This is a genomic window from Flavobacterium adhaerens, from assembly GCF_040045115.1.
Lineage (GTDB): Bacteria > Bacteroidota > Bacteroidia > Flavobacteriales > Flavobacteriaceae > Flavobacterium > Flavobacterium adhaerens.
Window position 1 is genome coordinate 89,848 of the sequence record NZ_JBDLZX010000002.1, and the last position, 115,343, is coordinate 205,190.

Here is a 115,343-nt window from a genome sequence, read left to right on the forward strand (position 1 = left end):
AAAAGCATAAATCCTTCTTTAGAAAATTTAGAGAAAGTTTTACAGAAAAAGGAGTATTATATTCGTTTGAAGTATTCTAAGATAAAAGTTCTTAAGACTAGCGTTCATAAGTTTGTTATTAATAAGGAAGATAAAAAACTGTATGGAGCTTATATGCAGTTGTTTGAAGAGTATAAATCCTTTAAGTATGATTCGGCTTATTATTATTTGGAAGAAGCAAAATTAAAAGCGGCTGATCTGAAAGATCCTGTATTGATGGCTAAAACCAAAATTAAGGAAGGTTTTATTTTGCTTTCGTCTGGTCTTTTTAAAGAAGCTATTGATACTTTGAATACGGTCAAACCTGATGCGTTAGATATTGGGGCTCAGTACGAATATTACACCATAAAGGCTAGAGTGTATTATGATTTAGTCGATTATAATAAAGATATGAGATATAGTGTTCAATATGTGCAGATGGGTAATCAATATCTTAAGAAAGCGTTGGCTGTGGCACAACCTAATTCAAATGATTACTGGGCGGCCGAAAGTTTAGAGCGCATGAAACAGCAAGATTGGGTTGGTGCTGAAAAAGCATTCAATTATTGGATTAATAATTTCGAATTGCCTCCAAAATACTATGGGATCGCTACGTCTAGTCTTGGTTATATTTATTCTGAAGGAGGAGACAAAGAGAAGGCTATAGAATATTTGGCTTTGGCTGCAATTGCTGATGTAGAAAACGCAACCAAAGAGACTGTGGCATTGCGTAATCTTGCTAATGAGCTTTTTAAATTAGGAGATATAGAAACGGCTAATAGGTATGTGAATTTGGCTATGGATGATGCTACTTTTTATGATGCAAGACATAGAAAAATTGAGATATCATCCATTTTACCAATCATAGAAAAGGCTCAGTTTAGTAAGGTGAAAAGTAAAAATGACTTATTGGAAAAGATTATAATCTTGTTGACTGTTTTTGCGTTGATTATCGTTGTTTTTTTGATTATCATTTTCAAACAGCTTAAAGAGAAAAATGCATCCAAAAAGGTAATGGCAGAAGCGCTTAGTCAGTTGCAAGAAATGAATGTAAGATTGAGTGAAACCAATACGATTAAGGAAGAGTATATTGCGTATTTTATAAAAGCTTCTTCGGATCTGATTAGTAAGATAGATCACATTCAAAAGAGTACTATTCAAAAAATTATATCAAAGAAAACCGATGAGGTGATTTCGAGTTTGAAGCGGTATAGTGTAAAGGAAGAAAGAGAGCATTTGTTTCATCAATTTGATGAGATTTTCTTGAAACTGTTTCCAACTTTTGTAATTGAATTTAATGATTTATTTACAGATGATCATAAGTCGATTATCAAAAAAGGGGAGTTGCTTAACACAGAACTTCGCATTTTTGCTTTGTATAGATTGGGAATTCAAGATGCAAATCAAATGGCTGATTTTTTGGAGTTGTCAGTAGCAACTATTTATACTTACAAAACTAGAATAAAGAGTAAATCTAAAATGAAAGATACTTTTGAACAGCAAATTATGGCTATAAGGGCAATTTAGTTTTTTTGGTTGTCTGCATTGGGAATTCTTTTTTGAAAAAGTGCAAAGAAATAAAAAACCCGTCTCAATTGTAATGAGACGGGTTTTGTGATTATGATAATTTTTTTAGATTATGCTTCAAATGGAACTATAGAAACATAAGATTTATTATCTTTTTTCTTTTGGAATAAAACAACTCCATCAACTTTTGCATGTAAAGTGTGATCTTTACTGATGTAAACGTTTTCACCAGGATTGTGTTTTGAACCTCTTTGTCTTACGATGATGTTTCCAGCAATAGCAGCTTGACCACCAAAAATCTTAACGCCTAAACGTTTTGATTCTGATTCTCTACCATTCTTCGAACTACCGACACCTTTCTTGTGAGCCATGACGTATTAGTTTATTTTGTTATTATTCTTGTGTATCTTCTTTTTTAGCTTTTGGAGCTTTTTTTACTTTAGGAGCTGGTGCTTCTTCTGTAGTTGCTTCAACTGTTGCTTTTTTTGGAGCTGCTGCTTTTTTAGTGCTTCCTCCTGTAGTAATTCCTTCAATTACAATTTGAGTAAGATATTGTCTGTGACCGTTTCTTTTTTTGTATCCTTTTCTTCTTTTCTTTTTGAAAACGATAACTTTGTCACCTTTTAAGTGTTGTAACACTTTGGCTTCTACTGAAGCACCTTCTATAGCTGGGGCGCCTATTGTGATTGATCCGTTGTCATCTACCAAATAAACTTTATCAAAAGATACTTTTGATCCTTCTTCATTTGCTAAACGGTGAACGTAAACCTTTAGGTCTTTGCTTACTTTAAACTGTTGCCCTGCTATCTCTACGATTGCGTACATACTGAATGTTTTTAATAATTTTTAAGGTTGCAAATATACAATTAAATATTTAGTCTGCAATTCTTTATTTAAAAAATATTTTTATCTTTTAAAAGAATGGATTTGGGCTTGTATTTGAAATAGTTACAGTTGTATTATCTGATATGGTTAATATATTGTTAAGGCTAAATTTACTAACCTACTGCAGAATAAAAAAAGTATTTTTGTTGCGATAAAACCCCAAAGATTGGCAATAGAAAATTATTAATTAATAATCTTTATCTAAAAAGTATGAATAATGTCGAATAATACATTAATGTTAGGAGGAGTAGCTTCTACCCCAAAAGTAGATTTTGAAGAATATGACTTAGATAACGGACTACATGTAATTTTACATCATGATGATTCAGCTCCTGTTGTAATCACCTCAGTTATGTATCATGTTGGAGCCAAAGATGAGTCTCCAGAACGTACTGGTTTTGCACATTTTTTTGAGCATTTATTATTTGAAGGAACTCAAAATATAAAAAGAGGGGAGTGGTTTAAGATTGTTACCTCAAATGGAGGAACTAATAACGCCAATACTACTGACGATAGAACTTATTACTACGAAATATTTCCGTCTAATAATTTAGAATTGGGACTTTGGATGGAGTCCGAACGATTAAAACATCCTATAATCAACCAAATTGGAGTTGATACTCAAAACGAAGTTGTAAAAGAGGAAAAAAGAACCAATTATGATAACAGACCTTATGGGAATATTTTGGGAGCGGTAAAAAAACATATGTTTCAAAAACACCCCTATCGTTGGACTACAATTGGTTCTATGGAGCATATAGATGCTGCAACCTTAGAAGAATTTCAAGATTTTAATAAAAAATTTTACATTCCTAATAATGCCGTACTTGTGGTTGCTGGAGATTTCGAAGTAAAGCAAGCCAAAGAATGGATTCAGAAATATTTTGGTGATATTCCGAAAGGGATAGTAACACCAAAAAAAGAATATATCGAAGAGCCGATTACACAAACGATCAAAGCGACTTATGAAGATCCTAATATTCATATTCCGATGTTGGTGGCCAGTTATCGAACACCTTCAATGAAAAGTAGAGATGCACGAGTTTTAGATCTGATCTCGTCTTATTTGAGTGATGGTAAAAGTTCTAAATTGTATAAAAAAATGGTTGATGAGAAAAAGTTAGCTTTGCAAATTGGAGCTTTCAGTTTCAGCCAAGAAGATTATGGTATGTATATTTTATACGGATTGCCAATGGATGGATTCTCGATTGCTGATTTGCGTAAAGAAATTGACGAAGAGGTTGTGAAAATTCAAACCGATTTAATTTCTGAAAAGGATTATCAGAAATTGCAAAATAAGTTTGATAACACTTTTGTAAATGCAAAATCGACTATAGAAGGAATCGCTAACAATCTGGCAACTTATTATTTGTTGTATAAAGATGTAAATTTAATCAATACCGAAATTGAATTGTATCATTCTATAACTCGAGAAGAAATCAGAACAGTTGCCCAGAAATACTTGAACCCAAATCAACGTTTGCTTTTGGATTATATACCTACAAAGGTTCATAATTAAGAAAATTAAAATCTTAGGAAAGATTAGTATTCATTTGTTATTATTATAATTAAATATGTCTACGCAATATAACATACAACCCGTATCAGGAAAATCACCTGTAATCAATATAAAAAAACCTCAAACCATTGTTTTGGATAATGGTATGAAGGTGTTAATTGTTGAAAATCACAAACTCCCTCGAGTTACTTTTAATTTAACCTTAGATAATGCTCTTTTTACAGAAGGAAACATAAAAGGGGTCGATGAATTGACTAGTAATTTAATTGGGAATGGAAGTAAATCAATTTCAAAAGCAGCTTTTAATGAAGAGATAGATTTTTATGGAGCCGATATTAATTTTAGTTCACACGGAGCCACTGCCAATTCACTTTCTAAATACAGTGGCAGGGTATTAGAACTATTGGCTGAAGGAGCGCTGAATCCTAATTTTACTCAGGAAGAATTCGATAAAGAGAAGGCTAAACTAATTGAAGGTTTAAAGGCAGAGAAAAAAAGTGTACCTGCAATTGCTAATCGAGTAGTAGATGTGTTGGCTTTTGGGAAAAAACATCCGTCTGGAGAGTTTATGACCGAAAAGACATTGAATAATATTACTCTTTCGGATGTAGAAACGAATTATCATAATTATTTTGTTCCCGAAAATGCTTATTTGGTCATTGTAGGTGATGTGAAATTCAGTAATGTAAAAGCTGCAGTTGAGAAATTATTTGGGTCTTGGGAAAAAAGAAGTATTCCAAAAACTTCTTATGAGACTCCTATGAATGTTTCCAATTTGCAAATCAATTTAGTTGATGTTCCAAACGCAGTTCAATCCGAAATCACTTTGGTGAATACGGTGAATTTAAAAATGAGTGATCCTGATTTTTTTCCTGCTGTAATTGCTAACCAAATTTTGGGTGGTGATTTTAATAGTTATTTAAATATGAATTTGCGAGAAAAAAACGGATGGACATATGGTGCTCGTTCGAGCATTGGTGCAGGAAAGTTTTGTACTAAGTTTTATGCCAAATCTGCTGTTAGAAATGCGGTTACTCATAGTGCAGTTGTAGAATTTATCAAAGAAATAAAAAGAATTAGAACCGAAAAAGTAACTGAAGATGTGCTTAAAACAGTCAAAGCTGGTTATATCGGAAGGTTTGTAATGCAAGTAGAGAAACCTCAAGCTGTTGCTCGTTATGCTTTGAATACCGAAACTGAAAAACTACCAACTGATTTTTATGAAAAATACATTCAAACTATTAATGCAGTAACGACTGATGATATATTGAGAGTAGCAAATAGCTATTTTTTGATAGATAATATCCGAATTGTTATTGTAGGTAAAGGTTCTGAAATTGCACCAAATTTAGAAAAATTAGAAATTCCAATGTTTTATTTTGATAAATACGGAACACTTATTGATAAATAAAATGAAAGGCTGTTCAATTGAACAGCCTTTTTTGTGTTTATAAGAGAGACTATTTTTTTGCAGATAAATAAACTCCAACCAAAATTATAAAGGCACCTATACCTTGAACAAAAGTAATGGTTTCGTTGTCAAGTAATCCCCAAAACAAAGCGACTATTGGGATGATATATGTTACCGATGTGGCAAAAACAGGAGATGAAATATGAATTAACTTGAAGAAAATTACATTTGCAATCCCAGTGCCAACTACCCCTAAAATGAGAATGTACCATAACGAATGTTGGGCTTTTTCTACCTGAACAACTTCGAGAAAATCTGTAGAAAATAATATTGCCAAAGTTGGGAAGAGTAGAATTAAGAAATTTCCAGTTGTGATACTCAAGGAAGTCAAATCGGATAAATATCTTTTGATTAAATTGACATTTAAAGCGTAGCAAATCGATGCTATTAAAACCAATATAGCGTAATAATAATTTTGTTCTGGATGGTTAATGGCGCCATTAACAACCAAAAGTAAGCATCCAAAAAGACCAATAATTACTCCCCAAACCTGATTTTTATGAAATGTAATCCCAAAAAAAGAAGCTCCAATTAGTAAAGCATTCAATGGAGTCAAGGAATTTAATATTGCCGTTATCGAACTGTCAATTTCGGTTTCGGCAATTGCAAAAAGATAAGCAGGAATGAAAGTTCCAAATAATGATGTTAGCGCGATAAATTTCCATTGGTGTTTTTGGATTTTGGATAAACTTTTAAAACCGATAATTATTAGAAAAAGTGCTGCAAAAATAATTCGTAAAGAGCCTAATTGTAAAGCGCTCAAACCGATTAGTCCCTTTTTAATTAATATAAAGGAACTTCCCCAAATCAAAGAAAGGATCAGTAAAAATAACCATTTGAGTTGTTGTGTCATTTTGAGTAAATTTTAATGCAAATTTGTAATAAATTTGGCTTTTAAGGCTTTAATTTTGTTTATTTTTGTTTTAAATTTAAAAAGAATTAAATTAATCTAAAATTTCTATATATGAACTTTATAAAATCATTCGCAATTTTAGCATTTACTGGTTTGGTATTGATAAGTTGTAAAGACAATAAGGCTGAGGGAGATAAGCCAACTGCAGAGGTAGAAACTCCAAAAGTAAAAAAGCAAATAGCTGCTGAAAATTTACAAACGGCAAGTTTTACCATCGAAGGAATGACTTGCGCTGTAGGATGTGCTAAAACGATTCAAGAAGAATTAACAGAATTAGACGGAGTGCAAACTGCTAAAGTGGATTTTGACAAAAAAATAGCTACGGTTACTTTTGACAAAACGGTTCAAACTCCAGAAAGTTTAACTAAAATTGTTGAGGAAACTGGAGACGGACAAACCTATAAAGTATCTAACATGAAGTCGTAAAAGGCTTATTGGTCTTAGCAATTATATTATAAAATTTTATAAATGAAAAGCATTCGTTTTTGGCGAATGCTTTTTAATTTTCTATTAGACTCTATTGATTTTTGTTACTCAGATATAGGCTGAGTTTTATGTTTTTATAGAGGCACTATCCGCTTAGGAATATAGACTACGGGCTGTTTGCTAATTACTAAAGCCTACTTCCACTTCATAGTTTCCATTAAACGTTGCATGTCGTTCTTTAAATAACTTGCTGCTGGCATTATCGAATCGTAATTTGGTTTTGTGTAAAAATAAACAGATCCGGTTACAAAATGTTTAATGCTATCGGTGAGATAAAATTGGGAATTTGTGGCTGCATTTCCATCTACTTGATAAAACATACCATATACTTTTTTATCAGGATTTACAAATGGTTGTTCAAGTATATCGTCTGCTTTTATGACATGTTCATAGGTTAATTTTTGTGCATCTCTTAGTAGTTTTTTTATATCCCCATTTACAGGTTTGTAGGTTAAGTAAATGGTGGCTTTCATTTTTGGATAGGTAATAGAGTAACCACATTCCTTATCCTCTTTTAAAATTGCTTTTGAGTTCAGATCAAACTCATACGGACAATTTCCTTTAAATCCAACATACTCTGCTTCGGGGTAATCTAGACGTAAAAAACTAGATGGTTTTGGCAAAACATCGTCTTTACATCCTATTATAGTTAGGCAGCTTGTAAAAAAAACAACTGCAATTGCGACTTTTTTAAGCATTTTGTGTTTTATTCTATCGTTACTTTAATTTGTTTAATGCGTTTTTGATCTACAGATTCAATGGCAAACGTACAGTTTTCAAAGATTATTTTTTGTCCTTTTTTGGGAAAATTACCAAGTAATTCCAAAATAAATCCCGCGAGGGTTTCTGCTTCTCCTTTTTGTTCTTCAAATAAATCTTCATCGACATTAATTATTCGGTAAAAATCTTTTAGATTTATTTTGCCTTCAAAGACATAGTTTTTATCGTCAATTTTTGAGAAATTTACAGGAGCATCATCAAATTCATCGCTTATATCCCCAACGATTTCTTCGATAACATCTTCCAAAGTAACCAATCCCGAAGTGCCTCCATACTCATCAACCACAATAGCAAGATGATTTTTCATGTTTTGAAAGACTTTTAATAAATCATCTAATTTTTTATTTTCTGGCACAAAAAAGGGTTTTCGTAAAAGTGTTGTCCAGTCAAATTCTATGTTATTTATGTAGGGAAGTAAATCTTTTACAAACAAAACACCTTCTATTTGATCAATATTGTCCTTGTAAACGGGAATTCTAGAGAAACCTTTTTCTATAATTTTAGGGTAAATAGAAGTAAAAGATTCTGTGATTTCCAAAGCAAAAACATCAATCCTAGGACTCATGACTTGCTTGGTATCGGTATTTCCAAAAGAAACTATTCCTTCTAGAATTTTTTGTTCTTCGGTCGAGGTGTCATCGGTTGTGGTTAACTCTAAAGCTTGTGACAATTGATCGATAGAAAAATTAGATTTTTGTTTTCCGCCTAATTTAGTTTGCAAAAATAATGTCACCTCTCGCATAGGGATACTTATGGGGGAGAGTAATTTGTCTAATCCAGAAATAGGATAAGCCACGAGTTGAGCAAATTTGATATTGTTTCTGCTGGCATATACTTTGGGTAAAACTTCGCCAAAAAGAAGTAGTAAAAAAGTAACTAAGACAATTTCGATTGTGAATTTTAACACAGGTGATTCTATTGCCGAAAAAACATCTTTGCCTACAAATGAAAATAAAATGACAACACCAATGTTGATGAAGTTGTTGGCGACAAGTAATGTTGCTAAGAGTTTTTTGGGTTTTTCTAAAAGTTGAGAAATGATTTTTCCTTTAGAATTATCCTCCTGAAGGCTGACTTCTAGATCCTTTTGGGATAAAGAGAAAAAAGCTATTTCTGCACCAGATACAATTGCGGAACAAAATAACAAAATAAAAATTCCGATACAACCGAAAAGTAAAGTAAAGTCAACTTGAGAAGCTATCTCAAAACAGGGCTCTGGGTCCAAATTCTTATAAATTAGTTAAACAATTAAAACGGCAAGTCGTTGATTGGTAAGCCGTTGTTTTGAGGGTCAAAGTTAGTGTTTTTTGATGATTCAGACGAATTCATGGTTTTATTAGCATCGGGATCTTTTTTGGTATTCAAAAAAGTAAACTCAGTGACCTGAATTTCCATAGTAGATTTAATCGTGCCATCTTCTGCTTGCCATTGTCTCGATTTTATACGGCCCTCCACATAAATTTTGTCTCCTTTCGATAGATATTTTTCGCAAATTTCGGCAGCTTTGTTGCGTACTACCAAGTTGTGCCACTCTGTTGAAGTTATCTTCTCGTTGGTTGTTTTGTTTACATAAACTTCATTGGTTGCCAATTGAAATCTTCCAATACAATTTCCTCCTTCAAAATAATGCATTTTGATATCATCGCCTAAGTGGCCTATTAGCATAACTTTATTTAATGTCCCATTCATGATAGTGTGGTATTTCTATCAAAGGTACATTATTTTTTTGAAAATAATTTTGGATAACCCTAAGTCTGTAATCAAAAGGTTTTAATTGTAAACTCGAATGACATCTCCAGTAACTTGTACTTTATATTGTTTCATAGTATAAGGAAAATCACCACTAATAGCTTGTCCGGTAAAAAGGAGATATTCTTCGCTATCACAAGCACAAACCGCATTAATTCCTTTGATGGTCATGGTAGAACAACTACTCAGTTCTTGATTAGGACAAGCGGCATCAAATGCGTTGTAGTTACCGTTGCCGATATTAAAAATGATTATACCTCTAGCGCCAGCATCTGCATAATAAACAGCATTACTTTCGTATTTTAAATTAGAATAAAGAGGTAAATTGGTATTGATATCTACCGAAAAATTATAATTTGGGATGTAAGGGTTTTTATTAGAGTTTTCGTTGTCACTACACCCAAATATAAAAGGAACTGTTATCAGTAGTAAAATGTATTTTTTCATTGTTTAAAATTAAATGTAAAGTATTGGTAAAACAAATTTAAATTATTTAACTTTGAATTTGTTATCATTAACATATAAATAATATTCTAAATAAAAATATACTATCTTTGCAAAAAGAAATCCCGTCCCGATGGGATTTTTTCTATTTTAATAAATGATGAAATTATGAGCGCAATATCGTATTACACAGCTGAAGGATTAAAAAAATTAAGAGAAGAGTTAGACCAATTAAAAAATATTGAAAGACCAAAAGCCTCGCAAGCCATTGCCGAAGCAAGAGATAAAGGGGATTTATCAGAAAATGCAGAATATGATGCTGCCAAAGAGGCGCAAGGTATGCTTGAGATGAGAATCGCTAAACTAGAGGAAATTCACGCCAATGCAAGATTGATAGATGAATCTAGTTTGGATTTATCTAAAGTTTTGGTATTATCTAACGTGAAAATCAAAAATCAAACCAATGGTATGGAAATGAAATATACCTTGGTAGCTGAGAGCGAAGCCGATTTAAAAACAGGTAAGTTATCTGTTACATCACCTATTGGTAGAGGTTTGCTAGGAAAAAGAGTGGGTGAGATTGCCGAAATTACGGTACCAAATGGTATTTTAAAATTTGAAATTTTAGAAATTACTAGAGAATAATAAACTGATGCTTGTGACCAAGCAAACGGATTGATGTGTTATCCAAAAGGCTAAAGTAAAATGAGTAGTATATTCACCAAAATCATAAAAGGAGAAATCCCATGTTATAAAGTAGCTGAAGATGAAAACTTTTTGGCTTTTTTAGATATTAACCCTAACTCTAAAGGACATACATTATGTATTCCAAAAATTGAGGTGGATAAGATTTTTGATTTAGATCAGGATACGTATCTTGGATTAATGCAATTTTCGAGAAAAGTAGCAATCGCTTTAGAGAAAACTGTTCCTTGTGAAAGAATTGCAATCTCCGTTATTGGTATCGAAGTGCCTCATGCGCACGTGCACTTAATACCCTTAAAAACGATGGAGGATATTCGTTTTCAGAAAAAAGTAACTTTGAGTAAAGACGAGTTTGTAGAATTGGCCCAAAAAATCAATTCGAACTTATAAAACACAATAAAATTTTCTAAAGACACAAATCTTTTAAATTCTAAAAAAGAGATTTGTGTTTTTTTATGGCTAAAATGAATATAGAATGAAAAAGATTTTTTTGTTTTTAATGTTGACAACTTTGACTTTTGGTCAAACCCAAAACCCCTATGAGTTGATTGATGCTAAAATGGATAAAATCCCTATTGATTTAAGTACATCAACAGATAAGATTGCACAATATATCAAAAACAATTTTAAATCGGAGAATGATCAAATTCGTGCTGCTTTTTATTGGACAGCTTCTAATATAAGCTACGATATCGAAAATATGACTTCGATAGATAATACCGAAACTTCGATTGAGAAGATTGAAAATACCATTTCGACCAAGAAAGGAGTTTGCATAGATTATTCGGAAGTTTTTAAAGACATAGTAACCAAAGTTGGAATCCAATCACGTATCATTGGCGGTTATACCAGACAAAACGGAAAAGTAGATGTGCTTTCTCATGCTTGGTGTGCTGCAAAAATCGATAATGTTTGGTGGTTGTTTGATCCAACTTGGGGTGCTGGTTATGTGCAAAATAAAAAGTTCTTTAAAAAGCTAAACAATAACAATTATAAAGTTGCTCCTAGTAAATTTATCGCATCCCATATTCCTTTTGATTATTTGTGGCAGTTTTTGAACTACCCAGTTACCAATCAAGAATTTATTGACGGAAAAACACAATTAGATAAGACCAAACCTAATTTTGATTTTTCAAAAGAATTAGATGAATACGAAAGATTGTCTGAATTAGAACAAGCTAGAACCACTTTAATCCGAATTCAAAAGAATGGAATTCAAAACAATTTGATTCAAGAAATGGTTGTTTTCAAAAAAAAGGAAATAGCCAATTTACAGAATAATGCTGCAATGACAATGATGAATGCTATAGGTGAAGACTACAACCAAGCTGTATCATTATTTAATGATTTTATTTATTATAGAAACAACAGATTTAAACCAACTTTACCCGATGAAGCTATCAAAGAAATGATAGAAACTCCAAAGAATAAAATTTTAGATTGTCAAAACCGAATTTATAAAATTGGGAGTTATAATGACAATAATACCGAAAATGTAAAGGCTTTAAAGAAATCTTTAATTGAAATTTTAAAACAAATAGAAGAGCAAGAAAAATTTGTCAATGAATATTTGTCTAAAAGTAAATCTGGTCGAAAAGGAATGTTTACCAAAATAACTTGGATGGGAATTCCGGTAAATTAAAAATGCAATAAAAATGGAGTTCAATTTTTGAGCTCCATTTTTTTGCTTTTCTGTTCGAAGGATTTATTTTTTTATTAAACTTATTATATAAAGTAAAATCCACGCTCCTCCAGCAGCAACAATAATTTGCCAGAGCAAGCTACCGCCACCGATTCCTAGGAGAGCAGCTAACCAACCTCCAAAAAACCCACCCAAAATACCTACAATAATATTACCCAGTAAACCAAATCCAGCGCCTTTCCAAAGTTGTCCCGCCAACCAACCCGATACAGCACCAATCAAAAGAAAATACAAAAAGTCCATAATAATCGTTTTTTAAGGTTAATTAATATAATAAAAATAAACAAAATAACTTCTTAAGTTGTAATAAATCAGCTTTTTACAAATACGATTTGCATGGTGGTTCCTTTTCCTATTTCAGACTGAAGCACTTTTACCGAGCCTTTGTGGTATTCCTCAACAATTCTTCGTGTAAGAGAGAGTCCTAAACCCCAACCTCTTTTTTTGGTAGTATAACCCGTCTCAAAAATGCGTTGAAAATCTTTTTTAGGAATACCACTGCCAGTATCGGTTACATTTATTTTTAGATGTTTATGGTCTTCATTAATTTCTAATGCTAGCTTGCCTCTTCCCTTCATGGCATCTATAGCATTTTTTACCAGATTTTCAATTGTCCAACTATGCAATGTTGGGTTCATAAGGATTAGAATAGAATGTTCTGGAGCACTAAAAGAAAAATCAATTTGATTAGAGAAACGAGAGACTAAATAATCATACGATTTTTTGGTCTCTTCAATGGCATCTTTGAGCTCTAATTTGGGTACAGAACCAATTTTCGAAAATCTATCAGTAATGGTTTGTAGGCGTTCAATATCTTTTTCAATTTCCGAAGTGACCGATTCGTCTATGTTGTCTAGTTTCAGGATTTCTAACCAACCAATTAAGGATGACAAGGGTGTTCCTATTTGGTGAGCCGTTTCTTTGGCCATTCCAGCCCATAACTTATTTTGAGTTGCAATTTTATGATTCAAATAAAAATTATAGATCAAAATACCACAAAGCACAATGATAAAGGACAATGCAACTGGGTAGTATTTGAGTTTATGAATCAACGAAGAATTCCCGTAGTACAGTTTTTGAAATTTTCCTGGAGCATAAATTATGGTAATGGGTTCGTTCTCATTCTTCAAATCGTTCAAAAATTCTTTGGCTCGAACATCATCCTTAATGATTTCATCATCAATATTGACCGAATTGATAATCACATCATTTTCGGTAAGAATCAGCGGTATAGTGGTATTATTATTAAAAATCTGCAAAGGCAAATCGACTTCGGTATTTTCTTTGGCATTAATCAATGTTTTCTGTGCAGTAGCCCAAAGATTCATTTTAATCCGTTCCTCATTCTTAAAAATTTGAAAAAAGGTATAAGTGTTCCAAAGGATAATTGTAATTATCATAAATGAAACAATAATTATAATCCAGCGAATAGGATTACTGTTCTCAGAAAAATTCATATCGATAAGTTTGTGCCATAAATATAACGAAATAATGTGTTTAGGATTGTACAGATGGCAAAAACGTTCTAAGGAGCTCGTTCCTGCTGTACGTTGCAAGCTTTTTCATAAAAAATGGTTTTTCTAAGGACAAAAAGGAGCTTCCGTTGGTCGCTCTTTTTCTCCAAGAAAAACTTTTTTTTATTTCAAAAGGCTTTTCACTTCCATCAGGGCTATGCATCAGTTTTAATACTCATTTTAGAAAATTAAATTTACTATTTTTGTTTAAAAAAAGATGATAAGCATAAATCCCAAAAGTATTGAAATCGCAAAACTACAAGGTTATTTGCAGAGTTCCGTTGGGCCAAGACCAATAGCTTTTGCCAGTACAATAGGTGTAAACGGAATTCCAAATCTATCACCTTTTAGTTTTTTTAACGTGTTTAGCGCCAATCCTCCAATCCTAGTGTTTTCACCCGCAAGACGAATTAGGGACAATACAGTAAAACATACCTTAACAAATGCCGAAGCAACAGGCGAAGTTGTAATCAATGTTGTAAACTATGATATGGTACAGCAAACCTCTTTGGCGAGTACCGAATACAGCGAAGGGGTCAACGAATTTGTAAAAGCGGGTCTAACTCCCGTACCTTCGGTAATCGTAAAACCATTTAGAGTAAAAGAATCCCCCGTTCAGTTTGAGTGCAAAGTAACTCAAATTATACCATTAGGTATCGAAGGGGGAGCAGGAAATTTAATTCTCTGCGAAGTAGTTCAAATTCATATTGCTGAAACGGTTTTAAACGAAGACGGAACAATAGATCAGCACAAAATCGATCTGGTTTCTCGATTAGGTGCCAATTGGTATTCCCGTTCTAATCAGAGCTTATTCGAAGTGCCAAAACCACTCACAACCTTAGGAATTGGTGTAGATGCAATTCCGGATTTTATCAAAAATAGTGCTGTTTTTGATGGAAACGATTTAGGAATGTTAGGTAATATTGAAGCCTTGCCTACAACTGAAGAAGTTAGTATATTTGTAAATCAAAATTTTGCAATAAAGGCAGTTTTAAGCTCCGATGATCTTGAAAAACAGCACTTAGAAGCTAAAAAATATCTTTTAGAGAATGATGTACTTTCGGCGTGGAAAGTACTTTTAGCCAAAAAATAAAATCATAGTAACTATAATAAAACAAAAAGAAGATGGAAGTATTAGGGAAAATTAGAGTTGTTAATCCAGAACAACAAGTAAGTGCGTCATTCAAAAAGAGAGAATTGGTTGTTACTACTGATGAACAATATCCACAACATATTTTAATTGAGTTTACTCAAGACAAATGTGATTTGTTAAGTAATTATAATATTGGCGAAGCAGTAAAAGTTTCTATAAATTTAAGAGGTAGAGAATGGGTTAATCCACAAGGGGAAACAAGATTTTTTAACAGTATTCAAGGTTGGAGAATCGAAAGATTAGCATCAGAAGCACCTGCTCAACAAGCACCGCCAATGCCAGCAGCAGCAACTTTTGCACCAGCTACCAATCTTAATGAAGAAGAAGCAGACGATTTACCATTCTAAGAGATAAATTTTCATCCCGATAGCCATTGGGATTAAATTCCAAATTCCAATTAAAATACAATTGAAATTTGGAATTTTTTATTTATTAGAATTTGATTTTGCTTTCGATTTTTGCTTTTGAAAATGTATTACCTAACTCAAGAATTATTTTTTCCTCCAGTCTCACATGCAAACGATGATGGGGTTTTGGCCATTGGTGGCGACTTGTCTCCGGCGCGATTGCAACTCGCTTACAAAAGTGGGATTTTTCCTTGGTTCAATGAGGGCGAACCCATTATTTGGTGGTCACCCAATCCTAGAATGGTGTTGTTTTTAGACGAGCTGATTATTTCTAAAAGTATGCGGAATATTTTGAACCGTAATATTTTTACCGTGACTTTCAATCAAAATTTCAGAGAGGTTATTTCCAATTGCTGTCAGATAAAGCGTCAAGGCCAGGAGGGAACTTGGATAACTAATGAAATGATTGAAGCCTATTGTAAACTAAATGAATTAGGTTTGGCAAAATCAATCGAAGTTTGGCAAAATGATGAACTGGTTGGTGGATTGTACGGCATAGATTTAGGCCATATTTTTTGTGGTGAGAGTATGTTTTCCAAAGTTTCCAACGCTTCTAAAGTAGCTTTTATCGCCTTGGTAAACCAATTAAAACAGAATAACTACAAACTTTTGGATTGCCAAGTTTATAATGAACATCTTGAAAGTTTGGGTTGTCGGGAGATTGATAGAACTGATTTTATGGCAATTTTGAAAAAAGAATAAATATAAACATAAACATAAACATAAACATATAAGTCATATAAGGACATATAAGTCTTGGTTTTTTTTTATTCAGATTTAAATGAACTTATATGACTTATATGGTTAAATATAGTGTTGCTTGAGTAACTCTTAAAAGGTTAACTTTGTAAAACTCCAATCCAATGTTTTAAATAAAACCAACTCGTTTCTCAAACTTGGTAAACCAATGATGAGTTTCAGAGTTTCATGCGCCATCATGGTTCCAATCATTCCAGGCAAAGTTCCCAATACACCATTCAGACTACAACTCGGAACATCTTTAGGATTGGGTGGTTCGGGAAATAAATCCCTCAAATTTTTACTTCCGTTATGATTAAAAACAGCCAATTGTCCTTCAAATCCTAAAATACTGCCGTAAACCAAGGGTTTTCCTAATGACACACAAGTATCATTGACCAAATAACGAGTCGTAAAATTATCGCAGCCGTCAACAATGATATCAAAATCCTGAATGATTTTGCCAGCATTTTCGATAGTTAGTTTTTCTTCAAATGCCAGAACTTGAATCAATGGATTTAGTTTTTCAAGAGTTGCTTTTGCCGTAATAGCTTTGGATAATCCAATCTGATCTTCAGTGTATAATATTTGACGGTGTAAATTGTGAATTTCTATTTTGTCAAAATCTACAATTCCGATAGAGCCCACTCCAGCCGTTGCAATATATTGTAAAATCGGGCAACCCAAACCACCCGCACCAATAACGAGAACTTTGTTTTTTTTTAGTTTTTCTTGACCTTCGTCACCAATTTCAGGTAAAATAGTTTGGCGGTTGTAACGTAAATATTCTTGGATTACTGACATTTTTTAAGTGGTAAGGATTAAGTGGTAAGGATTAAGTGTAAGTAGTTTCTCTAAAAGTCTATATTTTGATATTCAAAACTTCATACTTACACCTTATTACTTCATAATTAAAAAACTCTTGTCCCAATCTTTCCAAACAGGTTCGTAGCCTTTGTTTTTGATGATTTGGGCGATTTCGGCAACGGAACGTTCATCGCTAATTTCAAATTGTTCCAATGATTGTGGATCGACCACATAGCCACCCGGATTGGTTTTAGAACCTGCACTCATGCTGGTTGTCCCAATTGGGATGATATTGTTGCGGAATTTTTCATTTTCTCTAGTCGAAATCGAAATTTCCAAATCTTCATTCCATAATCGATAAGCGCAAATGAGTTGTGTTAAATCTTTATCATCCATAATAAAATTCGGTTCGATAATACCTTCGGCTGGGCGTAATCTCGGAAATGAAACCGAATACTTGGTTTGCCAGTAAGCCTTTTGCAGATAATCTAAATGGAGGGCATTGAAAAAACTATCGGTACGCCAATCTTCTAAACCTAATAAAACACCTAAACCGATTTTGTGAATTCCTGCTTTACCGATTCGGTCAGGGGTATCTAAACGAAAATCAAAATTGGATTTTTTTCCTTTGGTATGATACTTTTTATACACCTCCTGATGATAGGTTTCTTGGTACACTAAAACCGAATAAATGCCGGTTTCGTGTAAACGTTCGTATTCTTCTTGTGACAAAGGTTGTACTTCTACAGAAATATTCGAAAAATTATTTTTGATTAATTCAATAGCATTCAAAAAGTAATTAATATTTACGGTGTAATTTGCTTCTCCAGTAACCAATAAAACATGGTCAAAACCAAGATTTTTTAAAGCTTCAACTTCTTGTTTTATCTCCCAATCCAATAAGGTTTTTCGCTTGATTTTGTTGTCTAAACTAAAACCACAATAAGTACAAATGTTTTGGCATTCATTGCTTAAATACAAAGGAGCATACATTTGAATGGTTTTTCCAAAGCGTTTTTTAGTGAGTTCGTGACAATTTTGAGCCATTTGCTCTAAATAAGGTTGAGCAGCTGGCGAAATCAAAGCCAAAAAATCATATAGATTGCGTTTGCTTTTAGCCAAGGCCTGTTCGACTTCTCGTCGAGTAGTTTGGTATATTTTCGTTTGGATAGTGTCCCAATTGTATAGCTCAAATGTGTTTTTAAAAGTATTCATTGTGTTTTTCTCTCGCAGATTTCGCTGATCGTGCAGATTAAATTTTATTAACTACTCGGTGAATGTTGTCTAGAATATTTAGACAATTAAAGTTGACTAATAGACCAAGTTTATTATTGGTTAATTTTAAATAGGTATTCAATTGTTTGAAATGAATTGATTTTAATTCTTCCACAGATTTTAGCTCAACTATGACTTTGTTTTCTACATGTAAGTCTAATCGAAAAGAAATATCTAATAAAATATCATCGTATTTCACAGGAATTTCAATTTGTTTGGTAACATATAGCCCATCTTTTTTTAATTGATAATAGAGAGCACTTTCGTAAACGGATTCTAATAAACCTGGTCCTAAAGAATTATATACTTTAAAAATGGCTCCTCTAATTTTGTATGATATTTCGTTTTCAGACATTATTGATATTTTTTTCAGTTAGTTATTAAAACTAATGAATTTTCTTATGTGTAATAAAAAGTAAATAATTTAAAAATCTGCTTAATCTCCAAAATTTGCGAGCCAAAAACTATTCATACAAAAATGCCGTCAACGGACTTGAAGCGACTGCTTGCTGAAATTGCTGTCCCAATTTGGCTTCGTATGCTTTTCGACCTGCAATTACGGCCTCTTTAAACGCTTCGGCCATCAGTTTTGGATTTCCAGCAACGGCGATAGCCGTGTTAACTAAAACTGCATCGGCTCCCATTTCCATTGCTTTGGCTGCATCGGATGGAGCACCAATTCCGGCATCAATGATAACTGGAACTTTGCTTTGCTCGATAATAATTTCTAAAAAATCGATGGTTTTTAGACCTTTATTACTTCCAATAGGTGAACCCAAAGGCATTACTGCCGAAGTTCCAACATCTTCCAAGCGTTTGCATATAACCGGATCGGCATGGATGTAGGGTAGAACGATAAAACCCAATTTGGACAGTTCCTCAGTAGCTTTTAAGGTTTCAATCGGATCCGGCATCAAATATTTTGGATCGGGATGAATTTCTAGTTTCAACCAATTTGTTTCTAAAGCTTCTCTAGCTAATTGTGCAGCAAAAATAGCTTCTTTAGCGTTTCTAGCACCAGAAGTATTGGGCAATAAATTGATTTTTGGATGTTGTAAATGTGCTAAAATCGCATCGGTTTCGGTTTCTAAATCGATGCGTTTAAGTGCCACGGTAACCAATTCACTTTCAGAAGCCAAAATTGCTTCTTCCATTTGCTGGTTGGAACCAAATTTTCCTGTTCCCAAAAACAAACGTGAAGTGAGTGTTTTATCTCCTATGTTAAACAATGATGTTGTCATATAATTTTTCGTTTAGTTCGGTTATAAGATCATGTTTGTTATTGCTTTTGGTTATTATCCCCGAAACAGCTATTCCGTGAATACCTGTTTCCATCAACAGCGGAACATCTTTAGGAATAATTCCGCCAATGGCATAAACCGGAATATTGATTTGTGCCTTTTTTAATTGTGACATTATGAATCGATAGCCTTCAATGCCTAAGATTGGACTTAAATTGCTTTTGGTTTTGGTGAACTGATAAGGGCCTAAACCAATATAATCACAACCGTTTTTTACTTGGGCAACTATATCTTCCAGCGTATTTGCAGTTGCCCCAATGATTTTGGTTTTGCCTAAAATAGCTCTGGCTTCGGCAATATTTGTGTCTGTAAGTCCCAGATGAACTCCATCGGCATTGATATGTTCGGCCAAATGAACGTCGTCATTAACGATGAAATTGGCTAGGTATTCTTCGCATAAAAATTTTACAGCTTCAGCCAAAGCCATTGCTTTTTTGGGTTTTGGGTGTTTGAATCGCATTTGAATCCAATCGCAGCCATTGTCCAAAGCCTGATGAATATTGTACAATTGTTCTTCGACACTTTCTCCCTGAGAGATGTATTGTAATTTGTTATACATAATGATATCCGAGTTTGGTTGAGTTAGATAATAAATAGTTTTCTATATAGTTTTTTGCTTTTTCACAAGCTGATTTTAAGTCGTGTCCTAAAGCAATATTTGCTGTAATGGCAGAGGAAAGAACACAACCTGAACCGTGTTTTTCCTGACAGTCATTTGTTGTTGGTAATAGTTTCTGGAGATTATTTTTAATAAAGAGATAATCAACTCCAATTTCTTGTGTATTATGTCCGCCTTTTAAGTAAACATTACAATGTTCTGAAAGCTGACTTGATGTAGTACCAACATCAAACCCTTTTGATAATTGCAAAATCTCATTGAAATTAGGAGTGATTAAATCTATTTTTTTTAAAATCAGAATTAAATTTTCTTGGTTTTGAATGTTTAAAAAATCAAAATCTGTACTCGATTTTAAAACCGTATCCCAAACAATTTTAGTACTTGGCGATAACTTTTTGATAGTGAAAACAATTTCTTTCAAATATTCTAATGAAGGAACAATTCCAATTTTAACAGCTTTAATTTCATACGCTCTAAAAAATATTCTTATCGATTTTAAAACAAAGTCCAAACTTGTCCATTGCATTTCAAAAAAATCATTTTCAGTTTGAATGGAATTTCCAGTATTAATGGCAAAACCATATACTTTATGTTGCTCAAATGTTTTTACATCAGCCAAAACTCCAGCGCCGCCAGAAGGATCAAAACCCGCAATTGTTAATACGAAAGGACGATTTCTTGACATTTTTTAAAATTTTCTATTGGATGTTTACTATTCCAAATAGTTCCCAAAAGAGCGACATCGTCAAAGCCTGAATTGAGAACTTGAGTGATATTTCCTGATTCTATTCCGCTTAAGGCAAAGAGTTTGGAGTCGAAATTGGTTCTGTTTTTTATTGTTTCAAGCAAATTGGTTTCTGATTGATAATTTTCTTTTGAAATACTTGGAAAAACGGGACTTAGAAAAGCATAATCAAAAACATTTGACAAGGAATTAAATTCTTCAATCGAGTGTGTTGAGGTCGATAGAAACATAATAGTTTTTAATAAACTGTCAGGTTTGGTTTCTTTTCTTTTGGTTTCAGAAAAATGAATATGAGTAATACCAAATACAGCTGCTAAGTGATGATGATCATGTAAAACCAATTTTTGCCAATACTCTTTTTTTATTTGATGAATAAATAAAGCTGTTTTAACTTCGGATAATTCTGGTTTTCTAATGTGCAACAACTCCAATCCGTTTTTGAACAGAATATTGATGATGTTTATTTCATTTGCTATCGCGGTTGGATTGGTGATTACGATCATTTTTTTTAGTATTAAGATTTTAGAATTAAGTATTAAGAAAAGTAGAAATCTGATTTTTACGGCTTAATACTTAATACTTTCATCTTGATTCTCTTTATACATAAATCTCTTTCCCTTGTTCTATAAACTCTTCTGATTTCTCCTGCATTCCTTTTTTAGCTTCTTCCACATCACGGATTTCCTGAGATATTTTCATTGAGCAGAATTTAGGGCCACACATCGAGCAGAAATGTGCTACTTTGGCACCATCGGCAGGAAGTGTTTCATCGTGGAATTCTCTCGCTGTATCTGGATCAAGTGCCAAATTGAATTGATCTTCCCAACGGAATTCAAAACGGGCTTTACTCAAAGCATTGTCACGGTATTGTGCACCTGGATGCCCTTTGGCTAAGTCGGCGGCGTGTGCTGATATTTTATAGGTGATAACCCCGTCTTTTACATCTTTTTTGTTGGGTAAACCAAGGTGTTCTTTTGGGGTTACATAACACAACATCGCACAACCGTACCAGCCAATCATGGCTGCACCAATGGCTGAAGTAATATGGTCGTAACCTGGTGCGATATCAGTCGTTAATGGACCAAGAGTATAAAAAGGCGCTTCAGAACAATGTTCCAATTGTTTGTCCATATTTTCTTTAATCATGTGCATTGGCACGTGACCAGGGCCTTCGATGAATACTTGTACGTCATGTTTCCAAGCGATTTTAGTTAATTCGCCCAAAGTTTCCAATTCGGCGAATTGAGCAGCATCATTAGCATCGGCAATAGAACCCGGACGTAAACCATCTCCCAATGAGAAAGCTACATCGTACTGTTTCATGATTTCGCAGATCTCTTCGAAATGGGTGTAAAGGAAGTTTTCTTTGTGGTGAAACAAACACCATTTCGCCATAATCGAACCGCCTCGGGAAACTATTCCAGTGACACGGTTGGCAGTCAAATGAATGTAACGCAATAATACTCCAGCGTGAATGGTAAAATACGAAACGCCTTGTTCTGCCTGTTCGATTAAAGTATCTCGGAAGATTTCCCAAGTTAGGTTTTCGGCAATTCCGCCTACTTTTTCCAAAGCTTGATAAATGGGTACGGTTCCGATTGGCACAGGTGAATTACGGATAATCCATTCTCTAGTTTCGTGGATGTTTTTACCTGTTGACAGATCCATAATCGTGTCAGCACCCCAACGACAAGCCCAAACGGCTTTTTCTACTTCTTCTTCGATAGAGGATGTTACGGCACTGTTTCCAATATTGGCATTAATTTTCACCAAGAAATTACGTCCTACAATCATCGGTTCGCTTTCTGGATGGTTGATGTTATTTGGAATAATGGCACGGCCTGCAGCTACTTCGGAACGAACAAATTCTGGAGTAATTTTTGATTTTGGAGTATTGGCTCCAAAGCTATGTCCGGCGTGTTGGCATTGCATCGCTTTTTGAGCTGTTTCCAGTTGTTCGATACGCTGGTTTTCACGAATGGCGATGTATTCCATTTCCGGAGTGATAATCCCTTTTTTGGCATAATGTAATTGGGAAACATTTGCGCCTTTTTTGGCACGCATCGGTTTGTGTAAATATTCAAATCGAAGATGATTTAATTTTTCATCGGCTAAGCGTTCTTTACCATAATCCGAAGTGATTTCGGTTAATTCTTCTACATCGTTTCGGTCTAAAATCCATTGTTCACGAAGTCGTGGCAATCCTTTGCGGACATCAATTTCGATATTTGGATCGGTGTAAGGTCCGGAAGTATCGTAAACAGTTACGGGTGGATTTTTTTCGACACCGCCTTTGGCTAGTTTAGTGTCGGATAATTGAATTTCGCGCATGGCGACTTTTATCGGGTGGATTTTCCCATCGATATATACCTTTGTTGAATTTGGGAAAGGTTGTCTGGATATTTTTTCTTCGGTTTTCATGTTTTTTTAAATTGATAGATTTAAGAATTTAAAAATTGAAAGATTGAAGAGATGATAACTGATAATATTTTAATCATTAAATCTTTTCAATCTTTAAATTAAAATGTTATCCGCCTTGCGTGGCAGAAATGATTAAAATGTCATCAGTTTCGAGTAGGAGATGGCTGTTCCAATTAGATTTTGGAATAACAGTATTGTTAATGGCTAAGGCTATTCCGTTTTGTTTTTCGGGGATTTCCAAATCCAAAAGTGCTTGGACAGTTAGACTGTCAGCATCGAATTGTTTTGTTTGATTGTTGATTTTTAGCTCCATTCCTTATTGGGTTTAGTATATAATTATACTTTAGGAATGGCTACAAGTGTACGCAACGGTACATGGAAGTCATCTTACTTTTTCCTACGCTAGTATGAACTAGATCAGGTTCGAGGGTAAAATCTCAGCCTGCGATTGCAGACACCCCTAAAGTGTGAAGCAAATGTAGGGAAAAAGTTGGAAGTTAGATATTGGCGGTAGAAGTTTAACAAAATTAGCACTGAATACTAAGTTTCTGAACACTATAAACTATTTGCGAGTCCAGCAATCTTCTACATGATCGTTGATCATTCCAGTGGCTTGCATGTGGGCATAAACTACTGTAGATCCGACGAATTTGAAACCGCGTTTTTTTAAATCTTTACTGATGGCATCCGAGAGCGGAGTGGTGGCAGGAACGTCTTTTAGAGTTTTTGGGTTGTTGTCAATTGGTTTTCCATCGATGAATTTCCAAATGTAGTTTGAAAAGCTGCCGAACTCTTCTTGTATTTTTATAAAGGCTTGTGCATTGGTAATGGCCGAATTGACTTTGAGTTTGTTGCGGATGATACCTGGGTTTTGCAGAAGCTTTTCGATTTTACTTTCAGGATAATAAGCTATTTTTTTATAGTCGAAATTATCAAAAGCAGCTCTGAAGTTTTCCCTTTTATTGAGTATGGTTATCCAACTTAAACCGGCTTGAAAGGTTTCTAGAATTAGGAACTCGAACAAAGTTGCGTCGTCGTAAATAGGTTTTCCCCATTCTTCGTCGTGGTATTTTTTGTATAAGTCACTGGATAAACACCAGTCGCATCTTTTAATTTCCATAGTTTTTTTGTTTTAAAGATGTAAAACGACCTCAAAATTGAATGTTTTAGGGTTCTGTTTTAATGGTCTTTTCCTATTTGCCAATGATACCCTTTTACAGTAGGAATATAAGCCGACCTTCCAATTAGGATTAAATCGGTGTACATTTTGTTTTCATATTTGATGCCTATTGCACCGCCACTCATGTACATTTTGTTGTTGTCAAAACGCATTTTTATTTTACCATCATTAAATTTTGCGTCTGAAACTTTCTCGACCAGCCAAGTAGATTTCCATTTTACATCAAGCTCGTTTTCGGCAGTTTTGGTGACACTTTTTACAAGTTTCATGGCTTCTTTTGGAATTTTGAATTTTGTTTCCAAATCTTCCTGTGTCATGGGTTCTCCAATTTTACAGTTTTCCAATATTTTTTTGAGATACACAAATGATGAAGCCGTAATTTTTTTAGCTTTAGTTTTAGTAGTTAGAGTTTTGTCAGCTGTTTTGAGAGTTGTAGGTTGTTGTTCTGGAGCTACTCCTTGTTTTTTCTTGATTTTTTGTTTTGTCAGGACAGATTCTTTAACTGATTTTATACTGTCTGTGTGGGTTTGAAAAGAAGAATTGTCTTGTAGCTGCGTACCATTTTTTGTAATAACTTTTTTTCTAGGAACTTCTTTTTTTTGAGAATCACGAATGGTTTTCTCATCTTCATTTTTGCCACAACTAACTAGGGTTGTTATGACTAGAGAAGTGAATATCAATTTAATAGTATTCATGTTTTTTGTGAAGTATTAGAATTGGTATTCAAAAATAAACTTTTTTTTGAATTTAATATTAATTGCTATTTCTTTTGTTTGTGTTTACAAAAAAAAGGGACTATCTCGAAAAAAAGATAGTCCCTTTTAGGTTTTGGTTAGTTATTTTTTTTGGTTTGTTATATTCGATAAAAACTAAATATGTTTAATCTAGAATTCGAATTAATAAATTTGTTTAACACCTCTTGCGCTATCAAATACATAGCTCACTAGCCAAGCGATTTGACCTTGTTTTGCAAAATATATTTTTTTGCTTTGAACGTTTGGCAATACTTCTAATGAAGTTTCCAAAAGGTTAAATGCAGCGATTAAGTATTTTTGTTGGTACGTTTTTAATACTTTTTGCATCTCTACATTTGATTCAGCATTAGTCACAAATCTTTGAAAGTTGTTTTCAGCAATTGTTCTAATAGCTAAAATGTCGTCATATTTTACTTGAGTAAAATTTTCTTCTGCTCTAACACCAGTTAACAATGTGTAAAATGCCCAGGCAGCTCCACCAGAAATATACACATTTGTTTTGTCTTGAGATTCAGATCTACTAGTGTACATTTTTTTGAAACTTTCTCTTATTGTAGGTAAATAATCGAATAAGTTTTCGTTGAATTCAAAAACTGTTTTTTGCTTACACTTTTTGTTGATGATTTCTGTCAAAGTTACTGTTCCTAAATCACAAGAAATAGGGAAGAAAACAGATGCGTCGTTAATATCTTTTGCATATCCTCCTTTTGTGTTACCTCCACCTATATCAATAATTACAGAGTTTAAGTAGTTTTTAGGAGGGATACATCCTCTTAATAATAATTTTGCTTCTAATGAAGAAGAAATGATTTCGATTTTTTTGTTGGTTAATTCTTTAATTTTTGCAACTAATTCAGCAGTATTGTTTGCAAGACCAACCCCTGATGAAGCAACAATAAAAATGTTTTTATCTTCAATTTTGTAATCGGTAAGCATTTTTTTGTAATTGCTATAAACAACAGCACCTGCTTTTTCGATGTCTTCTTGTAATAACAAGCCTTCCATTCCAATTCCAGTAGCAATACCAACGTTTTCAGTCCAAAATTCTTTTACATCGTAAGTGTTTCTTCGTAGGTTTTCTACATCAAGTACAGTCATTTTGATACCTTTACTTCCAATTTCTATTCCTCCATAAAGTTGTGCATGGGAAGAAAAGGAAAGAATAAGGCAAACTATTAAATAGTAAATTTTCTCTTTCATATTTTAAAATTTTGGGGTTTCTAAGAATTGCAAATCTATATTAAAAATTGAATAATTCCCTCATTTTGAATTTTTTTTTAAAAAATTTTTTTTTGAGAAATATTTCTAAATGTTTAGAAATTGTTTATGATTTTAACTGTTTACTTGTTGGTTGATTCAAAAAAAAAATTATTTTTGCCTGTACGAATAATTTTTTTGCCCCAAAAACAATTGATTATGATAAAAAAATACTTAAGTAATTTTAAAGATTTTCCGAAAGAGATTTGGATTCTGACTTTAATAACATTTATCAATAGAGCTGGAACCATGGTGATTCCTTTTCTATCAAAATATATGAAAGAAGATCTAATGTTTACCTACAGCCAAATTGGTTGGGTAATGGTTTTCTTTGGAGTTGGTTCTATTATTGGAACTTGGTTGAGTGGTAAGCTCTCGGATATGATTGGCTTTTATAAGGTGATGGTATTTAGTTTGTTTGCTAGTGGGATAGTGTTTATTTTGTTACAATATGCTACAACCTTTGAGCAATTATGTGTAGGGATACTTGTTTTGACGAGTATAGCTGATATGTTCAGGCCTGCAATGCTAGTGTGTTTGAAAACTTTTACTAAAAAAGAAGACAGAGCACGTGCTTATTCTTTAACTCGAGCAGCTATTAATTTAGGGTTTCTTTTTGGTCCTGTTCTGGGAGGTCTGATCATTATGCAAATGGGATACGAGTATATCTTTTATATCGATGGTGCGACTTGTATTCTGTCTATAATTGTTTTTATGTTCTTTGTAAAAGAGATAAAAGTACCTAAAAAAGAAGGCAATGTAGTAAAATCAGCTCAAAAAGTATCTGTAATAAAAGACAGGCCATTTATGCTTCATTTAGTTATCTGTTTGATTACAGGTATTCTTTTCTTCCAAATTTTCACAACTTTACCTTTGTATCATAAAGAGCGATTCAATATGACAGAGTTTGATAGTGGTTTGCTTTTGAGCTTGAATGGTTTGTTGATTTTGCTTTTTGAGTTGCCAATTGTGAATTATGTGAGCAGGAATAAGATTAATAATCATAAAGTTATTTCTTTTGGATTGTTGCTTATGGCGACAAGTTTCTTATTGTTGCTGCTTCCTTTTGAAGCTGTTTTAGTGCCAATGATGTTTGTTATGACTTGTGGGGTTATGTTGACTTTCCCATTCGCAAATTCGTTTGCAATGGATAGGTCACATATGCAAGAAGGAAAATATATGGCGGCTTTTACAATGAGTTATAGTTTTGCACATATCTTAAGTGCTAAGACAGGTATGGAAATCATTCACTATTCAAATTATGAGACCAACTGGTTATTTATGATGAGTCTTGGGGTGGTAGGAACATTGTTGGTTTTTAGACTGTATAAAATGGTAGAAAAAGAAGGGGTTAAAAATGCTGCAATGGCAACGGTTGAAGTAAAAGAAGGGAAGTAAATCTTTAGTATAATTAAAATAAAAGCAGTGCTAAACATGTGTTTAGTGCTGTTTTTTTTTTATGATCTAATTTTGTTTTTGAAAGTGTGTTTCAGGATTTTTTTAGGTCTCTTATGTTTAAAATCAATGCATAAAAAAAACCCATTTCTATAGGAAATGGGTTTTGTGATTATTAAAGATTCTAAATGAACTTTTAATTTGTGTTATCCTAAAGAAACTCTTTTGAAAGCTGTGATTTCAACATTGAATCCTTTAATGTAATCACCAACTTTTTTACTGTCATCTTTGATGAAGTTTTGGTCTAATAAAGCTTTCTCTTGGTCTAAAGTTGTGTTGTCAGAGATAAAACGTTGAATTTTTCCTGGGATAATTTTGTCCCAAATTTGTTCTGGTTTACCTTCGGCTTTTAATTCAGCTTTAGCATCTTCTTCAGCTTGTTTTAAAACTTCTTCCGTTAATTGAGCGTAAGAAATATATTTAGGAACATTTTTTAAAGTTTTTCCTAAACGTTTTGCTTCTTCGTTTTCTTTTTCAATGATTGCAATACGAGCATCAAGTTCTGAGGCAATGAAAGCAGGATCAAAATCTTTGTAAGACAATGTATCAGCACCCATTGAAGCAACTTGCATAGAGATGTCTTTAGTTAAAACGTCAGCGTTAGGTATAGAGGCAGAAATTGCAGTCAAAGCAGCAATTTTGTTAACGTGAACATATGATCCAACATAAGCACCTTCGATGATTTCAAAACCGCCAATTTCGATTTTTTCACCGATTACACCAGTTTGTTCAATTAGTTTCTCAGCAACAGTGATTCCGTTGAAATCTGAAGCTAAAAATTCCTCTTTAGAAGAGAAGTTGATTGCTCTTTCAACTAAATCTTTAGCTAAAGTTACGAAAGCTTCATTTTTACCTACGAAATCTGTTTCGCAGTTTAAAGTGATGATGGCTCCTTTAGTTTTGTCGGCATTAATAAATGAAACAGCAGCTCCTTCACTAGACTCACGGTCAGAACGGTTAGCAGCTACTTTCTGTCCTTTTTTTCTAAGGTTTTCGATAGCTTTGTCGAAATCTCCTTCAGCTTCAACTAAAGCTTTTTTACAGTCCATCATTCCGGCACCTGTAGATTGTCTTAATTTATTTACGTCTGCAGCAGTAATTGTTGCCATAATATTTTTATTTTAAAGATTGAAAATTCTTTTAAAAGAAATTACGAACTACAAATTACGAATTACGTAAAACTCACATAATTCTAAATTCATAATTCGTAATTGTTTTGATTTATTCTTCTGTTGTTTCAGTTGCTTCAACAGCTGGAGCTTCAGCTTCGGCAACAACTTCAGCATCAGCTTCTTTATCAGAAGTCCTATTAGCTAGACCATCAATAATTGAAGTAGTTACTAAAGATAAAATTTTATCAATTGATTTAGAAGCATCATCATTTGCTGGGATAACATAATCTACTTCACGTGGATCAGAGTTTGTATCAACCATTGCAAAAACTGGAATGTTTAATTTTTGAGCTTCTTTTATTGCGATGTGTTCAGCTTTGATATCTACTACGAACAATGCAGCAGGTAGTCTAGACATATCTGCGATTGATCCTAAGTTTTTCTCTAATTTTGCACGAAGACGATCAACTTGCAAACGCTCTTTTTTAGATAAAGTGTTGAACGTACCATCTTTCTTCATTTTATCAATAGAAGACATTTTTTTAACAGCCTTTCTGATAGTTACGAAGTTAGTTAGCATTCCACCTGGCCATCTTTCAGTGATGTATGGCATGTTTGCAGCTTTTGCTTTTTCGGCAACGATGTCTTTTGCTTGTTTTTTGGTAGCAACAAATAATATTTTTCTACCTGATGCAGCGATTTTTTTCAAAGCTTCGTTAGCTTCTTCTATTTTTGCTGCAGTTTTATATAGATTGATAATGTGAATACCATTACGCTCCATATAAATGTAAGGAGCCATGTTTGGATCCCATTTTCTAGTCATGTGTCCGAAATGAACACCTGCTTCTAGTAATTCTTTTACTTCTATTTTGTTTGACATTTTTGTACTAGTTTACGTTCTGTTGAGTAAGCAATGTCCCGTTCTGGATTTAATGATTTAAAAATTCAAAGATTTAAAAATTTCAGTGTAATCTTTTAAATTATTCAATCTTTTAATCTTTCAATCCCGGTTTCATTTAGATGCTAAACTAATTTCCTACCTCGATAGGACAACAATAACATGGTTTTAATTTTTTTAATACATTGTAGAATGTCTTGCTCTATCTGAACAAGACAGGTAATATTAACGTTTAGAGAATTGGAATCTCTTACGAGCTTTCTTCTGACCGAATTTCTTACGTTCAACCATTCTTGGGTCTCTTGTTAATAAACCTTCTGGTTTCAAAATTCCTCTGTTTTCAGCATTTACTTCGCACATTACACGAGCTAATGCCATTCTTACAGCTTCTGCTTGACCATTAGAACCACCTCCGTAAACGTTTACTTTTACGTCAAAGTTGCTTACGTTTTCTGTCATAGACATTGGTTGTAAAACTTTGTACTGTAAAGTTGCAGTTGGAAAGTAAGTTGTAAATTCTTTTTTGTTTACAGTGATTACTCCTGTTCCTTCAGAAACATAAACACGTGCAACAGCGGTTTTTCTTCTACCGATTTTGTGAATAACTCCCATTACTTAAGATCGTTTAGGTTAACAGTTCTAGGTTTTTGAGCTCCTTGTTTGTGCTCAGATCCTACAACAACATTTAAATTTCTGAAAAGTTCTGCTCCTAATTTGTTTTTAGGTAACATACCTTTTACTGCTTTCTCTACCAATAATGCAGGGTTTTTTGCTTGCAATACTTTGGCAGATAAACTTCTTTGTCCTCCAGGGTAACCTGTGTGACGGATGTATGTTTTTTCATCCAATTTGTTACCAGTAAGGTTAATTTTTTCTGAGTTGATAACAATTACGTTATCTCCACAGTCCACGTGTGGGGTGTAACTTGGCTTGTACTTACCTCTTAAAATCATAGCGACTTTTGAAGCAAGACGTCCTAAGTTATGACCCTCAGCATCAACAACAATCCATTCTTTTTTAGAATTGGCTTTAGTTGTTGAAATTGTCTTGTAGCTTAATGCGTTCACAATAATATATTTTAATTAAACATTCCATTCCCAATAAAGGGAGTGCAAAAGTACAATTAATTATTTTAAAACCAAATAGCTTAATTGATTATTTTTTTTGAGAGTTGGTGCTGATTATCAAATATATATTTATTGATCGGTAATTTTGAATTGGATTCCTACTTGAATCATGGTGTAATAATTTCGAATATTTTTTTTTGATGTTGCAATTTTTTTGTACTTTTCCGTTTTATGTGGTTAAATATCCACTTTTTCCTATATTCTTTGCAGGAACGATTAGTGTTATTATTTAATTCTTAAAAATTAGGCTATTAATAAGTATAGTTCAAATATCACTCTCCAATGAAAGCAAAAGCAACATTAAAACAAATTGCAAAAGAACTTAATGTATCAGTGTCAACTGTTTCTAAGGCACTCAATGATAGTCCAGAAATTAGTGAACAGACGAAAGTCAGAATTAAAGAATATGCCAAATTAAAAAATTACAAACCCAATGTTATTGGTTTAAACCTTAAAAACCGAAAAACGAAGACAATCGGAGTTATTATTCCTAATATATTAAACTCTTTTTTTGCAAAAGTATTTAGTGGTATAGAGAAAGTGGCTGATGAGAGAGGATATAATGTAATTATGTGTATCTCTAATGAATCTATGGAAAAAGAAGCTCATACTATGGAGATTTTGAGTAACGGTACTATTGATGGTTTTGTGTTGTCTATTTCTGAAGAGGCACAAAAATTAGGTGAATACAGCCATTTCAATTCGATTATAAATGATGGTACTCCAATTGTGATGTTTGATAGAACTACAGATCAAGTAGAATGTGATAAAGTTATTGTAGATGATTTTGATTCTGGACAAAATGCAACACAACATTTAATTAATCTTGGATGCAAGAATATTGCACTTATTTCGTCTGTTGATAATTTAAGTGTCGGGAAGTTAAGAGCCGAAGGATATTTACAAGCCTTACGATTGAATAATATGGAGATTAATGACAATATAATTATTCGAACTGAATCTGAACATGATTTGGCTGATAAGATAAATGCATTGTATTCAAATAATTTAGTTGATGGTGTTTTTGCTTTAGACGAGAATGATTCTGTTGCAGCTTTAAAAGTTGGAGTTAAGAAAGGATATAAAATACCAAAAGATTTAAAAATTATTGGTTTTGCTGATGGTATTTTGGCTTCAAGAAGATTGTCGCCAAGTATGACAACTGTTAGTCAACACGGAATAGATATTGGTGAAGTGGCTGTAAAGTTATTAATTGACCGATTAGAATCAGATGAAGAACACAAACCTTATGAGACAGTGGTAATTAAAACTCAGTTGAAAGAGCGTGAATCTACTAAGTAAAAAAGTGTTATGAATAAAAAATGGCAATTGATTTTTTCGATTGCCATTTTTATTTGGTAAAAAATGAGTTGCTTTATTTTTTTACAAATGATTGTAAACAATTTAATGTCGATGCGCTGTATAGTCTTCCAATAGGTAAAACTTTATTTCTAATAGTTACTGAACGGCTGTTGAATTGGATAACTTTTTTTAGCGCAATCAAAAAGGAACGATGGACTCTGTAAAACAATCCTTCAGGTAACTTTTCCATCATTTCCGTAATAGATTGATAGGTTTTAAAACAATCATCTTCGGTGTAGATGAGTAGGTAATTGCCTTGCGATTCAAAATAGTCTATTTCGTTCAGATACAATTTCAATGTCTTTCTTTCGCATTTCACAAAAATAAAAGGTTGTTCTGTTTCTGCTTGGGTCAATTGTTCAAATTGTTGATTGTTTTTTTGAATTTTACAGTATTTGTGGATTGCCTTAGAAAAGCGTTCCAATGAAATAGGTTTCAATAAATAATCAGCGGCTTCCAATTCGAACCCTTCTACAGCATGTTCTGAATTGGCAGTAGTAAAAATAATTCCGATATCTTTTGGTAACGATTTTGCAAACTCGATTCCAGATTTTCCAGGTAAATTAATATCCAGAAAAATCAAATCTATTTTTTGGGTTTTCAAAAGATTTTGAGCATTGTTTGTACTCATGAATTTTCCTTTCAAATTCAAAAAGTCAAATTTTTCAATATGCATTTCAAGCAATATGGATGCTGGAAGTTCGTCTTCTATGATGATGCAATTGATTCTAGTGGGGGTCATTTGTTTTTATTTTTAATGAAACAAAAAAGGAATCAACTTCATTTTTGATAGTCAAAACATGCTGGTCAGGATAAAGTAATTCCAATCGCCTTTTTACATTCGTGATACCAACACCACTGTATGGATTTTCTTCATTGTTATTTTTCATAAAGTCATGTGGTACACTATTCTCAATTTTAACCACCAGCCATTCTCCTGAGGCTGTAATCGAAATGGTAATCCATGATTGGGAATCGGTATCATTCAGACAATATTTAAAACTATTTTCAATAAAAGGAAGAATTAAAAAAGGCTCAATATACTGGTTTTCCAAAATTCCGCTAGTACTGAAACTGAGTTCGAGTCTATTGTCAAATCGCAATTGTTGTAATGAAATATAGTTTTTTAAGTATTCGATTTCTTTTTCAAGAGGAATGTGTCTTGTATTTACTTCATAAACAGAATACCGGAGGAAGTCTGAAATTTTAAGAACAATACCAGCAGAATCATCAGATTTACTGAGGATTTTAGAATACAAACTATTGAGAACATTGAACAAAAAATGAGGATGGAATTGATTTCGTAACGAAAATAATTCGGCTTGCAACTTTTCGGAAAGAATGGTTTGAACCCTGTTTTTTTCTTCGGCAAGGTAATAGATAAGTTTTATTGCCAGCGGAATAGTGACAACGAACTGTAATTTAATCACATTGTACAAAAACACGGGAGCGGACAATAATGGTTCTTTTTTCCATTCCGTCAAATAATAGGTAATAATGATATAATTGTCAATCAGTCGTTGAATGAAGGCGAAGAAAAGAATTGAAAACAGGTAGGTAAGAACGAAAAGCCCTCTTTCTTTCTTGAAGAATAAATGAGGCATTGCTATTTCTACTATCAGTAAAACAAATACTATTTTGGGAAACACGCTATAACATTCGTTGACTAATGATCTCCAAAAATCGGACTCAGGCAACCCTTGAATTAGACTGAAAAGTAAGATATATCCAAGCCAATAGATTGAATACATTTTTATTTTTTGGGATGTGCTTCCTGAATACGAAATCGAATGATTCATTGTCTATTTTTTTTCTGTAATGTAAAGCTAAGTGTTTTGTTTTAGATTCAAAATGGAACTGTTGCAGAAAACACTTTTCTTATTTGAATGACATAAAAGTTTTGAAATGGTTGTTTACAATACAAATCATGTTGTTTAAATAAGTGCCTTTTTAATAGTAGAAAAGTGAAATATCTTTCGCTCACTATTAAAAAAATCTAAAAAAATTATGAAAAAAATTGTTTTAATTTTAATGGTGTTCTTTGGTTTTTCTTTGGCGGTTAAAGCCAAAAATACCGAAGTCTATCCAACAAACTGGTGGGTAGGGATGAAGACCAATTCCATTCAATTGCTTATTCGAACTACGGATGATTCTTTTGCTACAGATAAAGTAACTATTAATTATCCGGGAATAACGGTTACAAAAACTTATTCCTTTCCAAACCCAAAATATATTGCTGTAGATATAGTTATTGCGCCAGAGGCAGTTGCTGGAGATGTGATTATCGAACTGAACCAAAAAAGAGGCAAACAAAAAATAAAATGGCCACTTTATAACCGTAGGCCAGGTAATGGAACCCAATATGCCCAAGGCGTAACCTCTAGTGATTTTATCGATTTAATTATGGTAGATCGTTTCAGTAATGGGGATCCTGCGAATGATCGAGTAGAGGGGATGAGAGACCAGTCTCTTAACCGAAACGAAATGTATGATCGTCATGGAGGAGATTTGCAGGGCGTAATCAATAATCTTGATTATATTCAAGGATTGGGCGTAACCTCGCTTTGGTTTACTCCAATTATGGAGAATGATATGGAGAAAAGAACCGAACATGGTTATGCTATTACCAATCATTATAAAATTGATAAGCGATATGGAGGCGATGCCTTGTATGAAAAATTAAGCGATCAGTTACATAAAAGAGGGATGAAGCTTATTTTTGATGCGGTTTACAATCACATTGGATCTTTTCATTTTTTAGAATTGGATCCGCCAGCAAATGACTGGATACACCGCTGGCCAACCTATACCCAAACTAATTACAGAGAAATTACTTTGTTTGATCCCTATGGCACAAAATCAGATAAAAAAAGAATGAGTGACGGTTGGTTTGATACGATAATGCCAGACATCAATCATGACAATCCATTTATGGCCAATTTCATTATTCAAAACTGTATTTGGCATATCGAAAAATTTGGTATTGACGGAGTTCGTTTGGATACCTATACTTATAATGATTTGGATTTTGCAAATCGTTGCAACAAAGCAATTATGGACGAGTTTCCTAAAATGACCATTTTTGGAGAAATCATGGTTCATGGAGTGGCGAATCAGGCGTATTTTGAGCAAAACAATATGGATGTGAGTTTCAAAAGTAACTTGCCGTCGGTAGTGGATTTTCAAGCTTTGTATTATGGAATTATCCCTGCTTTGACAGAGCCTTTTGGTTGGAAAGAAGGGGTGAACAGATTGTACTATACCTTGAGCAGTGATTTTTTGAGTAAGAACCCGATGCAAAAAGTATTATTGTTGGATAATCATGACGAACCACGTTTTTTTTCAGTGGTTGGTGAGAATGTAGAAAAACAAAAAATGGGATACCAATGGTTATTAACCTGTAGAGGAATTCCGCAATTGTACTACGGTTCCGAAGTGTTGATGAAAGGATTTAAAGCACCAGACGGTTTAGTGCGTGCCGATTTTCCAGGAGGATGGAAAGAAGATGCTAAAAATGCATTTACAGGTAAAGGTTTGACAGATGATGAAAAATCAACACAGGATTTGGTTCGTAAATTGGGTAATTTCAGAAAAAATGCATCTGCACTTAAAACAGGAAAAATGATGCATTACGTTCCTGTTGACGGATTATATGTGTATTTCAGATATGATGAAAACCAGACCATTATGTGTGTGATGAATACAAGCAATTCCGAAAAAGAAATTGACTTTCAAAAATATGATGAAAGAACGGCTGGTTTCGCTTCCGCAAAAAATGTTATTACTGAGGAAGGTTTTGATACTTCGAAGAAAACATTCATTCCTGCAATGAAAATGTGGGTTTTGGAATTGAGCAAATAGAGAACGATCAACCTTTTTTTGTAATAAAAAACATATCTTTGAGTTAATGGATAATTTCAAGATATTTAATTTCAATTGATTGCTAACTGTAAAACCACAAATAATGAGACACCCCTATTTATTAGTTGTACTAATACTTCTCTTTGGAATAAACAATGCTGTTGTATTTGCTCAACAAGAAAAAAAAGCAACTGTGAATGTATTTCAAAACCGTGTATTTAAAGGTGAAAATTACAAGCCTTTAGGTAATGTGAAATGGGCTTTCAAAACTGACGGAAAAGTATTTTCCTCTCCAATTGTAAATGAAGGAACTGTGTATATAGGAAGTGAGGATGGGAATCTTTATGCTATCAATGAAAAGACGGGTAAAACAAATTGGAAATTTAAAACCGGAGGGGCAGTGCACAGTTCTCCGGCTATTTTTGAAAATACGGTTTATGTAGGCAGTTTTGATGGTTATTATTATGCTATTGATACCAAAACAGGTCAGTTGAAATGGAAATTTAAAACGGGAGGCGAACAATGGTCCGGCGAAAAAGGTTTTCTCGGGTTGAAACCGGCTGATCAATATATGGACGATTTGTGGGATTTCTTTTTGTCTTCCCCGGTTATAAATCCAGATAAGCAAAATCCAACTGTTTTCTTTGGGAGCAGTGATGGTAATGTATATGCGCTTAACGCTAATACCGGAGAATTGAAATGGAAGTTTGGAGTAAAAGGATCATTTCACTGTAGTCCGGTTTTAGATAAAAATACCTTGTACATTGGAAGTTGGGATGCTAATTTATATGCCATTGACATAACGACCGGAAAGGAGCGTTGGAAATTTGAAACAGTGGCGAAAGTCGGTTTTAAAGGAATAGAATCCAGTGTTGTCGTTGCCAATAACATGGTTTATTTTGGAGCTCGTGACCCATTTTTATTTGCTTTAAATGCCGAAACCGGAAAATTGGTTTGGAAGTATGATGCGGCTTATTCCTGGATACTTGGTACGGCAGTTGTAGTGAATGATGTTTTGTATGTAGGGACTTCAGATACTTACGCATTATTGGGATTGGATGCCAAAACCGGTAAAGAATTGTTTAAGTTTAAGGCAAATGGCTATGTGTACGGTTCTCCTGCTATTGCTGGTGAAACAGCTTACTTTGGAGATTTCACTGGTAATTTTTTCGCTGTGAATACTAAATCTTTGGGTAAAGAATGGAACAGTTTCAGCACCGAAGGGCGAAAACAGTTTGGTCCGCAACTATTAAACAACAATCAACTTGACTTTGCCTATGTTGTCAAAGATGGAGATGTTTCTTTATATGATACTAATAAAGCGGTGATGGATAAGTTCTATACATTAGGTTCCATTGTTTCTTCTCCTTTTGTGGCCAATAACACGGTTTATTTTGGCAGTGCCGATGGGAATTGTTATGCCATCGGATTGCTTACGAAATAGCAATCAGACACATCAGAATATAAATTAATTTGGCATAAATAAAATAGTATGATTATTCAGCAAATACGGTTTTTGCTGGTATTTTTATTCTCTCTTTATTTCTGTTCCGGGCAAGATATGCCCAAAAACGAAAAGAGAAGTTATACCACAAAACCATTAGAAAATAATAAAGCACCCATAATTGACGGGCTTTTGACGGATGCCAGCTGGGATATTGTGGATTGGCAAACGGATTTTATCGAGAATCTTCCAGATGAAAATACACCACCTACGGAGCAAACCAAATTTAAGATTGTTTACGATTCGAAGTTCTTGTATGTGGCTTTCAAATGTTATGACAAAGTACCGGACAAAGTCGTAAAAAGAATGTCAAGACGTGACGGTTTCGCGGGTGATTTTGTCGAAGTGAATATCGACAGTTATCACGATAAACGAACCGGTTTTTCATTTACAATATCGGCATCAGGGGTGAAAAGTGATGAATTCATTGCTGACAATGGAGATAATTGGGATGCCAGCTGGAACCCGATTTGGTATGTAAAAACCAATGTAGATGCTGAAGGCTGGACCGCCGAAATGAAAATACCGCTGAGTCAATTGAAATTCAGTGACAGTGGAAATCAGGTTTGGGGTTTTCAGGCGACACGCTGGTATTTCAGAAAACAGGAGCGTTCGGTTTGGCAACGTATACCTACTGATGCCCCTGGATGGGTAAGTGAATTTGGGAATTTGCAGGGCTTGATTAACTTGAAACCGCAAAAACAACTTGAAATTCAGCCCTATTTCCTAACACAGTATGATACCTACGAACAGGAAACCGGAAATCCGTTTCGGGAGGGGCAGGAATTTAATATGAACGCTGGGCTTGACGCCAAAATCGGAGTGACCAATGACCTTACATTAGACTTGACCATCAACCCCGATTTTGGTCAGGTTGAAGCCGATCCGGCAGTAATTGCTTTAGATGGATTTCAGGTATTTTTTCAGGAGAAGCGTCCGTTTTTTATCGAAAACAAAAACATTTTCGATTATAATTTTGCAAATAGTGAAGACAATCTGTTTTATTCTAGACGTATTGGAAGAAGTCCACAGGGAATCATAACAACCCAAAAAGAGGATTTTGTCAAACGCCCGCAAAATTCCACTATTCTCGGTGCGGCTAAATTCAGCGGTAAAACGAAGAATGGATGGTCTTTGGGGATTTTGGAAAGTGTAACTGCCGATGAATATGCAAAGATTGACAATGGTAAGGAACGTCAAGGGGTGTTGGTGGAACCGCTGACAAATTATTTTGTGGGTCGTGCTCAAAAAGATTTTAATGATCGGAATAGTTTTTTGGGAGCGATTGTAACCGCAACCAATAGAAATACAGATGAGCCACAATTCAGTTTGTTGCGCGAAGCCGCCTATTCCGGAGGTATCGATTTTAAACACAATTGGAAGGACCGAAAATATTTTGTGGCTGGGAACATTGTTGGAAGTTATGTTTCGGGTTCAAAGGAGTCCATTACAAATACCCAAAGGGAAATGACACATTTGTTTCAGAGGGTCGATGCCGATTATGTTTCGGTGGATACTGAACGCACTTCATTGAGCGGAACGGGAGGGAAGATTGAAGTCGGAAAAGCATCGGATGGACACTGGAGATACAATGCCAGCCTGACCTGGCGCTCGCCGGAATTGGAACTGAACGATATTGGTTTCCTTCGTCAGGCCGATGAAATCAGGCAAACACTAAATGTCAGCTATCAATCGTTAAAGCCTTTTGGTGTTTTTAGAAGCGGAATGGTGAAATTCGAGCCTTTTGTTACTTATGATTTTGGAGGTTTCCATAACCGGACTTATTATGATCTTTTGGGAAAAGGGGAGTTCAACAATTATTTGTGGGCCAATATTGGTTTTTCATACAAACCGAGAATTTACAACAATGCGTATTTGCAGGGCGGTCCCAAATTCAGGTTTTCGGAAGAGTTTGTGAGCTATAATACTTTTGGTACCGATAACCGAAAAAAATTACGCTTTCAGGCTGGCGTATTTTTTGCACAGGGGAAAAACAATTCGTTCTCATACAAAGAAGTGGATCCGAGTGTGACCTACCAGCCAACTAATGCCTTGTCGATTACGATAAACCCAAATTTCAATGTCAATCAAAGCAAAACCCAATATGTAACCCAATCTCCTTTTAAAGGAGGTACAAGGTACATCACGGCGCATATGGATCAGCAGACAGCCAGTGCATCCTTGCGGTTGAATTACAACATCAATCCAAATTTCACCATTCAGTATTACGGACAGTCTTTTGCTTCTACAGGGAAATATTCGAACTTTAACTATGTGACCAACCCAAGAGCATCTTATTATCTGGATAGGACAGTTACCTATGGTACGAATCAGATTTCTTTTGACAGTGCTACGAATCTTTATAGTGTGGATGAAAATTTAAATGGAACCACCGATTATTCGTTCTTTAATCCGGACTTTTCATTTGTTCAGTTTCGTTCCAATCTGGTTTTGCGCTGGGAATACATACCCGGTTCCGAAATTTATCTGGTATGGTCGCAAGGCACAAATGGCTCAGGAAATCCTGTAGACGATTTGTTTGTCAATATGGATACCCAGATTTTGGGTAAACAACCTCAGAATACATTTATATTAAAGGTAACTTACCGCTTTTTGTTATGATTGATAACTATGATTATTTATGAATTTAAAAGATACTATTATGTGTAAAAAAGACATTCTGTTTCTGTTAATGCTTGTTCCGTTGTGTTTGTTTTCACAATCTGAAGCCATCGATAAATCAATTGACTATTTGTCGAAAAATAAAATGTCGCCTCAAGAATACATTGCTTCAAAATTTGCAACCAAAGAGATAATTCTTTTGTCCGAAGAGCATCGGGTTAAGGAAAACCTGGAGTTGGTAAAAAGTCTGATTCCTGTTTTGCATCAAAAAGGGGTATTCATCATTGGAATGGAATTTGGTGCAAGCGAAAACCAAAAAACGCTGGATTCCTTAATTTTGGCTCCGGAATACAATGACGATTTAGCTCGTAAACTGATGTTCAATTACAATTCGGGATGGGTTTTCAAAGGCTATACAGATTTGTATAAAGCCGCTTGGTCATTTAATAAATCACTGTCCAAATCGGCAAAGAAATTCCGTATTCTAAATTTAAGTTACCGATACAATTGGTCTTCATTTTCAGGACACCGGACTCCCGAAAAGATGAAAAAAGTTTTCTATAAAGGAAATACCGAAACATATCGATTCAGTATTGTTGAGAAAGAAATTATAGCAAAGGGAGAAAAGATTTTGATACTTACAGGAGATATTCACGCTTTTACGAGATATAAATTCCCAGTATATGACTTCTTGGGAGAAGATTTTGTTCGATTCGAAAATGGTTATTTCGGAAACCTATTGTATGTCAAATATCCGCAGAAGGTGTATTCCATTTCATTGCACAAACCTTTTATGAATCTTCCCGATCTCAAACCTAATTTGGTTTCACCTGCAAATGGAGCTATTGAAGAAATAATGCAAAAACTGAATAATGAGCCCGTGGGATTTGATTTGGTTAACACACCTTTGGGTAAATTATCAGACAATAGTTATTATTCATTGGGTCATAAAAACTTTACGATGGAAGATATTTATGATGGATATGTGTTTCTAAAGCCTATCAAACAACTTTCCGGCTGTGAAATAGATACTGTTTTTTTAACAGAAAAGAATTGGGAACAAGCTTTGGAGAATGTTGCAGACCCAGATTGGCGACCAAGACCTAAAAGTTTAAAAGAATATTGGGAACAAATTTTAGAGTATGCTGATGTTCCAAAAATATATGCTGAAGTAGATAAACAATAGTATTGTTGGTTTAAATTTTAAAAACCGTCTCGTTTTTTAATGAGACGGTTTTTATATTGTAAAAATGATTAATGCGCTTCCAGCCAGTTTTTTCCCAAACCTATTTCAACTTCTAATGGGACTTCCAGTTTAACTGCATTTTCCATCTCTTGTTTGATCATCGGTTGGATTTTTTCTAACTCGCTGTTGTGAACATCAAATACAAGCTCATCATGAACTTGTAAAAGCATTTTCGATTTCCAGTTTTCTTCGGTTAGTCTTTTGTGGATATTAATCATGGCAATTTTGATAATATCAGCAGCCGAACCTTGAATTGGAGCGTTTACTGCATTTCTTTCAGCACCACTTTTGACCATCATGTTAGCTGAGTTAATATCTTTTAAATACCTTCTTCTTCCTAAAATGGTTTGTACAAATCCGTTTTCTCTAGCAAAATCTACCTGATTTGACATATAGGATTTTAGCTTTGGATAGGTCGCATAATAAGCCTCGATCAATTCGGCGCTTTCTTTTCGAGAAAGTGATGTTTGGTTACTTAAACCAAAAGCCGAAACACCATAGATAATTCCGAAGTTTACGGTCTTGGCATTGCTTCGTTGCTCTTTAGTAACTTCTTCCAACGGAACGTTGAAAACTTTTGCAGCTGTACTTTTATGAATGTCTTCGTTGTTTTGAAATGCTTTAATCATGTTTTCTTCGCCAGACAAAGCGGCTATGATACGTAATTCTATTTGCGAATAATCGGCAGAAAGTAAGGTATAATTTTCATCACGAGCAATAAAAGCTTTTCTGATTTGGCGACCTCTTTCGGTGCGAATTGGAATATTTTGCAAGTTTGGATTATTAGAACTCAAACGTCCTGTTGCGGCAACAGTTTGCATATAATCAGTATGAACGCGACCAGATTTGGTATCTACCTGACCAGGCAATGCATCAATATAAGTGCTTTGTAGTTTTACCATTTGGCGCCATTCTAGAATATCACGAACAATTTCATGGTCATTAGCTAAATAGGACAAAACCTCTTCGCCAGTGGCATACTGACCCGTTTTGGTTTTCTTTTGCTTGGCGCCACCAATTTTTAATTTCTCAAATAGAATATCGCCCAATTGTTTTGGTGAAGCCAGATTGAATTTTTCACCAGCGGTTTCATATATTTTTTGTTCCAATGCATTGCTTTCTTGTTGCATTTCGACTGACATCGATTGTAAAAAAGGAACATCTAGATTGATACCTTCCAATTCCATAGAAGCTAAAACAGGTATTAATGGAATTTCGATTTCATCAAATAATTTTTTGGTTTCGACTTTATCGAGAATCGGGCTGAAGTTTTGTTTCAATTGAAAAGTAATATCAGCATCTTCGGCGGCATATTCTTTAATATCTTCCAAAGGGACATCACGCATCGATTTTTGATTTTTTCCTTTTTTACCAATTAAATCTTCGATGGATTTTGGTGAATATTTCAAATACGTTTCCGATAAAACGTCCATATTGTGTCGCATATCGGGATTGATTAGATAATGCGCAATCATGGTGTCAAATAATTTTCCTTTGATTTGAATTCCATAATTTGATAAAATTTTCAAATCGTATTTGACGTTTTGACCAATTTTCTCAATAGCTTCATTTTCAAAAAAGGGTTTGAATTTATCGGCCAAAGCTTGAGCTTCTTCTTGATTTTCAGGAAATGGAACATAAAAAGCTTTTCCTTTTTCAAAAGCAAACGACATTCCGACCAATTCAGCATTTAAAGCGTCAATTCCGGTGGTTTCGGTATCAAAACAAACTGAAGTTTGATTCATTAAGTTTTGCATCAATAATTTTACAGCAAAATCTCCTTGGATACTTTGGTAAAAATGTTCTGTATTTTCTAAAGTTGCATAAAACGAATGTGGTTTAGTTTCGCCACTTTCTTCATCCGAAAAACCAAATAAATCAAATTGGTCTTCGTTTGTTTTTTTAGCTGGAGTTTTTTTGGGAGTAACAGTTTCAGAAACTGAGTTTTCTTCGGCAACTGTAGGATTGTATAATTTGTCAAACTGTGCTTTCATTTGGCGGAACTCTAGTTCTTGGAATAAAGCATCTGTTTTTTCGATATCTGGTTTTGATAATTCGTATTCGCTTTCGTCAAATTCAACAGGACAATCTAAAAGAATTGTGGCAAGTTTTTTAGATAGTAAACCTAGATCTGCATTGGCTTCTATTTTGTCTTTTAGGGCTCCTTTTAGTTGATGTGTATTGGCTAAAAGATTTTCAAGACTACCAAATTCTTTTAGGAATTTTTTAGCTGTTTTTTCCCCAACACCTGGTAATCCAGGAATGTTATCGGCAGAATCTCCCATCATTCCTAAATAATCAATTACTTGTTCAGGACGATCAATTTCAAATTTTTCTAAAACTTCTGGAATTCCCCATATTTCGATATCATTTCCCATTCGGGCTGGTTTGTACATAAAAATATTTTCCGAAACCAATTGAGCAAAATCCTTATCTGGAGTTACCATAAAAACTTTATAGTTTTGTTTTTCGGCTTGTTTGGCTATGGTTCCAATTAAGTCATCAGCCTCAAAACCTGCTACTTCAATAATCGGAATATGCATAGCGCGCAATAATTCCTGAATGTAAGGAACTGCAATTTTTATAGCCTCTGGTGTTTCGTCACGATTGGCTTTGTATTCTGGGAACATTTCGTTGCGCAAAACACTTCCTCCTTTGTCAAATGCTACTGCCAAATGATCTGGTTTTTCTTTTTTGATTACATCCATCAAGGCATTCATAAACCCCATAATGGCCGATGTATCCATACCTTTAGAATTGATTCTTGGATTTTTGATAAAAGCAAAATAACCGCGAAATATTAAAGCATAAGCATCGAGAAGGTAAAGGCGTTTTTGAGCAGACATAGTACTTGTGTTTTTTTTAGAAGGGTAAAAATAGTTAAACATTATGGATTGAGGAGCGTTAATTTTTATTTAATTAAATCTGTATCGTTTTTAAAATTTGTTAATTTGTCCAAAAAATTAAAAATGGGTTTGAGGTTGTTATTTTTTTGTTTCGTTTTTGTTGTTGTTGAAATATATGCTTATCAGGCAATTAAAACTTTAATAAAAGCAAAATGGATTCTTTTGTCATATTCGATAATTAGTGCATTACTTCTGTTTTTTATCCTTTATTCTTTTACGCAATTTGATCGTTCGGTTGGACAAACTAAGCAAACCCTATTTACTATGGGGTTGATGTTGGTTGTTTATCTGCCTAAAATTGTGATTTCGGTAATACTTCTAGGGGAAGATGTTTTTAGGGTTTCGGCTGGTGTAATTAATTATTTTATAGACACTAATAAAAGTACATTTTTACCTTCTAGACGGAAATTTGTTAGTCAAGTTGGTTTAGGTCTAGCGGCAGTTCCTTTTTTGTCTTTGTTGTACGGAATTTTTGAAGGGAGATACAATTACAAAGTAATAAAACAACCCATATATTTCCCAGATTTGCCTGATGCTTTCAATGGTTTTACTATTACACAAATTTCTGATGTTCATAGTGGTAGTTTTGATAATCCTGACAAAATAAGTCATGCTATAGATTTGGTAAATGAACAAAATTCGGATTTGATCTTGTTTACAGGGGATATTGTAAATACACATGCTAAAGAGATGTATCCTTGGATTGAGACTTTTAATAAAATTAAAAATCCTCAGTATGGAAAATATTCGGTATTAGGAAACCACGATTATGGTGAATATGTAACCTGGCCATCGCAATCGGAAAAAGACAAAAACTTTGAAGACATCAAAAAGTTATACGGACAAATAGGTTTTAATCTGTTGTTGAATGAGCATAGGTTTATAGAAAAGGATGGAGCAAGAATTGCTTTGGTTGGAGTTGAAAATTGGGGACGTAACTTTAAGCAGGCTGGTGATTTGAATAAAGCTTCTCAACAATTGAGTAAAGACGATTTTAAAATCTTAATGAGTCACGATCCTAGTCATTGGGATCAAATCGTTCAGCACGACGAGCGACACTATCAACTTACACTTTCGGGGCATACACATGGTTTACAATTTGGTATCGAAATTCCAGGGATTTTTAAGTGGAGCCCTGTAGAATATGTGTATAAGCAATGGGCAGGTCTGTATGAAAACCTCGGAAGATATGTCTATGTAAATAGAGGATTTGGTTTTCATGCTTATCCTGGGAGAGTAGGGATTATGCCTGAGATTACGGTAATTCAACTAATAAAAGGCGAAAAATTAGCATAATTGGTATAAAATGCTAATTTTGTAAGCTAATATCTCTTTTTGAAAGTAATAGAAATTTAATATTTTGGATTTATGTCAAAATTTGGAGAACTTATAAATGCTCAAGTTCCAGTGTTAATAGATTTTTACACAGAATGGAACGAGTCTTCAGTATCAATGCATCCAGTTATAAAAGATGTAGCGGCAGCACTTGGTGATAAAGTAAAAGTAATTATGATAGATGTTGATAAAAATCAAGAATTATCAGACGCATTGCGCATAAAAGGATTGCCAACTTTTATGATTTATAAAGAAGGAATGATGATTTGGAGGCAATCAGGCGAGTTAGATGCCAATACTTTAATCGGAATTGTACAAGAGCAGTTGTAAATAAGTTGTATTTGTGATTCTTCACAGAATTTGCTCAAATTTATATCCTTTTTCTTTTAATGTTTTTAAAACAATAGGAAGTGCATATCTAAGGTTTTTATGTGCTTTTACGCTATCGTGAAAAACAATTATACTTCCCGAAACTACATTTTGCAGAACATTTTCAAGACATTTCTTTGGTGTTATGGTTTGGTCAAAATCAGCACTGAGAACATCCCACATAATTATTTTGTAGCCTAATTGCTGTAATTTTTTAGATTGCGATCCTTTAATTTTACCATAAGGAGGTCGGAAGAGCTTAGGTTTTAGAGGTAATATTTCAGAATTTAAATTAAAAATGCTGTTTTCGCATAATTGCGTATTTTTGATATATTCTTCTATATTCGTTTGCCATCCATTTTGGTGATTGTAAGTGTGATTGCCTATGCGATGACCTTTTTCAAGTGTTTTAATAAAGATTTCAGGATATAAAGCAATGTTTTTACCAATACAGAAAAATGTAGCTTTAGCGTTGTGTTTTTCTAATTCAGCCAAAACCCATTCAGTTATTTCAGGAGTTGGACCATCGTCAAAGGTGAGATAGATTTTATTATCTTGATTAGGGATGTTCCAAACGTACTTTTTGAATAGTATTTTTATCAAAGAATTTGTTTTAATCCAATAGGGTTTCATCGTTCAAGGCAATAAGTTGTGTTCAAATTTAAATAAAAAATGTAGTGCATTTTGGAGTTGCACTACATTTTATAATTCAATTTATGATTTAATTTTATTCTTTGTCGCGTTCAAATCGAGCAAAAATTTCGATGTAAGTATTGAATGCTTTTTTACTTGAATTGTAAAATGCAATATCATTACTTTCTTTCATTACTGTTAATAAACTTCTGTAACGTTCAATATCGGTAATGATTTCGATGGTTACATTTGATTGCTCAGAAGGAATTAACTTGGCATAATAATTTAAGTTATCTTGATATTTTGCAATTAACTTTTCAAGTAAAGCATGTGCTTTTGCTTTTTCACCAACATCGTAATATCCTTTAGCAAAAGGTTCAACTAATGAATAATAACCAAATTTATCTAAAGGCATTTTTGTTATTGCTAATTCAATAACTTTTTTGGCTTTGTCAATTTTACCTTCTTTAATAAGCTGATTCATCAGTCTAGATAAATTCATTCTGTAGGTCAAGCTTTCTCTACGGGTTTCTGGATCATGATATATTTTGTCGCTTTCGCTGTTACCCCAATCCCAAGCCATAACTTTATTGTACATGTTCTCAGAATCAATTCTTCCCATATCCATTTGACCAGCATCTTTATCTAGCGGTTTTTTTATAGGAACAAGTTTATAGGTCATTCCTTCTAATTGAAGGTATTCTTTCATCCATAAATAATCTTCATTATCAAATGCGCCTCCACTAAAATAAACAGGTCTATTCCAGTTGTTATTGTTGATAAGGTCTAACATCATCAATCGGTTTTTGTAAATAGCATTTCCTTTGATTTCAATGTCGATATAGGGAACAATTGAATCAATTAATTTAGGGTTTACAACCTTGTTTTTTATGATGTTATCTTTATTGATAGGTATTCTGATTTTATTAGTAGGGTAATAATGGATTGTTTGTCCGTTTTGCATTTCTACTGTAGATCTTGGGTCTTTAATGAATTTTATAAAATCACTTAAATTCCAACGGCTCTCTGTTTTTGGTATATGAGCTACATAATCTAATTTGTCACCTACGTATTGATTATGCGTAAATGAAATAGGTAATGCATTCGATTCGTATGCTTTTCTTTTCATTTGGTCAATGTACCAATCGGTCATCAGTAAGCTTGTATTCACGATTTTAATATCTGTTCGAATACCTTCTATTTCCTGTGCATACCAAAGAGGGAAGGTGTCGTTGTCTCCAATAGTGAATAGGATAGCATTACGATCGCAGGATTGTAAGTATGCTTTTGCCATTGCAGTTGCGGTATATTTTCCAGAACGGTCATGATCGTCCCAGTTTTGCGAAGCCATTAATATTGGAGCTGCCAATAAAGAAGCTCCAATAATTGCTGGACCCGCTATTTTTGGGCTTAAATATTTATGAAAACTTTCGTACAAAGAGTAAACGCCAAATCCAATCCACATTGCAAATACATAGAAGGATCCCACTAAAGCATAGTCTCTTTCGCGTGGTTCAAATGGTCTTTCGTTTAGGTAAATTTTCAATGCTAGCCCCATGAAAAGGAATAGTACTAGTAGCACATAAAAACTTTTTCGATCCTTGCTTGCGTGATACATAATTCCGATAAGACCTAGTATAAAAGGTAGGAAGAAATAAGTATTTCGGCCTTTATTGTTTAAGGTATCTGCGGGTAAATTGTCCTGTGAGTTTAAATGTAAACTGTCAATAAACGATATACCACTTATCCAATTTCCATCAAGATAATCATATCTACCTTGTTCATCATTTTGCCTTCCGACAAAATTCCACATTAAATATCTCCAGTACATATAACCAAATTGATATTCAAACATGAAACTGAAATTATCGGCTGTTGTTGGCTTTTCAATTATCAAATAGTCTTTGTAATGTTGTAAAAACGAAACATAACCTTCGTTGTCGATTTGTTTTTGGGCATATGCTTGTCTAAATTGGGCAACCGTTTTTTCAGTTTCGTTTCTTAACTGAGCTATTGCTTTGTTATAATCTTCTTCGGTTAATTGTTCTGGGTCTAAACCGTAATTTACAAGATCTTGTTCGTAATTATGATTTGGGTCTATTCTAAATGTGGGTGGATTAGTAAAATTAATATAATTGGCAATATGCTCAGTACTCCACATTCTAGGTAAAAATGTTTTTTGACTGTCATCACTATTTTGCTCAGCGTTTTTGTAGTTGTTTACAATTATATATTTACCTGTTTTGTAATCCCTCTCATAATTAGGTTTTTTGTCTAAATATGGAGTTTCAGGATCTAATCCTGTAAAAACCTCGGTGTATTGTGGTCCATAAAATAATGGATTTACGCCGTATTGCTCTCTGTTGTAATAAGCTAAAACTTCAGCAGCATCCGAAGGTTTATTTTCGTTTATTACAGTTTCTGAATTGGCGCGAATTGGCAGCATTAACCAAGTAGAGAAACCAATTAGTATAAAAAGAATACAAAGAATAAGGGTGTTGTAATGTATCAATCCTTTCTTTTGAGTATAATTTAATCCAAAATAAAAAAAGGCAACTAAAAGTAATGTAACGAATATTGTTCCTGAATTAAAAGGTAACCCCATTGAGTTTACCATAAATACTTCAGTTTTACCAAAAAAAGCCATTGTTAACGGTAACAATAGTTTAAATATAAAAAGTAAAATAGAAACTACTACAATATTACCAATGATAAAGTTTTTTACTGTTACAGTTTTGTAGTTTTTGAAAAAATATAAAAAACCGATTGCTGGGATAGTTAATAGAGCCATAAAATGTACTCCAAAAGACAATCCAACAACTAGAGAAATTAATAATAACCAACGATTTCCTCTTGAGGTATTCATTTCTTGTTCCCAACGTAATCCTAACCACAGTAGTAAAGAAATTAAAAGAGTCGCCATTGCATAAACTTCGGCTTCTACAGCATTGTACCAAAAACTATCTGAAAAAGTATAGGCCAAAGATCCTACTAATGAACTTCCTAGAATTACAACAGAATTATTGTTGTTAATTTCAGTATGTTGGCTTACGACTTTTCTTAAAATCATAGTAGATGACCAAAACATAAATAGAATAGTAAAGGCGCTTGAGAATACAGAAGTCATATTTACCATCAAAGCAATCTGCTCTTTATTAATAGCAAACATGGCAAAGAACGCACCAATCATTTGAAACAAAGGAGCTCCTGGTGGATGTCCTACTTCTAGTTTTGCTGCTGTAGCAATATATTCGCCACAATCCCAAAAACTCATGGTTGGTTCAACAGTTAGAGTATATGTTATTAATGCTATTGTAAAGGCAAACCAACCTGTAATAGTATTCCATTTGTTGAAATTGAATGATGTCATATTTACTTGTATTCTTTTTTTTATGTGTTTTTTTAAGCGTTACAAAGAAAATGCATTTTTTTTTAAAATAGAGTTGCATTATGCTTTATTTATATAATTTTATCGTTTTTGTAAACTCTTTGTTTATCAATTGTTTAATTGAATTTTTTTTTTCGAGTGCATTTTTTTTCAATTTTTTTTGAAGAAAATTTCAAAAAAAGTTTGCACAACTAGGAATTTGTTCTAAATTTGCACTCGCTAAGCAAGAATGCTAGGCAAGAAAGCTGGTCTATGGTGTAATGGTAACACAACTGTTTTTGGTGCAGTCTTTCTAGGTTCGAGTCCTAGTAGACCAACAAAAAAAGCTTCAACATAAGAAGTTTTTTGAATTATATTAAACTGTACGTGATTAGGAAAAAGCCTTTCAATTATTTTGAAAGGCTTTTTTTTGTTTGGTTATATTCTAAAAGTGATTACAGGTTTTGAGGAGTGATTCACTAAATCCTCCGAAATGCTTCCTATGAAAAAATGATTCAAGGCGGTTCTCCCGTGTGTGCATAGGGCAATTAAGTCGGCATTTTTGTCATTAGCATAATTGATGATTCCTTTTTCAATGTTTTTCTCATTATATGTTTCAAAGCTGTATTCGGGCATGTCGAAATTTGAGATGAAATTCGTGATTATTTCTCTTCCTGTTGATGTCGTTATAAAGCTATTGGGTGTGCAAATCATTACTAGATTGATTTTGGCTTTGAATAACTTGGCTAAAGACAAGAATTTTGCAAATGGTTTTTGAATTTCGTTAGAGAAATCAGATGCGAAAACGATGTTTTTGATGTCGAAATTTTCTGCTTTATTTTTAATCACTAAAACGGGTATTTCAGACTGTCTAACAATTTTTTCGGTATTTGACCCAATAAAAATTTCATTAATACCTGATGAGCCTTTAGATCCCATGATGATCAAGTCGATGTCGTTGTTTTGACTTAGGTAGTTGTTTATACCGTGTTGTACACCGTCTAATCTTATAACTTCTGTTACTTTAATATTGCTTAAAGCTGGTCTGGTTCTTATATTGAATAATGTTTCTTCGGCTTTTTGTTTGAATAACATAATTTCTGGGATGCTAACTTGATTAGAGATAGCGTCGTTGAGGTGTGTTGGAAGTTCCAACATGTGAATTAAGATGATTTCGGCATTGTTGTCTTTTGCAATTTGTGCACCAACTTCTATAGCTTCGTTAGCATATTTTGAAAAATCAGTTGGAATTAGAATTTTTTTCATGATAAATGGATTTGCGGGTAATAAAAATTAATTTTTAATAGGAAATTTAAAGATAGTATATATTTTAATAAAAATCAATTTTTTAGATTTGCAAAAATGTACTATATTTGCAACGTTATTTATTAAATCATTTAAATAATGAGGGGACTAATGTCCCCTCTTTTTATAAAGATATGACATTTAAAGAAAAAGTAAAACAGGTATTAGACGAGGCTCTTCTTGAAAAACCATCACTTTTTTTAATTGACTTGACGATATCGGAAAGTTTTAAAATTAGTATTGGTATTGATGGGGATAATGGAGTGATTTTACAAGATTGTATCGATATAAGTCGAGCAGTAGAAAGTAATTTAGATAGAGAAGAACAAGATTTTTCTTTAGAGGTTGCTTCGGTAGGAGTGGGTTCACCTTTGAAATTAGTTAGGCAGTATAAAAAGAATGTTGGGAGAACATTAATTGTTAAAACCGACAAGGAAAATATTGAAGCAGAATTAGTTGAAGCTAATGATCTTTTTATAATTTTGTCATGGCAAGCTAGAGAGCCTAAAAAAGTAGGAAAAGGAAAAGAGACAGTTCAGAAAGAATTACAATTGTCTTATGAGGATATAAAAGAAGCAGTTGTAACAGTAACATTTTAATTAAAGAATTCGCATGGAAAATTTAGCATTAATCGATTCATTTTCAGAGTTTAAAGATGATAAACTTATTGATCGTGTAACGCTTATGGCAATTTTGGAAGATGTATTTAGAAATGCATTGAAGAAAAAATACGGTTCGGATGATAATTTCGATATCATTATCAACCCTGATAAAGGAGATATGGAAATTTGGAGAAGAAGAGTAATCGTTGCTGACGAGGATTTGGATTTTGAAAATGAAGAAATTACTTTAACTGAGGCTAGAAAAATTGAGGCTGATTTTGAAATAGGTGAAGAGGTTTCAGAAGAAGTTAAATTGATAGATTTAGGAAGAAGAGCGATTTTAGCTTTGAGACAAAATTTAATTTCAAAAATACACGAACACGATAATACCAATCTTTATAAACAATTTAAAGATATTATCGGTGATATTTATACTGCAGAAGTACACCATGTGCGTCCAAGAGTTGTAATTTTGGTTGATGATGACGGTAATGAAATAGTTTTGCCAAAAGAAAAACAAATACCGTCAGATTTTTTCCGCAAAGGAGATAATGTTAGAGGAATCATTGAAAGTGTTGAGCTAAAAGGAAACAAACCTCAGATTATTATGTCTAGAACTTCAGATAAGTTCTTAGAGAAATTGTTTGAACAAGAAATTCCAGAGGTATTTGACGGTTTAATTATGGTTAAAAATGTAGTGAGAATACCAGGTGAAAAAGCTAAAGTAGCTGTAGATTCTTATGATGATCGTATCGATCCAGTTGGTGCTTGTGTAGGGATGAAGGGTTCTCGTATTCACGGTATAGTTCGTGAATTAGGAAACGAAAATATCGATGTTATCAATTATACTAATAATGTTCAATTGTATATTACAAGAGCATTGAGTCCAGCAAAAGTTTCTTCAATAAAAATTAATGAGGAAACTAAAAGAGCTGAAGTGTTCTTGAAATTAGAAGAAGTTTCTAAAGCAATCGGAAGAGGAGGTCATAATATACGTTTGGCTGGTCAGTTGACAGGATACGAATTAGATGTTATCAGAGAAGGCGATGTAGCAGGTGCAATTGCAGATGATGATGATGTAGAATTAACTGAGTTCTCAGATGAAATTGAAGAATGGGTGATTGAAGAATTCGCTAAAATAGGTCTTGATACTGCAAAAAGTATTTTGAAACATGACGTTGAAGACTTGGTTAGAAGGACTGATCTTGAAGAGGAAACCATTTTAGATGTGATGAGGATATTGAATGAAGAGTTTGATAGTTAGCCAACTGTTAATCCGTCATATTAAATAAATTTCTATTTTTATTGTAAATTAAAAATGGAGCAACGAATAAGGTAAATATAAAAAGATTTTATGTCTGAAGAGAGAGTAATTAGAATAAACAAGGTTTTAAGGGAATTAAATATTTCGTTAGAGAGAGCTGTGGATTATCTAAAAGATAAAGGAATTGCCATTGAATCAAATCCTAACACAAAGATTTCTCAACAAGAATTTAATATCCTACAAAGTCAGTTTGCAGGCGACAAGGGGAATAAAGAGGCTTCTAAGGAAGTGGGAGAAGAAAAAAGGAAAGAAAAGGAAGCATTGCGTTTAGAACGTGAAAAAGAAGTTGAAAACAAACGCAAATTAGAAGAAGAGCGTTTAAAACAACAAGAAATTATAAAAGCAAGAGCTGTATTGTCAGGTCCTGTTCAAGTTGGAAAAATTGATCTTAATCCTAAAAAATCTGAATCTACTCCAGCTCCTGTTGCAGATAATGTAATTGCTCCTAAAGATATAGTTTCAAATGAAAAACCTGTAAAGGATACTGAAGTAAAAAAAGAAACTGTTGAAACAGTACAAAAAAATGAAGTATCTGTTGAAAAACCAACAATTGAGAATCCTGTTTCTGGTGTAAATGAGGTTAAAGACAAACCTAAATTTGAAGAAACTAAAAATAATGATAAACCAAAAGCGGTTGCTGAGAATAAAAATGATGATTCTACAAGTGAATCACATGGTGAAGATTCGATTACAACTCAATATCAAAAACTTTCAGGAGCAACTTTGACAGGTCAAGTTATCGATTTGTCTCAGTTCAATAAGCCAAAAAAGAAAAAAGAAGATCCTAAAGTTGTTGCTAATAAACCCGGAGCTCCAGGGGTTCCTGGTGCAAATAAAAATAAGCGAAAAAGAATTGCGCCAAAACCAGGGACACCAAAACCGCCTACAGTTTCAGGTGCACCAAATCAGAATACAAATTCAGCCAATAAGCCAAATCAAAATGCAGGCGGAGGATTTAATGCAAACAGAAGTGCTAGACCTGGTTTTGTAAAAGGTAATAGACCGGCAATTGTTGCCAAAGTAGAGCCTACAGAAGAAGAAGTTAAAAATCAAATTAGAGAGACTTTAGAGAAACTTCAGGGTAAAGGAGGGAAATCTAAAGCGGCTAAATATAGAAGAGATAAAAGAGATACGCATCGTCAAAAATCAGATGACGAACAGAGAGCTTTAGATGAAGGAAGTAAAACAATCAAAGTTACGGAGTTTGTTACTGTAGGTGAAATTGCAATCATGATGGATGTGCCAATTACAAAAGTTATTGGTACTTGTATGTCCCTTGGTATTATGGTAACAATGAATCAGCGTCTTGATGCTGAAACATTAACTATTGTTGCTGATGAATTTGGTTATGATGTAGAATTTATAACTGTTGATATCGAAGAAGCAATTGAAGTAGTTGAAGATAAAGAAGAAGATCTTGTTACTAGAGCGCCAATTGTTACTGTAATGGGACACGTTGACCACGGTAAAACATCTTTGTTGGATTATATTCGTAAAGAAAATGTTATCGCTGGTGAGTCTGGAGGGATTACACAGCACATTGGAGCCTATGGGGTGACATTAGACAATGGTCAAAAAATAGCATTTTTAGATACACCAGGTCACGAAGCGTTTACAGCAATGCGTGCTCGTGGAGCTCAAATTACCGATATTGCTATTATCGTTGTAGCTGCTGATGATGATATCATGCCGCAAACCAAAGAGGCAATTTCGCATGCTCAAGCTGCAGGTGTTCCAATTATATTTGCAATCAACAAAATAGATAAACCAAATGCGAACGTTGATAAAATTAAAGAGCGTTTAGCGGGTATGAATTTGCTAGTTGAAGATTGGGGTGGAAAAATTCAATCTCATGATATTTCTGCTAAAGTAGGTACTGGGGTTAAAGAATTATTGGAAAAAGTTTTACTTGAAGCTGAAATTCTTGACTTGAAAGCTAATCCAAATAAAGCTGCTCAAGGAACCGTAGTAGAGGCATTCTTGGATAAAGGTAAGGGATATGTTTCAACAATTTTAGTACAGCAAGGTACTTTGAAAATTGGAGACTATATGTTAGCTGGAAAACACCATGGTAAGGTTAAAGCGATGCATGATGAAAGAGGTAATGCGGTTAAAGAAGCTGGTCCTTCAACTCCTGTTTCGGTTTTAGGTCTTGATGGAGCTCCAACAGCAGGGGATAAGTTTAATATTTTTGAAGACGAAAAAGAGGCTAAGCAAATTGCTGCCAAACGTTCTCAATTGATGAGAGAACAATCAGTACGTACACAACGTCACATTACTTTGGATGAGATTGGGCGAAGAATTGCATTGGGTCAATTTAAAGAATTGAATATTATTCTTAAAGGAGATGTGGATGGTTCTGTTGAAGCTTTGTCTGATTCGTTCTCTAAATTATCTACTGAAGAAATTCAAATTAATATCATCCATAAAGGTGTTGGAGCAATCACAGAAACTGATGTAATGTTAGCATCTGCTTCAGATGCGATTATTATCGGATTCAACGTTCGTCCAGCAGGAAATGCAAGACAATTGGCTGATAAAGAAGAAATCGATATTCGTTACTATTCTATTATTTATGCAGCTATCGATGACTTGAAAGATGCGATGGAAGGAATGTTGGCACCAGAAATGAAAGAAGAAGTATTGGGTACAGCAGAAATCAGAGAATTGTTTAAGATTTCAAAAGTTGGTACAATTGCAGGATGTATGGTTACTGATGGAAAAATTACTAGAAGTGCTAAAATCAGAATTGTTAGGGATGGAGTAGTTGTTCATGAAGGTGAATTAGTTGCTTTAAAACGTTTCAAAGATGATGTGAAAGAAGTTACTAAAGGTTATGATTGCGGTATTCAAGTTAAAGGTTATAATGATATTCAAGAAAGCGATATCATTGAAGCATACCATGAGGTTGCAATCAAAAAGAAATTGAAATAAAATAATTTTATAAAATTTTAAATCCCAATTCGTTGGGATTTTTTTATTTTGAATATTGGCTATTATTCTAATCCTTAATTTTTGAAAATAATGGATAAGCGTATTGGTGTTTTAGGAGCTATGCCAGAGGAAATTGAAGGTGTGATTTCCTTGTTAAAAGACAAAAAAACAGTTGTCAAAGGCATGCGAAAGTATCATTTGGGACTGATAAATGATGTTGAAGTTGTTGTTGTTTTTTCAAGGTGGGGCAAAGTTGCTTCAGCTACAACTGTAACCCATTTGATAGTTGAGTTTGGGATTACTGAATTGATATTTACTGGTGTTGCGGGAGCTATAAATCCAAATTTAAATATAGGTGATATTGTAATTGCTAGTAGTTTGGTTCAGCATGATTTAGATGCTCGACCAATTATGAGTCAGTTCGAAATACCTCTTATTGGGAAAACGGAACTTTGTCCTGAAGTGAATACCGTAAATGAGGTTTTTTCTAAGGTAAGCGATTTAATCAATAATAAGGTATTGATAAATTTGCTTTTTGAAGATGTAAAAGAATTTTTTTCTTTGCATCGACAAAAAGCCGTTGTTGGTCAGATTGCAAGTGGTGACCAATTTTTTTCTAGTAATGAAAAAAAAGAATTATTGTTAAAACAGCTTCCAGAAGTCTTGTGTGTCGAAATGGAAGGTGCGGCTGTAGCGCAAGTTTGTTTTGAATATAATATTCCTTTCGTTATTGTCAGAATAATTTCAGATAGCGCAAACGATAATTCTGTGATAGACTTTAATGAGTTCGTTACTAAAGTAGCTTCGAAGTTCGGTCTTGCGATTGTGTTAAAATTACTTAAATAACGGTTTTGGTTTATTTGTTGGGTTTTATTAAAAAAACGGGTTTGTATCTTTTTTTTATTTCAACCAAAAATCTTTCGGTCTCCATTCTGGTTCTGAAATTTCCAACCCAAACTTTATAATTTGGTGTGTTGAAAATGATGGTTCCGTCTAAATTTTTAAATTCTTGTTTGAATTCAGTTAGTGTTTTTTTAGCATTATCACTAGTGCCGTTATAAATTTGAATTTTATAGCGATCGTTATAGGATAAATTTGAATTCAATTTTCTCTTTTCATTTAGTAATTGTTCGAATTTTGGGTCTTGATTTATAGATGAATTCGAATTCTGTGCTTCAGTTTTTGAAACGACGCAAACAAACGAAAGTGCTGATACTAAAAGAGGTGTGGATCTTAAAAAACTCATATTCTGATTATTTAATTTACAAAAGTAATATTTTAGCTGTAAATAGAAATTGTATCCGTTATTTAGATTTGATATAAATTATAATTAAGACTATTTTAAGGTTTTGAGAATAGTTCTTAAGTCGTATTTTTGTAAAAATTTTTTAAATAAAGATCGTTTGTATTGTCAACATCTTAATAACAAACGGTCAATTTTAGTAGATAATTAATAATAGTATATGGAAAAGGTGGGTAACCATAATTCGAATTCAAGGAAATTATTTTTAAGCTTGGCATTATTGTTGAGTATTTCCGTAGCTTCATTTGCGCAAGATGCTGCTCCAGCTGAAGCCGCTACAACAGAGGCTCCTGCAGCAAGTTCTGGAGGTGATGTGGCAAAAGGAAAAGAGCTTTTTAATACCAATTGTGCAGCGTGTCATAAACTTGACGCTAAATCAACAGGTCCTGCTTTAAGAGGAATAGCAGATAAACATGATAAAGCTTGGCTTTATAAATGGATTCATAATAGTACTGATTTGATTAAATCAGGTGATGCTGCAGCTATAAAAGTATTTGAAGAGAATAATAAGGTTCCTATGACATCTTTTCCTCAGTTGTCGGAAGGTGATATTGATAATATAATTGCATATACTTCTCAACCCAAAGCAGAAGCTGCGGCTCAAGCCACTACAGGTTCTCAGCCAACTGCAAGTGCTTCACAAGAAGGAGGGGTATCTAATGATGTTATTCTTGGAGCTTTAGCATTGGTGATGGCAATACTAATTGTAATGTTGGTATTGGTAAACAGAGTGCTTAGAAAAGTTGCTGCTGCAAACGGTATCGAAGTAGTAGCAAAAGAGCCTTCTTTGCCTATTTGGAAAGCATTTGTAAAAAATCAATTTTTAGTGTTAGTATCAACGATATTGATGTTGTTGATTGGGGCTTACTTAGTATATGGGTTTTTAATGCAGGTTGGTGTAGATCAAGAATATCAACCAATTCAACCAATACATTATTCGCATAAAATTCACGCTGGTGATAATGAAATTAATTGTAAATATTGTCACTCAGCTTCACGTGTAAGTAAAACTGCAGGGATACCTTCTTTAAATGTTTGTATGAATTGTCATAAAACGATTAGCGAGGTTGCTGAAACTACTGCTACTCCAGAATACAGTAAAGCTTTTTACGATGCTCAAATTCAAAAATTATACAAAGCAGTTGGTTGGGATCCAGCTACGCAATCTTATACTGGAAAAACGGAGCCTGTAAAATGGGTTCGTATTCATAACTTACCAGATTTTGTATATTTTAATCATTCTCAACACGTGACTGTTGCTGGTATTGAATGTCAAACTTGTCACGGTCCTGTTGAAACTTATGAAATAATGAAACAATTTTCTCCTTTAACTATGGGGTGGTGTGTGAATTGTCATAGAAAAACAGACGTTAAAATGGAAGGAAATGAGTATTACAAAAAAATACACGAAGAACTTTCAAAGAAATATGGCGTTGAAAAACTTACTGCTGCTCAAATGGGTGGTCTAGAATGTGGTAAATGTCACTATTAAGATTTTAATATTGATCACACTGTATAAGAGTAAGGTTAAAGCATAGAAAAAAGAAAAAATTATTAAGATTAATATTTATATATAATATGTCATCAAACAAAAAATACTGGAAAAGTGTTGAAGAACTAGACGTAAATAGTTCTATTGTTGAGACGCTTAGAAATAACGAATTTGTTGAAGAAATACCTACTGATGAATTTTTAGGTAATCAAGAAGTATTGTCTTCTTCTTCAACAACACGTCGTGACTTTTTAAAGTACGTTGGTTTTAGTACAGCTGCAGCTTCACTTGCTGCATGCGAGGGTCCTGTGCATTTGTCTATTCCTTATGTGTTGCAACCAGAACAAATTATTCCTGGAGTAGCTGATTATTATGCGACTTCAGTTTTTGATGGTTTTGATTTCGCAAACCTTTTGGTTAAGACACGTGAAGGAAGACCAATCAAAATTGAAAACAATACTATAGCTGGAGCAAATTTTTCTGCTAATGCTAGAATTCATGCTTCAATATTATCTTTATATGATAGTACACGTATAAAAGAACCTAAAGTTGGGGCTAAAAATTCTACATGGGCAGCAGTTGATTCTAAAATTAAATCTAGTATTGTTGAAGCAAAAGCAAAAGGAGGACAAATAGTATTTTTGACAAATACATTAGCGAGTCCATCAACTGAAAAATTGATTGCTGATTTTATCGGCGCTAATCCTAATGCAAAACATGTTATATATGATGCTGTTTCTTCTTCTGAAGCTTTAGATGCTTTTGAAACTGTTTATGGAGAAAGAGCTTTAGTTGATTACGATTTTTCAAAAGCTTCTTTAATTGTTTCTGTTGGAGCTGATTTTCTTGGAGATTGGCAAGGTGGAGGATATGATGCTGGTTATGCAAAAGGAAGAATCCCAACTGGTTCTGCAGGGAGTAAAAAAATATCAAAGCACATACAATTAGAGTCTAATATGACTTTATCTGGTGCTGCTGCTGATAAGCGTATTGCTATGACAACCGCTAATCAAAAACAAGCATTAGTTCTTATTTATAGTATTATTACAGGTTCTCCAGTTGCTAACAATCTTGATTCTGCTTTCAAAGCTGAAGTGACTAAAGTTGCTCAACAATTAAAAGCGGCTGGTTCAAAAGGGGTTTTAGTTTCGGGTGTTCAAGATAAAAACGCTCAAATGTTAGTCTTAGCGATTAACCAAGTTTTAGCTAGTGAGTCCTTTACTACTTCTGGAACTAGACAAATTCGTAAAGGTTCTAATGAAAAAGTTGCTCAATTGATTAACGATATGAATGCAGGTAGTGTTCATACTTTGATAATGAGTGGAGTAAATCCAGTTTATACCTTGGCAGAAAGTAAAAAATTTGCTGAGGGATTGAAAAAAGTTACGACATCTGTTGCATTCTCTTTAAAAGAAGATGAAACAGCTTTATTATCTACAGTAGTCGCTCCTGTTCCTCATTATTTAGAAGCTTGGGGCGATTTGACTATAACAAAGGGAACTTATAGTTTGACTCAACCAACTATTCGTCCTTTATTTAATACCAAACAATTTCAAGATATTTTATTATCAATAAACGGTATTCCTGGTACGTATTATGATTATTTAAAAGGTTTTTCTTCTTCAATAATCGTTGGTAGTTCTTGGAATAAAGTATTACATGATGGTATTTATGTTGGTGTTATTCCTGCTGCAGCTGGTGGTACTGCTGATTATAATGGTGCTGCTAATGCATTGGCACAGGCTAAACCAGTTCCAACAGAATTAGTTTTATATACTAAAACAGGAATGGGAGATGGGCAACAAGCAAATAACCCATGGTTACAAGAGTTTCCTGATCCTTTGACAAGAGTATCTTGGGATAACTACGTAACTGTTTCTAATGCTGATGCTAAGAAATGGAATTTATCGAATGAAATAGTTGCAAACGGTGGTTTGAATGGAAGTTACGCAAACTTAACTGTAAATGGTGTTAAACTTGAAAAAGTTCCTGTAATTGTTCAGCCAGGTCAGGCCGTAGGAACTATCGGTATGGCTTTAGGATATGGACGTAAGGCATCATTAAAAGAGGAAATGCAAGTAGGGCTTAATGCTTATGCTTTGTATACCGGATTTAATAATGTACAGTCTGTTACTATTGAAAAAGCTAGTGGTGAGCATGAGTTTGCTTGTGTTCAAGGTCAAAAAACTTTGATGGGAAGAGGTGATATTATTAAAGAAACTTCTTTAAAAATATTTAACACTGAAGATGCAGAAATTTGGAATGAAAAACCAAAAGTTTCTTTAGATCACAAAGAAGTTGAGGCTTCATCTGTAGATTTATGGGGTTCTTTTGATCGTTCTACTGGCCACCATTTTAATTTATCTATTGATTTAAATGCATGTACTGGATGTGGAGCATGTGTAATTGCATGTCACGCTGAAAATAATGTCCCTGTTGTAGGTAAATCGGAAATGAGAAGAAGTAGAGATATGCATTGGTTGCGTATTGATAGATATTATTCATCTGAAACTACTTTTGAAGGAGATAACGAGAGAAAAGATAATATAGCAGGATTATCTAGTTCATTATCTACATTTAATGAAATGGAAAATGCAAGTGACAATCCACAAGTCGCTTTCCAGCCTGTAATGTGCCAACATTGTAATCATGCTCCTTGTGAGACTGTTTGTCCTGTTGCTGCTACTTCTCATGGTCGTCAAGGTCAGAATCACATGGCTTATAACAGATGTGTTGGTACTCGTTACTGTGCAAACAACTGTCCTTATAAAGTTCGTCGTTTCAACTGGTTCTTATACAGCCAAAACAAAGAATTCGATTATCACATGAATGATGATTTAGGACGTATGGTTTTAAATCCAGATGTAAATGTTCGTTCTCGTGGTGTTATGGAAAAATGTTCTTTCTGTATTCAAAGTACACAAGCGGTTATTTTACAAGCAAAACGTGAAGGTAGAGAAGTTGCCAAAGATGAGTTTAATAATGCTTGCGCATGTTCAGCGGCTTGTTCTTCTGGAGCAATGGTATTTGGTGATATAAATGATAAAGAAAGTGAAGTTGCTAAATTAGCTGAAAGCGAAAGAGCATACCATTTATTAGAACATGTTGGTACAAAACCAAATGTTTTTTATCATGTTAAAGTTAGAAATACCTAGTAAAAATAATATTAATTAAGAATCAAATAAAGGATTATGTCGTCTCACTACGAAGCAGCCATTAGAAAACCCTTAGTTATAGGTGATAAATCATATCACGATATAACTGTTGATGTAGCAGCACCTATCGAGGGTAAAGCAAATAAACAATGGTGGATTGTATTTTCAATCGCATTAATAGCCTTCCTTTGGGGATTAGGCTGTATTATATACACAGTATCTACAGGTATTGGAACTTGGGGATTAAACAGAACAGTAAATTGGGCATGGGATATTACTAACTTCGTTTGGTGGGTAGGTATTGGTCACGCAGGAACACTTATTTCAGCTGTACTTTTGTTATTCCGTCAAAGATGGAGAATGGCTATTAACCGTTCTGCAGAAGCAATGACAATTTTCTCCGTAATTCAAGCGGGATTATTCCCAATTATACACATGGGACGCCCTTGGTTAGCATATTGGGTATTACCAATTCCAAATCAATTTGGATCTCTTTGGGTAAATTTCAATTCCCCATTACTTTGGGACGTATTTGCGATTTCTACTTATCTATCAGTTTCTTTAGTGTTTTGGTGGACTGGTTTATTACCTGATTTTGCCATGTTGCGTGATAGAGCTGTAACTCCGTTTAATAAAAGAATATACTCTATTTTAAGTTTTGGATGGAGTGGTAGAGCAAAAGACTGGCAACGTTTTGAAGAAGTTTCATTAGTTCTTGCTGGTTTAGCTACTCCTCTTGTACTTTCTGTACACACAATTGTATCTATGGACTTTGCTACTTCGGTAATTCCAGGTTGGCATACTACAATTTTCCCTCCTTACTTCGTAGCAGGAGCTGTTTTCTCTGGATTTGCAATGGTAAATACATTGCTTATAATTATGAGAAAAGTTATTAATCTTGAAGCTTATATTACTTTACAACATATAGAATTAATGAACATTATCATTATGATTACAGGTTCTATTGTTGGTGTGGCTTATATAACTGAGTTGTTTATTGCTTGGTATTCTGGAGTGGAATACGAACAATATGCTTTCTTAAATAGAGCTACTGGACCTTACGCTTGGTCTTATTGGGCAATGATGACTTGTAACGTTTTTTCACCTCAGTTTATGTGGTTCAAAAAACTAAGAACAAGTATTATGTTTTCTTTTGTGATTTCGATAGTTGTAAATATTGGAATGTGGTTTGAAAGATTTGTAATTATTGTTACTTCTTTACATAGAGATTATTTACCATCTTCTTGGACAATGTTCTCACCAACATTTGTTGATATTGGTATCTTTATTGGTACAATAGGTTTCTTTTTTGTATTGTTTTTATTGTATGCAAGAACATTCCCAGTAATTGCACAGGCAGAGGTAAAAACAATATTGAAAGCTACAGGAGAAAATTATATTAAAGAAAGAGAAGCTAATAAACATTCACATCATGAGTAATAAAGTTATATACGCCATTTATAATGACGATGATATTTTGATGGATGCTGTAAAGAAAACACGTGCAGCTCATCATCATATAGAAGAAGTATTTACACCATTTCCTGTACACGGATTGGATAAAGCTATGGGACTTGCCCCAACACGTTTAGCGATATGTGCTTTCATATATGGATTATGTGGATTGTCTTTCGGTACAATTTTGATGGACTATGTAATGATCCAAGATTGGCCTCAAGATATTGGTGGTAAACCAAGTTTTAGTTATATTGATAACATGCCAGCTTTCGTACCTATTATGTTTGAGGAAACTGTTTTTTTTGCTGCTCACTTAATGGTAATCACTTTCTATATGAGAAGTAGATTGTGGCCATTCAAACAAGCTGAAAATCCTGATGTAAGAACTACAGATGACCATTTTTTAATGGAAGTTGCTGTTAATAATAACGAGGAGGAACTTGTTTCTTTTTTCAAAGAAACTGGTGCAGTAGAAGTTAAAGTAATTGAAAAGCATTAATTGTAGATATGAAAAGTTTATATAAAATAACGTTTATATTTGGTTTTACGGTAATGGTTTCATCATGTCATAATAATGAAAAACCTAATTATCAATATATGCCAAATATGTATGAATCAGCAGGTGCCGAAACATATGGAGAGGCTCCAGTTAATGTATTTAAAGACGGTAAGGAAGGAAGACTACCAGCAGAAGGTTCAATAAATAGAGGTTTCGAACCTTTCGAATACGAAAATACTCCAGAAGGATATGCTTTGGCTAAAGCTAATTTGAAATCGCCATTGGATTCTTTAGATAGAAATTCTGATAAAGGAAAAGAACTTTATGAAATTTACTGTATGAGCTGTCATGGTGCAGCTGGTGATGGTAAAGGAAAGTTAGTAGAAAGAGAAAAATTTCTTGGAGTACCTAGTTATAAAGATAGAGACATTACTGAAGGGAGTATTTTTTATGTTGAAACTTATGGTTTGAATGCTATGGGTTCACATGCAAATCAAATGAGTGCTCACGAACGTTGGTTAGTTGCTGACTACGTTCTAAAACTTAAAGCACAATAATAATTGTTGAACAAACTGATCGTATTAGATATGTATACATTTTCAAGTAAATTAAAAACTTTTTCTTTGATCTTAATGGTCGTAGGCCTTTTAGGAATGGGATATGGTTTTTTAACTGCACCTAAAAACATTCATGATGTCGAAAAAATACTCGCTGCTGATGCTCACGGTAGTCATCATGAAGCAAGTGCTGAAACTCACGGTGCACATGAAGTTTCGCCAGAAGCAAAAGTGAAAGCAGAAGCAGAACATACAGAGCATTTAGAGCACGTTTTGCACCAGTTACAAAATAAGCCTTGGTCAGCTCTTTATGTTGCTTGTATTTTCTTTATGTTGGTTTCGCTAGGAACTTTAGCTTTTTATGCAATTCAACAAGTTTCTCAAGCTGGTTGGTCTCCAGTTTTATTTAGAGTTATGCAAGGAATTACAGCATATTTGCCTGTTGGATCTGTAATTTTCTTCATTATATTAGTGCTTTGCGGACTTCATTTTAACCATCTTTTCATCTGGTTAGATCCTGAAGTAGTAAAACATGACGAATTGATTCAGACAAAATCTGGATTCTTAAACTTTCCATTTTGGATTATCAGAGCTGCTATTTTCTTGATAGGTTGGAATTTATACCGTTATTATTCTCGTAAAAACTGTTTGGCTCAAGATGAGTCTGATGATAATTCATTTTACAAAAAGAATTTCAATATATCAGCTGGATTTTTAGTATTCTTTATTGTAACTGAATCTATTATGTCATGGGATTGGATTATGTCTATAGATCCTCACTGGTTTAGTACTTTGTTTGGATGGTATGTATTTGCAAGTTTCTTTGTGAGTGGTATCACGATGATTACTATGGTGACAATTTATTTGAAATCTAAAGGATATTTAGAATTTGTTAATTCTAGTCATATTCATGATTTAGCTAAATTTATGTTCGGGATTAGTGTATTTTGGACTTACTTATGGTTCTCTCAATTTATGTTGATTTGGTATGCTGATATTCCTGAGGAGATTACTTATTTCATTACTAGAATACAAGTTTACAATTTACCTTTCTTTGGAGCTGTTGTTATGAACTTTTTATTCCCAGTTTTAATTTTGATTAATACTGATTTTAAGCGAATCAATTGGATTTTAGTTATGGCTGGTATTGTAATATTGTTAGGTCATTACATTGATTTCTTTAATATGATCATGCCTGGTACAGTTGGAGGTAGTTGGTTTATTGGTGTTTCAGAAATTGCATCGGTTTTATTCTTTCTTGGATTGTTTATCTATGTTGTCTTCACAGCTTTATCTAAAGCACCTTTGTTGCCAAAGAGAAATCCATATATAGAAGAGAGTAAACATTTTCATTATTAATATTTAAAGAGATAAACAGATGACAAGTTTGTTGGTAATTATAGTTTTAGTTTTATTAGCTGTTGCGATATGGCAATTGACGAAAATATTCGATTTAACCCAGGTTGCTTCGAATACGGACAATTCACAAGTTGCAACTGATAATGATAATAATGTTCAAGGATATTTGATGTTTGGTTTTCTTGCCTTCATCTATATTTTTACAATATATGGGGTTTTTAAATGGGGACATTTAGTGCTTCATACTCCAGCTTCAGATCATGGAGCTTTAGTGGATCGCCTTATGAATATTACTTGGATATTAATTTTTACTGTTCAAGCTATTACTCAGGTATTATTACATTATTTTGCATTTAAGTACAGAGGAAACAAGGATAAAAAAGCTTTATATTTTGCTGATAATAATAAGTTGGAAGCAATTTGGAGTGTTATTCCTGCAGTAGTTTTGGCTGGTTTGATTTTGTATGGTCTTTATGCTTGGACAAATATCATGTTCGTAGATGAGGATGAGGATACAGTTGTTATAGAATTATACGCACAACAATTTAAATGGACTGCAAGATATGCAGGTGCAGATAATGTACTCGGTAAGGCTAATGTACGTCTAATTGAAGGGGTTAATACATTAGGAGTTGATTTATCGGATCCTTATGCTCAAGACGATATTGTTGTTTCAGAGATTCATATTCCTAAAGGAAAAAAGGTACATTTCAAAATGAGATCTCAGGATGTTTTGCACTCAGCATACTTTCCACATTTTAGAGCTCAAATGAACTGTGTACCTGGAATGGTAACTGAATTTGCTTTTACTCCAATCTATACTACAGCTGAATATCAAGCTTTGCCATATATGGTCGAAAAAGTAGCTAATATTAATGCTATAAGAGCTAAGAAAAGCATAGAATTGGTTGCTAATGGACAGCCTGGTTTAGATCCTTACACTTTTGAATATTTATTATTATGTAATAAAATTTGTGGATCTTCTCACTATAACATGCAAATGAAAGTTGTTGTAGATACACCAGAAGATTACCAAAAATGGTTAAGCGAAAAAGCAACTTTGGTTAGTGAGGTGAAAGCTGCTAATGCTGAACCTGCAGCAATTGAAGCACCTGCAGCAATTGATTCTGCTATCGTAAGAGATACAGCAGCAGTTGCAAAAATCGCTATGAAATAATAATTTATTAAGAAAATTTAAAGTATAAATATATGTCAGCAGAAGGTCACGATCACGGACACGATCACGAACACGAACACCACCATAAAGACACATTCATTACTAAATATATTTTTAGTATTGACCATAAGATGATTGCTAAACAATACCTTATAACTGGTATTTTGATGGGAATTATTGGTATTGCAATGTCTTTACTTTTTAGAATGCAATTAGCTTGGCCTGAGGAATCATTTAAAATTTTCAATGTTTTATTAGGAGACAAATTTGCACCTGATGGAATTATGAAAAATGATGTGTATCTTGCTTTAGTAACCATACACGGCACCATAATGGTATTCTTTGTTTTGACAGCAGGTTTAAGTGGTACATTTAGTAACTTACTTATACCTTTACAAATTGGAGCTCGTGATATGGCTTCAGGGTTTATGAACATGATCTCTTACTGGTTATTTTTCTTGTCTGCTGTAATCATGTTGTGTTCTTTGTTTGTTGAATCTGGACCTGCTTCAGCTGGGTGGACAATCTACCCTCCTTTGAGTGCTTTACCTCAAGCAATTCCTGGTTCTGGAACTGGTATGACATTGTGGTTAGTTTCTATGGCTATATTCATTGCTTCTTCTTTGATGGGATCTTTGAATTATATTGTTACGGTTCTAAACCTTAGAACAAAAGGGATGACTATGACAAGATTACCATTGACAATTTGGACATTTTTTGTGACAGCTGTTATTGGTGTTATTTCTTTCCCTGTATTATTATCAGCTGCTTTATTGTTGATCTTTGATAGAAGTTTCGGAACTTCTTTCTTCTTGTCTGATATTTATATAGCTGGAGAGGTTTTGCATTATCAAGGAGGTTCACCAGTATTGTTTGAACATTTATTTTGGTTCTTAGGTCACCCTGAGGTATATATTGTAATTTTACCTGCAATGGGTATTGTTTCCGAAGTAATGGCTACCAATTCACGTAAACCTATTTTTGGATACCGTGCAATGATTATGTCAGTTTTAGCAATTGCATTCCTTTCAACAATTGTTTGGGGTCACCATATGTTTATTTCAGGTATGAATCCATTCTTAGGGTCTGTATTTACATTTACAACCTTGTTAATTGCTATCCCTTCGGCTGTAAAAGCATTTAACTGGATTACTACTTTATGGAAAGGAAACTTACAATTTAACCCTGCAATGTTATTCTCTATCGGAATGGTTTCTACGTTTATTACAGGAGGTTTAACAGGTATCATTTTAGGAGATAGTACATTGGATATTAATGTTCACGATACTTATTTTGTAATCGCTCACTTTCACTTAGTAATGGGTATTTCTGCTCTTTACGGAATGTTTGCAGGTATTTACCATTGGTTTCCAAAAATGTATGGAAGAATGTTGAACAAAAATCTTGGTTATGTTCATTTCTGGGTAACTGCAGTTTGTGCTTATGGTGTATTTTTCCCAATGCACTTTATTGGATTAGCTGGTTTACCAAGACGTTATTATTCTAATACAAGTTTCCCATTATTCGACGATTTACAGAATGTGAATGTATTGATTACTACTTTTGCTTTAGTAGGAGGAGCTTTCCAATTAGTTTTCTTGTACAATTTCTTTATTAGTATTTTTTACGGTAAAAAAGCAGAGCAAAATCCATGGAAATCTACAACTCTTGAATGGACTACTCCAGTTGAACATATTCACGGTAACTGGCCAGGTGAAATTCCAGAAGTACACCGTTGGGCTTATGATTACAGTAATCCAAATCATGAAGAGGATTTTGTACCGCAAACAGTACCAATGAAAGAAGGAGAGGTTGTTTTACACCACTAAAATTTCAAAATCATATAAAATGCCTTTCATTTATGAGAGGCATTTCTTTTATATAAAAAGAATTACTTTTTTTACCTTTATCGAATGAATGAAAATTTAGACCCAACAAATAAGAAGTACAGTTCTGATGAGCTGGATATCGAAAAAAGGTTGAGACCTTTGTCTTTTGATGATTTTTCCGGACAAGATCAGGTCTTAGAAAATTTAAAAGTGTTTGTTGAGGCTGCTAATCAACGTAGAGAGGCTCTAGATCACACTCTTTTTCATGGTCCACCTGGTTTGGGTAAGACTACTTTGGCTAATATTTTAGCAAATGAATTAGAAGTTGGTATTAAAATTACCTCTGGACCTGTTTTAGATAAACCTGGTGATTTGGCTGGATTACTTACAAATCTAGATGAAAGAGATGTGTTATTCATAGATGAAATTCATCGTTTGAGTCCTGTAGTTGAAGAGTATCTTTATTCTGCAATGGAAGATTTTAAGATTGATATTATGATTGAATCAGGGCCAAATGCCCGTACTGTCCAGATTAATTTGAATCCTTTTACCCTTATCGGTGCGACCACACGTTCAGGTCTTTTGACAGCGCCAATGAGAGCTCGTTTTGGAATCTCTTCTAGATTACAATATTATACTACCGAACTTTTGACCACAATAGTTGAGAGAAGTGCTATGATTTTTAAAATGCCAATTACTATGGAAGCTGCAATAGAAATTGCGGGTCGTAGTAGAGGAACACCTCGTATTGCTAATGCATTATTGAGACGTGTGCGTGATTTTGCCCAAATTAAAGGAAACGGTACTATCGATATAGAAATTGCACGTTTTGCTTTAAAAGCGTTGAATGTAGATGCTAATGGGTTGGATGAAATGGATAATAAAATTTTGAATACCATTATTGATAAATTCAAAGGTGGTCCAGTAGGATTAACAACTCTTGCTACAGCAGTTTCTGAAAGTAGCGAAACGATAGAAGAAGTTTATGAGCCTTTTTTAATTCAAGAAGGATTTATAATGAGAACTCCAAGGGGAAGAGAAGTTACTGAGAAAGCTTATAAACATTTAGGAAAAGTAAGAGGTAATATTCAAGGAGAACTTTTTTAGATTGTAATCTAATGTTGAGTAACAGCAAATATAATTATCCGAAAAAACTATCAATAGTTAGATTTTTTTTAGACGCCGAAAAAGTACGTAGAAACCCAATTCCTATTCATAAACAGTATTTTGAAAAGTTAGGAGATACTTTTTCGGTAAGAATTGGTTTTACTTCGCATTTGATATTGTCTAGAGATAATGATTTTGCTTTGCATATTTTACAAAAAAACCATAAGAATTATCATAAATCAAGACTTCAAACGGTTTATTTAGCAAAGTATGCTGGTCGAGGTTTGCTCACCTCGGATGGAGATTTTTGGTTAAAACAAAGAAGATTGATTCAACCAGCATTTCACAAACAAAAAATGAATGCGTTGGTAGAAAATATGAGTTTAATTATAGATTCTCAATTGGATAATTTGTTTGCAGATAAACCAGTTAATGTTTTTCCAATAATGAGTCAATTGGCTTATACAGTTGTTGCTAAATCATTATTCCACCTTTCTATTTCGGAAGAAAAGCTTCAAAGGATAAAATTTATTATTGATGAAATTCAGAATTTTTTAATTAAAGAAATTAGACTTCCTCATAAAGCTTTATGGTTTTCATTGAGTGGTCAAGTAAAGAAACATCTTGAATTGGCTTCTGAAAATAATAAAATCATTCATGAAATTATAGAAGAAAGAGCTGGATCTAATGAAGTAACCAATGATTTGCTCCAAATGCTTCTAGATACCCGATATGAGGATACTGGAGAAGGAATGACCGTAACACAATTGATAGATGAAATTAAGATTCTCTTCACAGCAGGTTATGAGACAACTGCAAATGCTTTAACTTTTACTCTTTATCTTTTAGCAAAATATCCTAATATCCAAGCTAAAGTGTATGATGAGATAGTGGGAATTGAAGCTGAAACAGCTATTGCGGTAGAACAATTGCAAAAAATGACTTACATCAATGCTGTTGTAAATGAGTCAATGCGTTTGTATCCCCCAGCTTGGATTACAGATAGACAAAATATTGTTGATGATACTATTGGTACTTATCATATAAAAAAGGAGACACTTGTTGGTATTTCGTTTTATGAATTACATCGGAATCCTAAATATTGGATAAATCCTGACGAGTTTAATCCAGAACGTTTTTTAGGGGACCAAAAAAGACATTCGATGCAATATTTTTACCCTTTTGGAGCAGGACCAAGAATGTGCATTGGAATTGGTTTTGCTGTGTATGAAATAGGGTTGACCATTTATAAAATCATAAAAAAATACAAAGTAAAGCCTATTAGCGGAGATGTTGTATTCAATCCGTTGGTAACTTTAAAACCGGTAGGAGTTGAAGTTTTATTTTCTAAAAGATGATAACAAATTCTAAAGAAAAATATTCAAAATTTATAAAAGATGAGGCAATACGTCTTGGTTTTTTGTCATGCGGTATTTCTAAAGCTGGTTTTCTTGAAGAGGAAGCACCGCGATTAGAAAATTGGCTAAAGAAGCAAATGAATGGTCAAATGTCTTACATGGCGAATAATTTTGATAAGAGATTAAATCCTACCTTGTTGGTTGATGATGCTAAAAGTGTTGTTTCGCTTTTATTAAATTATTATCCTTCAGAACTTCAAAGTCCAGATTCTTATAAAATTTCGAAGTATGCTTATGGGCAAGATTACCATTTTGTCATTAAAGAAAAACTGAATGAATTGCTTTTTTCTATACAACAAAACATTGGAGCGGTTTCAGGTCGAGCTTTTGTCGATTCTGCTCCTGTTTTAGACAAGGCATGGGCTGCCAAAAGTGGCTTAGGTTGGATTGGAAAAAATAGTAATTTATTGACTCAAAAAGTAGGTTCTTTCTATTTTATAGCTGAACTTATTATTGATTTGGATTTAGAATACGATCAGGCTGTTACAGATCATTGTGGTTCCTGTACTGCTTGTTTAGATGCCTGCCCAACTCAGGCAATTGTTGCTCCTTATGTTGTGGATGGGAGCAAATGTATTTCGTATTTTACTATTGAACTCAAAGAGAATATTCCATCAGAAATGAAAGGAAAATTCGATGATTGGGCTTTTGGTTGCGATGTTTGTCAGGATGTTTGTCCTTGGAATCGATTTTCTAAACCGCATTCCGAACCTCTATTAACAGCAAATTCTGAATTGCTTTCGATGTCCAAAAAGGATTGGTTAGAAATTACTGAAGAAACTTTTAGAAAAGTCTTCAAAGATTCTCCACTTAAACGATCAAAATTTTCTGGATTAAAAAGAAATATTCTTTTTTTAGAATAGATAGGAGTTTTATCTTTTGTCTATAAATTGTAATTTTTTTTCAAATATTTGTTTATTAGTGTTTTGTGTGTGTTTTTTGTTAATGATTGAGTTTAATTTATAATTCAAACATAAACTGTTTTAATCTATGATTTATTCGCAAACATTTTTCAAAAAACATTTTTCTTTTTCCTCAAATTGAGTAGTTATACTGATTATTGATAAGTTTTTTGAGGTCTGATTTTGTGTTTCGTACCTTTTTTTTTTCTAAATTTAACTTTCTAAAATTTATCTATTATGACTGTAAATCAGATACTAATAAAGAAAGGAGCGGGTGTTTTTTCTGTAAATTCGACTAATACTGTATTCGAAGCATTGAAAGTTATGGGTGAAAAGAACATAGGGGCTATACTTGTTATTGACGATGGAATTTTGAAAGGAATTTTGTCAGAGAGAGATTATGCAAGGAAAATTGTTTTAAAAGATAAATCTTCAAAGAAAACACCAGTCAGTGAGATTATGGCTAGTGAAGTAGTAACTGTTAAATCTTCGGATGATTTAGAATTTTGTATGGAATTAATGAGTGGACGAAGAATCAGACATTTACCAGTGATTGAAAATGACAAAGTAATCGGACTAGTCTCTATTGGAGATGTTGTAAAATCAATTATAGAAATTCAAAAAGAAACCATCAAACATTTAGATTCTTATATTTCGAGATAATAGTTGGATAATAGTTTGATAATAGTTTGATAATAGTTTGATAATAGTTTTTATAGTAAAATAGTTGCATTAATAAGTGCAACTATTTTTTTTTTGAGATTTAAATGAATGAAATAAATATAAGAAAAGGATAATATAATTGTGTCTGTTTTATAGGAACTCTGTTATCTTTGCTTTTTATAAAAATATAACAAAATGGACAAAAATAGTAAAAGAAGTGAAGCGTTATTGTATCACGAGAAACCAACTCCAGGAAAAATACAAGTAGTCCCTACTAAAAAATATGCAACACAAAGAGATCTGTCATTAGCTTATTCTCCAGGGGTTGCAGAGCCATGTTTGGAAATTGCGAAAGATATTGATGATGTTTATAAATATACAGCAAAAGGAAACTTAGTTGCTGTAATAACAAACGGTACAGCAGTTTTAGGTTTAGGAGATATTGGACCAGAAGCTTCAAAACCTGTTATGGAAGGAAAAGGTTTGTTGTTTAAGATATTTGCAGATATAGATGTTTTTGATATAGAGATCGGGACAAAAGATGTTGAAGAGTTTATTCAAACTGTAAAAAACATTGCGCCTACTTTTGGAGGAATTAATTTAGAAGACATAAAGGCGCCAGAATCTTTCGAAATCGAGAGAAGATTGATAGAGGAACTTAATATTCCCGTAATGCATGACGATCAACATGGAACAGCTATCATCTCTGCGGCAGCCTTAATTAACGCCTTAGAATTAGCTAATAAAAAAGCCGAAAATGTAAAAATGGTTGTTTCAGGAGCTGGCTCTGCTGCAATTGCTTGTGCAGATTTATATGTTTTGTTAGGTGTCAAAAGAGAAAATATTTTAATGTATAACAGCAAAGGTCTTTTGACTAAAGACAATCCAAATTTGTCTGATTTACAACAAAAATATGCTGTAGAAGGCCCTTCAGTTAGTTTAGAGGACGCTTTAAAAGGAGCAGATGTTTTTATTGGATTATCAACTGGAAATATAATGTCTGCAGAGATGTTGCTTTCTATGGCAGACAGCCCTATTGTATTCGCAATGGCAAATCCAGATCCTGAAATTGCTTATAATCTTGCTGTGGAAACTCGTAAAGATGTAATTATGGCTACAGGACGTTCCGATCATCCTAATCAAGTGAATAATGTACTTGGATTTCCCTATATATTTAGAGGTGCATTAGATGTACGTGCTACCAAAATTAATGAGGCTATGAAAATGGCTGCAGTAAAATCACTTGCAGCACTTGCCAAAGAAAATGTTCCAGAACAGGTTAATATAGCTTATGGTGCAACAAAATTAGGTTTTGGTAGAGAGTATATTATCCCTAAACCTTTTGATCCAAGATTGATCTCAGAGGTTGCTCCAGCTGTGGCCAAAGCCGCCATGGAGTCAGGAGTTGCTTTGAATCCTATAACCGATTGGGAAAAATACAAAGAGGAGTTAATGGAGCGTTTGGGGAACGATAACAAAATGGTTCGATTAATTACCAATAGAGCCAAAACCGATCCTAAAAGAATTGTTTTTGCCGAAGCAGAACAATTAGACGTATTGAAGGCTGCGCAAATTGTACATGAAGAAGGAATTGGTCATCCAATTTTGTTGGGTAATAAAGAAGCAATTTTAGAATTAAAAGAAGAACTTGGTTTTGATGCTGATGTTTTAATTGTTGATCCAAAATTAGATGAAGAACAAGCCAGAAGAGAAAAGTTTGCTAAAGAATTCTGGGAGACTAGAAAGAGAAGTGGAGTTTCTTTGTATGATGCAGAGAAGTTTATGCGCGAACGAAACTATTTTGCTGCCATGATGGTCAATACTGGTGAGGCCGATAGTATGATTTCTGGGTATTCTAGAAGTTATCCGTCTGTAGTGAAGCCATTGTTGCAAATAATAGGGAAGTCTCCTAATGCATCATTAGTTGCGACAACTAATATAATGATGACGGCAAGAGGACCGATGTTTCTTTCTGATACTGCAATAAACATTAATCCAACTGCAGAAGAATTGGCCAAAATTGCTGTAATGACATCGAATACAGTAAAAATGTTCGGAATGGAACCCGTGATTGCTATGGTTTCTTATTCTAACTTTGGCTCTTCGTCAAATATCAGTGCAACCAAAGTGAAAGAAGCTGTGGCTTATCTGCATAAAAATCATCCTGAAATAATTGTTGATGGAGAACTTCAAGCCGATTTTGCGTTGAGTCCAGATATGTTGGCAAAAAAATTCCCTTTCTCTAAATTGGCTGGCAAAAAAGTAAATACGTTGATCTTTCCTAATTTAGAATCAGCAAATATTACGTATAAGCTGATGAAAGAATTGAACAAAGTTGGGTCGATAGGGCCAATTATGATGGGAATGAAACACCCTGTTCATGTTGTTCAATTAGGGGCTAGTGTAGAAGAAATGGTAAATATGGCTGCAATTTCAGTAATTAATGCTCAAGAAAATAGTATGAGATTGAATAGGAAATAAACAAAAGTTGATCCGATAAATTAAATTTGAGATTTTAAGGTTAAAGGCGTTTTAAGGGGTTTAATATAACAATGTATTCCCCGTTAGTAACAATGCCTTTGTCTTTTAATCTCAAATTTTATTATATTTGGGCTTATAATATATTTATGATCGCACATTTACAAGGGAAGCTAGTAGAGAAGACCCCAACAGAAGTAGTTATTGATTGTAATGGAGTTGGATATCATGTAAATATATCTTTACATACATACTCATTACTTCCAGAAGCAGATTTTATAAAGTTGTTTACTTATCTTCAAATTAAAGAAGATGCACATACATTATTTGGTTTTGTCGAAAAATCGGAAAGAGAAATTTTTAAAATGTTATTATCCGTTTCTGGTATTGGAGCTGGAATTGCTCGTACAATGCTTTCTTCACTAGAACCCAAACAAATAATAAATGCAATTGCAGCAGGTGATGTTGCTACCATTCAAAAAATAAAAGGAATTGGTGGTAAAACTGCACAACGAGTTATTCTTGATTTAAAAGAAAAAATGTTAAAATTGTATGATTTGGATGAAGTATCATTTATTCAAAACAATACAAACAAAGATGAAGCGTTATCTGCACTAGAAGTACTCGGTTTTGTTCGAAAGGCTTCCGAAAAAGTGGTAGAGAAAATAGTAAAAGATGATCCTGAGGCTACTGTTGAAACCATAATAAAAAGAGCTTTAAAAAATTTATAAGAGGTTTTAGAAACCTAATAGATATGCATAAAATCTACGTTTTTTTGCTGGTATTACTTTGTGGCTTTGTGTCTCGAGCTCAAGATCAAGGAGTTGTACAAGATACGGTTAAGAAAGGGTATGATGTAGGGAAATTGCAATTGGCAAACCCAAAGAGCATATCGTCTGCATATACCTATGATCCTGTTACAGATACTTATGTCTATACAAGCTCTATAGACGATTTTAATATTAATTATCCAATTGTTTTAACTCCCGAAGAATACGAAAAATTGATGCTGAAAGAGTCAATGAACCAGTATTTTGCGAAAAAATTGGATGCTATCGATGGTAATAAAGAAGGAAGCGATAAAGCAAAGAAAGATTTATTACCAAGGTACTATGTGAGATCGGGACTTTTTGAATCTATTTTTGGAAGCAATACTATCGATGTAAAACCAACTGGATCAATCGAAATTGATTTAGGTGTTTTATATACAAAACAAGATAATCCAGCATTTTCTCCAAGAAACAGAACCAATACATCATTCGATTTTAATCAACGAATTAGTATGAGTTTATTGGGGAAAGTTGGAACACGACTTCAGGTAAATGCAAATTTTGATACACAATCTACTTTTGCTTTCCAAAATTTATTAAAATTAGAATACACTCCCGAAGAAGATGATATCGTCCGAAAAGTAGAAGTAGGTAATATAAGTATGCCACTAAATAGCACTTTGATTCAAGGAGCACAAAGTTTATTTGGGGTAAAAACAGAATTACAGTTTGGAAAAACCACTGTAACTGGAGTTTTTTCAGAACAAAAATCGCAAGCCAAAAGTGTAACTGCGCAAGGAGGAGGAACCATTCAAGAATTTGAAATGTATGGGTTGGATTATGATAGTGATAGACACTTTTTCTTATCTCAATATTTTAGAGCTAAATATGACGAAGCGCTAAAAGATTATCCTTTTATTAATTCTAGAGTTCAAATAACCCGTATCGAAGTTTGGGTAACCAATCGACAAAATAGAGTAAATGCTACTAGCAATAATTTAAGAAATATAATAGCACTACAAGATTTAGGTGAATCACAAATAACGGGTTTACCAGATAATAAAGTGGTTGTGTTAAACCCTTCTACAGGGATGTTTGTTAATCCAGCCAACTCACCTACGGATAATACTAATAACTTATATAATCCTGCTCTGATAACTAATAATACCGGTTATCTGAATAGTAATATTCGTGAAATTGTAACGGCAAGTTCTGGATTTTCGTCTGCAATTACTGTTAGTGAAGGTCAAGATTATGCCAAATTAGAAAACGCAAGAAAACTATTATCTACCGAGTACACTTTCAATGCTCAGTTGGGTTATATTTCATTGCAACAAAAATTAGCCAATGACGAAATTTTGGCTGTGGCATATCAATATTCTGTTGGAGACAAAATTTATCAAGTAGGGGAATTTGGAAACGATGGTGTAGAAGCAACAGTTGTTAATGGTAGTCAATCTTCTCAAACAGTTGTTTCGCAAACATTGGTTTTGAAAATGCTAAAAAGTAGTTTGACCAATATTACCAATCCAGTTTGGAATTTGATGATGAAAAACATCTATCAAATTCAGGGGGCTTATCAATTATCGCAAGAAGATTTTAGAATGAATATCTTGTATAAAAATCCTTCGGCCTTAAATTATATTACTCCAGTCACCGGTACTCCATTTCCGAGTAATCCTACACCTGAAAATACAATCGAAAATACAACATTACTGAGAGTTCTTAATGTTGATAAATTAAATTACAATAATGATCCACAAACTGGTGGAGATGGATTTTTTGATTTTATCTCTGGAATGACAGTAGATACTCAAAACGGGCGGCTGATTTTTACTACCAAAGAACCTTTTGGGGAATTATTGTTCTCTAAATTAAAAACACCAGGATCAACAGAAGACTATAATGATGTTACAACCTATAACGCTAATCAAAAAAAATATGTGAATCCGTATATGTACCGTGTTACACAAGCTGGTGCAATACAATACCCCGAAGTGAACAAGTTTCTTTTGAAAGGAAAATACAAATCTGTTGGTAGCGATGGAATATCGATAGGGGCATTTAATGTTCCGATAGGATCAGTTAAGGTGACTGCAGCTGGAAGAGTTTTAGTAGAAGGTGTTGATTATAGTGTGAATTATCAATTAGGGAAAGTTCAAATTCTAGATCCATCTTTGCAGGCATCTAATACACCAATTGAAATTTCATTAGAAAACAACTCGGTATTCGGGCAACAAACTAGAAGGTTTTTTGGGGTAAATGTAGATCATTTAATCTCAGAGAATTTTATGGTTGGGGCCACCTTTTTGAATTTGAGAGAAAAACCATTTACCCAAAAATCGAGCTATGGCCAAGAATCAGTTAACAACAGTATTTTTGGATTTCATGGTAATTATTCTTCACAAGTTCCATTTTTTACTCGTTTAGTAAATAAATTACCCAATATCGATACAGATGCGCCTTCGAATATTTCGATAAGCGGCGAATTTGCCTATTTGATGCCCAATGCGTCCGATGGTGATAAATTTGAAGGAGAATCTACAATTTACGTAGATGATTTTGAAAGTTCTCAAGCCACAATAGATTTGCGTTCCCCATATTCGTGGACATTGTCTTCGACACCCGAAAACAACACCAATAGTCCGTATGATTTTAATGGAAATTTAAATGGACTGGACTATGGTTATAAAAGAGCTAAACTTTCTTGGTACACGATAGATCCTGTTTTCTATACCTCTAAGCCATCTGGTATCTCTAATGATGATTTATCTACAAATGCGACACGAAGAGTCTATAGCGAAGAGTTGTATCCTCTAACTGATATTGTTCAAGGGCAGTCCCTTGTTGTGAGTACTTTGGATTTGAGTTATTATCCAAAAGAGCGAGGGCCTTATAATAATAATTTGAATGTTGATAGTGCACCTACCGAAAATTTTGGAGGTATTATTAGATCATTAGCAGCAACCAATTTTGAGCAAAGTAATGTCGAGTATATCCAGTTTTGGGTAATGGATCCCTATGTGGGAGAAGGAAAGACTGCAAATTCGAATTCTGGTAAAATTTACTTTAATCTAGGTGAAATCTCCGAAGATGTTTTAAAAGATGGGCGAAAAGTATATGAAAACGGTTTTGGATCAGATCAGGTTTTGGTAAATCCAGCACCAGTTTGGGGTAATGCTCCAGCTTCACAATCATTGATTTATGCATTTGATAACAACGAAAGCAATCGTGTGGCTCAAGATATAGGTTTTGATGGTCTTTCATCGACACAAGAAGCAACGGTTTATAATAATTATGCTTCCGAAGCGGATCCTGCTGGAGATGATTATGTTTATTATCTCAACACAGATGGAAACGTACTTGATCGCTATAAAAATTATAATGGGGTAGAGAACAACTCAACCATCAATGTCGATTCGGCCAATAGAGGTTCAACAACTCTTCCAGATGTTGAGGATGTAAATAGAGATAACACAATGAATACTATCAATGCTTATTATGAATACAGTATTGATATGAAGCCTGACATGGAAGTCGGCCAAAATTATATTTCGGATATACGAAATACAGTAGTTACTTTGGCAAATGGAACGACTACCGAATCTAGATGGATACAGTTTAAAATTCCAATTTCTCAACCTGAAAACACAATTGGAACTATTTCAGATTTTAGATCCATTCGTTTTATGAGAATGTTTATGACCAATTTTACCGATCAGGTTACCTTGCGTTTTGGTGCTTTAGACCTGATTCGTGGCGAATGGAGACGTTATGAAAACTCTTTGGATCCGAATGATGCAACTATAAATGACGATGGAACTATTTTTGAAACGGCATCAGTTAATATTGAAGAAAATTCTAGTAGATGTCCTGTAAATTATATCAGTCCCCCAAGTGTTCAAAGAGAGCAATTGTATAATAATAATACTGTAATCAATCAGAATGAACAATCGTTATCGATGCGAGTTTCTGGTAACGGATTAGAACCTTTGGATGGGCGTGGTGCCTTTAAAAGTTTTAATATTGATATGCGTCAGTATAATAAACTTAAAATGTTTTTACATGCCGAATCATTGCCTGGTGAGATTGAATTGAAAGACGATCAAATGGTAGCATTTATACGTATTGGTGCCGATTATTCTACTGATTTTTATCAAATCGAAATTCCATTAAAGGTAACTGCAACTTCATCTACTTCTACAGATAAAAATTGTTCACCCATTAACGCAGATTTGGTTTGGCCATCTGAAAACGAGATCGATTTGGCACTGGAATTATTAACCCAATTAAAATTAAAATATTTAAAAGTAGATAAGACAACCTTACCGGATGACGGAATTTATTATTCTGATGATGACCCAGATGTAGAAGATGGTGACGGAGATTCAAACTTGCGATTGGGGATAAAAGGAAATCCTAATTTAGGTTTGATTAGGAATATTATGCTTGGTGTTAAGAGTAACGAACAACATCAGGATATAAAAGGGGAAGTTTGGTTCAACGAGCTTCGTTTGGCCAATATGGATAATAAAGGCGGTATGGCTGCTTTGTTAAATATTGATACAAATTTTGCCGACCTGGCCACAGTTTCCTTTAGCGGTAATATGAAAACGTTTGGTTTCGGAACAATAGAGCAAGGCCCAAATGAAAGGAGTAGAGAGGATATTCAGCAATATAATATCGTTACCAATATCAATTTAGGAAGGTTTTTGCCTAAAAAATGGGGGGTGAGTTTGCCTTTTAATTATTCTATTGGTGAAGAAATCATTACTCCAGAATATGATCCTTATTATGAAGATATTAAGTTGAAACAAGTTTTGGATAATGCTGAAACCGATGAGGAAAGAAAATCAAAATTAACTCAGGCTATAGATTATACTAAGCGTAAGAGCATCAATCTAATTGGTGTTCGTAAAGATCGTTTGCCAGAGAAGAAATCTCAACCTTATGATGTAGAAAATTTTACTTTTTCTCAATATTATAATGAGGTAGAGAGCCACGATTTTGAAATTGAAAAGAATATCGATCAACAATCAAGAACAACTTTAGATTATGCTTATAATTTTCAATCAAAATCTGTTGAACCTTTTCAAAAATCAAAATTCACTAAAAAAAGCAGTTATTGGAAGTTTTTGAGCGATCTGAATTTTAATTATTTACCTTCAAATTTGACTTTCAATACCAATGTTGTTCGACAAAATATCAAACAACAATATAGACAAGTTGAAGATATTGGTATCGGATTCGAACCAATGTATAGAAGGAATTTTGGATTTAATTACCAATATGGATTTAATTTTAATTTGACCAAATCTTTAAAAATTAATTATACCGGTGCCTCAAGGAATTTGGTAAAAAATTACCTAGATGAGTTTGATGAGCCTATGGACAATGTTACAATTTGGGATGGTTATTTTGATATTGGTAATCCTAATTATCATATGCAACAGTTTGTTTTGAATTATGAAATACCATTAAACAAAATTCCAATTTTTAGTTTCATTAAGGCTAATTATTCTTACACGGGAGATTATAGTTGGCAAAAATCTTCAGATGCTTTAAATGAAATTGAAATAGGCGGAGTGTCTTATGATTTAGGAAATACTGTTCAAAATGCTAAGACAAGTATTTTGAACGCAACTTTTAATATGGAAACGCTATATAAATATTTAGGCCTTACTAAAGGGACAACCAACGCAAAACCCAAATCGACAGCCCCTCCAAAACCAGGTGAGAAAATCGTAAAAGCGAATCCAGTAAAAAGTAGTAATCGTAGTGAGTTCGTGGATGGATTAATTGGAGTACTGACAAGTGTAAAAAATGTTCAGTTGAGTTTCAATGAAAATCAAGGAACAGTTTTACCAGGTTATACACAAAGTGTTGGTTTCTTTGGATCATCAAAACCTACTTTGGGATTTGTTTTTGGTAGTCAAAAAGATGTTCGTTATCAAGCGGCCAAGAATGGTTGGCTAACAACCTATTATGAGTACAATCAAAATTATGCAACAGTAAACAATCAAACGTTTAAGGGTTCTGCAAATTTAGAAGTAATACCAGATCTTAAAATTGATTTGTTGGCAGATCGTTCACTTTCAGAAAATCACTCTGAACAGTACGATGCATCTACAGGAGTATATAAACCGTTGTCACCGTACAATTCTGGAATATTTTCGATCTCGACTGTCTTAATTAAAACTTCTTTTTCAACGAGTGACGCAACAAGATCAACGGCTTTCGATCAATTTAGAAGCAATAGACTTACTGTTGCAAACAGGTTGGCTGTCGAAAGAGGAATTGATATTACCGATCCTGCCAATCTTGATGAAAAAGGATTCCCTTTAGGTTATTCGAGTTCTAGTCAAGCCGTTTTGTTGCCTTCGTTTTTGGCTGCTTATACAGGTACAAGTGCCGAGAAGGTTTCGTTTGATCTTTTCAAAAATTTCCCTATACCCAATTGGGCTATTCGATATAATGGGTTAATGCGATATGAGTTTTTTAAGAAAAGATTTAAACGATTCTCTCTTCAACAAAATTATAGAGCTTCTTATACTGTTAATTCTTTTACTTCAAATTATAATTATACAAATAACCCAAATGGTTTAGATGAGAGTGGTAATTATTACAGTCCAACCATTATGTCTAATGTTACCTTAGTCGAACAATTTAATCCATTAATTAAAGTGGATTTTGAATTAAAAAATTCTTTTAAATTGTTGACACAAATTAACAAAGACAGAGCTTTGTCTATGAGTTTTGATAATAATTTGTTGACCGAAGTGCACGGTGTTGAGTATGTGGTTGGATTGGGTTATCGTATAAAAGATGTAACTTTCTCTTCGAAACTAGCCGATAATCCAACTGGAATTATAAAGAGTGACATTAATATCAAAGCCGATTTAACCTTTAGAGATAACGAAACCATCGTACGTTATTTAGATTATGATAACAATCAATTGGGAGGAGGACAAAATATTTGGACTTTAAATGCAACAGCTGATTATTCGTTGAGTAAAAATCTTACTATAATATTTTATTACAATCATTCTTTTTCGGAGCCAGTTATTTCTACCTCATATCCTTTGACTAATATTAGTTCAGGTTTTACATTTAGGTATAATTTTGGGAATTAATTTTTCGAAAATCTAATTCTTATTTCTGTATAAGATTGTTACATTTGTGCAAAAAATAAATATTAATTATCAATTATCATTTTATGAGCATACCAGCAAATTTAAAATACACAAAAGATCACGAATGGGTTAGTCTTGAAGGAGATATCGCGACTGTAGGAATTACACATTTTGCGCAAAAAGAGTTAGGTGATATTGTTTATGTTGAAGTAGAAACTTTAGATCAAACTTTGGATAAAGATGAAGTTTTTGGTACTGTTGAAGCGGTAAAAACGGTTTCTGACTTGTTTCTTCCATTGTCTGGAGAAATTATCGCTTTTAATGATGCATTGGAGAGTACACCTGAAAGCGTAAATGCAGATCCTTATGGAGACGGATGGATGATAAAAGTTAAGATTTCTAATCCTTCTGAAGTTGAACAATTGCTTTCTAGTGAAGCTTATAAAGAACTTATTGGTGCCTAAATTTTTTCTGTTTTTAGTTGCTATAATATGGGCAGGTTGCATTACCTATTTTTGTTTGATAAAAGCTAGTGCAATACCTGTTGTAAGTATTCCAAATATTGACAAATGTATTCATGCATTTTTTTATTTTGTACTTACTTTTCTTTGGTTTCTTTTTTTTTATAAGCAACTAAAACTCGATTCAATATTTAAACCATTGTTGTTTTCCTTTATGGTTTCCTTTTTTTTTGGAATACTAATAGAGATTTTGCAACAAACTTTTACAACAACAAGACAAGCTGATGCCTTAGATGTTGTGGCAAATTTAGTTGGTGCAGGATTGTCAGTTATTGCGACACAACTTTGTTACAACAAGAATCTTTTAGATTCAATTTTAAAAAAATAATTCCCACTTCGGTGGGTTTTTTTGTTTCTATTGGTTTTTTGAATTTAATTTGTAATTTATGAATGTAAAATAAAACAGTCATTGAAAAACCAACAGGGATGTCTCAACCCAATCTATATGGCTTTTTAGAGTTTTACTTATGCCCGAGATTGATATATAAATAATAATGATAAAAAAAGGTTTAGTTTTTCTTTTAATTTTTTCTGCATTTGTGCTAAAAGCTCAAACTCCAGTTGCTCATACATCTGATTTTTCTGTAGAACGTTTTCCAGTTTTTTTAAGTTGCAAAGATTTACAACGAGAAGAGTTGAAGAATTGTTTTTATAACGAAGTGCAACAGTTGGTGTATCGTAATTTTCAAGTTCCCGAAAATTTAAAACAAAATCAATACCAAGGAACGATCAATGTGTTGTTTGAAGTCGATTCTAATGGAAAGTTCAAAGTCTTATATGTGAATTCTGACAATGAAGAATTGGTAACCGAAACCAAACGTGTTTTTGGGAATTTTCCAACAATAGATCCACCTACTTATAATGGAAATCCAACCTATTCTAAGTTTAATTTGAATATCGCGATCCCATTGTTGTCTCCAGATGAGATTAAGAAAGCGGCTGCCATTAAAAATGAAAACATTAATATCAATGCAGGATTGACCGAATTGGATAGTATTGTTTATAAAAAATTTAATAATCCACAATTTGAAAGTCATTTGAGTATTCCTTTTTCTCATAGTTATTATGCTCAATTTGATGCGGCAATAAATAGAATAGGAAGCAATAACCACACAGCATCAAAACCATATACTTATGCCGAAGTTAAAAAGTATTATGACTTCCAAAAAGTTAATGCGGATTTGATGAAAAACAAAACGAGTTGGTTAGGCCGAAAAACATGGAACGAAAATTTAGCACAAATTCAAGGGGAGGATTATTGGTTCGCATTGAATTTTCTGTTTAATGTTCAAGCTGGAATATCAAATCCAAGTTCTTACGATTATACGTATGTCAATACAAGAGCTTTAAATTTTAAGGGAGGAATTGGTTCTCGTCTTAATTTTACAACTACATTCTATGAAAGTCAAGGACGTTTTGCCGACTATTATAATGCCTATGCGAATTCAATTAAGCCTTCAGGTGGAAATCCAGCCATTATTCCAGGTATCGGAATTGCTAAAGAATTTAAAACTGATTCTTATGATTTTCCTTTGGCAGATGCTAATATTACCTATAATGCTGCTAAATTTTTAGACTTGCAGTTAGGGTATGGGAAAAATTTTATTGGTGATGGTTACCGTTCGCTAATGTTGAGCGATGGGGCAAGTCCGTATCCTTTTTTTAAAATTGATCTTAATTTCTGGAAGATAAAATACACAGTAGATTATATGTGGCTAAAGGATGTTCGTCCTGATGTTACTGTTGATAAAACCTATGCCTCAAAATACGCAGTGAATCATTATTTGAGTTGGAATGTTTCTAATAGATTGAATTTAGGTTTTTTTGAATCTGTAATTTGGACAAATTCTAACGGAAGAGGTTTTGATGCAAATTTTATTAATCCAATTGTGTTTTATCGAGCAGTCGAGTTTACTTCTTCTTCCAGAAGTGGAAATGCTCTTTTGGGGCTGACTTCAAAATATAAGTGGAGCAATCAAGTGAATCTTTATGGTCAATTGTTAATTGATGAGTTTTCTACTGGCGATATTGTATCAGGAGAAGGGAGTTGGAAAAATAAATTAGGTTATCAATTAGGGGCTAAATATTTTAATGCATTCAATGTTCAAAATTTAACCATGCAGCTGGAGTATAATCATGTTCGCCCTTATGTGTATTCCCATAGTGAACCAATTACTAATTACGGGCATAATAATCAAAGCTTAGGGCACCAGTGGGGAGGAAATTTTGAAGAATTGGTTTTGTTAGGTTATTATAATAAAAATAGACTTTATGCGAATGCGAAATTTACCCTAGGAACTCGTGGTTTTGATTTTGATACAGAAACAGATGATCTTAATTACGGACAAAATATATATAAAGATTATGATGACAAGAGACCTTATGATAGCGGGGTCAAAGTAGGTCAGGGTAATAAAACGAATGTTTTTATTTCTGAGGTTCAAGTTGGATATCTTGTAAATCCAGCTACAAACTTTAAGTTCTTTGGTAATTTTTTATATCGAAATTTTAATCCAACTGCTACTACGGCTACTGTTTTTAAAGAACAGACATCTTGGTTTACTATAGGATTTAGATCAGATGTGTTCAATTGGTATTTTGATTATTAATGTTTTTTCTCTGATAGGAGAGCTTTAATAAGTATTTATTGAGAATTGATTGAAAAACAGTAACTTTTTTTTCAAATTTTAAAATCATTGGCCTTTTTTGAACGCTTATTTGTATCTTTGCGAAAATTTTAGAAAAAATACCAATATTATCTGCATTGAGTACAAATTCAAATCCCGTTTCTTTTAAGTCTATATATCTTGATTTCAAAGCAATAACTAAGGCTGGGTTAGCCATAAGTGTTGTTTTTTCTTCAATTGCTGGGTATGTACTTGGTTTTGATGATCTCCATTCTTTTAGTTGGCTGGTTTTGTTAAAACTTGCTATTGGGGGTTATTGTATGGTTGGAGCTTCTAATGCTTACAATCAGGTTATCGAGAGAGATTTAGATGCTTTGATGGATAGAACCAAAAATCGTCCCGTTGCATCAGGGAAAATGTCTCCTAATCTGGCGTTGTTTTTAGCTACTTTTTTAACCGTCTTAGGGGTGGCATTATTGTATAGTATCAATCCAAAATCGGCTATGTTTGGTGCGATTTCGATATTTTTATACACCAGTATTTATACTCCGCTAAAAACCCTTACACCTTTGTCTGTATTTGTTGGGGCATTTCCAGGAGCAATACCTTTTATGTTGGGTTGGGTTGCTGCTACAAATAGTTTTGGAATCGAAGCTGGAACTTTGTTTTTGATACAGTTTTTTTGGCAATTTCCTCATTTTTGGGCTATTGGTTGGTTTTTATACGAAGACTATGAAAAAGCAGGTTTCTTTATGTTGCCAACGGGTAAGAAAGATAAAGGGACTTCGTTGCAAATTATTTTATATACAGTTTGGTTAGTAATTGCTTCTTTATTGCCTGCTTTGGGTTATACGGGGCGCTTGTTTATCACTCCAATTGCAGCGGTTTTGGTATTGTTGCTTGGACTTTGGATGTTGTATTATGCTGTTCGTTTGTATCACATAAAGACAGCTAAAGCAGCTAGAACACTTATGCTGGTGAGTGTTTCTTATATTACGTTATTGCAATTAATATATATAGTAGATAAATTTTTAAGATAATATGGGAGTTTCAATTACAGCCGAAGAGTATAAAGCGAGAACGGCAAAATCGTATAAGTTGATGTTAATGGTTGCGATGGTAAGTATGACTATGATGTTTGCTGGTTTAACCAGTGCTTATGTCGTGAGTCAGTCAAGAGTCGATTGGCTTAAAGAGTTCCAATTGCCATCAGCTTTTTATTTAAGTACAGTTGCTATTTTGGGATGCAGTGTTGCTTTTCATCTAGCCAAAAAAGCAATTCAAAAAGACGAACATAAGAAAACAACTATTTTACTTTTGGCGACATTGGTATTGGCAATTTTGTTTGTAGTGTTGCAATTTGTTGGTTTTAGTCAAATAGTTGAACAAGGTTATTATTTTACAGGAAGTGCGAGTACAATTACTACAACTTTTCTGTATATTGTAGTGTTGGTTCACTTGTTGCACTTGGCAGGAGGTGTGATATCATTGCTGGTTATTATTTATAATCATTTTAAACAAAAATATAATTCAACTCAAACTCTTGGAATAGAACTAGGTGCGATGTATTGGCACTTTCTTGATTTCTTGTGGGTGTATTTATTTTTATTTTTATATTTCTTTAAATAAGAAAAAAACGTAAATTTGGGAACTTTTTAACGAATAACTTTTATGGAAGCGACAGTTACTACTGCAAATAGTGAAAAAACATGGGGAGGCGGAAATGAACCTTTAGGAGCTAGTTATGGTAAAATGATGATGTGGTTTTTTATCGTATCAGATGCCTTAACTTTTTCAGGATTCTTAGCTGCCTACGGATTTTCTAGATTTAAATTTATTGAAACTTGGCCTTTGGCTGATGAGGTGTTTACACATTTCCCTTTCTTACATGGAGTATCTGCTCCTATGTATTATGTAGCATTAATGACATTTATTTTGATTTTCTCATCTGTAACTATGGTTTTGGCTGTAGATGCAGGACATCAAATGAAAAAAGATAAAGTTGCACTTTATATGTTTTTAACAATCATTGGAGGTCTTGTTTTCGTTGGCTCTCAAGCATGGGAGTGGAAAAACTTTATCAAAGGTGAATATGGAGCAGTAGAGACAACAGGAGGTAGTTTGTTGCAATTCGTGGATAGAGAAGGTCATCGTCTTGCTTTAGCAGATTTTGCAAAAAAACTTCCAGTAGAAAGAGAACAATTAACTAGAGATAAATCAAAATGGTTTATGGAAGAATCGGCTATTCCTTCTTATACGGTAGCTGAAGTTCAAGCAGGTTTCAAAGAACATCCAGATGTTTTAGTACGTATAGAAACCCTAAGCAAAGACAAAAAGAAAGTTGTTCTTTCAAGAGAAGAATCTTTAGTGCGTATGGATCAAGCTAAATTGGTTATCGAAGGTGCAAATCTTACTCATAATGAGTATGGAAATAAACTTTTTGCTGATTTCTTCTTCTTTATTACTGGTTTCCACGGATTCCACGTAGTTTCAGGTATCGTAATTAATATCATTATTTTCTTTAATGTTTTATTAGGGACTTATGAAAAAAGAGGAAGTTACGAAATGGTTGAAAAAGTGGGGTTATACTGGCACTTTGTCGATTTAGTTTGGGTATTTGTATTCACATTCTTCTATTTAGTTTAATTATTTAGGTTATATTATTATGTCACACGAACACGTATCTAATACAAAAAGAATTTGGACAGTATTTGGAATACTTTCTTTGATTACAATAGTTGAAGTTGCATTTGGTATCGTAAGACCAGACGCTCTATATATGAACAATTTTTTAACAATGAATTGGTTAAACTGGTTGTTTATCATACTAACATTAGTTAAAGCATATTATATTGTATGGGCATTCATGCATATGGAAGGAGAAAAAAGCTCATTGAGAAATTCAGTGGTATATCCTTTGGTATTTTTGGTTTGCTATTTAATATTTATTCTTTTAACTGAAGGTGATTATGTATTTGAGGTTTTTAGAAATTCTACTATTAAATGGAATTTTTAATAAGATATTAATTCAAAATTAAAGGTATCCGTTTTACGGATGCCTTTTTTTATTTTAATACAATTAATTCTACTTCCTAATGAAAAAAAATATTGTTCTTTTTATCTTATTTGTATTGCCAATTGTAGCGTATTTGTTTTTTGCATCTGGTGTTAATAGCTTTACAAAATTACCCGTAATAACCACAAAGATTCCAGATTTGGGTGAGTGGAAATCGTTGAATGGAGAAAAAGTATCTTTAGATAATAAAATAACCATTCTGGGTTTTTCGGGAACCGAAATCCTTAAAAATAGAGGCAATTATTTTAACTTAAATGAAAAAATTTACCAACGTTATCATAAATTTAAAGATTTACAATTTGTTGTTTTGGCTCCGCTAGGAACAGAAAACGATGTAAAAGCCGTTATTCAAGCGTTAGGCGCATTTACAGATGTAAGTCAATGGCATTTCGTATTTGCAACACCTGTAGAAATTAAATTGTATTACGCTCAATTGAAATTAAAGGGTTCTTTAGGAAATGATTTTGGGACACCAAATGTTTATATTGTTGATAAGGAACGTAATCTTAGAGGACGAAAAGAAGTAAAAGATTATAAAGAAGGCTATAATACTTTTCATCCGTCTGAATTGAGTAATGAAATGTTGGACGATTTTAAAATCATTCTTTATGAATATCGTGCCGCTTTAAAAAAGAATCATAACGCAACAAAACAATTAGATGTTAAAGAATAAATCATATATCGGTATTTCCTTTATCATTCTAGTTTTTGGAATTTATGCAGTTCCGAAAATTATAGATAGAGTTCAAAATAATAGTATCGTTCAAGGTAATCGTTTGGATCAAGTTGGCGGTTCAAATACCGAAGATCATAAATTGGTTAAAATTGGTCCAGCGCCAAAATTTGAATTGATCAACCAGGAGAATAAAAAAATCACAAATGATTTTTACAAAGGAAAAGTGTATGTCTTAGAATTTTTCTTTGCGACCTGTCCTTCGATATGTCCAAAAATGAACGCCAATATGATTACTTTACAAAACACTTATTTTGGAAATCCAAATTTTGGCATCGTTTCTATAACAATAGATCCCGTTCATGATACTCCTGAAGTTTTAAAACAACATGCAAAATTACTTGGGGTTAAATCTGCTAATTGGAATTTTTTGACTGGCGATAAAGAGGCTATTTATAATTTATCAAACAAAGGTTTCAATATATATGTTGGCGAGAATAATAAGGTAGCAGGAGGTTTTGAACACTCAGGTCTTTTTGCTTTAATTGACAAAAATGGTAATATCAGATGTAGAAAGGATGATTATGGTAATCCTATTTTGTATTATGATGGTTTAGAAAAAAAAGGAGTAAGAGACATACAGCAAGACATTCAGATATTGTTAAAGGAATAATTAAGTTGTAAAAAGAAGTAATGAAGAATAATAATTTAGAACAAAAATATAATAAATGGATTGTGTTGTTATCAATTGCAATCCCTGCGGTAGTTGCAATCCTTTTTAAAGTAAAGTTGAAAGATTTTGGTTTCGATGTTGAACCGCTGTCTTTTTTACCTCCAATATATGCAACGATAAACGGAATTACAGCTTTTTTATTAGTTGCAGCTGTTGTTGCCATTAAAAATGGAAACCGAGAGCGACATGAATTATTGATGAAAATAGCTATTGGTTGTTCAATTGCCTTTTTAGTAATGTATGTTGCCTATCACATGACTGCAGATTCAACCAAATATGGTGGAGAAGGTTTTATGCGAGCGTTGTATTTCTTTATTTTAGTAACGCATATAGTGTTGTCAATAGTGATAATTCCGTTGGTTTTGATAACCTATGTTAGGGCTTTGGCTGAAAAGTTTGATAAGCACAAAAAAATTGCCAAAATTACATTTCCTATTTGGCTTTATGTTGCCGTAACTGGCGTAATAGTTTATATAATGATTTCTCCTTATTATGTTAGTTAGAAGCCAATTTAAGAACCAACAAAAAGTGATTTTATCTGTAATTTTCTTTTTAGGATTTTCACTTTATTCCTTTGCACAATGTTCAATGTGTAGAGCTGCTTTGACAGGTGATGAAAACAAAGTAAAGGCCGAAGCGATCAATGATGGTATTGTTTATTTGATGGTTATTCCTTATGTCTTGGTCGCCGCTTTAGGATATTATGTTTACCGAATGAAAAAAAAGAAATCTTAGATTCTTTTATCATTTAAAATATTTACCGATAAAAAAAGGCAGTTTCAGCGAAAGTCTTCTGAAACTGCCTTTTTTTATGATATTTGCTCTATTTTAAACCATCAATAGAAACATTTACTAAGCCGTTTACAGTTATAAAAGCTATAATTGCTTGATTGGTGAGGTCTATTTTTTGAAATTGGATGTTTTCCATTTTTCCATTAATAAACACGCCTGGCATTGGCGAGTAGTTGTTTAAATACAAAGCCATGTTCTGTTTGGCTTCTTCTAGGTTTTGTTTAATTGAATAACGGCAACTTTCCTGCATTTTTCTTAAAATAAGTCCTTGAGCGAGCCAGTTTGCAGTTCTCATTAACCTACTTTTGGTATCTAAAACATAATCCAATTTATCGAAATAAATTTCTTTAGTTGTGTCGTTGTATTGTGGAATACCAGTTAAATAAACCGTCCCGTTTACAGATCCTAAAAGGTCTAAAGCAATTACTATTTTCCCTTCTTTATGCCAAATCGCTACATTTTGAACTTTGACTTTTTTACTTCCAGATCCAAATTCTTGCCCGACAAAATTGGCAGTCATCAATCGAGATGCTTCTTGATAGGTAGATAGAGCTGCAATATTCGCTGCTATTTGATTAGGGATATTGTCAACTGCTTTTAGCGTTATTTTGTTTGGGTCAAATTTTGATTCGAGTTTTTTTCCAACCATGGTTTCCATGTTGCATTTCATACCCATATTGAGAATAAATGAATCCTTTTTTAACTTTGCATTGGTAGAATATACTTCTATCGGGACTATTCGGAGCCAAGTTTTATATGCTTCGCTCATTTCAAATGGTGTGCAAATTTTAGACAAAGCATCCATTACATTGGGTTTAAAATCCATAGAGTCTTCTATAGCTGAATCGATGCTTTTTTCAATATCTGTTTTAAATAAACTTATGGCAGGATTTATAATGTAAGTTACAGGCATGTTCTTCCCAAAAACTGTCATTGTTGGGCTTTCAACCCAGTCAAGAGATTTTAATTTGGTTTTTGAACTTAATTTCCAATTATTCAAACTAACATCACTTAACAAGGTCACTTCTCCGTTTAGGTTAAATTCTTGATTTTTGGTCAAATCGACCCCCATTGTTTTTGTGCCAATTCGATATTTTACCCAAACTTTTAAAGGGAGAACCGTTTTTATTTTGTTTCCCTCTTTTTCGGAGTTATTTGTGATTTGTATAGGAGCTTGCTTCCATATTTTAATTTCGATATTGTCATCATCTATTTTATTGTCTTCGTAGATTAAACCATTCATCAAAGCATTGGTTTGTTTTTCGATCTCCTTTAATTTGATGCTAACTGGAAGATTTATAAACGATGGAACACTGGTGTAAGTTAAGGGAACGGCATCATCGGGTTCTGGTTTTAGAGCTTCAATTCTTGAAGAAGTTGATGAGCAACTAATCATTAATGTAAGGATTAGTATAGATAGGCTTTTTTGATAAAAGTGTTTTAGCATTTTAACTTTTTTTGATAGCAAATTTAATTATTCATTCATATATTTTCAGATCAGCTTGTAACAAATTTGTTAATTTTATGTCTTATGTTTTTGAGTTGATTATTTTGTTAAATGGTCAATTTTACTTTGAGTGATTTTTATTTTTTTAATATATAATGTTATGATTGAAATTAAAGACTTACATAAATCTTATAAAATGGGACATGCAGAATTACATGTGCTAAAAGGAATTAATTTCAGTATAAAAGAAGGTGAGTTAGTTGCTATTATGGGTTCGTCAGGTTCAGGTAAATCTACTTTGTTGAATATTTTAGGGATACTTGATGAGGCCGATTCAGGACTTTATACATTGGATAATGTGCCAATTAAAAAATTAAACGAAACAATTGCTTCACGATATAGAAATAAGTTTTTGGGTTTTATTTTTCAATCTTTCAATTTGATAAATTACAAAAATGCATTAGATAATGTTGCCTTGCCTTTGTATTACCAAGGGATCAAAAGAAAAGAACGCAATGCTATTGCATTAAAATATTTAGAAAAAGTTGGTTTAGGAGGACACATTCATCATTTGCCTAGCGAACTTTCTGGAGGACAAAAACAACGTGTGGCAATCGCCAGGGCATTGGCTTCAAACCCAAAAGTGTTATTGGCCGATGAACCTACCGGAGCATTAGACACATTGACTTCTTATGAAGTTATGGAACTTATTCAGGGAATTAATGACGAAGGAAAGACCATTTTGATTGTTACCCACGAGCCTGATATTGCTGCAATGTGCAAAAGAAATGTTGTCCTAAAAGACGGACTTATTATCGATGATAAAATGGTAGAACAAGTTAGAGCATCATCTTATGTTTAATATAGAACGTTGGCAAGAAATATTCGAATCGATTTCTAAAAATAAATTGCGAACCTTTCTAACTGGAGTTTCGGTAGCCTCAGGTATTTTTATTTTAGTTATTTTGTTAGGAGCTGGAAAAGGACTTCAAAACGGTATCGAAAAACAATTTGAGCGCGATGCTAAAGGGACAATCGAAGTTTGGAGTGGGGCTACAACAAAAGAGTATAAAGGATTAAATCCTGGCAGACAAATTCAGTTAAGAAATAGTGATTATTCGCAAAGTGTTCAAAAATTTGAAGACAAATTAGATATAAGATCTTCAAGTTATAATTTTTGGGGGGCTGAATTTTCGTATGGAAAAGAATCAGGTTCTTATCAATACAGAGGGATTGATCCTGATTATGGATTGGTTGAAAATCTTACCATTGTACAAGGACGTTTTGTAAACAGCAAGGATCTTGAAAATAATGAGAAAGTGGCTGCTATTGGGATGAAAATTAAAACGGATTTGTTCAAAGATAAAGATGCAATTGGGAAAGAGATTTTGATTAATAAAATTAGTTTTAAAGTAATAGGAGTTTTTACAGACCCAGGAGGCGAACGAGAAGAAGCGAGAGCCTATTTACCTAGAACTACTGTTCAAAGAACTTATGGAGGTGGAGATAAAATAAGCAATTTGTTTTTTACCTTAAAAAAAACGGATGACTATGATGCAGCTTTGGCACAGTCTAAAAAGTTTACCGAAGATTTAAAATTTTTATTAAAAAGTAAAAATATAGTAGCTCCTGATGACGATAGCGGAATTGGAGTCTATAATTCTGTCGAAGACGTAAAAAGATTTTATGATTTAAACCTTTTTATCCGATTGTTTTTTTGGTGGGTTGGGATTTGTACCATAATTGCTGGTGTTGTAGGGGTGAGTAATATTATGCTGATAATTGTAAAAGAACGAACAAAAGAAATTGGAATCCGCAAAGCACTTGGCGCTTCTCCATTTTCTATCATTACGATGATTCTTCATGAATCAATCTTTATAACAACTATTTCTGGATTTATCGGCCTATTAGGAAGTTTGTTGCTGTTAGAATTTGTTGGGCCGATGGTACAGAGCGAATATTTTAGACACCCAGAAGTCGATTTTGGTGTGGCATTAACAACACTTTTTTTATTGGTATTCGCAGGTGCAATGGCTGGTTTTTTTCCAGCTTATAGAGCCGCCAAAATTAAACCTATTGTAGCACTTAGAGACGAATAATCATGTTTAAAAAAGATAATTGGGACGAAATTTTACAAGCATTGACAGCCAATGTTTTTAGAACTGTATTGACGGCCTTTGGAGTGTTTTGGGGAATTTTTATTTTGGTCATATTACTGGCGGCAGGTAAAGGTTTAGAAAATGGAATCAAAAAGGGCTTTGACGGAATTGCTACCAATACTATGTTTATGTGGAGCCAAACAACATCAAAAGCCTATAAAGGCCTACCTAAAACTCGTCGCTATGATTTTAGGAATAGTGATGTTTTGGTCTTGAAAGAAACATTTCCAGATTTATTATACGTATCACCTAGAAATCAATTAGGTGATTTTAATGGGACAAATAACGTAGTCAGAGGGACTAAAACCTCTTCTTTTACAATTTATGGTGATTACCCAGAGCTCATCAAGCAACAACCAATGGATATCACCAAAGGACGTTTTATCAACCATCAAGACATTAATGAAAGACGTAAAATAGCTGTGATTGGCAAGGGGGTTATTTCTGAACTTTATGAAAAAGAAGAAGAGGCAATAGGCACTTATATCAAAATTAATAATATCAACTTTATGGTGGTTGGGGTTTACAATTCTAAACAGCAAGGTGGTAATGCAGAGCAAGAGCAAAAAAATATTTTTATTCCTTTCACAACTTTTCAACAAGCTTTCAATTATGGTGACAAAGTAGGTTGGATGGCACTAACGGCAAAAGATGATAAATCTATTACCGATTTGAAACCCAAAATTTTGGAACAAATCAAAATACTGCACTCAGTAAATCCAGAAGATGATAGGGCAGTTGGTAATTTTGACTTATACGAACAATTTAACAAAGTGCAAAGTTTATTTAGTATCTTAAAAATCATAGCCTATTTTGTAGGAACATTGGTTTTGATTTCGGGTGTTATCGGAATTTCAAATATCATGCTTATTGTGGTAAAGGAGCGTACCAAAGAGATAGGAATACGTAGAGCTCTTGGAGCCACACCAGCGGCTATTCGAGGGCAAATTTTATCCGAGTCAATATTCTTGACAATTATTTCGGGTATGCTAGGAATTGCAGTTGCCACGGGAATTATTGCCGCTTTAAATATGATGTTAGATTCTCAACCCTCAGATGGCAATACCATGTTTGCAAATCCAAGTGTCGATTTGGGAGTTGTATTTGTTGCATTATTAATATTAGTAGGTTCAGGTTTGTTAGCAGGATTTATTCCGGCACAAACCGCAATCAATGTAAAACCAGTAGATGCTTTACGAACAGAATAAATTATCAATCAAAAAATAATCGATTAAACCAAAAACAAAATGAAAAAAGGAGTAACAGTAACTATTTTAATTTTTATCGCTTTAGTGTTTTTTGGCGCATTATATTATTTGTATGCCAAAAATCAAGAATCGCCAATTGTTTATAAAACTGAAAAAGCTGAAATTAAAACAATTGTGAAAAATACTATTGCGACAGGAAATATTCAGCCAGATGAGGAGGTTTTGATAAAACCAAATATTTCAGGTATTATCGAAAAAGTTTATATCAAAGCAGGTGAGCAAATTAAAGCAGGCGATATGATAGCTAAAATTAGAGTAGTCGCTAATGTTTCTAATGTAAGTAATACACAAAATCAAGTGCAAACTGCCAAAATTGCTTTAGATAATCAAGAAAAAGTATTTTTAAGACAAAAAACATTATTTGATAAAGGAGTAATCTCGGCCAACGATTTTGATGCGGCTCAATTGGCTTATAAGCAAGCCAAACAAAGTTATCTTTCGGCTAAACAAAATTTAGATATTGTAAAAACAGGTACTACTGCTAGTTTGGGAAGTTATGCCAATACGTTAATTCGTTCTACAGTAAACGGAATGGTTCTAGATGTTCCTGTAAAAGTCGGAAACCAAGTTATAGAAAGTAATAATTTTAACGAAGGGACTACCATTGCTAGCGTTGCAGATGTTGGGCGAATGATTTTTGTGGGTAAAATAGACGAGTCTGAGGTAGGAAAAATAAAAGAAAAAATGCCAATCGAGATAACAGTTGGTGCCATTGAAAATAAAAAATTTACTGCTGTCCTAACGTATATTGCTCCTAAAGGAGTTACTGAAAACGGTGCCATTCAGTTCGAAATAAAGGCATCATTAGAAAATACAGATGCTACTTTTATTAGAGCGGGTCTAAGCGCAAATGCATCTATTATTTTAGAAAAAGCAGATAAAGTTTTGGCTATAAAAGAATCACTAGTTCAATTCGATAAAAAAACTCAAAAACCGTATGTAGAGATCGAAACAGCACCGCAAAAGTTTGTTCGAAAAGATTTGGTTTTGGGTGTAAGTGACGGAATTTATGTCTATGTTAAGAGCGGCATCACGGCTTCGGATAAAATAAAAATTTGGAACCAAGGATTAATTACCGAAGAAGCTAAACCAAACTAATTTTCGATTATAGGTTTTGATGCAAAATAAAATATAAGTTAAATAAGTGTGAGATATTTGCGCTTTTATCCTAATATAAAATGAAAAAAAGAAATTATATAAGTATTGCTTTTCTTGTTCTTGCTGGGCTTTCTTCTCAAGCACAAACAAAGGTATGGACCTTAGAAGAATGCGTACGATATGCATTGGACAATAACATTACGATTAAAAATTCGGAATTGGACTTAGAAAATGCAGATATTAATAAAAAAGATGCATTTGGGAATTACCTTCCTGCTGTAAATGGTAACGCCTCTCATTCTTGGAATATTGGTTTAAATCAGGATGTTACTACAGGTGTGCTTAGAAATCAAACCACCCAGTATTCATCAGTAGGTATTAATGCAGGTGTAGATATTTATAAAGGTTTACAAAATCATAATACATATCAAAGATCAAAATTGTCAGTTATTGCCTCTCAATACCAATTATTGAAAATGCAAGAAGATGTATCGTTAAACGTGGCTAATGCTTTCCTTCAAATTTTATCATTCAAGGAAGATTTAAAAGTAAAAAAAGAGCAATTGAGCATAGACGAAAAACGATTGAAGCGTTCAGAAGAAATGGTAAATGCTGGGTCAATTCCACGTGGTGATTTATTTGATTTGAAAGCTACTGTTGCAACCGATAAGCAAAATATTACCGTATCGGAAAATAATTTATTGATTTCAAAATTGAGCTTGGCTCAACTTCTGCAATTAAAAGAGTTTACCGATTTTGATGTTGTTGATGATACCAATATTGCAGACGAAAACAGCATTATGTCGCAACAGCCTATCGATATTTATAATAAGGCAAAAGAAACAAGAACAGAGTTAAAACTCGCTCAAACCAATCTTGAAATCGCCGAAAAGAATGTTGCTATCGCAAAAGGAGCTTATCAGCCTACACTTACTGGATTTTATGCTTTTAATACCAGAGCCAGTTATAGTGATCAAGTAAAATTTGATTCTAACAATAATCCTTACACAACTGGTCCAGACCCAATACTAGATCAGTTTGATAATAATAAAGGACATAATTTCGGTCTTCAGTTAAACGTTCCAATCTTTAATGGTTTTTCGGTTCGTAATAATGTAGAAAGAAATAAGGTAAGTTTAGAGAAATCTAAAATCGATTTAGAACAGAAAAATTTAGACTTGCAACGCAATGTTTATACCGCTTTTACAGATGCAAAAGGAGCTTTGAATACCTATGAGTCTGCCACAGTAACTTTAGAAGCGAGACAACAGTCTTACAATTATGCTAAAGAAAAATACGATGTGGGATTAATGAATTCTTTCGATTTTACACAAGCTCAAACATTGTTGACTAACGCTCAAACTGATGTTATCAGAACCAAATACGAATACATGTTTAGAATAAAAATATTAGAATTCTATTTTGGAATTCCAATTGTCCCAATTTCTAAAAACTAGTTTACTATGTCAAAAAAAACAATTTATATTTTACTGGGAGTTGCAATAGTACTTATTGGTTTGTTGGTTGGATTGTCAAAAGCAGGTGTTCTTGGAAACAAAGACAAAGGAAAAGAAGTTGAAACTTCTAATGCCGAAGTTGGTACAATCATCGAAACGGTTTCGGCTACTGGAAAAATTCAACCCGAAATTGAGGTCAAAATGGCTTCAATGGTTTCTGGAGAAATAATCGATTTGCCTATAAAAGAAGGGCAGGTTGTAAAAAAAGGGGATTTATTGGTAAAAATTAATCCTGATTTATATACCTCTGGATTGAATAGGAGTGTAGCCAACTTGTCGGGTTCTAAAGCCGGATTAAGTCAGTCTGAAGCTTCTTATAATGAGGCTAAAGCCAATTACGAGCGAAATAAATTATTGTTCGAAAAAGGAATCATTTCTAAATCCGATTGGGACAAAGCTATTTCTACTTTTGAAGTTGCCAAAGCCAATAAACAATCGGCTTATTATAGTGTTCAAAGTGCCTCTGCATCAGTAAATGAGGCAAAAGATAACTTAGGAAGAACTGTTATTTATGCTCCTGCTGATGGAACAATTTCGGTATTGAATGTAGAACTTGGTGAAAGAGTTCTGGGAACGCAACAAATGGCAGGGACTGAGCTTTTGAGAGTAGCCAACTTAAATAACATGGAAGTTGAAGTAGATGTCAACGAAAATGATATTGTAAAAATAAAAGTTGGAGATTCGGCTAATGTTGAAGTTGATGCTTATTTGAAAAAACAGTTCAAAGGTATTGTAACCAGCATTTCTAATTCGGCCAGTTCGACTTTGACTGCAGATCAAGTTACTAATTTTAAGGTAAAAGTGAGAATCTTAAAAGATTCCTATAAAGATTTGATGGAAGGAAAACCTACATCCTATTCTCCGTTTCGTCCTGGTATGACAGCCACAGTCGATATTATCACCACAACTAGAACCAATGTGGTAAAGGTTCCTATCAGTGCAGTTGTCGTAAAATCGGATACAACAGCGGTGAATGTTTTGGATATGGCAGATTCGGATCAGACCAACAAAAAAGCAACTCCGAAAAGTGATAAAAAATATGAATGCATCTTTGTAAAAGTTGGCGATAAAGCTAAAATTAAAATTATTAAAACCGGAATTCAAGACGACACCAATATAGAAGTGTTGACAGGGTTAAAAAAAGGTGAAGTTGTCATTACTGGGCCTTACACCACAGTATCAAAAGATTTGAATTCGGGAGATAAAGTTTTTGTGCCAACAGCAGCCGATAAGAAAAAATAGCGTTTGAAACCCTTTTTATAAATGAATACAGAGCAGCACGTTTAGAGTTTTCTAGGCGTGTTTTGTTTTTTTATAAGAATTATAGAAATTCGATGTAAATTTGCGCCATAACCAGTATCTGATTTGTTTTGAATTGTACATAATTAAAATTCGAACTTCAGCAATCTAAAAACTAAAATCAACGTGTCTTATATTCTCAACATTGAAACCGCTACCAAAAATTGTTCTGTTGCTTTGGCAAAAGATGGAAAAACTGTTTTATGCAAAGAAATTGCCAATGAAGGCTATTCTCATGCAGAACGTTTGCATGTTTTTATAGAAGAAATTATCAATGAGTCTGGGATTAGAATGACAGATTTAAATGCAATTGCCATAAGTCAAGGACCAGGTTCTTATACAGGTTTGCGAATAGGAGTTTCGGCTGCAAAAGGATTGTGTTATGCTTTAAATATCCCATTAATAGCGGTTGATACTTTACAAACATTAGCATCAAAAGTGCAAATAGAGGAAGGTTTGATTGTTCCTATGATTGATGCTCGCAGGATGGAGGTTTACAATGCAATTTTTAGTTCTGATTTGAAAAAAAAGAGAGCGGTTTTGGCCGAAATTATTACCGAAAATTCTTTTAATGATTTTTCTGAGAAATTATATTTTATAGGCGATTGTAACGAAAAGTGTAAAACTGTTTTAAACAAAGAAAATTTTGTTTTCCTAGACGAAATTCAATACCCATCTGCCAATGAGATGAGTGTTTTTAGTTATACTAAATACCAAAAAAGCGACACAGTAGATGTCGCTTATTTTGAACCTTTTTATTTGAAAGATTTTTTGGTTACTTCCAAAAAACAATAAATCGTTATTGGATGGTTTTTGAAAATTCGGTTACATGAGGTTGAAATTGGATTCCTGCTGCGTCAAATGCAAGTTTGCAATCCTCTAAAGTATCCGAAACAACTTGACCAAAATCTTCGGTCTTCGCCCAAGGTCTTACCGCAATTTGGATAGAATTGTCTGTTAAGTTTTTTACAGATACTTCGGCTTCTGGTGTAGTCAAAACTTTTTTGTTACTAGATAACACAGAAGCTATTATTTCTTTGGCCTTTTTTAAATCAGTTTCGTAAGATACAGATATTGTCAAATCAGCTCTTCGAGAACCTTGCATCGAATAGTTGATAATCGTTCCGTTGGACAAAGTTCCATTCGGAATAAAAATAACTTGATTATTTGCAGTAATAAGTTTCGTTACAAAAATTTGAATTTCGGCAACAGTAGCAATAACTCCTTGCGCTTCTATGGTTTGACCAACTTTAAATGGTTTAAAGAGGATAATAAGCATTCCGCCTGCAAAATTGGATAAAGAACCTTGTAACGATAAACCAACTGCAAGTCCCATTGCTCCTAAAATTGCCACAAAAGAAGATGTTCCGATTCCTAAGTTGTCTATGAAGGTTACAAATAATAAAACGCGTAATACCCAAAGCAAAATATCGGCAAGAAATTTAGAAAGTGTAGGGTCTAACTCTCTTTTAACCATTACTTTTCGAATGATTCTATTGATGATTCGAATGGCATAAAGGCCCACAAACAAAATAATAAAGGCCGAAACAATTTTTGGCGAATATTCGATTACTTTCGTAATAAAAATATCGGCATAATGGGTAATGTAATTTGGATCTAAAGTCATAATTAGTGTCAATAAAAAACCTTCTCGATAGAGAAGGTTATAAGTTAGCTAGACAAAATTAGAAATTAATTTTTTTTCTGAAAGTCTATTTTGTTTCTTTTTCATCATCCGAAGAGGATTCTAATGTTTTAGGCGTTTCAAGATTATCCGTAACCGAATTTGTTTTTTCTTTTAGCGATTCTATTGCTTCAGCTCCTTTTTGTTTTACATCTTCCAATATTGCTTCTGCTTTTTCGATATAAGGTGTTGAGGATTCTTTTATCTTATCAACCGTTTCATCAATGAAGGCTTCTGCTTTTTCTACATGAGGCGAAGTTGTTTCTTTGATTTTGTCAACGGTTTCTTCTACAAAAGTTTCGACTTTTTCAAGATGAGGAGTTGCCGATTCTTTGATTTTATCAACGGTTTCTTCAACAAAGGCTTCTGCTTTTTCTACATAAGGCTGGGCATTGACTTTGGTTTCTTCTATCGTAGTTTCAGCTTGTTCGATTATTTCTTTAGCTGTTTCTTTGGCTGAGCCAAATAAATTTTTAAAAAATGATGATACTCCCATGGTTTTTTAAATTAGGTTATACTATCAAAAATAAGGTTTTTTTGTTAAGCTACTGAAAATCATTGTTTTTTTCTGCGATTTAGCGAGGTAAATTTATGTTTTGCCCATTTTTTGCAGGATTGTGCAGGATGAATAATTCGAGTATAATTAGCAATTTGTCTTAAAAAATAATCCTAAATAATCCAGATGAAAAATTTATCTAATCGTTTTATATTGTTTTTGTACAAGTGTCAGTTTTGTTTCTTCCTTTGTTTTATTGGGTTTGTGAATGTTCAAGCTTCAGCTCAAAATTTTTTCAATGTAAAGACATTTGGAGCAAAAGGGGACAGTGTTACATTAGATACAGATGCTATTAATAAAACAATTGATGCAGTTGCAAAATCTGGAGGCGGAACTGTATATTTTCCGGCTGGGACTTATCTTAGTTATTCGATTCGGTTACAAAGTCATATTGCTCTTTATTTAGATCAAGGAGCGACAATTTTGGCTGCTACACCAACCGAAACTGTTGGATATGATGCGCCAGAGAAAGCAATCAATGACGAGTTTCAAGATTTTGGTCACAGTCATTGGCACAATAGTGTGATTTGGGGCGAAAATATAGAAGATATTTCAATATTGGGACCAGGTAAGATTTACGGGAAAGGCTTATCCCGAAGCGGACCTTATAAAGCTCCTATTGGTAATAAAGCAATAGCTTTAAAACTTTGTCGCAATGTGATTTTAAAAGATTTTACAATATTATACGGAGGTCATTTCGGAATTTTGGCAACGGGTGTCGATAACTTAACCATTGATAATCTAAAAATTGATACTAATCGAGATGGTATTGATGTTGACTGTTGCAAAAATGTTCGTATTTCCAATTGCAGTGTAAACTCCCCTTGGGACGATGCTATTTGTTTGAAAAGTTCTTATGCTCTTGGTTTTGCAAGACCTACCGAAAATGTTACCATTACCAATTGCAGTGTAAGTGGTTTTGATAGAGGTACTTTTTACAACGGTACTTATTTGCGTAATGAAGCAGATCTTGTTCCCGATAAAGAAGGGCCAACGGGTCGAATAAAGTTTGGTACAGAATCGAATGGTGGATTTAAAAATATTGCTATTAGTAATTGTATTTTTGAATATTGTAGAGGTTTGGCACTAGAGACGGTTGATGGCGGGCTGTTAGAAGATGTGACTATTACAAATATTACTATGCGGGATATTATAAATTCGCCAATTTTTCTTAGATTAGGAGGGAGAATGCGAGGCCCTGAGGGAACCATTATTGGAGCATTGAGGCGTGTAAATATTAGTAATGTAAATGTTTATAATGCGGACTCCCGTTTTGCTACTCTTATTAGTGGTATTCCAGGGCATGACATTGAGGATGTTCGGTTAAGTAATATTAGTATTTGGTATAAACCGCTTGATTCTTCTATAACCAAAATTCCGAATGAAGTTTCTGAATACGAAAAAGCGTACCCTGAGCCTCAAAAATTTGGTTTGATTCCAGCTTATGGCTTTTATATTCGTCATGCTAAAAATATGGAACTGAGCAATATTAATTTACATTTATTAGGTAAAGAAAAGAGACCTGCAGTAATTGTTACGGATGTAGAAGGGATGAAACTCCGAAATTTAACTGTTGCAAAAGGCGAACATCCAAATCTGATTTTGCTGAATGATGTGACGGATTTGTCTATAAAAGATTGTTCTTCACTAAAAGATGCTGAATTAAAAAAAATACAAACAAAGCATTTCTGAGATTCGAAATAGTAATAAAAACATAACCGATTTAGAAAACAGCAACTGTCTATTTTCTAAATCGGTTTTTTTACAGCGATTATTATCCTTTTAAATAAGCCTCGCGCACTTTTTTAAATAACTCTGACGAATAAACGAATTCAACTATAGCTTCGTTATCTGTTCTAAAAATTTCTTCTTTGTTACCTTGCCAAGCTTTTACACCATTTTTTAGAAACAAAATATTATCTCCAATTTCCATAACAGAGTTCATATCGTGGGTATTTACAACAGTAGTGATGTTGTATTCTTCAGTAATTTCTTTGATTAGGTTATCAATCAAAATTGAGGTGTTGGGATCCAAACCAGAATTAGGTTCGTCACAAAATAAATACTTAGGATTGTTTACAATTGCTCTTGCAATAGCAACCCTTTTTTGCATTCCTCCAGATATTTCAGAAGGTAGTTTTTTATGAGCACCTATAAGATTTACTCTTTCTAATACAAAATCTACTCGTTTCTGAATCTTTAATTTGCTATCGTTTGTAAACATTCTCAATGGGAAAGCTACATTTTCTTCAACAGTCATGCTGTCAAAAAGAGCACTTCCTTGAAAAAGCATTCCTATTTCGGTACGGAGCTCTCTTTTTTCATCAGGATTAAGTTCGGAATAAATACGCCCGTCAAAAGAGATTGTTCCGAATTCGGGAGTATGAATTCCCAATAATGATTTTAACAAAACGGTTTTCCCAGATCCACTTTGACCAATAATCAAATTGGTTTTTCCTGCTTCAAAAAGACACGAAACCCCTTTTAGAATTTTGATACCGTTAAATGATTTTTCTATGTTCTTTATTTCGATCATTTTGTTAGCATTAATTGGGTAATAATATAGTTGAGCAAAATAATAGTAACCGAGGTCCAAACAAAGGATACTGTACTTGCTTTACCAACTTCTAGCGCTCCACCCTTCATATAAAAACCATGAAAAGAGGGTATAGTTGCTAAAAGCATTCCGAAAATGAACGTTTTGGTAAATGAATAAACAATATGAAACGGGAAAAAGTCTCTTTGAATTCCTTCGATAAAATCGATGTCGGCTCCAAAGCCTCCGTAAACAGTTGCGATATAACCTCCTGCAATACCAAGAAACATTCCTATTCCAATTAGAAATGGATACAATAGTAATGCTATGATTTTTGGGAAAACCAAATAATTGAGTGCGTTTACCCCCATTACCTCCAAAGCGTCAATTTGTTCGGTTACACGCATTGATCCTATACTCGACGTTATAAAAGAACCCATTTTTCCTGCCATAATGATAGACATAAAAGTTGGGGCAAATTCTAATATTACCGATTGACGAGTAGCATATCCGATGAGGTATTTGGGTATAAAGGAATTAGTTAAGTTTAAAGCGGTTTGCATCGAAACTACTCCACCAACAAAAAATGAAATGAAACCAACAATTCCTAATGAATCAATTATTAAGTCATCTATTTCTTTGAAAATAAGACCTTTCATTACCGACCATTTTGTTGGCTTTTTGAAGATTTCTTTCCACATCAAACAATATTTCCCAATTTGGGATAAATAACGAAGGAGCATCATAATTATAGTATATGGGCTAAATTACAAAAATAGTAAAAGTAATTAGAGATTCGTAAAAAGTAAAGACCTGGGTCCTGTTAAAAAAGCTTTTGCTTCATTTTTTGCAAGCGATATTTACGGATAAATTTTGCTTGTTCATCGGTAACTAATAAAGGTTTTTTTGCCGATTTTGCTTTCCAAAATCCTTGAATGTAATCCACAAATAAAAAAGGTTTTTTCTTCAACATCGCCAATTTTGCCGATGCTATTGCAGTGATCCAAAAACCGTATCCCAAAGTATAAAAAGCTTCGCCTTGTTTGTATCGTGCTGTTTTGTTGTAGTTTGCTCCAGTAGGTTTTAGGTGTTTTACATGTAAAGTTTCATCGGTTACTATTTTCCAGTTATAGAATTTACAAAGCAATTCGTCAACAGTGTCCCAACCCATTGCAGGTTTTAATCCTCCAATTTGTTTAAAGGTAGATGCTCGGTAGGCTTTTAGAGCTCCTCGAATATGATCTTTATCGGTTAGGTTTTCTAAAACCCACTCGCCATTTTTTTCAATGTAGCAAAATCCACCTGCCATTCCGACTTTGTCATCCGCTTTAAAATGTTTGATTACAGTTTCAAAATAATTGGGAGGAAAAATCAAATCGGCATCTATTTTTACCAAAATATCGTAGTTGTCGTCAATGTTTTTTTCACCTTCGTGAAAAGCTTGAATTACTTTGCTTCCTGGTAAATGTATTGCTCCAGAGATTTTGTTAACTAAAGAGATAAAAGGATATTTTTGACTGAATTCGCTAACTATTTCGGGAGTTTTATCGGTAGAATTATCATTGACAACCACTATTTTTGAAGGGAGAACTGTTTGTTCTACCAATGATTGCAAGGTTAGTGCCATGAAAGCTTCTTCGTTGTAGGCGGGAATAATTATATAATATCTCATTTAAAGAATTTTAGATTTAGATTTTAGATTTTAGATTTGTTTAATACGTTTTCAAAAATCAAAAATCAAAAATCGTTAATCTGTAATCTTAACTTTTTCAGCATAAACTATATAATACCTATTGGTAAAGTTTCTTAAAAATGGTCTTAAACCAAATTTCTTTACAGGGTTTGTCCATTTTTGGCTGTCGATAATTTTCCAACCTGTTTTCTCTAATAACCAGTCCAATTGCCAATCTTCAAATTCATGGTAGTGTCTGTCCCACATGTCTGTTTTGCTGCGGTAAGCTGGTGAGAACCACAAGCGCATTGGAATTGAAATCAGAAGTTTGTCTGATTTAATTTCATTCAATATTGTAAAAGGATTTAGCAAATGTTCGAAAATTTCAAAAGCGGTTACCACATCGGTCTTTTCGACCTCGAAAACACTTTGATCTAAATCTAGATCTTCACCCGTTGTATTTTTTACCGAATAACCTGCTTCTTTCATGATTTTAGAAAACGGATTCTCTACTCCCAAATCCAAAATCGATTCAGACGTTTTAATGTGTTTTTGTAAAAATTCTAAGGTAAGTTTGAATCTTTTATTCGGGAATGTTTTTTCGTACATGACTTTAATTTTTTTACTATCGCTTTTGCTTTAGAGTTTGCAAATATAGAGATAATTGTGAGATTAGAAGAGTGGAAACAGAGTTGTTTACAATCTTAGTATTTATGTAAAAAAGCGAAAGTCCACTACAACAATTTGCAATAGTGGACTTTCAATATAAACGTACAGGATGTTTAATAACGATAGACAAATGCGTTGATGTTCATTCCTGCTCCAACCGAAGCAAAAATAATAACATCTCCTTTGTTGATATGATGGTTTTCTATTTTGCCTTGTAAGATTAAATCATAAAGAGTTGGTACGGTGGCAACACTGCTATTGCCAAGATCGTGAATACTCATTGGCATAATATCATGTGGGGCTTGTTTATTGTATAATTTGTAAAAGCGATCTATAATGGCTTCGTCCATTTTTTCATTGGCTTGATGAATCAATATTTTTTTAACTTCATCAATTTCGATACCACTCTTGTCTAAACAACTTTTCATAGCATTTGGAACTTGACTTAAGGCAAATTCATAAATTTTTCGACCATACATTTTGATGTATTTAATGTCTGGGTCTAGATCAGGATTGTAAGATTTCCCGAAGAATAAAAAGTTGGCTTCCTCATTGGCAAAGGTGGCACTTTCATAGGATAATAAGCCAGCTTCATCTGTAGAAAGCTCTAAAATTGATGCGCCAGCGCCATCAGAATAGATCATTGAATCGCGATCATGGTCATCTACCACTCTTGAAAGTGTTTCGGCACCAATAACCAAAACACGTTTTGCCATCTCTGATTTGATTAAGGCATTGGCTTGCAAAACACCTTCTATCCAACCAGGACATCCAAAAAGAATATCATAGGCTACACATTTTGGGTTTTGTATAGCCAGTTTGTTTTTGACACGAGTAGCTAAACTTGGGAGTATGTCAGTTTGTTTGGTTCCAAATTTGACATCACCAAAATTATGGGCAAAAATAATATAGTCAATTGTTTCTCGATCGATTTTGGCATTTGCAATTGCTTTTTCAGCAGCAAAAACAGCTAAATCAGATGCTGTATAGTGATTATCAGCATATCGTCGATTTTCTATACCTGTAATACCTTTGAATTTTTTTATTACTATTTCGTTTGTATAGGCAAATGGACTTCCGTCTTCATTCAAAAATACATGTTTAGCAAAGTCAGTGTTTTTGACTTCAATATTTGGGATATAGCTTCCTGTACCTATTATTTTTATTTTCATTATTCGGTAATTATCAGATCAAATTGGGGCTAAATGTAGGGCTAAATTATAAATAAAATTATGATAAGTCTCATAAAAAATACTATGCATGCATATAATTATGAAATAAATGTTTTTTGTTAAATTTATTGATTATTTTTTAATGATTTTTGCTTTTAACCGAGATTTCAAACGTTTGAAAAGAATGTTGGAAGAATTTTTTTTTGAAAAGAATTTTTAAAAGAGATAAAAAAATACCCTGAATCTGAAATTTTCAGACTCAGGGTATTTGTTAAGTAGTAACCTTTATTTAGTTTTCCATATACGCTTCAATAGGAGCACAGCTACATACTAAATTTCTATCTCCAAATGCATCATCGGCTCTGCGAACAGAAGGCCAGAATTTATTTTCGGCAATATAATCTAGAGGATAAGCTGCCTGCTCTCTAGAATATGGAAAATCCCAAGTTTCAGCCGTTAGCATTGCTAAAGTATGAGGAGAGTTTTTCAATACATTATTTGGATTTTCGATAGAAGCTTCTTCGATTTCTTTTCGGATGGAAATCATAGCATCACAAAAACGGTCTAATTCTTCTAAGTTTTCACTTTCAGTTGGTTCTATCATTAATGTTCCTGCAACAGGGAAAGAAACCGTAGGGGCATGGAAACCATAATCCATCAAGCGTTTAGCAATGTCGGTAACTTCGATTCCTTTTTCTTTAAAAGGACGGCATTCTAAAATCATTTCGTGAGCCGCACGTCCCATTTCACCAGAATATAAAGTATCATAATGACCGCTTAATTTTTCTTTGATGTAATTGGCATTTAAGATAGCATGTTCAGTTGCCGATTTCAATCCTTCAGCACCCAACATTTTGATATACCCGTAAGATATCAAACACACTAAAGCAGAACCCCAAGGAGCAGCTGATATAGCGGTAATGGCATTTGATCCTCCTGTAGGTACTACTGGATTTGTTGGTAAAAACGGAGCTAATTGTGGTGCCACACAAATTGGTCCAACACCTGGTCCTCCACCTCCGTGAGGGATAGCGAAAGTTTTGTGTAAGTTTAGGTGACAAACATCGGCTCCAATTGTTGCTGGATTTGTCAATCCTACTTGAGCATTCATATTGGCACCATCCATATATACTTGTCCTCCGTTGTCGTGGATGATTTGTGTGATCTCTTTAATAGCGCTTTCGTAAACACCATGAGTAGAAGGGTAAGTTACCATTAAGCAAGATAAATTGTCTTTGTGTAAAATGGCTTTTTCGCGTAAATCATCTACGTCAATATTTCCATTTTCTAATGTTTTAGTAACTACAACCTTCATTCCAGCCATAGCTGCAGAAGCAGGGTTGGTTCCGTGTGCCGATGAAGGAATCAAAGCTATATTTCTGTGGTGATCGCCACGAGATTGATGATAGGCCTGAATTACCATTAATCCGGCATATTCTCCTTGAGCTCCTGAATTTGGTTGCAAAGTTGTTGCTGCAAAACCAGTAATTTCATTTAAATATTCTTCTAGTTTAGAAAGCATTTTTTGGTATCCTTTTGCTTGATCTAGTGGAGCAAATGGGTGAATACTGTTCCAACTTGGTGAACTTAAAGGAAGCATCTCGGCAGCCGCATTCAATTTCATTGTACAAGAACCCAATGAAATCATCGAATGATTTAAGGCCAAATCTTTGCGCTCCAACATTTTGATATAACGCATTAAGGCAGTTTCCGAATGATATTTGTTGAAAACTTCGTGTTGTAAAAATGGTGAAGTTCTAATCAAGTTTTCAGGGAAATGAATTTCTTCGGATAATTTGTCTATTGTAATGGTCGCCAATTCTTTTGCGGCAGCGAAAATAGAAACGACTTTGTTCAAATCGCCAAAACCAATAGTTTCGTTTAGCGAAATAGAAACCGTATCTTCTGTTGGATAAAAGAAATTCACTTCATTAGCTTCGGCGATTTCTCTTATTTTGTTTGCATCAGCTTTTAAAACAATGGTGTCAAAAAAAGCAGTATTGGTTTGTTCGAAACCTAATTTAGCTAATGTTTTAGCTAATGTTACAGCCGAAGCGTGTACTTTGTTGGCAATATATTTCAAACCTCTTGGCCCGTGATATACAGCGTACATACTTGCCATTACAGACAATAAAACCTGAGCCGTACAAATGTTTGAAGTCGCCTTATCACGTTTGATGTGTTGTTCACGCGTTTGCAAAGCCATACGCAAAGCACGATTTCCATTAGTGTCAACAGTTACCCCGATAATTCTTCCAGGCATAGAACGTTTGAACTCTTCTTTGGTTGCAAAATAAGCAGCGTGTGGACCACCATAACCCAATGGAATTCCAAAACGTTGTGTGGTTCCAAGAACTACTGCAGCTCCCATTTCTCCTGGAGGAGTTAATTTGGCCAAACTTAAAATATCAGCCGCAACTGCTACCTTGATTTCGTTTGCGGCAGCTTTTGCAATAAAAGCAGTGTAGTCGTTTACTTGTCCAAATTTTCCTGGATATTGAAGAATAGCTCCAAAGAATTCCTCAGAGAAATCAAAGTCTTCATGATTTCCAACTACCAATTCTACTCCAATTGGTGTAGAACGTGTTTGCAAAACAGATAAAGTTTGAGGTAAAATTTCTTCAGAAACGAAGAATTTATTGATATTGTTTTTCTTTTGATCGCGTGTTCTTACATCGAATAATAAAGCCATAGCCTCGGCAGCAGCTGTCCCTTCGTCTAATAATGAAGCGTTGGCAATTTCCATTCCAGTCAATTCGATAACGGTAGTTTGAAAATTCAAAATGGCTTCCAAACGACCTTGAGCAATTTCAGCTTGGTAAGGCGTGTAAGCGGTGTACCAACCTGGGTTTTCAAAAACATTTCTTTGAATAACTGCCGGAACGATACATTGGTTGTATCCTAAACCAATATAGGTTTTGAACATTTTATTTTTGCTTCCTAAAAGAGTAATATGTTTCAAATACTCATATTCAGTCATTTCAGGATCCAAGTTTAGAGGAGCTTTTAGACGAATGTCATCTGGAAGTGTTTCGTAAATAAGCTGTTCTATCGAGTCAACTCCGATTGTTTTTAGCATGTGTGATAGGTCGGATTCCTCTGGGCCAATGTGTCTTAAAGCAAATGCATCTGTTTTCATTTGTAGCTATATATTTTTGAAAAAAGAAATGTAATTCAGCAGTATATCTTAATTTAGATCAGGCATATACTCACTTTGTTACATTTTATCGTAATTATGTTGTTTTTTTGTGGCGCAAAATTAAGTATTATTAATAATTTAATGGGTAATTTTAACTTCTATTTTTGTGAAATTTATAACCAAAATGTTGATTTGTTACTAATTGATTAGAATTAAGGGATGACATTACTCAAGCATTTATTGAATCTTTACTTAAACAGCAGTATTCATGTGGCTTTGTCCTGTTATGCATTGGTACGCATTACGTTTCATGCTTTTCATATTGAGTATGATCAACCGATGGCAATGTTTGTTTTTTTTGGAACAATAGTCGGTTATAATTTTGTGAAGTATGATGCTTTGGTCAGAGTAAAAAAAAAGTTGGTTACAAAACAATTAACAATTATCACTCTTTTGAGTTTGGTTTCGTTTGCTTTGGTTGGATATTATTTTTTTCAATTACAGCGAGTTACCCAAATGGTTTCGGTTGGAATTTTAGCTATAACAGCGTTATACACGCTTCCTTTTTTTCCAAACAAAAAAAATGCCCGGAACTGGGCTGGTGTAAAGATTTATATTGTGGCCATTTGTTGGGTGGGAGCTACCTTAGTTTTACCATTGATAAACGCTGAGATTCCTGCCACATCAGATTTTTTTATCAAATGTATCCAACGCTTTATATTGGTTTTTGTATTGATTTTGGTTTTCGAAATTCTTGATTTGGCTAATGATGACCCCCATTTGCAAACCGTTCCGCAAACCATTGGGGTTAAAAAGACGAAATTTTTAGGTTTATTGTTGTTGATCCCTTTTTGGTTTTTAGAAATTTTTATATCAACATTTAATTATCAAGATGCAGTAATCAATCTTATAATGGTAATAGCATTAATGCTTTTTATCATTTTTGCTAACCCGAATCGATCTAAATATTATACCTCATTTTGGGTCGAAGGTGTGCCTATTTTTTGGTGGTTGATGATGGTGTTTCAGGATAAATTTTAAACTTTTGAAATCTCAATAAAAAAACACTTGCAAAACGATGTTTACAAGTGTCAATTATTTATGGGTTAAATCTTAAATTATACTGATTCAACTTTAATTCCTTCGTCATGTAACATGCTTTTTAGCATATTTTCGATACCGCTTTTTAGGGTAAAAGTTGAAGATGGACAACCGCTACAAGCTCCTTGCATGATTACTTTTACGGTTTTGGTCGTATCGTCATAAGAATCAAAAAGGATATTACCTCCATCGGCTGCAACAGCAGGTTTTACATATTCTTCTAGAATGTTAATGATTTTTTGAGAAGTTTCATCCAGAGAGTCAAATGATTCATCTTTAGCTTTTTCGTCTTTAACAATGGTATGAATTAAACTTTCATCAAGAACAGTTCCTCCGTTTTCAATATATTGTTTAATGAATGTTCTCAACTCTAATGTGATGTCTTGCCAGTCTTTGATGTCGTATTTTGTTACCGAAATGTAATTTTCATCGATAAAGATTTCTTTTACATAAGGGAATTTGAAAAGTTCTGTAGCCAAAGGAGATGGCGCACTTTGATCTATGTTTTTAAATTCAACAGCATTTTTGGTAATCATTTTGTTAACCACAAATTTTAAAGCAGCTGGATTTGGAGTAGATTCTCCATAAACCGTAATAGGTTGTTTTTTAGGTTTGTTTTCATCTAAATTGATGATAACACCTCCCTTGTCAACATAAGCTTCAATTTGTTCGGCAACTGCTTCTTTTACATCGTCCCATTCAACAATGCTAAATCGTTCAACCGCAATAAAGTTTCCTGATATATATACTGTTTTTACAAATGGTAAATAGAAAAGTTGTTGTGCTAATGGCGAAGATTTGGCTTCGTCTATGTTTTTGAATTCAAAATTTTCATTTTGAGTGATGAAATCCGGGAATTCAAATTTTATAATCGTCGGGTTTTGAGTTTCTTTTATCGTTATTTTAGTCATGATTTGTCTATTTTTTGCAAATTTACTAAAGTTATTTTCTATGATTAACTATATTTGGTTTTTTAATGAATAAATTAACAAAAAATAATTCCATAAAGAGTCCCTAAATGTATCAGAAAATTAAAGTCGCTATTGTTCTTTTTTTTATTAGTATAAGTACTTTTTCCCAAGAGGGGATTCCGGTTTATTCGGATTATCTTTCGGATAATTATTATTTAATTTTTCCGTCTATGGCTGGAGCTTCAAACTGTAGTAAACTTAGACTTACGGTAAGAAAGCAATGGTTTGATCAAGAGGATGCACCAGCACTTCAAACCTTGAGTTACAACGGAAAAGTAGGGGATAGATCTGGTATTGGAGCAATTGTTTTTAATGATAAAAATGGGTATCATTCTCAATTTGGTTTCAAAGCGACTTATGCGCATCATATTATGTTTTCTAGAGATGAAGTAGATTTAAATCAGTTGTCTTTTGGGGTTAATGTAGGTGTAAATCAAAGTCAATTAGACGAATCTGAGTTTCAAAATTCTGGGAATTATGATCCTGCTTTAGGAAATATTGTAGGACATGCTTCTTATTTTAATTTGGATATAGGGGCATCGTATAATATTTATGATTTTAGTTTGAATGCCGTTGTAAAGAATGTTTTAGAAACGCGTCAGACACTTTACTCTGAATACGAAAGTGATAATTTGAGAAAATTTATCGTGAGTGGAGGTTATATTTTTGGAAATGCTGATACCGTTTTATTAGAACCTTCTTTGCTGTATCAATACGTAGATAAAACCAAGGAAAGTTCGGTAGATATGAACTTAAAAGCTTATAAAAATTTAGAGATGGGACAGCTGTGGGGAGGGTTGTCTTATAGACAAAGTCTTGATGGAGCCGAGTATGCTATTAATGGAGGAGGAACCAATAGTCAGAAATTACAATATCTAACGCCGTTATTAGGTTTTAATTATAAAAATTTCATGTTTGCTTACACCTATACGCATTTGTTAGGCGATGTACAGTTTGAAAGCTCTGGATTTCACCAACTCACATTTGGATTTAACTTCTT

The 115,343-nt window shown here is 33.6% G+C and carries 100 protein-coding genes, 1 tRNA gene and 1 riboswitch (2 of these 102 only partly in view); of the genes, 59 read left to right on the top strand and 42 right to left on the bottom strand.

What is annotated here, in order from left to right; translation table 11 throughout:
* Window positions 1–1,545, top strand: the 3' portion of a protein-coding gene (susR, locus tag ABEB18_RS03065; protein ID WP_348797561.1) for a SusR family glycan utilization regulator. The gene continues 54 nt to the left of window position 1, outside the view; only the last 1,545 of its 1,599 coding nucleotides appear in the window; the start codon falls outside the window, past its left edge; its stop codon occupies window positions 1,543–1,545.
* A gap of 110 nt (window positions 1,546–1,655) precedes the next feature.
* Here susR and rpmA read toward each other — a convergent pair whose 3' ends face one another.
* A complete protein-coding gene (gene rpmA, locus ABEB18_RS03070; protein WP_348797563.1) occupies window positions 1,656–1,916 on the bottom strand; it encodes a 50S ribosomal protein L27 in 261 nt (86 codons plus the stop codon).
* A 22-nt stretch (window positions 1,917–1,938) separates the two neighbouring features.
* Complete coding sequence (rplU, locus tag ABEB18_RS03075; RefSeq protein ID WP_348797564.1) at window positions 1,939–2,370, bottom strand: 50S ribosomal protein L21; 432 nt, start codon at window positions 2,368–2,370, stop codon at window positions 1,939–1,941.
* A 277-nt stretch (window positions 2,371–2,647) separates the two neighbouring features.
* Between rplU and ABEB18_RS03080 the strand changes: the two genes are divergently transcribed.
* Both ABEB18_RS03080 and ABEB18_RS03085 read left to right on the top strand, forming a co-directional pair.
* On the top strand, window positions 2,648–3,949 hold the full coding sequence (locus ABEB18_RS03080; RefSeq protein ID WP_348797565.1) for a M16 family metallopeptidase: 1,302 nt from the start codon (window positions 2,648–2,650) through the stop codon (window positions 3,947–3,949).
* A 55-nt stretch (window positions 3,950–4,004) separates the two neighbouring features.
* Window positions 4,005–5,360, top strand: a complete 1,356-nt coding sequence (locus tag ABEB18_RS03085; protein WP_348797566.1) for a M16 family metallopeptidase — start codon at window positions 4,005–4,007, stop codon at window positions 5,358–5,360.
* A gap of 49 nt (window positions 5,361–5,409) precedes the next feature.
* Here ABEB18_RS03085 and ABEB18_RS03090 read toward each other — a convergent pair whose 3' ends face one another.
* Window positions 5,410–6,273 (bottom strand): DMT family transporter, encoded by an 864-nt coding sequence (locus ABEB18_RS03090; protein ID WP_348797567.1) that lies wholly within the window; start codon window positions 6,271–6,273, stop codon window positions 5,410–5,412.
* Between the two features lie 111 nt (window positions 6,274–6,384).
* Between ABEB18_RS03090 and ABEB18_RS03095 the strand changes: the two genes are divergently transcribed.
* Window positions 6,385–6,759, top strand: coding sequence for a heavy-metal-associated domain-containing protein (locus tag ABEB18_RS03095; protein WP_348797568.1), 375 nt, complete (start codon window positions 6,385–6,387; stop codon window positions 6,757–6,759).
* A 194-nt stretch (window positions 6,760–6,953) separates the two neighbouring features.
* Here the strand turns inward: ABEB18_RS03095 and gldD are convergent, their stop codons facing one another.
* The 4 genes from gldD to ABEB18_RS03115 form a co-directional block, all read right to left on the bottom strand.
* Complete coding sequence (gene gldD / locus ABEB18_RS03100; protein WP_348797570.1) at window positions 6,954–7,517, bottom strand: gliding motility lipoprotein GldD; 564 nt, start codon at window positions 7,515–7,517, stop codon at window positions 6,954–6,956.
* A gap of 8 nt (window positions 7,518–7,525) precedes the next feature.
* Entirely contained in the window at window positions 7,526–8,824 is a 1,299-nt protein-coding gene (locus ABEB18_RS03105; protein WP_348797571.1) for a gliding motility-associated protein GldE, read from the bottom strand.
* A 23-nt stretch (window positions 8,825–8,847) separates the two neighbouring features.
* Complete coding sequence (locus ABEB18_RS03110) at window positions 8,848–9,288, bottom strand: single-stranded DNA-binding protein (protein WP_348797572.1); 441 nt, start codon at window positions 9,286–9,288, stop codon at window positions 8,848–8,850.
* Between the two features lie 81 nt (window positions 9,289–9,369).
* Window positions 9,370–9,795 carry a Rieske (2Fe-2S) protein gene (locus ABEB18_RS03115; protein WP_348797574.1) on the bottom strand — a complete coding sequence of 142 codons (426 nt, stop codon included), beginning with the start codon at window positions 9,793–9,795 and terminating at the stop codon, window positions 9,370–9,372.
* Between the two features lie 165 nt (window positions 9,796–9,960).
* Here ABEB18_RS03115 and greA point away from each other — a divergent pair, with 165 nt between their 5' ends.
* From greA to ABEB18_RS03130, 3 genes are all read left to right on the top strand, one after another.
* The gene (gene greA, locus ABEB18_RS03120; protein ID WP_348797575.1) at window positions 9,961–10,437 is read left to right on the top strand and encodes a transcription elongation factor GreA; all 477 of its coding nucleotides are present in this window, start codon (window positions 9,961–9,963) and stop codon (window positions 10,435–10,437) included.
* Between the two features lie 60 nt (window positions 10,438–10,497).
* Window positions 10,498–10,887 (top strand): HIT family protein, encoded by a 390-nt coding sequence (locus tag ABEB18_RS03125; protein WP_348797576.1) that lies wholly within the window; start codon window positions 10,498–10,500, stop codon window positions 10,885–10,887.
* 85 nt (window positions 10,888–10,972) lie between these two features.
* Complete coding sequence (locus ABEB18_RS03130) at window positions 10,973–12,139, top strand: transglutaminase domain-containing protein (protein WP_348797577.1); 1,167 nt, start codon at window positions 10,973–10,975, stop codon at window positions 12,137–12,139.
* Window positions 12,140–12,202: 63 nt separating this feature from the next.
* On the opposite strand, the gene ABEB18_RS03135 is transcribed toward ABEB18_RS03130, so the two are convergent.
* Together ABEB18_RS03135 and ABEB18_RS03140 are read right to left on the bottom strand one after the other, a co-directional pair.
* Window positions 12,203–12,442 (bottom strand): GlsB/YeaQ/YmgE family stress response membrane protein, encoded by a 240-nt coding sequence (locus ABEB18_RS03135; RefSeq protein ID WP_348797579.1) that lies wholly within the window; start codon window positions 12,440–12,442, stop codon window positions 12,203–12,205.
* Between the two features lie 68 nt (window positions 12,443–12,510).
* Complete coding sequence (locus ABEB18_RS03140) at window positions 12,511–13,656, bottom strand: sensor histidine kinase (protein WP_348797580.1); 1,146 nt, start codon at window positions 13,654–13,656, stop codon at window positions 12,511–12,513.
* Between the two features lie 274 nt (window positions 13,657–13,930).
* On the opposite strand from ABEB18_RS03140, the gene ABEB18_RS03145 reads away from it, so the two are divergent.
* The 3 genes from ABEB18_RS03145 (at window position 13,931) to aat (ending at window position 15,975) form a co-directional block, all read left to right on the top strand.
* Window positions 13,931–14,806, top strand: a complete 876-nt coding sequence (locus tag ABEB18_RS03145) for a flavin reductase family protein (RefSeq protein ID WP_348797581.1) — start codon at window positions 13,931–13,933, stop codon at window positions 14,804–14,806.
* 32 nt (window positions 14,807–14,838) lie between these two features.
* The gene (locus tag ABEB18_RS03150) at window positions 14,839–15,213 is read left to right on the top strand and encodes a DUF3127 domain-containing protein (RefSeq protein WP_348797582.1); all 375 of its coding nucleotides are present in this window, start codon (window positions 14,839–14,841) and stop codon (window positions 15,211–15,213) included.
* 123 nt (window positions 15,214–15,336) lie between these two features.
* Window positions 15,337–15,975, top strand: a complete 639-nt coding sequence (gene aat / locus ABEB18_RS03155; RefSeq protein WP_348797584.1) for a leucyl/phenylalanyl-tRNA--protein transferase — start codon at window positions 15,337–15,339, stop codon at window positions 15,973–15,975.
* 129 nt (window positions 15,976–16,104) lie between these two features.
* On the opposite strand, the gene ABEB18_RS03160 is transcribed toward aat, so the two are convergent.
* From ABEB18_RS03160 to ABEB18_RS03215, 12 genes are all read right to left on the bottom strand, one after another.
* Window positions 16,105–16,815 carry a HesA/MoeB/ThiF family protein gene (locus tag ABEB18_RS03160; RefSeq protein WP_348797586.1) on the bottom strand — a complete coding sequence of 237 codons (711 nt, stop codon included), beginning with the start codon at window positions 16,813–16,815 and terminating at the stop codon, window positions 16,105–16,107.
* A gap of 96 nt (window positions 16,816–16,911) precedes the next feature.
* Window positions 16,912–18,033, bottom strand: a complete 1,122-nt coding sequence (gene thiH / locus ABEB18_RS03165) for a 2-iminoacetate synthase ThiH (protein ID WP_348797587.1) — start codon at window positions 18,031–18,033, stop codon at window positions 16,912–16,914.
* 37 nt (window positions 18,034–18,070) lie between these two features.
* Window positions 18,071–18,448, bottom strand: a complete 378-nt coding sequence (locus tag ABEB18_RS03170) for a GxxExxY protein (protein ID WP_348797588.1) — start codon at window positions 18,446–18,448, stop codon at window positions 18,071–18,073.
* A 109-nt stretch (window positions 18,449–18,557) separates the two neighbouring features.
* Window positions 18,558–19,334: a thiazole synthase gene (locus tag ABEB18_RS03175; protein ID WP_348797590.1), complete on the bottom strand. Its 777-nt coding sequence runs from the start codon at window positions 19,332–19,334 to the stop codon at window positions 18,558–18,560.
* Window positions 19,315–19,953 (bottom strand): thiamine phosphate synthase, encoded by a 639-nt coding sequence (locus ABEB18_RS03180; protein ID WP_348797591.1) that lies wholly within the window; start codon window positions 19,951–19,953, stop codon window positions 19,315–19,317. Before ABEB18_RS03180 ends, ABEB18_RS03175 begins: the two co-directional genes overlap by 20 nt.
* Window positions 19,946–20,698 (bottom strand): hydroxymethylpyrimidine/phosphomethylpyrimidine kinase, encoded by a 753-nt coding sequence (locus ABEB18_RS03185; RefSeq protein WP_348797593.1) that lies wholly within the window; start codon window positions 20,696–20,698, stop codon window positions 19,946–19,948. The genes ABEB18_RS03180 and ABEB18_RS03185 overlap by 8 nt, the downstream gene beginning before the upstream one ends.
* Window positions 20,671–21,261: a thiamine phosphate synthase gene (locus ABEB18_RS03190; protein WP_348797595.1), complete on the bottom strand. Its 591-nt coding sequence runs from the start codon at window positions 21,259–21,261 to the stop codon at window positions 20,671–20,673. The genes ABEB18_RS03185 and ABEB18_RS03190 overlap by 28 nt, the downstream gene beginning before the upstream one ends.
* 94 nt (window positions 21,262–21,355) lie before the next feature.
* The gene (gene thiC, locus ABEB18_RS03195; protein WP_348797596.1) at window positions 21,356–23,179 is read right to left on the bottom strand and encodes a phosphomethylpyrimidine synthase ThiC; all 1,824 of its coding nucleotides are present in this window, start codon (window positions 23,177–23,179) and stop codon (window positions 21,356–21,358) included.
* A gap of 106 nt (window positions 23,180–23,285) precedes the next feature.
* Window positions 23,286–23,492 (bottom strand): sulfur carrier protein ThiS, encoded by a 207-nt coding sequence (gene thiS / locus ABEB18_RS03200; RefSeq protein ID WP_348797597.1) that lies wholly within the window; start codon window positions 23,490–23,492, stop codon window positions 23,286–23,288.
* A gap of 64 nt (window positions 23,493–23,556) precedes the next feature.
* Window positions 23,557–23,651, bottom strand: a riboswitch (TPP riboswitch).
* Between the two features lie 90 nt (window positions 23,652–23,741).
* On the bottom strand, window positions 23,742–24,299 hold the full coding sequence (locus ABEB18_RS03205; protein WP_348797598.1) for a DNA-3-methyladenine glycosylase I: 558 nt from the start codon (window positions 24,297–24,299) through the stop codon (window positions 23,742–23,744).
* Window positions 24,300–24,358: 59 nt separating this feature from the next.
* A complete protein-coding gene (locus tag ABEB18_RS03210) occupies window positions 24,359–25,054 on the bottom strand; it encodes a hypothetical protein (protein ID WP_348797599.1) in 696 nt (231 codons plus the stop codon).
* A 201-nt stretch (window positions 25,055–25,255) separates the two neighbouring features.
* Window positions 25,256–26,314 (bottom strand): Ppx/GppA phosphatase family protein, encoded by a 1,059-nt coding sequence (locus ABEB18_RS03215; protein ID WP_348797600.1) that lies wholly within the window; start codon window positions 26,312–26,314, stop codon window positions 25,256–25,258.
* 216 nt (window positions 26,315–26,530) lie between these two features.
* Between ABEB18_RS03215 and ABEB18_RS03220 the strand changes: the two genes are divergently transcribed.
* Window positions 26,531–27,769 carry an MFS transporter gene (locus ABEB18_RS03220; RefSeq protein WP_348797601.1) on the top strand — a complete coding sequence of 413 codons (1,239 nt, stop codon included), beginning with the start codon at window positions 26,531–26,533 and terminating at the stop codon, window positions 27,767–27,769.
* A gap of 203 nt (window positions 27,770–27,972) precedes the next feature.
* Here the strand turns inward: ABEB18_RS03220 and tsf are convergent, their stop codons facing one another.
* The 4 genes from tsf to rplM all read right to left on the bottom strand — a co-directional run bounded on the left by tsf (window position 27,973) and on the right by rplM (window position 30,903).
* Window positions 27,973–28,935 carry a translation elongation factor Ts gene (gene tsf, locus ABEB18_RS03225; RefSeq protein WP_348797602.1) on the bottom strand — a complete coding sequence of 321 codons (963 nt, stop codon included), beginning with the start codon at window positions 28,933–28,935 and terminating at the stop codon, window positions 27,973–27,975.
* A 112-nt stretch (window positions 28,936–29,047) separates the two neighbouring features.
* Window positions 29,048–29,818, bottom strand: coding sequence for a 30S ribosomal protein S2 (gene rpsB, locus ABEB18_RS03230; RefSeq protein ID WP_348797603.1), 771 nt, complete (start codon window positions 29,816–29,818; stop codon window positions 29,048–29,050).
* Window positions 29,819–30,061: 243 nt separating this feature from the next.
* Window positions 30,062–30,448 (bottom strand): 30S ribosomal protein S9, encoded by a 387-nt coding sequence (gene rpsI, locus ABEB18_RS03235; protein WP_348797604.1) that lies wholly within the window; start codon window positions 30,446–30,448, stop codon window positions 30,062–30,064.
* The gene (gene rplM / locus ABEB18_RS03240; protein WP_348797605.1) at window positions 30,448–30,903 is read right to left on the bottom strand and encodes a 50S ribosomal protein L13; all 456 of its coding nucleotides are present in this window, start codon (window positions 30,901–30,903) and stop codon (window positions 30,448–30,450) included. Before rplM ends, rpsI begins: the two co-directional genes overlap by 1 nt.
* Window positions 30,904–31,245: 342 nt before the next feature.
* On the opposite strand from rplM, the gene ABEB18_RS03245 reads away from it, so the two are divergent.
* Window positions 31,246–32,265, top strand: a complete 1,020-nt coding sequence (locus tag ABEB18_RS03245) for a LacI family DNA-binding transcriptional regulator (RefSeq protein WP_348797606.1) — start codon at window positions 31,246–31,248, stop codon at window positions 32,263–32,265.
* A gap of 73 nt (window positions 32,266–32,338) precedes the next feature.
* On the opposite strand, the gene ABEB18_RS03250 is transcribed toward ABEB18_RS03245, so the two are convergent.
* Window positions 32,339–33,067 (bottom strand): LytR/AlgR family response regulator transcription factor, encoded by a 729-nt coding sequence (locus ABEB18_RS03250; protein WP_348797608.1) that lies wholly within the window; start codon window positions 33,065–33,067, stop codon window positions 32,339–32,341.
* The gene (locus tag ABEB18_RS03255; RefSeq protein ID WP_348797609.1) at window positions 33,054–34,124 is read right to left on the bottom strand and encodes a sensor histidine kinase; all 1,071 of its coding nucleotides are present in this window, start codon (window positions 34,122–34,124) and stop codon (window positions 33,054–33,056) included. The genes ABEB18_RS03250 and ABEB18_RS03255 overlap by 14 nt, the downstream gene beginning before the upstream one ends.
* A gap of 208 nt (window positions 34,125–34,332) precedes the next feature.
* Here ABEB18_RS03255 and ABEB18_RS03260 point away from each other — a divergent pair, with 208 nt between their 5' ends.
* The 4 genes from ABEB18_RS03260 (at window position 34,333) to ABEB18_RS03275 (ending at window position 41,498) form a co-directional block, all read left to right on the top strand.
* Window positions 34,333–36,186 carry an alpha-amylase family glycosyl hydrolase gene (locus ABEB18_RS03260; protein WP_348797611.1) on the top strand — a complete coding sequence of 618 codons (1,854 nt, stop codon included), beginning with the start codon at window positions 34,333–34,335 and terminating at the stop codon, window positions 36,184–36,186.
* Window positions 36,187–36,289: 103 nt separating this feature from the next.
* Complete coding sequence (locus ABEB18_RS03265) at window positions 36,290–37,630, top strand: outer membrane protein assembly factor BamB family protein (protein WP_348797612.1); 1,341 nt, start codon at window positions 36,290–36,292, stop codon at window positions 37,628–37,630.
* Between the two features lie 48 nt (window positions 37,631–37,678).
* Window positions 37,679–40,312 carry a DUF5916 domain-containing protein gene (locus tag ABEB18_RS03270; RefSeq protein ID WP_348797613.1) on the top strand — a complete coding sequence of 878 codons (2,634 nt, stop codon included), beginning with the start codon at window positions 37,679–37,681 and terminating at the stop codon, window positions 40,310–40,312.
* Window positions 40,313–40,352: 40 nt separating this feature from the next.
* The gene (locus ABEB18_RS03275; protein ID WP_348797614.1) at window positions 40,353–41,498 is read left to right on the top strand and encodes a hypothetical protein; all 1,146 of its coding nucleotides are present in this window, start codon (window positions 40,353–40,355) and stop codon (window positions 41,496–41,498) included.
* A 68-nt stretch (window positions 41,499–41,566) separates the two neighbouring features.
* Here ABEB18_RS03275 and polA read toward each other — a convergent pair whose 3' ends face one another.
* Complete coding sequence (polA, locus tag ABEB18_RS03280) at window positions 41,567–44,404, bottom strand: DNA polymerase I (protein WP_348797615.1); 2,838 nt, start codon at window positions 44,402–44,404, stop codon at window positions 41,567–41,569.
* Between the two features lie 123 nt (window positions 44,405–44,527).
* On the opposite strand from polA, the gene ABEB18_RS03285 reads away from it, so the two are divergent.
* Window positions 44,528–45,760 carry a metallophosphoesterase gene (locus tag ABEB18_RS03285; protein ID WP_348797959.1) on the top strand — a complete coding sequence of 411 codons (1,233 nt, stop codon included), beginning with the start codon at window positions 44,528–44,530 and terminating at the stop codon, window positions 45,758–45,760.
* A gap of 72 nt (window positions 45,761–45,832) precedes the next feature.
* On the top strand, window positions 45,833–46,129 hold the full coding sequence (locus ABEB18_RS03290; RefSeq protein WP_348797616.1) for a thioredoxin family protein: 297 nt from the start codon (window positions 45,833–45,835) through the stop codon (window positions 46,127–46,129).
* Window positions 46,130–46,150: 21 nt separating this feature from the next.
* Here the strand turns inward: ABEB18_RS03290 and ABEB18_RS03295 are convergent, their stop codons facing one another.
* Complete coding sequence (locus tag ABEB18_RS03295; protein ID WP_348797617.1) at window positions 46,151–46,801, bottom strand: polysaccharide deacetylase family protein; 651 nt, start codon at window positions 46,799–46,801, stop codon at window positions 46,151–46,153.
* A gap of 94 nt (window positions 46,802–46,895) precedes the next feature.
* Window positions 46,896–50,171 carry a protein O-mannosyl-transferase family gene (locus ABEB18_RS03300; RefSeq protein ID WP_348797618.1) on the bottom strand — a complete coding sequence of 1,092 codons (3,276 nt, stop codon included), beginning with the start codon at window positions 50,169–50,171 and terminating at the stop codon, window positions 46,896–46,898.
* Between the two features lie 264 nt (window positions 50,172–50,435).
* Between ABEB18_RS03300 and ABEB18_RS03305 the strand changes: the two genes are divergently transcribed.
* A tRNA-Gln gene (locus ABEB18_RS03305) sits at window positions 50,436–50,506 on the top strand.
* A 100-nt stretch (window positions 50,507–50,606) separates the two neighbouring features.
* On the opposite strand, the gene ABEB18_RS03310 is transcribed toward ABEB18_RS03305, so the two are convergent.
* A complete protein-coding gene (locus ABEB18_RS03310; protein WP_348797619.1) occupies window positions 50,607–51,434 on the bottom strand; it encodes a universal stress protein in 828 nt (275 codons plus the stop codon).
* 173 nt (window positions 51,435–51,607) lie between these two features.
* On the opposite strand from ABEB18_RS03310, the gene rimP reads away from it, so the two are divergent.
* The 4 genes from rimP (at window position 51,608) to ABEB18_RS03330 (ending at window position 57,179) form a co-directional block, all read left to right on the top strand.
* Window positions 51,608–52,072 carry a ribosome assembly cofactor RimP gene (rimP, locus tag ABEB18_RS03315; RefSeq protein WP_348797961.1) on the top strand — a complete coding sequence of 155 codons (465 nt, stop codon included), beginning with the start codon at window positions 51,608–51,610 and terminating at the stop codon, window positions 52,070–52,072.
* 13 nt (window positions 52,073–52,085) lie between these two features.
* Complete coding sequence (nusA, locus tag ABEB18_RS03320) at window positions 52,086–53,339, top strand: transcription termination factor NusA (protein ID WP_348797620.1); 1,254 nt, start codon at window positions 52,086–52,088, stop codon at window positions 53,337–53,339.
* Between the two features lie 90 nt (window positions 53,340–53,429).
* Window positions 53,430–56,333 (top strand): translation initiation factor IF-2, encoded by a 2,904-nt coding sequence (infB, locus tag ABEB18_RS03325; protein WP_348797622.1) that lies wholly within the window; start codon window positions 53,430–53,432, stop codon window positions 56,331–56,333.
* A gap of 90 nt (window positions 56,334–56,423) precedes the next feature.
* Window positions 56,424–57,179, top strand: coding sequence for a 5'-methylthioadenosine/adenosylhomocysteine nucleosidase (locus ABEB18_RS03330; RefSeq protein WP_348797623.1), 756 nt, complete (start codon window positions 56,424–56,426; stop codon window positions 57,177–57,179).
* A gap of 10 nt (window positions 57,180–57,189) precedes the next feature.
* On the opposite strand, the gene ABEB18_RS03335 is transcribed toward ABEB18_RS03330, so the two are convergent.
* A complete protein-coding gene (locus tag ABEB18_RS03335) occupies window positions 57,190–57,579 on the bottom strand; it encodes an SPOR domain-containing protein (RefSeq protein WP_348797625.1) in 390 nt (129 codons plus the stop codon).
* A 217-nt stretch (window positions 57,580–57,796) separates the two neighbouring features.
* Here ABEB18_RS03335 and ABEB18_RS03340 point away from each other — a divergent pair, with 217 nt between their 5' ends.
* The 26 genes from ABEB18_RS03340 to ABEB18_RS03465 all read left to right on the top strand — a co-directional run bounded on the left by ABEB18_RS03340 (window position 57,797) and on the right by ABEB18_RS03465 (window position 91,998).
* On the top strand, window positions 57,797–59,128 hold the full coding sequence (locus ABEB18_RS03340) for a c-type cytochrome (RefSeq protein ID WP_348797626.1): 1,332 nt from the start codon (window positions 57,797–57,799) through the stop codon (window positions 59,126–59,128).
* An 86-nt stretch (window positions 59,129–59,214) separates the two neighbouring features.
* Window positions 59,215–62,283 (top strand): TAT-variant-translocated molybdopterin oxidoreductase, encoded by a 3,069-nt coding sequence (locus tag ABEB18_RS03345; RefSeq protein WP_348797627.1) that lies wholly within the window; start codon window positions 59,215–59,217, stop codon window positions 62,281–62,283.
* 36 nt (window positions 62,284–62,319) lie between these two features.
* Window positions 62,320–63,723, top strand: a complete 1,404-nt coding sequence (nrfD, locus tag ABEB18_RS03350) for an NrfD/PsrC family molybdoenzyme membrane anchor subunit (RefSeq protein ID WP_348797628.1) — start codon at window positions 62,320–62,322, stop codon at window positions 63,721–63,723.
* Window positions 63,716–64,240: a DUF3341 domain-containing protein gene (locus ABEB18_RS03355; protein ID WP_348797630.1), complete on the top strand. Its 525-nt coding sequence runs from the start codon at window positions 63,716–63,718 to the stop codon at window positions 64,238–64,240. The genes nrfD and ABEB18_RS03355 overlap by 8 nt, the downstream gene beginning before the upstream one ends.
* A gap of 8 nt (window positions 64,241–64,248) precedes the next feature.
* On the top strand, window positions 64,249–64,797 hold the full coding sequence (locus tag ABEB18_RS03360) for a c-type cytochrome (protein WP_348797631.1): 549 nt from the start codon (window positions 64,249–64,251) through the stop codon (window positions 64,795–64,797).
* Window positions 64,798–64,827: 30 nt separating this feature from the next.
* Window positions 64,828–66,156, top strand: coding sequence for a quinol:cytochrome C oxidoreductase (locus ABEB18_RS03365; RefSeq protein ID WP_348797632.1), 1,329 nt, complete (start codon window positions 64,828–64,830; stop codon window positions 66,154–66,156).
* A gap of 19 nt (window positions 66,157–66,175) precedes the next feature.
* Entirely contained in the window at window positions 66,176–67,333 is a 1,158-nt protein-coding gene (locus tag ABEB18_RS03370) for a cytochrome c oxidase subunit II (RefSeq protein WP_348797634.1), read from the top strand.
* A 32-nt stretch (window positions 67,334–67,365) separates the two neighbouring features.
* Window positions 67,366–69,162 carry a cytochrome c oxidase subunit I gene (locus tag ABEB18_RS03375; protein WP_348797635.1) on the top strand — a complete coding sequence of 599 codons (1,797 nt, stop codon included), beginning with the start codon at window positions 67,366–67,368 and terminating at the stop codon, window positions 69,160–69,162.
* Window positions 69,163–69,246: 84 nt separating this feature from the next.
* Complete coding sequence (gene ruvB / locus ABEB18_RS03380) at window positions 69,247–70,269, top strand: Holliday junction branch migration DNA helicase RuvB (protein WP_348797636.1); 1,023 nt, start codon at window positions 69,247–69,249, stop codon at window positions 70,267–70,269.
* Window positions 70,270–70,280: 11 nt separating this feature from the next.
* On the top strand, window positions 70,281–71,627 hold the full coding sequence (locus ABEB18_RS03385; RefSeq protein WP_348797638.1) for a cytochrome P450: 1,347 nt from the start codon (window positions 70,281–70,283) through the stop codon (window positions 71,625–71,627).
* A complete protein-coding gene (queG, locus tag ABEB18_RS03390; protein ID WP_348797639.1) occupies window positions 71,624–72,550 on the top strand; it encodes a tRNA epoxyqueuosine(34) reductase QueG in 927 nt (308 codons plus the stop codon). Before ABEB18_RS03385 ends, queG begins: the two co-directional genes overlap by 4 nt.
* Window positions 72,551–72,826: 276 nt before the next feature.
* Complete coding sequence (locus ABEB18_RS03395; RefSeq protein WP_348797640.1) at window positions 72,827–73,252, top strand: CBS domain-containing protein; 426 nt, start codon at window positions 72,827–72,829, stop codon at window positions 73,250–73,252.
* A gap of 195 nt (window positions 73,253–73,447) precedes the next feature.
* Entirely contained in the window at window positions 73,448–75,733 is a 2,286-nt protein-coding gene (locus ABEB18_RS03400; protein ID WP_348797641.1) for an NADP-dependent malic enzyme, read from the top strand.
* A gap of 146 nt (window positions 75,734–75,879) precedes the next feature.
* Window positions 75,880–76,461 carry a Holliday junction branch migration protein RuvA gene (gene ruvA, locus ABEB18_RS03405; protein WP_348797642.1) on the top strand — a complete coding sequence of 194 codons (582 nt, stop codon included), beginning with the start codon at window positions 75,880–75,882 and terminating at the stop codon, window positions 76,459–76,461.
* A 23-nt stretch (window positions 76,462–76,484) separates the two neighbouring features.
* The gene (gene sov, locus ABEB18_RS03410) at window positions 76,485–83,633 is read left to right on the top strand and encodes a T9SS outer membrane translocon Sov/SprA (RefSeq protein ID WP_348797643.1); all 7,149 of its coding nucleotides are present in this window, start codon (window positions 76,485–76,487) and stop codon (window positions 83,631–83,633) included.
* Between the two features lie 83 nt (window positions 83,634–83,716).
* Entirely contained in the window at window positions 83,717–84,097 is a 381-nt protein-coding gene (gcvH, locus tag ABEB18_RS03415) for a glycine cleavage system protein GcvH (protein ID WP_348797644.1), read from the top strand.
* On the top strand, window positions 84,090–84,482 hold the full coding sequence (locus ABEB18_RS03420; RefSeq protein WP_348797645.1) for a VanZ family protein: 393 nt from the start codon (window positions 84,090–84,092) through the stop codon (window positions 84,480–84,482). Before gcvH ends, ABEB18_RS03420 begins: the two co-directional genes overlap by 8 nt.
* A 166-nt stretch (window positions 84,483–84,648) precedes the next feature.
* Window positions 84,649–86,763 carry a gliding motility outer membrane protein RemB gene (locus ABEB18_RS03425; RefSeq protein WP_348797646.1) on the top strand — a complete coding sequence of 705 codons (2,115 nt, stop codon included), beginning with the start codon at window positions 84,649–84,651 and terminating at the stop codon, window positions 86,761–86,763.
* Between the two features lie 155 nt (window positions 86,764–86,918).
* Window positions 86,919–87,821: a heme o synthase gene (gene cyoE, locus ABEB18_RS03430; protein WP_348797647.1), complete on the top strand. Its 903-nt coding sequence runs from the start codon at window positions 86,919–86,921 to the stop codon at window positions 87,819–87,821.
* A 1-nt stretch (window position 87,822) separates the two neighbouring features.
* Window positions 87,823–88,410 (top strand): cytochrome c oxidase subunit 3, encoded by a 588-nt coding sequence (locus ABEB18_RS03435; protein WP_348797649.1) that lies wholly within the window; start codon window positions 87,823–87,825, stop codon window positions 88,408–88,410.
* A 42-nt stretch (window positions 88,411–88,452) separates the two neighbouring features.
* Window positions 88,453–89,427 (top strand): cytochrome c oxidase subunit 3, encoded by a 975-nt coding sequence (locus ABEB18_RS03440; protein ID WP_348797650.1) that lies wholly within the window; start codon window positions 88,453–88,455, stop codon window positions 89,425–89,427.
* Between the two features lie 19 nt (window positions 89,428–89,446).
* Complete coding sequence (locus ABEB18_RS03445; RefSeq protein ID WP_348797651.1) at window positions 89,447–89,797, top strand: cytochrome C oxidase subunit IV family protein; 351 nt, start codon at window positions 89,447–89,449, stop codon at window positions 89,795–89,797.
* Window positions 89,798–89,876: 79 nt separating this feature from the next.
* Window positions 89,877–90,530: a hypothetical protein gene (locus ABEB18_RS03450; protein WP_348797653.1), complete on the top strand. Its 654-nt coding sequence runs from the start codon at window positions 89,877–89,879 to the stop codon at window positions 90,528–90,530.
* Window positions 90,517–91,203: an SCO family protein gene (locus ABEB18_RS03455; RefSeq protein WP_348797655.1), complete on the top strand. Its 687-nt coding sequence runs from the start codon at window positions 90,517–90,519 to the stop codon at window positions 91,201–91,203. Before ABEB18_RS03450 ends, ABEB18_RS03455 begins: the two co-directional genes overlap by 14 nt.
* 20 nt (window positions 91,204–91,223) lie before the next feature.
* Window positions 91,224–91,766, top strand: a complete 543-nt coding sequence (locus tag ABEB18_RS03460; protein WP_348797656.1) for a DUF420 domain-containing protein — start codon at window positions 91,224–91,226, stop codon at window positions 91,764–91,766.
* On the top strand, window positions 91,756–91,998 hold the full coding sequence (locus ABEB18_RS03465) for a hypothetical protein (RefSeq protein WP_348797657.1): 243 nt from the start codon (window positions 91,756–91,758) through the stop codon (window positions 91,996–91,998). Before ABEB18_RS03460 ends, ABEB18_RS03465 begins: the two co-directional genes overlap by 11 nt.
* Window positions 91,999–92,086: 88 nt before the next feature.
* On the opposite strand, the gene ABEB18_RS03470 is transcribed toward ABEB18_RS03465, so the two are convergent.
* Window positions 92,087–93,502, bottom strand: a complete 1,416-nt coding sequence (locus ABEB18_RS03470; RefSeq protein ID WP_348797659.1) for a DUF4403 family protein — start codon at window positions 93,500–93,502, stop codon at window positions 92,087–92,089.
* 160 nt (window positions 93,503–93,662) lie between these two features.
* On the opposite strand from ABEB18_RS03470, the gene ABEB18_RS03475 reads away from it, so the two are divergent.
* The 7 genes from ABEB18_RS03475 to tsaB all read left to right on the top strand — a co-directional run bounded on the left by ABEB18_RS03475 (window position 93,663) and on the right by tsaB (window position 101,638).
* The gene (locus ABEB18_RS03475) at window positions 93,663–94,364 is read left to right on the top strand and encodes an ABC transporter ATP-binding protein (RefSeq protein ID WP_348797660.1); all 702 of its coding nucleotides are present in this window, start codon (window positions 93,663–93,665) and stop codon (window positions 94,362–94,364) included.
* Complete coding sequence (locus ABEB18_RS03480; protein ID WP_348797661.1) at window positions 94,357–95,601, top strand: ABC transporter permease; 1,245 nt, start codon at window positions 94,357–94,359, stop codon at window positions 95,599–95,601. Before ABEB18_RS03475 ends, ABEB18_RS03480 begins: the two co-directional genes overlap by 8 nt.
* A 2-nt stretch (window positions 95,602–95,603) precedes the next feature.
* The gene (locus tag ABEB18_RS03485) at window positions 95,604–96,869 is read left to right on the top strand and encodes an ABC transporter permease (protein WP_348797662.1); all 1,266 of its coding nucleotides are present in this window, start codon (window positions 95,604–95,606) and stop codon (window positions 96,867–96,869) included.
* Between the two features lie 39 nt (window positions 96,870–96,908).
* Window positions 96,909–98,027: an efflux RND transporter periplasmic adaptor subunit gene (locus tag ABEB18_RS03490; RefSeq protein ID WP_348797663.1), complete on the top strand. Its 1,119-nt coding sequence runs from the start codon at window positions 96,909–96,911 to the stop codon at window positions 98,025–98,027.
* An 80-nt stretch (window positions 98,028–98,107) separates the two neighbouring features.
* A complete protein-coding gene (locus tag ABEB18_RS03495; protein WP_348797664.1) occupies window positions 98,108–99,484 on the top strand; it encodes a TolC family protein in 1,377 nt (458 codons plus the stop codon).
* A gap of 6 nt (window positions 99,485–99,490) precedes the next feature.
* Entirely contained in the window at window positions 99,491–100,786 is a 1,296-nt protein-coding gene (locus ABEB18_RS03500) for an efflux RND transporter periplasmic adaptor subunit (protein WP_348797665.1), read from the top strand.
* A 183-nt stretch (window positions 100,787–100,969) separates the two neighbouring features.
* Window positions 100,970–101,638 (top strand): tRNA (adenosine(37)-N6)-threonylcarbamoyltransferase complex dimerization subunit type 1 TsaB, encoded by a 669-nt coding sequence (gene tsaB, locus ABEB18_RS03505; RefSeq protein WP_348797666.1) that lies wholly within the window; start codon window positions 100,970–100,972, stop codon window positions 101,636–101,638.
* Window positions 101,639–101,642: 4 nt separating this feature from the next.
* Here tsaB and ABEB18_RS03510 read toward each other — a convergent pair whose 3' ends face one another.
* Both ABEB18_RS03510 and ABEB18_RS03515 read right to left on the bottom strand, forming a co-directional pair.
* Window positions 101,643–102,470, bottom strand: a complete 828-nt coding sequence (locus tag ABEB18_RS03510) for a mechanosensitive ion channel family protein (protein WP_348797667.1) — start codon at window positions 102,468–102,470, stop codon at window positions 101,643–101,645.
* Between the two features lie 85 nt (window positions 102,471–102,555).
* The gene (locus ABEB18_RS03515; RefSeq protein ID WP_348797668.1) at window positions 102,556–103,023 is read right to left on the bottom strand and encodes a YtxH domain-containing protein; all 468 of its coding nucleotides are present in this window, start codon (window positions 103,021–103,023) and stop codon (window positions 102,556–102,558) included.
* A 186-nt stretch (window positions 103,024–103,209) separates the two neighbouring features.
* Here ABEB18_RS03515 and ABEB18_RS03520 point away from each other — a divergent pair, with 186 nt between their 5' ends.
* Window positions 103,210–104,775, top strand: coding sequence for a rhamnogalacturonidase (locus ABEB18_RS03520; protein WP_348797669.1), 1,566 nt, complete (start codon window positions 103,210–103,212; stop codon window positions 104,773–104,775).
* 82 nt (window positions 104,776–104,857) lie between these two features.
* Here the strand turns inward: ABEB18_RS03520 and ABEB18_RS03525 are convergent, their stop codons facing one another.
* The 6 genes from ABEB18_RS03525 to gcvP form a co-directional block, all read right to left on the bottom strand.
* Window positions 104,858–105,619, bottom strand: a complete 762-nt coding sequence (locus ABEB18_RS03525) for an ABC transporter ATP-binding protein (RefSeq protein WP_348797671.1) — start codon at window positions 105,617–105,619, stop codon at window positions 104,858–104,860.
* Entirely contained in the window at window positions 105,616–106,365 is a 750-nt protein-coding gene (locus tag ABEB18_RS03530) for an MlaE family ABC transporter permease (protein WP_348797672.1), read from the bottom strand. The genes ABEB18_RS03525 and ABEB18_RS03530 overlap by 4 nt, the downstream gene beginning before the upstream one ends.
* 77 nt (window positions 106,366–106,442) lie before the next feature.
* A complete protein-coding gene (locus tag ABEB18_RS03535) occupies window positions 106,443–107,291 on the bottom strand; it encodes a glycosyltransferase family 2 protein (protein ID WP_348797673.1) in 849 nt (282 codons plus the stop codon).
* Between the two features lie 75 nt (window positions 107,292–107,366).
* Window positions 107,367–107,900 (bottom strand): class I SAM-dependent methyltransferase, encoded by a 534-nt coding sequence (locus tag ABEB18_RS03540; RefSeq protein ID WP_348797674.1) that lies wholly within the window; start codon window positions 107,898–107,900, stop codon window positions 107,367–107,369.
* A 173-nt stretch (window positions 107,901–108,073) separates the two neighbouring features.
* Complete coding sequence (locus ABEB18_RS03545; protein WP_348797675.1) at window positions 108,074–109,132, bottom strand: 3-oxoacyl-ACP synthase III family protein; 1,059 nt, start codon at window positions 109,130–109,132, stop codon at window positions 108,074–108,076.
* Between the two features lie 289 nt (window positions 109,133–109,421).
* On the bottom strand, window positions 109,422–112,271 hold the full coding sequence (gene gcvP, locus ABEB18_RS03550; protein WP_348797676.1) for an aminomethyl-transferring glycine dehydrogenase: 2,850 nt from the start codon (window positions 112,269–112,271) through the stop codon (window positions 109,422–109,424).
* A gap of 219 nt (window positions 112,272–112,490) precedes the next feature.
* On the opposite strand from gcvP, the gene ABEB18_RS03555 reads away from it, so the two are divergent.
* Window positions 112,491–113,312, top strand: coding sequence for a UbiA prenyltransferase family protein (locus ABEB18_RS03555; RefSeq protein ID WP_348797677.1), 822 nt, complete (start codon window positions 112,491–112,493; stop codon window positions 113,310–113,312).
* Window positions 113,313–113,389: 77 nt separating this feature from the next.
* Here ABEB18_RS03555 and ABEB18_RS03560 read toward each other — a convergent pair whose 3' ends face one another.
* Entirely contained in the window at window positions 113,390–114,283 is an 894-nt protein-coding gene (locus ABEB18_RS03560) for a NifU family protein (protein ID WP_348797678.1), read from the bottom strand.
* A 107-nt stretch (window positions 114,284–114,390) separates the two neighbouring features.
* Here ABEB18_RS03560 and ABEB18_RS03565 point away from each other — a divergent pair, with 107 nt between their 5' ends.
* On the top strand, window positions 114,391–115,343 hold the 5' portion of the coding sequence (locus ABEB18_RS03565) for a PorP/SprF family type IX secretion system membrane protein (protein WP_348797680.1). 46 nt of this gene lie beyond the right edge of the window; the window shows 953 of its 999 coding nt (coding positions 1–953); the start codon lies at window positions 114,391–114,393; its stop codon lies beyond the right edge, outside the window.

Coding starts and splice junctions, on each gene's coding strand:
- rpmA (WP_348797563.1), bottom strand. CDS start 1,916: ATGGCTCACAAGAAAGGTGTCGGTAGTTCGAAGAATGGTAGAGAATCA.
- rplU (WP_348797564.1), bottom strand. CDS start 2,370: ATGTACGCAATCGTAGAGATAGCAGGGCAACAGTTTAAAGTAAGCAAA.
- ABEB18_RS03080 (WP_348797565.1), top strand. CDS start 2,648: ATGTCGAATAATACATTAATGTTAGGAGGAGTAGCTTCTACCCCAAAA.
- ABEB18_RS03085 (WP_348797566.1), top strand. CDS start 4,005: ATGTCTACGCAATATAACATACAACCCGTATCAGGAAAATCACCTGTA.
- ABEB18_RS03090 (WP_348797567.1), bottom strand. CDS start 6,273: ATGACACAACAACTCAAATGGTTATTTTTACTGATCCTTTCTTTGATT.
- ABEB18_RS03095 (WP_348797568.1), top strand. CDS start 6,385: ATGAACTTTATAAAATCATTCGCAATTTTAGCATTTACTGGTTTGGTA.
- gldD (WP_348797570.1), bottom strand. CDS start 7,517: ATGCTTAAAAAAGTCGCAATTGCAGTTGTTTTTTTTACAAGCTGCCTA.
- ABEB18_RS03110 (WP_348797572.1), bottom strand. CDS start 9,288: ATGAATGGGACATTAAATAAAGTTATGCTAATAGGCCACTTAGGCGAT.
- ABEB18_RS03115 (WP_348797574.1), bottom strand. CDS start 9,795: ATGAAAAAATACATTTTACTACTGATAACAGTTCCTTTTATATTTGGG.
- greA (WP_348797575.1), top strand. CDS start 9,961: ATGAGCGCAATATCGTATTACACAGCTGAAGGATTAAAAAAATTAAGA.
- ABEB18_RS03125 (WP_348797576.1), top strand. CDS start 10,498: ATGAGTAGTATATTCACCAAAATCATAAAAGGAGAAATCCCATGTTAT.
- ABEB18_RS03130 (WP_348797577.1), top strand. CDS start 10,973: ATGAAAAAGATTTTTTTGTTTTTAATGTTGACAACTTTGACTTTTGGT.
- ABEB18_RS03135 (WP_348797579.1), bottom strand. CDS start 12,442: ATGGACTTTTTGTATTTTCTTTTGATTGGTGCTGTATCGGGTTGGTTG.
- ABEB18_RS03140 (WP_348797580.1), bottom strand. CDS start 13,656: ATGAATTTTTCTGAGAACAGTAATCCTATTCGCTGGATTATAATTATT.
- ABEB18_RS03145 (WP_348797581.1), top strand. CDS start 13,931: ATGATAAGCATAAATCCCAAAAGTATTGAAATCGCAAAACTACAAGGT.
- ABEB18_RS03150 (WP_348797582.1), top strand. CDS start 14,839: ATGGAAGTATTAGGGAAAATTAGAGTTGTTAATCCAGAACAACAAGTA.
- aat (WP_348797584.1), top strand. CDS start 15,337: ATGTATTACCTAACTCAAGAATTATTTTTTCCTCCAGTCTCACATGCA.
- ABEB18_RS03160 (WP_348797586.1), bottom strand. CDS start 16,815: ATGTCAGTAATCCAAGAATATTTACGTTACAACCGCCAAACTATTTTA.
- thiH (WP_348797587.1), bottom strand. CDS start 18,033: ATGAATACTTTTAAAAACACATTTGAGCTATACAATTGGGACACTATC.
- ABEB18_RS03170 (WP_348797588.1), bottom strand. CDS start 18,448: ATGTCTGAAAACGAAATATCATACAAAATTAGAGGAGCCATTTTTAAA.
- ABEB18_RS03175 (WP_348797590.1), bottom strand. CDS start 19,334: ATGACAACATCATTGTTTAACATAGGAGATAAAACACTCACTTCACGT.
- ABEB18_RS03180 (WP_348797591.1), bottom strand. CDS start 19,953: ATGTATAACAAATTACAATACATCTCTCAGGGAGAAAGTGTCGAAGAA.
- ABEB18_RS03185 (WP_348797593.1), bottom strand. CDS start 20,698: ATGTCAAGAAATCGTCCTTTCGTATTAACAATTGCGGGTTTTGATCCT.
- ABEB18_RS03190 (WP_348797595.1), bottom strand. CDS start 21,261: ATGATCGTAATCACCAATCCAACCGCGATAGCAAATGAAATAAACATC.
- thiC (WP_348797596.1), bottom strand. CDS start 23,179: ATGAAAACCGAAGAAAAAATATCCAGACAACCTTTCCCAAATTCAACA.
- thiS (WP_348797597.1), bottom strand. CDS start 23,492: ATGGAGCTAAAAATCAACAATCAAACAAAACAATTCGATGCTGACAGT.
- ABEB18_RS03205 (WP_348797598.1), bottom strand. CDS start 24,299: ATGGAAATTAAAAGATGCGACTGGTGTTTATCCAGTGACTTATACAAA.
- ABEB18_RS03210 (WP_348797599.1), bottom strand. CDS start 25,054: ATGAATACTATTAAATTGATATTCACTTCTCTAGTCATAACAACCCTA.
- ABEB18_RS03215 (WP_348797600.1), bottom strand. CDS start 26,314: ATGAAAGAGAAAATTTACTATTTAATAGTTTGCCTTATTCTTTCCTTT.
- ABEB18_RS03220 (WP_348797601.1), top strand. CDS start 26,531: ATGATAAAAAAATACTTAAGTAATTTTAAAGATTTTCCGAAAGAGATT.
- tsf (WP_348797602.1), bottom strand. CDS start 28,935: ATGGCAACAATTACTGCTGCAGACGTAAATAAATTAAGACAATCTACA.
- rpsB (WP_348797603.1), bottom strand. CDS start 29,818: ATGTCAAACAAAATAGAAGTAAAAGAATTACTAGAAGCAGGTGTTCAT.
- rpsI (WP_348797604.1), bottom strand. CDS start 30,448: ATGGGAGTTATTCACAAAATCGGTAGAAGAAAAACCGCTGTTGCACGT.
- ABEB18_RS03245 (WP_348797606.1), top strand. CDS start 31,246: ATGAAAGCAAAAGCAACATTAAAACAAATTGCAAAAGAACTTAATGTA.
- ABEB18_RS03250 (WP_348797608.1), bottom strand. CDS start 33,067: ATGACCCCCACTAGAATCAATTGCATCATCATAGAAGACGAACTTCCA.
- ABEB18_RS03255 (WP_348797609.1), bottom strand. CDS start 34,124: ATGAATCATTCGATTTCGTATTCAGGAAGCACATCCCAAAAAATAAAA.
- ABEB18_RS03260 (WP_348797611.1), top strand. CDS start 34,333: ATGAAAAAAATTGTTTTAATTTTAATGGTGTTCTTTGGTTTTTCTTTG.
- ABEB18_RS03265 (WP_348797612.1), top strand. CDS start 36,290: ATGAGACACCCCTATTTATTAGTTGTACTAATACTTCTCTTTGGAATA.
- ABEB18_RS03270 (WP_348797613.1), top strand. CDS start 37,679: ATGATTATTCAGCAAATACGGTTTTTGCTGGTATTTTTATTCTCTCTT.
- ABEB18_RS03275 (WP_348797614.1), top strand. CDS start 40,353: ATGTGTAAAAAAGACATTCTGTTTCTGTTAATGCTTGTTCCGTTGTGT.
- polA (WP_348797615.1), bottom strand. CDS start 44,404: ATGTCTGCTCAAAAACGCCTTTACCTTCTCGATGCTTATGCTTTAATA.
- ABEB18_RS03285 (WP_348797959.1), top strand. CDS start 44,528: ATGGGTTTGAGGTTGTTATTTTTTTGTTTCGTTTTTGTTGTTGTTGAA.
- ABEB18_RS03290 (WP_348797616.1), top strand. CDS start 45,833: ATGTCAAAATTTGGAGAACTTATAAATGCTCAAGTTCCAGTGTTAATA.
- ABEB18_RS03295 (WP_348797617.1), bottom strand. CDS start 46,801: ATGAAACCCTATTGGATTAAAACAAATTCTTTGATAAAAATACTATTC.
- ABEB18_RS03300 (WP_348797618.1), bottom strand. CDS start 50,171: ATGACATCATTCAATTTCAACAAATGGAATACTATTACAGGTTGGTTT.
- ABEB18_RS03310 (WP_348797619.1), bottom strand. CDS start 51,434: ATGAAAAAAATTCTAATTCCAACTGATTTTTCAAAATATGCTAACGAA.
- rimP (WP_348797961.1), top strand. CDS start 51,608: ATGACATTTAAAGAAAAAGTAAAACAGGTATTAGACGAGGCTCTTCTT.
- nusA (WP_348797620.1), top strand. CDS start 52,086: ATGGAAAATTTAGCATTAATCGATTCATTTTCAGAGTTTAAAGATGAT.
- infB (WP_348797622.1), top strand. CDS start 53,430: ATGTCTGAAGAGAGAGTAATTAGAATAAACAAGGTTTTAAGGGAATTA.
- ABEB18_RS03330 (WP_348797623.1), top strand. CDS start 56,424: ATGGATAAGCGTATTGGTGTTTTAGGAGCTATGCCAGAGGAAATTGAA.
- ABEB18_RS03335 (WP_348797625.1), bottom strand. CDS start 57,579: ATGAGTTTTTTAAGATCCACACCTCTTTTAGTATCAGCACTTTCGTTT.
- ABEB18_RS03340 (WP_348797626.1), top strand. CDS start 57,797: ATGGAAAAGGTGGGTAACCATAATTCGAATTCAAGGAAATTATTTTTA.
- ABEB18_RS03345 (WP_348797627.1), top strand. CDS start 59,215: ATGTCATCAAACAAAAAATACTGGAAAAGTGTTGAAGAACTAGACGTA.
- nrfD (WP_348797628.1), top strand. CDS start 62,320: ATGTCGTCTCACTACGAAGCAGCCATTAGAAAACCCTTAGTTATAGGT.
- ABEB18_RS03355 (WP_348797630.1), top strand. CDS start 63,716: ATGAGTAATAAAGTTATATACGCCATTTATAATGACGATGATATTTTG.
- ABEB18_RS03360 (WP_348797631.1), top strand. CDS start 64,249: ATGAAAAGTTTATATAAAATAACGTTTATATTTGGTTTTACGGTAATG.
- ABEB18_RS03365 (WP_348797632.1), top strand. CDS start 64,828: ATGTATACATTTTCAAGTAAATTAAAAACTTTTTCTTTGATCTTAATG.
- ABEB18_RS03370 (WP_348797634.1), top strand. CDS start 66,176: ATGACAAGTTTGTTGGTAATTATAGTTTTAGTTTTATTAGCTGTTGCG.
- ABEB18_RS03375 (WP_348797635.1), top strand. CDS start 67,366: ATGTCAGCAGAAGGTCACGATCACGGACACGATCACGAACACGAACAC.
- ruvB (WP_348797636.1), top strand. CDS start 69,247: ATGAATGAAAATTTAGACCCAACAAATAAGAAGTACAGTTCTGATGAG.
- ABEB18_RS03385 (WP_348797638.1), top strand. CDS start 70,281: ATGTTGAGTAACAGCAAATATAATTATCCGAAAAAACTATCAATAGTT.
- queG (WP_348797639.1), top strand. CDS start 71,624: ATGATAACAAATTCTAAAGAAAAATATTCAAAATTTATAAAAGATGAG.
- ABEB18_RS03395 (WP_348797640.1), top strand. CDS start 72,827: ATGACTGTAAATCAGATACTAATAAAGAAAGGAGCGGGTGTTTTTTCT.
- ABEB18_RS03400 (WP_348797641.1), top strand. CDS start 73,448: ATGGACAAAAATAGTAAAAGAAGTGAAGCGTTATTGTATCACGAGAAA.
- ruvA (WP_348797642.1), top strand. CDS start 75,880: ATGATCGCACATTTACAAGGGAAGCTAGTAGAGAAGACCCCAACAGAA.
- sov (WP_348797643.1), top strand. CDS start 76,485: ATGCATAAAATCTACGTTTTTTTGCTGGTATTACTTTGTGGCTTTGTG.
- gcvH (WP_348797644.1), top strand. CDS start 83,717: ATGAGCATACCAGCAAATTTAAAATACACAAAAGATCACGAATGGGTT.
- ABEB18_RS03425 (WP_348797646.1), top strand. CDS start 84,649: ATGATAAAAAAAGGTTTAGTTTTTCTTTTAATTTTTTCTGCATTTGTG.
- ABEB18_RS03435 (WP_348797649.1), top strand. CDS start 87,823: ATGGGAGTTTCAATTACAGCCGAAGAGTATAAAGCGAGAACGGCAAAA.
- ABEB18_RS03440 (WP_348797650.1), top strand. CDS start 88,453: ATGGAAGCGACAGTTACTACTGCAAATAGTGAAAAAACATGGGGAGGC.
- ABEB18_RS03445 (WP_348797651.1), top strand. CDS start 89,447: ATGTCACACGAACACGTATCTAATACAAAAAGAATTTGGACAGTATTT.
- ABEB18_RS03450 (WP_348797653.1), top strand. CDS start 89,877: ATGAAAAAAAATATTGTTCTTTTTATCTTATTTGTATTGCCAATTGTA.
- ABEB18_RS03455 (WP_348797655.1), top strand. CDS start 90,517: ATGTTAAAGAATAAATCATATATCGGTATTTCCTTTATCATTCTAGTT.
- ABEB18_RS03460 (WP_348797656.1), top strand. CDS start 91,224: ATGAAGAATAATAATTTAGAACAAAAATATAATAAATGGATTGTGTTG.
- ABEB18_RS03465 (WP_348797657.1), top strand. CDS start 91,756: ATGTTAGTTAGAAGCCAATTTAAGAACCAACAAAAAGTGATTTTATCT.
- ABEB18_RS03470 (WP_348797659.1), bottom strand. CDS start 93,502: ATGCTAAAACACTTTTATCAAAAAAGCCTATCTATACTAATCCTTACA.
- ABEB18_RS03475 (WP_348797660.1), top strand. CDS start 93,663: ATGATTGAAATTAAAGACTTACATAAATCTTATAAAATGGGACATGCA.
- ABEB18_RS03480 (WP_348797661.1), top strand. CDS start 94,357: ATGTTTAATATAGAACGTTGGCAAGAAATATTCGAATCGATTTCTAAA.
- ABEB18_RS03485 (WP_348797662.1), top strand. CDS start 95,604: ATGTTTAAAAAAGATAATTGGGACGAAATTTTACAAGCATTGACAGCC.
- ABEB18_RS03490 (WP_348797663.1), top strand. CDS start 96,909: ATGAAAAAAGGAGTAACAGTAACTATTTTAATTTTTATCGCTTTAGTG.
- ABEB18_RS03495 (WP_348797664.1), top strand. CDS start 98,108: ATGAAAAAAAGAAATTATATAAGTATTGCTTTTCTTGTTCTTGCTGGG.
- ABEB18_RS03500 (WP_348797665.1), top strand. CDS start 99,491: ATGTCAAAAAAAACAATTTATATTTTACTGGGAGTTGCAATAGTACTT.
- ABEB18_RS03510 (WP_348797667.1), bottom strand. CDS start 102,470: ATGACTTTAGATCCAAATTACATTACCCATTATGCCGATATTTTTATT.
- ABEB18_RS03515 (WP_348797668.1), bottom strand. CDS start 103,023: ATGGGAGTATCATCATTTTTTAAAAATTTATTTGGCTCAGCCAAAGAA.
- ABEB18_RS03520 (WP_348797669.1), top strand. CDS start 103,210: ATGAAAAATTTATCTAATCGTTTTATATTGTTTTTGTACAAGTGTCAG.
- ABEB18_RS03525 (WP_348797671.1), bottom strand. CDS start 105,619: ATGATCGAAATAAAGAACATAGAAAAATCATTTAACGGTATCAAAATT.
- ABEB18_RS03530 (WP_348797672.1), bottom strand. CDS start 106,365: ATGATGCTCCTTCGTTATTTATCCCAAATTGGGAAATATTGTTTGATG.
- ABEB18_RS03535 (WP_348797673.1), bottom strand. CDS start 107,291: ATGAGATATTATATAATTATTCCCGCCTACAACGAAGAAGCTTTCATG.
- ABEB18_RS03540 (WP_348797674.1), bottom strand. CDS start 107,900: ATGTACGAAAAAACATTCCCGAATAAAAGATTCAAACTTACCTTAGAA.
- ABEB18_RS03545 (WP_348797675.1), bottom strand. CDS start 109,132: ATGAAAATAAAAATAATAGGTACAGGAAGCTATATCCCAAATATTGAA.
- gcvP (WP_348797676.1), bottom strand. CDS start 112,271: ATGAAAACAGATGCATTTGCTTTAAGACACATTGGCCCAGAGGAATCC.
- ABEB18_RS03555 (WP_348797677.1), top strand. CDS start 112,491: ATGACATTACTCAAGCATTTATTGAATCTTTACTTAAACAGCAGTATT.
- ABEB18_RS03560 (WP_348797678.1), bottom strand. CDS start 114,283: ATGACTAAAATAACGATAAAAGAAACTCAAAACCCGACGATTATAAAA.